This is a genomic window from Asaia lannensis NBRC 102526 (assembly GCF_024054035.1).
Classification (GTDB): domain Bacteria; phylum Pseudomonadota; class Alphaproteobacteria; order Acetobacterales; family Acetobacteraceae; genus Asaia; species Asaia lannensis.
Genome location: NZ_JAMXQU010000005.1, coordinates 1 through 115,343, shown reverse-complemented (window position 1 = coordinate 115,343; position 115,343 = coordinate 1). Strand labels below are relative to the sequence as shown.

The 115,343-nt window shown below is 55.9% G+C and carries 102 protein-coding genes, 1 tRNA gene and 1 pseudogene (1 of these 104 running past the window's edge); 69 read left to right on the top strand and 35 right to left on the bottom strand.

All coding sequences use genetic code 11. From position 1 onward, the window contains the following. From mntR to NF685_RS08615, 6 genes are all read left to right on the top strand, one after another. A protein-coding gene (mntR, locus tag NF685_RS08640; protein WP_222548575.1) for a manganese-binding transcriptional regulator MntR crosses the window boundary here: on the top strand, positions 1–289 show its 3' portion. The gene continues 215 nt to the left of window position 1, outside the view; 289 of the gene's 504 nt are visible here — the last part of the coding sequence; its start codon lies off the left edge, out of view; the stop codon is at positions 287–289. A gap of 146 nt (positions 290–435) precedes the next feature. Beyond that, positions 436–1,857: an Nramp family divalent metal transporter gene (locus NF685_RS08635; protein WP_252849333.1), complete on the top strand. Its 1,422-nt coding sequence runs from the start codon at positions 436–438 to the stop codon at positions 1,855–1,857. Between the two features lie 64 nt (positions 1,858–1,921). Next, on the top strand, positions 1,922–4,309 hold the full coding sequence (locus NF685_RS08630) for a TonB-dependent receptor (RefSeq protein WP_252849332.1): 2,388 nt from the start codon (positions 1,922–1,924) through the stop codon (positions 4,307–4,309). A 117-nt stretch (positions 4,310–4,426) separates the two neighbouring features. Continuing rightward, positions 4,427–6,748: an FdhF/YdeP family oxidoreductase gene (locus tag NF685_RS08625; RefSeq protein WP_252849331.1), complete on the top strand. Its 2,322-nt coding sequence runs from the start codon at positions 4,427–4,429 to the stop codon at positions 6,746–6,748. Beyond that, entirely contained in the window at positions 6,745–7,596 is an 852-nt protein-coding gene (fdhD, locus tag NF685_RS08620) for a formate dehydrogenase accessory sulfurtransferase FdhD (protein ID WP_252849330.1), read from the top strand. Before NF685_RS08625 ends, fdhD begins: the two co-directional genes overlap by 4 nt. Next, the gene (locus tag NF685_RS08615; protein ID WP_252849329.1) at positions 7,593–8,075 is read left to right on the top strand and encodes a nitrate reductase associated protein; all 483 of its coding nucleotides are present in this window, start codon (positions 7,593–7,595) and stop codon (positions 8,073–8,075) included. Before fdhD ends, NF685_RS08615 begins: the two co-directional genes overlap by 4 nt. Positions 8,076–8,103: 28 nt before the next feature. Here NF685_RS08615 and mobA read toward each other — a convergent pair whose 3' ends face one another. The 3 genes from mobA to NF685_RS08600 are packed head-to-tail and all read right to left on the bottom strand — an operon-like array spanning position 8,104 to position 10,474. Continuing rightward, a complete protein-coding gene (gene mobA, locus NF685_RS08610; RefSeq protein WP_252849328.1) occupies positions 8,104–8,709 on the bottom strand; it encodes a molybdenum cofactor guanylyltransferase in 606 nt (201 codons plus the stop codon). A gap of 11 nt (positions 8,710–8,720) precedes the next feature. After that, complete coding sequence (locus NF685_RS08605; protein WP_252849327.1) at positions 8,721–9,050, bottom strand: hypothetical protein; 330 nt, start codon at positions 9,048–9,050, stop codon at positions 8,721–8,723. Beyond that, complete coding sequence (locus NF685_RS08600) at positions 9,047–10,474, bottom strand: amidohydrolase family protein (RefSeq protein ID WP_252849326.1); 1,428 nt, start codon at positions 10,472–10,474, stop codon at positions 9,047–9,049. Before NF685_RS08600 ends, NF685_RS08605 begins: the two co-directional genes overlap by 4 nt. A 292-nt stretch (positions 10,475–10,766) precedes the next feature. On the opposite strand from NF685_RS08600, the gene NF685_RS08595 reads away from it, so the two are divergent. Then, positions 10,767–11,681: a class I fructose-bisphosphate aldolase gene (locus tag NF685_RS08595; RefSeq protein WP_252849325.1), complete on the top strand. Its 915-nt coding sequence runs from the start codon at positions 10,767–10,769 to the stop codon at positions 11,679–11,681. Between the two features lie 3 nt (positions 11,682–11,684). On the opposite strand, the gene NF685_RS08590 is transcribed toward NF685_RS08595, so the two are convergent. Further along, positions 11,685–12,461, bottom strand: a complete 777-nt coding sequence (locus NF685_RS08590) for an ABC transporter ATP-binding protein (protein WP_252849324.1) — start codon at positions 12,459–12,461, stop codon at positions 11,685–11,687. 5 nt (positions 12,462–12,466) lie between these two features. Continuing rightward, a complete protein-coding gene (locus NF685_RS08585) occupies positions 12,467–13,264 on the bottom strand; it encodes an ABC transporter permease (protein WP_252849323.1) in 798 nt (265 codons plus the stop codon). Between the two features lie 396 nt (positions 13,265–13,660). Between NF685_RS08585 and NF685_RS08580 the strand changes: the two genes are divergently transcribed. The 3 genes from NF685_RS08580 to NF685_RS08570 are packed head-to-tail and all read left to right on the top strand — an operon-like array spanning position 13,661 to position 16,089. Continuing rightward, positions 13,661–14,884 (top strand): transglycosylase SLT domain-containing protein, encoded by a 1,224-nt coding sequence (locus tag NF685_RS08580; RefSeq protein WP_252849322.1) that lies wholly within the window; start codon positions 13,661–13,663, stop codon positions 14,882–14,884. Positions 14,885–14,907: 23 nt separating this feature from the next. Further along, on the top strand, positions 14,908–15,477 hold the full coding sequence (locus NF685_RS08575; RefSeq protein ID WP_252849321.1) for a peroxiredoxin: 570 nt from the start codon (positions 14,908–14,910) through the stop codon (positions 15,475–15,477). 36 nt (positions 15,478–15,513) lie between these two features. Continuing rightward, the gene (locus NF685_RS08570) at positions 15,514–16,089 is read left to right on the top strand and encodes a DUF1643 domain-containing protein (protein ID WP_252849320.1); all 576 of its coding nucleotides are present in this window, start codon (positions 15,514–15,516) and stop codon (positions 16,087–16,089) included. A 71-nt stretch (positions 16,090–16,160) separates the two neighbouring features. Here the strand turns inward: NF685_RS08570 and NF685_RS08565 are convergent, their stop codons facing one another. The 9 genes from NF685_RS08565 to NF685_RS08525 form a co-directional block, all read right to left on the bottom strand. Beyond that, positions 16,161–16,802 carry a POTRA domain-containing protein gene (locus NF685_RS08565; RefSeq protein WP_252849319.1) on the bottom strand — a complete coding sequence of 214 codons (642 nt, stop codon included), beginning with the start codon at positions 16,800–16,802 and terminating at the stop codon, positions 16,161–16,163. Positions 16,803–17,030: 228 nt separating this feature from the next. Further along, positions 17,031–18,563 (bottom strand): peptide MFS transporter, encoded by a 1,533-nt coding sequence (locus NF685_RS08560; RefSeq protein WP_252849318.1) that lies wholly within the window; start codon positions 18,561–18,563, stop codon positions 17,031–17,033. 68 nt (positions 18,564–18,631) lie between these two features. Continuing rightward, a complete protein-coding gene (locus NF685_RS08555; protein WP_222548189.1) occupies positions 18,632–18,781 on the bottom strand; it encodes a hypothetical protein in 150 nt (49 codons plus the stop codon). Further along, on the bottom strand, positions 18,781–19,725 hold the full coding sequence (locus tag NF685_RS08550) for a DnaJ C-terminal domain-containing protein (RefSeq protein WP_252849317.1): 945 nt from the start codon (positions 19,723–19,725) through the stop codon (positions 18,781–18,783). Before NF685_RS08550 ends, NF685_RS08555 begins: the two co-directional genes overlap by 1 nt. Positions 19,726–19,846: 121 nt before the next feature. Beyond that, positions 19,847–21,370, bottom strand: coding sequence for an efflux transporter outer membrane subunit (locus NF685_RS08545; protein WP_252849316.1), 1,524 nt, complete (start codon positions 21,368–21,370; stop codon positions 19,847–19,849). A gap of 2 nt (positions 21,371–21,372) precedes the next feature. After that, positions 21,373–22,284, bottom strand: coding sequence for an efflux RND transporter periplasmic adaptor subunit (locus tag NF685_RS08540; protein WP_222548192.1), 912 nt, complete (start codon positions 22,282–22,284; stop codon positions 21,373–21,375). A 150-nt stretch (positions 22,285–22,434) separates the two neighbouring features. Then, positions 22,435–22,629, bottom strand: coding sequence for a DUF1656 domain-containing protein (locus NF685_RS08535; RefSeq protein WP_222548193.1), 195 nt, complete (start codon positions 22,627–22,629; stop codon positions 22,435–22,437). 267 nt (positions 22,630–22,896) lie between these two features. After that, entirely contained in the window at positions 22,897–23,328 is a 432-nt protein-coding gene (locus NF685_RS08530; RefSeq protein WP_252849315.1) for a hypothetical protein, read from the bottom strand. A gap of 134 nt (positions 23,329–23,462) precedes the next feature. Then, on the bottom strand, positions 23,463–23,741 hold the full coding sequence (locus tag NF685_RS08525; RefSeq protein WP_222548195.1) for a hypothetical protein: 279 nt from the start codon (positions 23,739–23,741) through the stop codon (positions 23,463–23,465). 73 nt (positions 23,742–23,814) lie between these two features. Between NF685_RS08525 and NF685_RS08520 the strand changes: the two genes are divergently transcribed. From NF685_RS08520 to NF685_RS08475, 10 genes are all read left to right on the top strand, one after another. After that, positions 23,815–24,924, top strand: coding sequence for an ABC transporter ATP-binding protein (locus NF685_RS08520; protein WP_252849314.1), 1,110 nt, complete (start codon positions 23,815–23,817; stop codon positions 24,922–24,924). Positions 24,925–25,026: 102 nt separating this feature from the next. Further along, positions 25,027–26,025 carry an extracellular solute-binding protein gene (locus tag NF685_RS08515; protein ID WP_252849313.1) on the top strand — a complete coding sequence of 333 codons (999 nt, stop codon included), beginning with the start codon at positions 25,027–25,029 and terminating at the stop codon, positions 26,023–26,025. Continuing rightward, complete coding sequence (locus tag NF685_RS08510) at positions 26,004–26,459, top strand: hypothetical protein (RefSeq protein ID WP_252849312.1); 456 nt, start codon at positions 26,004–26,006, stop codon at positions 26,457–26,459. Before NF685_RS08515 ends, NF685_RS08510 begins: the two co-directional genes overlap by 22 nt. Continuing rightward, positions 26,452–26,955, top strand: coding sequence for a YcgN family cysteine cluster protein (locus NF685_RS08505; protein WP_252849311.1), 504 nt, complete (start codon positions 26,452–26,454; stop codon positions 26,953–26,955). The genes NF685_RS08510 and NF685_RS08505 overlap by 8 nt, the downstream gene beginning before the upstream one ends. A gap of 56 nt (positions 26,956–27,011) precedes the next feature. Further along, complete coding sequence (locus NF685_RS08500; protein ID WP_252849310.1) at positions 27,012–27,623, top strand: M48 family metallopeptidase; 612 nt, start codon at positions 27,012–27,014, stop codon at positions 27,621–27,623. 59 nt (positions 27,624–27,682) lie between these two features. Continuing rightward, a tRNA-Leu gene (locus NF685_RS08495) sits at positions 27,683–27,768 on the top strand. Positions 27,769–27,858: 90 nt separating this feature from the next. Then, entirely contained in the window at positions 27,859–29,448 is a 1,590-nt protein-coding gene (locus tag NF685_RS08490) for a DUF6538 domain-containing protein (protein ID WP_252849309.1), read from the top strand. A 197-nt stretch (positions 29,449–29,645) separates the two neighbouring features. Continuing rightward, entirely contained in the window at positions 29,646–31,592 is a 1,947-nt protein-coding gene (locus tag NF685_RS08485; RefSeq protein ID WP_252849308.1) for a replication endonuclease, read from the top strand. A gap of 99 nt (positions 31,593–31,691) precedes the next feature. Beyond that, on the top strand, positions 31,692–31,994 hold the full coding sequence (locus tag NF685_RS08480) for a plasmid mobilization protein (protein ID WP_252849307.1): 303 nt from the start codon (positions 31,692–31,694) through the stop codon (positions 31,992–31,994). Then, a complete protein-coding gene (locus tag NF685_RS08475; protein ID WP_252849306.1) occupies positions 31,991–33,883 on the top strand; it encodes a relaxase/mobilization nuclease domain-containing protein in 1,893 nt (630 codons plus the stop codon). The genes NF685_RS08480 and NF685_RS08475 overlap by 4 nt, the downstream gene beginning before the upstream one ends. A 43-nt stretch (positions 33,884–33,926) precedes the next feature. On the opposite strand, the gene NF685_RS08470 is transcribed toward NF685_RS08475, so the two are convergent. The 3 genes from NF685_RS08470 to NF685_RS08460 all read right to left on the bottom strand — a co-directional run bounded on the left by NF685_RS08470 (position 33,927) and on the right by NF685_RS08460 (position 35,878). Continuing rightward, on the bottom strand, positions 33,927–34,787 hold the full coding sequence (locus NF685_RS08470) for a hypothetical protein (protein WP_252849305.1): 861 nt from the start codon (positions 34,785–34,787) through the stop codon (positions 33,927–33,929). After that, a complete protein-coding gene (locus tag NF685_RS08465; RefSeq protein WP_252849304.1) occupies positions 34,784–35,176 on the bottom strand; it encodes a hypothetical protein in 393 nt (130 codons plus the stop codon). Before NF685_RS08465 ends, NF685_RS08470 begins: the two co-directional genes overlap by 4 nt. A gap of 69 nt (positions 35,177–35,245) precedes the next feature. Continuing rightward, positions 35,246–35,878, bottom strand: a complete 633-nt coding sequence (locus NF685_RS08460) for a hypothetical protein (RefSeq protein WP_252849303.1) — start codon at positions 35,876–35,878, stop codon at positions 35,246–35,248. Between the two features lie 199 nt (positions 35,879–36,077). On the opposite strand from NF685_RS08460, the gene NF685_RS08455 reads away from it, so the two are divergent. After that, a complete protein-coding gene (locus NF685_RS08455) occupies positions 36,078–36,638 on the top strand; it encodes a recombinase family protein (RefSeq protein ID WP_264813716.1) in 561 nt (186 codons plus the stop codon). A 106-nt stretch (positions 36,639–36,744) separates the two neighbouring features. Here NF685_RS08455 and NF685_RS08450 read toward each other — a convergent pair whose 3' ends face one another. After that, positions 36,745–37,728, bottom strand: coding sequence for a hypothetical protein (locus NF685_RS08450; RefSeq protein WP_252849301.1), 984 nt, complete (start codon positions 37,726–37,728; stop codon positions 36,745–36,747). 218 nt (positions 37,729–37,946) lie between these two features. Between NF685_RS08450 and NF685_RS08445 the strand changes: the two genes are divergently transcribed. From NF685_RS08445 to NF685_RS08400, 10 genes are all read left to right on the top strand, one after another. Then, positions 37,947–38,522, top strand: a complete 576-nt coding sequence (locus NF685_RS08445) for a recombinase family protein (RefSeq protein ID WP_252849300.1) — start codon at positions 37,947–37,949, stop codon at positions 38,520–38,522. Between the two features lie 873 nt (positions 38,523–39,395). After that, positions 39,396–41,039: a tyrosine-type recombinase/integrase gene (locus tag NF685_RS08440; RefSeq protein WP_252849299.1), complete on the top strand. Its 1,644-nt coding sequence runs from the start codon at positions 39,396–39,398 to the stop codon at positions 41,037–41,039. A 346-nt stretch (positions 41,040–41,385) separates the two neighbouring features. Further along, on the top strand, positions 41,386–41,655 hold the full coding sequence (locus NF685_RS08435) for an addiction module antidote protein, HigA family (RefSeq protein ID WP_252849298.1): 270 nt from the start codon (positions 41,386–41,388) through the stop codon (positions 41,653–41,655). Beyond that, positions 41,652–44,396, top strand: coding sequence for a class I SAM-dependent DNA methyltransferase (locus NF685_RS08430; RefSeq protein ID WP_252849297.1), 2,745 nt, complete (start codon positions 41,652–41,654; stop codon positions 44,394–44,396). The genes NF685_RS08435 and NF685_RS08430 overlap by 4 nt, the downstream gene beginning before the upstream one ends. Next, a complete protein-coding gene (locus tag NF685_RS08425; RefSeq protein WP_252849296.1) occupies positions 44,393–45,361 on the top strand; it encodes a hypothetical protein in 969 nt (322 codons plus the stop codon). Before NF685_RS08430 ends, NF685_RS08425 begins: the two co-directional genes overlap by 4 nt. Beyond that, on the top strand, positions 45,358–47,406 hold the full coding sequence (locus NF685_RS08420) for a DEAD/DEAH box helicase (protein WP_252849295.1): 2,049 nt from the start codon (positions 45,358–45,360) through the stop codon (positions 47,404–47,406). The genes NF685_RS08425 and NF685_RS08420 overlap by 4 nt, the downstream gene beginning before the upstream one ends. Beyond that, positions 47,399–48,589: a GIY-YIG nuclease family protein gene (locus NF685_RS08415; RefSeq protein ID WP_252849294.1), complete on the top strand. Its 1,191-nt coding sequence runs from the start codon at positions 47,399–47,401 to the stop codon at positions 48,587–48,589. Before NF685_RS08420 ends, NF685_RS08415 begins: the two co-directional genes overlap by 8 nt. A gap of 367 nt (positions 48,590–48,956) precedes the next feature. Continuing rightward, positions 48,957–49,343 carry a hypothetical protein gene (locus NF685_RS08410; protein ID WP_252849293.1) on the top strand — a complete coding sequence of 129 codons (387 nt, stop codon included), beginning with the start codon at positions 48,957–48,959 and terminating at the stop codon, positions 49,341–49,343. Between the two features lie 140 nt (positions 49,344–49,483). Beyond that, on the top strand, positions 49,484–50,650 hold the full coding sequence (locus NF685_RS08405; protein WP_252849292.1) for a hypothetical protein: 1,167 nt from the start codon (positions 49,484–49,486) through the stop codon (positions 50,648–50,650). Positions 50,651–50,764: 114 nt separating this feature from the next. Continuing rightward, positions 50,765–51,442 (top strand): hypothetical protein, encoded by a 678-nt coding sequence (locus NF685_RS08400; RefSeq protein WP_252849291.1) that lies wholly within the window; start codon positions 50,765–50,767, stop codon positions 51,440–51,442. 107 nt (positions 51,443–51,549) lie between these two features. On the opposite strand, the pseudogene NF685_RS08395 reads toward NF685_RS08400, so the two are convergent. The 10 genes and pseudogenes from NF685_RS08395 to NF685_RS08350 form a co-directional block, all read right to left on the bottom strand. Continuing rightward, positions 51,550–52,367, bottom strand: a pseudogene (locus tag NF685_RS08395) (IS5 family transposase). 63 nt (positions 52,368–52,430) lie between these two features. After that, the gene (locus NF685_RS08390; protein WP_252849290.1) at positions 52,431–53,699 is read right to left on the bottom strand and encodes a methyl-accepting chemotaxis protein; all 1,269 of its coding nucleotides are present in this window, start codon (positions 53,697–53,699) and stop codon (positions 52,431–52,433) included. A 220-nt stretch (positions 53,700–53,919) separates the two neighbouring features. Beyond that, entirely contained in the window at positions 53,920–55,701 is a 1,782-nt protein-coding gene (locus tag NF685_RS08385; RefSeq protein WP_252849289.1) for a methyl-accepting chemotaxis protein, read from the bottom strand. Positions 55,702–56,584: 883 nt separating this feature from the next. Next, positions 56,585–57,307 (bottom strand): flagellar basal body L-ring protein FlgH, encoded by a 723-nt coding sequence (gene flgH, locus NF685_RS08380; protein ID WP_062165206.1) that lies wholly within the window; start codon positions 57,305–57,307, stop codon positions 56,585–56,587. A 31-nt stretch (positions 57,308–57,338) separates the two neighbouring features. Beyond that, positions 57,339–58,232 (bottom strand): flagellar basal body P-ring formation chaperone FlgA, encoded by an 894-nt coding sequence (flgA, locus tag NF685_RS08375; protein WP_252849288.1) that lies wholly within the window; start codon positions 58,230–58,232, stop codon positions 57,339–57,341. Between the two features lie 109 nt (positions 58,233–58,341). Further along, positions 58,342–59,127: a flagellar basal-body rod protein FlgG gene (gene flgG / locus NF685_RS08370; RefSeq protein WP_023980023.1), complete on the bottom strand. Its 786-nt coding sequence runs from the start codon at positions 59,125–59,127 to the stop codon at positions 58,342–58,344. Between the two features lie 281 nt (positions 59,128–59,408). Next, positions 59,409–60,827 carry a tetratricopeptide repeat protein gene (locus NF685_RS08365; RefSeq protein WP_252849287.1) on the bottom strand — a complete coding sequence of 473 codons (1,419 nt, stop codon included), beginning with the start codon at positions 60,825–60,827 and terminating at the stop codon, positions 59,409–59,411. Beyond that, entirely contained in the window at positions 60,827–61,912 is a 1,086-nt protein-coding gene (locus NF685_RS08360) for a flagellin (RefSeq protein WP_252849286.1), read from the bottom strand. The genes NF685_RS08365 and NF685_RS08360 overlap by 1 nt, the downstream gene beginning before the upstream one ends. Before the next feature lie 18 nt (positions 61,913–61,930). Further along, a complete protein-coding gene (locus tag NF685_RS08355; protein WP_252849285.1) occupies positions 61,931–63,499 on the bottom strand; it encodes a flagellar hook-associated protein FlgK in 1,569 nt (522 codons plus the stop codon). 413 nt (positions 63,500–63,912) lie between these two features. Next, positions 63,913–65,571, bottom strand: a complete 1,659-nt coding sequence (locus NF685_RS08350; protein WP_252849284.1) for a methyl-accepting chemotaxis protein — start codon at positions 65,569–65,571, stop codon at positions 63,913–63,915. 528 nt (positions 65,572–66,099) lie between these two features. On the opposite strand from NF685_RS08350, the gene NF685_RS08345 reads away from it, so the two are divergent. From NF685_RS08345 to NF685_RS08330, 4 genes are all read left to right on the top strand, one after another. Continuing rightward, positions 66,100–67,818 carry a flagellar hook-basal body complex protein gene (locus NF685_RS08345; protein WP_252849283.1) on the top strand — a complete coding sequence of 573 codons (1,719 nt, stop codon included), beginning with the start codon at positions 66,100–66,102 and terminating at the stop codon, positions 67,816–67,818. Positions 67,819–67,984: 166 nt separating this feature from the next. Next, positions 67,985–68,503 (top strand): flagellar basal body-associated FliL family protein, encoded by a 519-nt coding sequence (locus tag NF685_RS08340; RefSeq protein WP_062165211.1) that lies wholly within the window; start codon positions 67,985–67,987, stop codon positions 68,501–68,503. Positions 68,504–68,549: 46 nt separating this feature from the next. Continuing rightward, positions 68,550–69,692 carry a flagellar motor switch protein FliM gene (gene fliM / locus NF685_RS08335; RefSeq protein ID WP_252849282.1) on the top strand — a complete coding sequence of 381 codons (1,143 nt, stop codon included), beginning with the start codon at positions 68,550–68,552 and terminating at the stop codon, positions 69,690–69,692. A gap of 48 nt (positions 69,693–69,740) precedes the next feature. Then, a complete protein-coding gene (locus NF685_RS08330) occupies positions 69,741–70,343 on the top strand; it encodes a DUF6468 domain-containing protein (RefSeq protein ID WP_252849281.1) in 603 nt (200 codons plus the stop codon). Between the two features lie 489 nt (positions 70,344–70,832). On the opposite strand, the gene NF685_RS08325 is transcribed toward NF685_RS08330, so the two are convergent. The 3 genes from NF685_RS08325 to NF685_RS08315 are packed head-to-tail and all read right to left on the bottom strand — an operon-like array spanning position 70,833 to position 72,656. Further along, on the bottom strand, positions 70,833–71,240 hold the full coding sequence (locus NF685_RS08325; protein WP_252849280.1) for a hypothetical protein: 408 nt from the start codon (positions 71,238–71,240) through the stop codon (positions 70,833–70,835). Continuing rightward, on the bottom strand, positions 71,237–71,572 hold the full coding sequence (locus NF685_RS08320) for a rod-binding protein (RefSeq protein WP_252849279.1): 336 nt from the start codon (positions 71,570–71,572) through the stop codon (positions 71,237–71,239). The genes NF685_RS08325 and NF685_RS08320 overlap by 4 nt, the downstream gene beginning before the upstream one ends. Before the next feature lies 1 nt (position 71,573). Then, positions 71,574–72,656: a flagellar basal body P-ring protein FlgI gene (locus NF685_RS08315; RefSeq protein ID WP_051395980.1), complete on the bottom strand. Its 1,083-nt coding sequence runs from the start codon at positions 72,654–72,656 to the stop codon at positions 71,574–71,576. A 519-nt stretch (positions 72,657–73,175) separates the two neighbouring features. Between NF685_RS08315 and NF685_RS08310 the strand changes: the two genes are divergently transcribed. Next, positions 73,176–73,916 carry a transglycosylase SLT domain-containing protein gene (locus tag NF685_RS08310; protein ID WP_252849278.1) on the top strand — a complete coding sequence of 247 codons (741 nt, stop codon included), beginning with the start codon at positions 73,176–73,178 and terminating at the stop codon, positions 73,914–73,916. 5 nt (positions 73,917–73,921) lie between these two features. On the opposite strand, the gene NF685_RS08305 is transcribed toward NF685_RS08310, so the two are convergent. Further along, a complete protein-coding gene (locus NF685_RS08305; RefSeq protein WP_252849277.1) occupies positions 73,922–75,496 on the bottom strand; it encodes a tetratricopeptide repeat-containing glycosyltransferase family protein in 1,575 nt (524 codons plus the stop codon). Between the two features lie 314 nt (positions 75,497–75,810). Here NF685_RS08305 and flhA point away from each other — a divergent pair, with 314 nt between their 5' ends. The 10 genes from flhA to NF685_RS08255 all read left to right on the top strand — a co-directional run bounded on the left by flhA (position 75,811) and on the right by NF685_RS08255 (position 89,483). Continuing rightward, positions 75,811–77,916 carry a flagellar biosynthesis protein FlhA gene (gene flhA / locus NF685_RS08300; RefSeq protein ID WP_289847422.1) on the top strand — a complete coding sequence of 702 codons (2,106 nt, stop codon included), beginning with the start codon at positions 75,811–75,813 and terminating at the stop codon, positions 77,914–77,916. A gap of 158 nt (positions 77,917–78,074) precedes the next feature. Continuing rightward, positions 78,075–79,652, top strand: a complete 1,578-nt coding sequence (locus tag NF685_RS08295) for a globin-coupled sensor protein (protein ID WP_252849276.1) — start codon at positions 78,075–78,077, stop codon at positions 79,650–79,652. Positions 79,653–79,702: 50 nt separating this feature from the next. Further along, the gene (locus NF685_RS08290; protein WP_252849275.1) at positions 79,703–81,454 is read left to right on the top strand and encodes a DUF1217 domain-containing protein; all 1,752 of its coding nucleotides are present in this window, start codon (positions 79,703–79,705) and stop codon (positions 81,452–81,454) included. A 26-nt stretch (positions 81,455–81,480) separates the two neighbouring features. After that, positions 81,481–82,887 (top strand): flagellar protein export ATPase FliI, encoded by a 1,407-nt coding sequence (gene fliI, locus NF685_RS08285; protein WP_373317821.1) that lies wholly within the window; start codon positions 81,481–81,483, stop codon positions 82,885–82,887. After that, complete coding sequence (locus tag NF685_RS08280; RefSeq protein WP_252849274.1) at positions 82,884–83,297, top strand: flagellar FliJ family protein; 414 nt, start codon at positions 82,884–82,886, stop codon at positions 83,295–83,297. Before fliI ends, NF685_RS08280 begins: the two co-directional genes overlap by 4 nt. Positions 83,298–83,429: 132 nt before the next feature. After that, on the top strand, positions 83,430–84,188 hold the full coding sequence (locus tag NF685_RS08275) for a hypothetical protein (RefSeq protein ID WP_252849273.1): 759 nt from the start codon (positions 83,430–83,432) through the stop codon (positions 84,186–84,188). Between the two features lie 18 nt (positions 84,189–84,206). After that, complete coding sequence (locus tag NF685_RS08270; protein ID WP_252849272.1) at positions 84,207–85,313, top strand: flagellar motor protein MotB; 1,107 nt, start codon at positions 84,207–84,209, stop codon at positions 85,311–85,313. Positions 85,314–85,378: 65 nt separating this feature from the next. Next, positions 85,379–86,251, top strand: a complete 873-nt coding sequence (gene motA / locus NF685_RS08265) for a flagellar motor stator protein MotA (protein ID WP_252849271.1) — start codon at positions 85,379–85,381, stop codon at positions 86,249–86,251. A gap of 757 nt (positions 86,252–87,008) precedes the next feature. Beyond that, on the top strand, positions 87,009–88,667 hold the full coding sequence (locus NF685_RS08260) for a hypothetical protein (RefSeq protein ID WP_252849270.1): 1,659 nt from the start codon (positions 87,009–87,011) through the stop codon (positions 88,665–88,667). A gap of 45 nt (positions 88,668–88,712) precedes the next feature. Next, positions 88,713–89,483, top strand: a complete 771-nt coding sequence (locus NF685_RS08255; RefSeq protein WP_306414244.1) for a flagellar hook assembly protein FlgD — start codon at positions 88,713–88,715, stop codon at positions 89,481–89,483. Positions 89,484–89,577: 94 nt separating this feature from the next. Here the strand turns inward: NF685_RS08255 and NF685_RS08250 are convergent, their stop codons facing one another. After that, the gene (locus tag NF685_RS08250; protein WP_252849269.1) at positions 89,578–90,381 is read right to left on the bottom strand and encodes a winged helix-turn-helix transcriptional regulator; all 804 of its coding nucleotides are present in this window, start codon (positions 90,379–90,381) and stop codon (positions 89,578–89,580) included. A gap of 508 nt (positions 90,382–90,889) precedes the next feature. Between NF685_RS08250 and NF685_RS08245 the strand changes: the two genes are divergently transcribed. The 22 genes from NF685_RS08245 to NF685_RS08140 all read left to right on the top strand — a co-directional run bounded on the left by NF685_RS08245 (position 90,890) and on the right by NF685_RS08140 (position 112,989). After that, a complete protein-coding gene (locus tag NF685_RS08245; protein WP_122040239.1) occupies positions 90,890–91,117 on the top strand; it encodes a hypothetical protein in 228 nt (75 codons plus the stop codon). Positions 91,118–91,289: 172 nt separating this feature from the next. Next, positions 91,290–91,469: a hypothetical protein gene (locus tag NF685_RS08240; RefSeq protein WP_252849268.1), complete on the top strand. Its 180-nt coding sequence runs from the start codon at positions 91,290–91,292 to the stop codon at positions 91,467–91,469. Positions 91,470–91,579: 110 nt separating this feature from the next. Beyond that, on the top strand, positions 91,580–93,787 hold the full coding sequence (locus NF685_RS08235) for a tetratricopeptide repeat protein (protein ID WP_252849267.1): 2,208 nt from the start codon (positions 91,580–91,582) through the stop codon (positions 93,785–93,787). Between the two features lie 143 nt (positions 93,788–93,930). Then, positions 93,931–94,341, top strand: a complete 411-nt coding sequence (gene flgB, locus NF685_RS08230; RefSeq protein WP_122040242.1) for a flagellar basal body rod protein FlgB — start codon at positions 93,931–93,933, stop codon at positions 94,339–94,341. A gap of 21 nt (positions 94,342–94,362) precedes the next feature. Continuing rightward, a complete protein-coding gene (flgC, locus tag NF685_RS08225) occupies positions 94,363–94,770 on the top strand; it encodes a flagellar basal body rod protein FlgC (protein ID WP_252849266.1) in 408 nt (135 codons plus the stop codon). 81 nt (positions 94,771–94,851) lie between these two features. Next, positions 94,852–95,595: a flagellar basal-body rod protein FlgF gene (gene flgF / locus NF685_RS08220; protein WP_062165228.1), complete on the top strand. Its 744-nt coding sequence runs from the start codon at positions 94,852–94,854 to the stop codon at positions 95,593–95,595. A 618-nt stretch (positions 95,596–96,213) separates the two neighbouring features. After that, complete coding sequence (gene fliF, locus NF685_RS08215; RefSeq protein WP_252849265.1) at positions 96,214–97,878, top strand: flagellar basal-body MS-ring/collar protein FliF; 1,665 nt, start codon at positions 96,214–96,216, stop codon at positions 97,876–97,878. Beyond that, positions 97,875–98,924, top strand: coding sequence for a flagellar motor switch protein FliG (locus NF685_RS08210; RefSeq protein ID WP_235075555.1), 1,050 nt, complete (start codon positions 97,875–97,877; stop codon positions 98,922–98,924). The genes fliF and NF685_RS08210 overlap by 4 nt, the downstream gene beginning before the upstream one ends. Next, positions 98,924–99,667, top strand: coding sequence for a FliH/SctL family protein (locus NF685_RS08205; RefSeq protein ID WP_252849264.1), 744 nt, complete (start codon positions 98,924–98,926; stop codon positions 99,665–99,667). Before NF685_RS08210 ends, NF685_RS08205 begins: the two co-directional genes overlap by 1 nt. Then, positions 99,668–100,021, top strand: coding sequence for a flagellar motor switch protein FliN (gene fliN, locus NF685_RS08200; RefSeq protein WP_373317820.1), 354 nt, complete (start codon positions 99,668–99,670; stop codon positions 100,019–100,021). Positions 100,022–100,414: 393 nt separating this feature from the next. Beyond that, positions 100,415–101,254 carry a flagellar type III secretion system pore protein FliP gene (fliP, locus tag NF685_RS08195; protein WP_252849263.1) on the top strand — a complete coding sequence of 280 codons (840 nt, stop codon included), beginning with the start codon at positions 100,415–100,417 and terminating at the stop codon, positions 101,252–101,254. Positions 101,255–101,756: 502 nt separating this feature from the next. Continuing rightward, positions 101,757–103,940 (top strand): methyl-accepting chemotaxis protein, encoded by a 2,184-nt coding sequence (locus NF685_RS14345; RefSeq protein WP_252849262.1) that lies wholly within the window; start codon positions 101,757–101,759, stop codon positions 103,938–103,940. 587 nt (positions 103,941–104,527) lie between these two features. Next, positions 104,528–106,087, top strand: coding sequence for a methyl-accepting chemotaxis protein (locus NF685_RS08185; protein WP_252849261.1), 1,560 nt, complete (start codon positions 104,528–104,530; stop codon positions 106,085–106,087). Beyond that, on the top strand, positions 106,087–106,371 hold the full coding sequence (locus NF685_RS08180; RefSeq protein WP_252849260.1) for a hypothetical protein: 285 nt from the start codon (positions 106,087–106,089) through the stop codon (positions 106,369–106,371). Before NF685_RS08185 ends, NF685_RS08180 begins: the two co-directional genes overlap by 1 nt. 2 nt (positions 106,372–106,373) lie before the next feature. After that, a complete protein-coding gene (locus NF685_RS08175; RefSeq protein ID WP_035444293.1) occupies positions 106,374–106,757 on the top strand; it encodes a response regulator in 384 nt (127 codons plus the stop codon). A 27-nt stretch (positions 106,758–106,784) separates the two neighbouring features. Beyond that, positions 106,785–109,094, top strand: coding sequence for a chemotaxis protein CheA (locus NF685_RS08170; RefSeq protein ID WP_252849259.1), 2,310 nt, complete (start codon positions 106,785–106,787; stop codon positions 109,092–109,094). Between the two features lie 39 nt (positions 109,095–109,133). Then, positions 109,134–109,604 (top strand): chemotaxis protein CheW, encoded by a 471-nt coding sequence (locus NF685_RS08165; protein ID WP_023980062.1) that lies wholly within the window; start codon positions 109,134–109,136, stop codon positions 109,602–109,604. Beyond that, complete coding sequence (locus tag NF685_RS08160) at positions 109,601–110,440, top strand: CheR family methyltransferase (RefSeq protein WP_252849258.1); 840 nt, start codon at positions 109,601–109,603, stop codon at positions 110,438–110,440. Before NF685_RS08165 ends, NF685_RS08160 begins: the two co-directional genes overlap by 4 nt. Next, positions 110,392–111,483, top strand: a complete 1,092-nt coding sequence (locus NF685_RS08155) for a protein-glutamate methylesterase/protein-glutamine glutaminase (RefSeq protein WP_275451259.1) — start codon at positions 110,392–110,394, stop codon at positions 111,481–111,483. The genes NF685_RS08160 and NF685_RS08155 overlap by 49 nt, the downstream gene beginning before the upstream one ends. A gap of 79 nt (positions 111,484–111,562) precedes the next feature. Beyond that, the gene (locus tag NF685_RS08150) at positions 111,563–111,952 is read left to right on the top strand and encodes a response regulator (protein ID WP_023980065.1); all 390 of its coding nucleotides are present in this window, start codon (positions 111,563–111,565) and stop codon (positions 111,950–111,952) included. Between the two features lie 137 nt (positions 111,953–112,089). Further along, on the top strand, positions 112,090–112,512 hold the full coding sequence (locus tag NF685_RS08145; protein ID WP_252849257.1) for a chemotaxis protein CheD: 423 nt from the start codon (positions 112,090–112,092) through the stop codon (positions 112,510–112,512). A 132-nt stretch (positions 112,513–112,644) separates the two neighbouring features. Beyond that, the gene (locus NF685_RS08140; protein ID WP_146926321.1) at positions 112,645–112,989 is read left to right on the top strand and encodes a hypothetical protein; all 345 of its coding nucleotides are present in this window, start codon (positions 112,645–112,647) and stop codon (positions 112,987–112,989) included. Positions 112,990–113,028: 39 nt separating this feature from the next. On the opposite strand, the gene NF685_RS08135 is transcribed toward NF685_RS08140, so the two are convergent. Next, the gene (locus tag NF685_RS08135) at positions 113,029–113,391 is read right to left on the bottom strand and encodes a flagellar biosynthesis regulator FlaF (protein WP_244442075.1); all 363 of its coding nucleotides are present in this window, start codon (positions 113,389–113,391) and stop codon (positions 113,029–113,031) included. An 81-nt stretch (positions 113,392–113,472) separates the two neighbouring features. Further along, entirely contained in the window at positions 113,473–114,318 is an 846-nt protein-coding gene (locus NF685_RS08130) for a MotE family protein (protein ID WP_252849256.1), read from the bottom strand. 841 nt (positions 114,319–115,159) lie between these two features. Here NF685_RS08130 and NF685_RS08125 point away from each other — a divergent pair. Beyond that, the coding region (locus NF685_RS08125) for a flagellin N-terminal helical domain-containing protein (RefSeq protein ID WP_456304478.1) at positions 115,160–115,343 on the top strand (184 nt) is incomplete at its 3' end.

The window sequence follows — 115,343 nt, the reverse complement described above, 5'->3', positions numbered from 1 at the left end:
CGTCTCACAACCCACGGTTGCGAAAATGCTAACGAGACTGGCCAATGAAGGCTATGTGCATCGACGGCCTTATCGTGGCGTCTTTCTGACCGAGCGCGGTCAGGAGATTGCAAACCAGACCAAGAAACGTCACCAGATTGTCGAGAGCTTTCTGCGCGCTCTGGGGATCAGCGAAGACACCGTGCGCGTCGATGCCGAGGGCATAGAGCATTACGTGAGCGACGAAACGCTCGAAGCCTTTGATCGCGCACTACGGCAAGGACTCGCAGACCTGGTGGCGCGCGCCTGAAACGTGCCCGGAACTTCCTTCCGATCTATCGCGCCCCGGCTTTCCAGACGAACCCGGTCTTCAATTACGTGTTATCTGCAGGAACTCGTGTGAGTTGATAAATATAGCATATTGCATATTTATGAGCCTTAGGTTTCAGTGCCCTCATGTCTCTCTCCGATGCTACCCGCCCACTGAACGGCCCTGACGACACGACGCACAACGACCCATCCCAGGACACCCCCCATTCAGGGAAGTCAGCAGGATGGAAGCTGGTGCGCGCGGTAGGACCGGAGGGCAACAGCCTGCCCGAGGTCTTCGCCTCGGTACGGGTCGGCACGCAGGACATGAGCTGGTTCAAACGTTTCATGGCCTTTGTCGGCCCCGGCTATATGGTGGCCGTCGGATATATGGATCCCGGCAACTGGGCCACCGATCTTCAGGGCGGAGCGCAGTTCGGCTATACGCTTCTCTCCGTCATCATGATCTCCAATCTGATGGCGATCCTGCTACAGGCTCTGGCAGCCCGTCTGGGCATCGTGACAGGGCGCGATCTGGCGCAGGCCTGCAGGGACCATTTTCCGCCTGCGGTCACGATGGTGCTCTGGCTGACATGCGAGCTTGCGATCATCGCCTGCGATCTGGCCGAAGTTATCGGCACGGCGGTTGCGCTTCAGCTGCTGTTTCATATTCCACTGCTAGTCGGTGCGCTTATATCCGCGTTCGATGCCTTGATCGTGCTGTTTCTAATGAACAGGGGCTTTCGCTATCTCGAAGCCTTCATCATTGCCCTGCTCACCATTATCGCCCTGTGTTTCGGTGCGCAGCTGATCGCTGCCTCGCCCCCCATAGGGGCCATGCTCGAAGGCTTCGTGCCGCGCATGGAAATCGTCACCAATCCTGCCATGCTCTATATCGCAATCGGTATTATCGGCGCGACGGTCATGCCGCATAACCTCTACCTGCATTCCTCCATCGTGCAGACCCGCGCCTATCCGCGGACAGAGCCGGGCCGGCGCGAGGCCCTGCGCTGGGCCACGCTGGACAGCACGATCGCTCTCATGCTGGCCCTCTTCATCAATGCCGCCATTCTGATCGTCGCTGCGGCTGCCTTTCATATGACCGGCCATCGGGATGTTGCCGAAATCGAAGATGCCTATCGCCTTCTCTCGCCCATTCTCGGGATGGGCCTTGCCTCGACCCTGTTTGCCATCGCGCTGCTCGCAGCGGGAACGAATTCGACCGTGACCGGCACGCTCGCAGGGCAGATCGTCATGGAAGGGTTTTTGCATCTCACCCTGCCCCACTGGGCGCGCAGGCTCATCACGCGTGGCATTGCCATTATTCCCGTCGTGATTGTGACGGCGCTCTATGGCGATCATGGCGTCGGCACATTGCTGATCTTCAGCCAGGTCGTGCTGTCGCTGCAATTGCCCTTCGCCGTCATTCCCCTGGTGATGTTCGTCTCGGACCGTCGCAAGATGGGTGCCTTTACAATCGGCCCTGCCATGCAATGCCTCTCATGGGGCGTGGCAGGTCTGATCCTCATTCTCAATTTCAAACTGCTTTACGACACGCTCGCCAGCTGAGCACACGCGACACCGCCTTTTCACTCGACAGATCTCTCAACGTCATAAAGGTACCGCCAGAACCATGTCTTCTTCGCAGCATTTATATAGCATTTGCTATGATAGAGAGCATTCAGGTTTTAATGAAGCAATTCCCTATAAAACTGCAGCCCGAAGCCTCTGCTCGGCGTTTTTCGCTCCGGGTCTGTTTTTCGCACCTGGTCTGATCGTCCTCCTTTCCGGCACTGCCCAGGCCAGCGAAGCGAAAGACCGTAATGACAGTCGATCCACGCAGGAAACAGCCCGGCCAAAAGCCCATGCGAAAGCGGGACAATCCAGCCCTCATGCGCAACAAGCCGGGTGGACCGAAACGAAAGTCCCGGCGCAGCCCGCCAAGAGCACTTCTACCGAAGCTGCGTCGGACAGCATTGTCAGGCAGCCGAAACCGGAACGCGAAGAAATTACCGTTACTGCCCATATGGATCAGATACGCGGGCGTATCGCACCGGGGCTCGGGGCCGTGTCCTATGGCATCGATCAGCGCCAGATACAGGTGACACCGGGTGGTGAGAATGCTGCATTCAGCCAGATCCTGCTGCGTCTGCCGGGCGTGGTCATGGACTCTTATGGCGAGGTGCATGTGCGCGGCGAGCATGGCGGGCTCACCTATCGCGTCAATGGTGTATTGCTGCCTGAAGGTCTCAACGGGTTTGGTCAGGAGCTGGACAGCCGTATCATCCAGTCTGTCGACCTGCTGACCGGCACGCTGCCCGCACAGTTCGGCTTTCGCACGTCGGGGGTGATCGACGTGAAAACCAAAACGGGCGATACGCTCAGGAACAATCAGTTTTCGCTCTATGGCGGGAGCTACAACACGTTTATCCCTTCCCTGCAGCTCGGAGGATCGAAAGGGAAATGGGATTACTTCCTCACCGCCTCCTACAACCGCAACGATCTGGGGATAGAAAACCCCACCAACTCCTTTCGTGCGACGCATGACTTCACGCAGCAGGAGAAGGCGTTCGGTTATCTGGCCTATCAGATCGACGATGAAAGCCGTGTGAGCTTTCTGACCAGCGCATCCTATGCGGATTTTCAGCTGCCCAACACCACAGCCCTGCCGATCCTCTATCAGTCCTCCACCATCGCGCCCGACGATCCGGACATACAGTCACGCCTTTTACGCGACGGTCAGACCGAGCAGAATTACTACGCCGTTCTTTCCTATCAACGCAGCACCGAAAAACTGAATCTGCAGGTCTCACCCTATTTCCGTTACGGCCGCATAGGCTATCGCAACGATCCGGATCGCGATCTCGCCTTTTCGGGTATTTCACAGCATGAGGTGAACGATTTCACGACGGGAGGCCTGCAGATCGATAATTCCTATGACATCGCCCCCCATCATGTCCTGCGTTTCGGCCTGCTCGGACAATATACATCCGAAAGACTGGACACGAATACGCTGGCCTTTCCGGTCGATGAGGATGGGGCACAAGCCACGACCGATCCGAAACGGATCATCGATCATGGCGGCAACTGGGCTGTGGAGGCCGGAGCCTATATCCAGGACGAGTTCCATATCACGCCGAAGCTGACCTTCAATTACGGCCTGCGCTACGACCGATTTGCATCGTCGTTTCATAATGAAGGCCAGTTGAGCCCAAGAGCGAACATGGTCTGGAAGGCCTCGCCTAGCACGACGGTCCATTTCGGCTATTCGCGTTACTTTGCGCCTCCCTCGCCTCAGTACATAACCGACGCGACCCTGCGAAAATTTGCCGGCACGACCAATGCACCCGAGACGATGCTCAACACACCGACGCGTGTTGAAAAATCGCATTATGTCGATGTCGGTATCCTGCAGCATGTCACGCATGACTATCAGATCACCCTCGATGCTTTCGGCAAGTGGGCGCGGGACCAGGGCGATCTCGGGCAGTTCGGCCGCGCCGTGATCCTGGCACCGTTCAGCTACAGGAAAGGACGTGTCTACGGCGCGGAAATCGGCAATTCATGGCGGCATGGCGGCTGGTCGATCTACGGGAACTTCTCGTTCGTGAAAACCTGGGCCAAGGATATCAATTCGGCGCAGTACCAGTTCGAGGTGGCCGAGCTGGATTATATCAGACGTCACGGGATCCAGCTCGATCACCAGGGCGAGTTCACCTCATCGGCTGGCGTTTCCTATAGCAACACCCATGATATGGCCTATCTGGATTTTCTGTATGGCTATGGCCTGCGCAGCGGCTTTGCCAATCTGGACAAACAGCCCTCCTACGCGATTTTCAATATCGGTTATGCGCATACATTCACCCATGTTCCGGTCGGTCACGCACTCAAACTACGCCTCGATGTGGTCAATCTGTTCGATCACCGCTACCAGATCCGGGATGGCAGCGGCGTGGGTGTGACACAGGCGCAGTACGGCCAGCGACGCGGGACCTTCTTCTCGATGGTCAGCAGTTTCTGAACGCCAGCGGCACACAGGCAAGACAGAGGCATCCTCACGCAGAAATGAGATGAGGATTCCGACGTTGGCAAGAATCCTGCGTTTATGCTGGGCGCCCCTTCCACCGGAGACCTGCCGATGTCCGAACGCAAGACCGTCTATCGCCCCTATCATCACCCTGCGGGGGGATGGGGTGCGCTGAAAGCGACGGCCAAGGCGCTGCTCGAACAGAGTGTGGTCACCAAGGGATCGCGTGCCCTGCTTTCCATGAACCAGCCGGGCGGGTTCAAATGTCCAAGCTGCGCCTTTCCCGATCCGACCCATCACAAGAAGATCGAATTCTGCGAGAATGGCGTGAAAGGGCTTGCGGTCGAAGCCACAAAAAAGCGCGTGACACGGGCATTCTTCGCAGAGCACAGCGTAAGCGCCCTGGCGCAGCAGAGCGATTACTGGCTTGAGGACCAGGGGCGCCTGACCGAGCCCATGCGATACGATGCACAGACGGATCATTACGTTCCGTGCAGCTGGGAGGATGCCTTCACCCTGATCGGAACGCATCTGCGCGGTCTGGAGTCACCCGATCAGGCCGAGTTCTACACTTCGGGCAGAACCTCGAACGAGGCCGCTTTCCTCTATTCGGTGTTCGTGCGCGCGTATGGCACCAATAATTTTCCCGATTGCTCGAACATGTGTCACGAGCCCACAAGTCGCGGGCTGCCCGGTGCCATAGGGATCGGCAAGGGCACAGTCGTGATGAACGACTTCGATCATGCCGAGGCCATTTTCATCGTGGGGCAGAATACCGGCACCAATTCGCCCCGCATGATGGGATTGCTGGCTCATGCGCGCAAACGCAACGTGCCGATCGTGGTGGTCAATCCCATGCCGGAACGCGCCCTCATCCGCTTTACCGAACCGCAGGATCCCGTGCAGATGGCAACCGGCGGCTCGACCGCCATCGCCACCGAATTCGTTCATATCCGGATCGGGGGCGATCTCGCCTTTTTCAAGGGCATGATGAAAGCCCTTTTTGCGCGCGACGCAGCAGGCGAGTCCGTGCTCGACCACGATTTCATTGCCACACACACAGAGGGCTTCGTCGCCCTGCGTGATGAAGTCATGCAGCATGACTGGGCCGAGATCGAACGACTGTCCGGCATAGGGCGAGAACAGATTGAGCGTGCCGCTTCGATCTACGCGCGATCCAACGCCACGATCGTCTGCTTCGGCATGGGCATTACCCAGCATCAGCAGGGCGCCAGAATGATCCAGCAGATCGCGGCCTTTCTGATGCTACGTGGCAATTTCGGCAAGAAGGGCGCTGGTATTGCACCGATACGCGGGCATTCGAACGTGCAGGGCGACCGCACGGTCGGGATCGATGAAAAGCCGACACAGGCCTATCTCGACCGTCTGCGTGATGTCTTCGGCTTTGAGCCGCCGCGCGCCCACGGCCATCATGCTGTTGATTCTGTCGAAGCGATGCTTGCAGGAACAGCGCGTGTGTTCATCGGCATGGGTGGCAATTTCGTCCATGCCATTCCCGACACCCCACGCGCCTATGAGGCCATGCGTCGGCTCGACCTGACGGTCGGTATCGCGACCAAGCTGAATCGAGGCCATATCGTGCATGGGCGCGATGCGCTGATCCTGCCTGTCGTTGCCCGCTCCGAGATCGACCGTCAGGCCACGGGCGAGCAGTTCGTGACCATCGAGGATGCCATGTCGACGGTGACGGCTTCGCGCGGCGTGCTGGAGCCGGCAAGTCCCCACCTGCTTTCCGAAGTGGCGATCGTCTGCGGCATGGCGCAGGCCACGCTGCCTGAAAGCACGATCCCATGGGCCCTCTACCCTACGGATTACGGCCTGATCCGCGACAGGATCGCAGCCGTTTATCCAGAAATCTATGCCGATTTCAACGCGAGGATACGTAACCCCCAGGGCTTTCACCTCGATATTCCACCCCGTAGACGCGTGTGGAAAACGCCTAGCGGCAAGGCCCAGTTTCTTCTCTTCCCCGGGCTCGCGGTCGATGACCGGGTGGACGATCCTGACATGCTGCGTCTGTCGACCATACGCTCGCACGACCAGTTCAACACCACGATCTACAGCATGAACGACCGCTATCGCGGGATTTTCAATACACGCATGGTCGTGTTCATGAATGACGAGGATATGGAAGCACGCGGAATCGTACAGGAGATGGTCGTCAGTCTCGAAACGATATCGACAGACGGTCATAAAAGGCGCGTGGATGATCTGGTTGCGGTCGCCTACCCCATGCCCAGAGGCGCGATTGCCGGATATTATCCCGAGCTGAACCCGCTTCTGCCACTCAATCATTTTGACGAGATCAGCGGGACACCGGCAGCCAAATCGATCCCCGTGCGCGTTATCTGCCCTGCACAACCACCCGTTCTTGCAAAGTCACCCGTTCTGTCGCCGGAGGGAGCGTCATGACGACAAGACCAGACAGTCTCGTTACCGCCCATGTTCTGCGTCATGCCATCGAGATCGGAACCGAAGGCATGCAGGAGCGGATCGAACTCGGCATTGCCGAGGAAATTCCTCTGAAGCTGATTTTCAACGAATTCCATATTCATGCCGTCATGATGGTCACGCCGCTCGACCTGCATGATTTCGTGCTGGGCTTCGTGCTCACCGAAAAGATCATAGCCAGTCCGGCCGATCTGATTTCCTGTCATATCGAACGCCAGCATGACGAGTTATGCGCGCATATTCGTATTTCAGGGGCTGATTTCAGCCGTCTGATCCGTCGCGGTCAGCGTCTTCTGACTGGCGGAAGCTCCTGTGGCCTTTGTGGTGTGACCTCACTTGAGGATATTGCCAGCGCCACGCCGATCCTGCCTGCCCATTCCATTCCGGTCGCGGCCATACGCAAGGCCCTCAGGGCTCTCCCCGAACATCAGGTCCTCAACCGTCAGGTTCATATGGTGCATGCCGCGGCATGGGCGGCGCCGGATGGAGAAATCCACTATGTGCGCGAGGATGTGGGACGCCATAATGCGCTCGACAAACTGATCGGCGTACTGAGCCAGTCGCCCCGCGACCCGGGACGCGGATTTTGCCTGCTGACGAGCCGCTGCTCATATGAGATGGTCGAGAAGGCTCTTACCATCGGGATATCGACCCTCGTGGCCATCTCGTCACCGACAGATCGCGCCATACAGATTGCCCGTCGGGCAGATATGACCCTGATCGGCAATGCCCGACCGGACCGCCTCGCCGTATTCTGCGGTGGACACCGCCTGATAAGACCGGAGACCGTCGAGATGCTGTCGACATGAATGTGCCTGCCCATAACGTTCTTTTTGCTTTCGAACAGGATTTCGCAGGGACGCTACGCTGCATTCCCATGTGTGTCCGGCTCAAGCTGGATCTGGTCAGAATAAAAATGAGCCTGCGGCAATGGAGCCAGATCGGCGCCGATCAGCGTCGTGTTCTGCTCGATCTGCCCTGTACGACGCCCGAACAGCAGCACGTTTATCGCGATACGCTTGTTGCTCTGATCGAACGTCACTGCGACGAGCCGGTAAAGGAACTGGTGAAGCACGACGATGCGCTGTGGCAGGACGCGGGCGCGGTGCCAGAATGCGTCATAGCCCAGGCCACCAGCGATCATGTCGATCCGCCGTCATGCGATTCATGGCAGGCCCTGAACCCGCTACGCCGTTTCGCTCTCGTCAAACTCGCCCGCTCGAAGCATGAAAACGAGAATTTCGTTCCCGCCATGCGTGAATTCGGTCTGCTATCAACTGAAATGTGACCGCGGTGAACTGTGACCAGAGGCAGGCTCAGGAAACAGTCATCGCTGCGCGAGGATCCTCGGCCAGCCTCGACAGATCCTCGCGCGTATTGACGTTGAAGAAAGGGTCATGAGACGTTGCGTCAAAAATGACGGTTCTCATACCGAGGGCCGATGCAAAGGGACGCACGGCCAAACCATGGCGATCCCCGGATAGCGCTGCTTTTTCGAGTATCTCTCGTAGTAGAGTCAGGCCTGAAACAGGCCACAACGCGATCAGAGGATGGATACGCTCATTGCTTTGTGCACAGGCGGGCACCCGACCAAGACGCGTCACGAGATCACAGGGAAGAAACGGAGTGTCGCCCGCTACGGTAAGGACTTTCTGCCTGCCACGCCCTGCTGCCCATTCGAGCGCTGAGAGAATACCTGAAAGGGGGCCACGGTCAGTCTGACGATCCAGCAGGACAGGCAGACCGAAGGCTGAGAGTTCCACCTGCTCTTTGCGTGCCGCAATGGCGAGAGCATCGGTTTGCCGGGCCAGCCGCCTGATGATCTCCGCAAGAAGCGTACCATCTCCCAACGGAAGCAGGGACTTGGTGCATCCGCCAAGCCTGCTCCCTCGACCACCCGCAAGGATGACGGCATCGACCAAGGTAATCTGCCTTAATGCGGCCCGCCCGGCTGCATGACCGGTTGGGGCACACCCGGTGGGACAGGATGCGGGCGATGCCTATGATGACGCACCAGTGGCGGAGGCGGAGGCGGTGGCGGAGGAGCGACCTGAACAGGTCGGAAGGGCGGCGGTGCCTCGCCCCTGTGATAATATGGGCCCTTGTAATTATTGTTGAGCTGCGAGGAGTTCAGCTGATCGATCATGCTGTTCCCGGTTCCGTCAGCATAGCGGGGTGAGGCAACCGGCCCCTGCCGTGCCATGGCAACCGATGGAGAAGCGAGCAGCAATACTGCAACGAGCGACTTGAAATGACGGTTCATAATGTCGGCCCTTTGGTGACGGATCCGTCCGAGACAGGCTTGCCGCGCTGCCAGACCTGAGAAATCAGATCGACATCTGATATGGTGCGATCCGGCGCACCGTCAATGACGAGAAAATCCGCACGCTTACCTGGCGCAATGACCCCACGATCCTGCAAGCCAAGCAGGAGCGCTGCCTTCTGGGTAGCGAGATTGATGGCCTGCAAAGGGGTGAGACCGGATGCGACCAGAAGCACAAGTTCGCGATGTTCGGCAAAGCCGGGCAGACGCAGCGGCGTGGCACCGGAATCCGTACCGAAACCGATATTCACACCGGCCTTGTAGAGCGCCAGAACGTTATGCTCATTCATCAGCAGCGCCCTGTGTGCCGCCTCTGTCGCGGGTTTTGCGCGTGTCTCCCTGCGCCAGTCCTCGCGGGCAACCGTCTCGCGCAGAGCGGGTGACATGGCATTGCGGGCGACGGGCTGCGTGAGCGTTTCAGGATGCTCAGCGAAATAATAGGTCGATTCATCGAGCGCGAGCGTCGGGATATACCAGGCTCCTGTCGTTCTGAGCTGGGTGATCAGGGTCTGGTCCACCGGCTTGTCCCGAACACCATGCGCCAGAATATCTGCGCCATGCTGAAGCGCCATATGCGCCAGATCGAGATCGTGGATATGCACGGCAACACGCAGATGACGCCTGTGCGCCTCCATGATCGCAGCCTGCCAGACGGGCGCCCCCAAAAGCGGTAGAGGGGGCTTTCCAGGGTTTGTCAGACGCAGGTCGTCGAGCCAGATTTTAACGAAATCGGTCCCTTCATCGGCCATGCGATCGACTGCCTGCCTTGCCTCCTGAGGCGTCGAGGGGCGAAAAATCTGGTCCCGGCCCATATGATCGATCATTGCTTCAGGCGGCATACCGCCGGGCGCGCCGATGCCCTGATCCACGCCGAACAGGTCAGCGCCGGAATTGGTTCCCTGATGCTGCTCGCGCCTGAGCTGATCGAATAGCGGCGATTTGTTCAGGCCGAGCGAGGTAACAGTGAGCACACCGTAGCGTGCATACTGGTCCAGAGCAGCCAGAATATTTGCGCGTGTATAATTGGCCGATGCGGCCTTCATCCCATTTACGAGACCGACGTGACTATGATCGCTCACAAGGGCCGGCATGATCGTCTTGCCGGCAAGATCGATCGTTTTCATGGTCTCGGGAATTCCTGCCCCCCTGGGCGTATCGGGACCCAGAGACACGATCTGGCCGTGGTCGACAACCATCGTCATACCGGTGCGGGCTTTTGCTCCCGTTCCGTCGATGACACGCATATGGGTGAATGCAACTGGCTCCGCATAAGCGGCAACAGTGAAAACAGATGCCCCAAGCAAAGGGAGCAACGCCAGGCCACGCCTCGTCCGAGTGCCGGCAATCCGGCCTGAATACTGCATGACGGCTCCTCCTGCCCTTTTCCACGCTTATGCCCGGACGCTTGCCCGGATTGCGCCCGCCACTTCTGTGATGGCGGACACCGATCCCGATCCTCTCGGACAATCTGTGGATCATCCGCAAAGGAACGCTGCAGCGGAAAGAGGGATCCCACTCACGAACCACCTATCCTATCTGTGAAGGATAGTTCCCAGTTCGAAAGAAACGGACACGCTGTGCAACAGTTAAGGAACGGTGTGATCGAAGCCCTTTGGCGAGAAACCGGAGGGACGACCGTAAAACAAGGAGCGTTTCATGTCGCTTACCCCTCAGGTCAAAGCCATTCTCGACAACTACGAGTCCGACAACCCCGGCACCAAAGCCAATCTGGTGCGCCTGATGAACACAGGTGTTCTGGCCGGTACGGGCAAGCTCGTCATTCTGCCAGTCGATCAGGGTTTCGAACATGGACCGGCGCGTTCCTTTGCTGCCAATCCTCCGGCTTATGACCCGCATTACCATTTCTCGCTTGCAATTGAGGCGGGTCTGAACGCTTTTGCAGCCCCTATTGGCATGCTCGAAGCTGGCGCCTCGACCTTTGCCGGTCAGCTTCCTCTTATCCTGAAATGCAACAGTTCGAACTCCCTCGCGACCGAAAAGAACCAGGCTGTGACAGGCACGGTTGCAGATGCGTTGCGACTGGGGTGTTCGGCCATCGGGTTCACGATCTATCCGGGTAGCGAATACTGCTTCGACCAGATGAACGAACTGCGCGAACTCGCTCAGGAGGCCAAGGCGGCCGGGCTGGTGGTGATCGTCTGGAGTTATCCGCGCGGTCCGATGCTGGACAAGGCCGGTGAAACCGCCATCGATATCTGCGCCTATGCCGCCCATATGGCGGCGGAGTGCGGTGCCCATATCATCAAGGTCAAGCCACCCACCGATGTTCTGTCCCTTCCGGCAGCGAAAAAAGTCTATCTGGACGAGAAGATCGATATATCCACCATGGAGGCGCGTGTGCGCCATGTGGTGCAGTCGACCTTTGCAGGGCGTCGTATCGTCATCTTCTCTGGCGGAGAGCATGAAAGCACCGACGCGCTGCTCGATACCATCCGCGGTATCAAGGCAGGTGGCGGTTTCGGATCGATCATCGGACGCAACACGTTCCAGCGCCCGCGGGCGGAGGCGCTTGCCCTGCTCTCATCGATAACCGGTATTTTCAAGGGCTGAGGGTCAGCCCTGTCCGGCGGCCTCATAGGCGTCGATAATCTGGTCGGTGGGGCCGTCCATACGGATGCGTCCCCCTTCCATCCAGATGATACGTGTGCACCACTGGCGTAATATGGGCATGGAATGCGACGTGACGACCAGAATACGCACGCATTCGATCAGCCGCGTCAAACGTTCGCGTGCCTTCTCCTGAAAATGACTGTCTCCCGCCATGAACCATTCATCCATGAGCAGGACCTCCGGGCGTGGTGCCGTGGCAAGACCGAAGCCAAGGCGTATCGCCATACCCGATGAATAGTGACGCACTGGCAGGTCCAGAAATGCGCCGAGCTCGGCGAACTGCTCCACGTCGCTCTCAAGGATCTTTGTCTGTTTGTCGGACAGGCCAAGAATACGGCCATATAGCGTGATATTCTCGCGCCCTGTGAGATCGGTATTCATACCGGCCTGAGGGCTGAGCAGGGCGTGGACCTGCCCCTCGACCTGCATTGTCCCCAGCGGTGATTCGTAGATACCGGCGAGCGCACGCAGCAGTGTCGATTTGCCGGCACCATTATGACCGATCAGTCCGACACGTTCACCCGACGCAATCGAGAGGCTCACATGATCGAGCGCCACGACCACAGTCGTATCTGCCTGGCTCACAATACTTCCGCCCACGGCCTGACGGTTCGTCAGTTTCTCACGCACGCCCTTGAACAGGCTCTTTTTGAACGACCGCGCACTCCCATGAAACATGGGGTAAACCAGAGAGTAATCCTCAAGGGTGATGGAAGACATCGCACTCAGACCCAGAAAGCCAGACGCGCGCGCGTTCTGGCAAATGTCATGAAGCCAAGTCCACACCAGACCGCACTGACCGCGCAGGCAATGGCGATCATCAGCGGGCTGGGCAGATGCCCCAGGATCGGGCCGCGCACGAGCTCCATCATGTCATAAAACGGGTTGAGCAGCAGATAGCGCGCACGCGGCCCGAGCTGGCCGGGCTGCCAGATGATGGGCGTAACGTAAAAGGCAATCTGCATGAAGGCCGCCACAACAGGAGTAATGTCGCGGAATCTGGCACAGAACGGTCCAAGCAGCAGACAGGCCGCATAACCGTTGAGGACCCACAGCAGAAGACCGGGAAGCGCGGCCAGACTGATGAGCCCAGGCCAGACGCCATAAAGCACGAAAACACCGATTGGCACGATAATGCTATGCGCAAAGACAATCATGTTGCGCACAAGCAGCCTGATTGCCTGCACGGTATAGGGAAGCTTCATCGCATGGATGGTCGCTTCTGCATCGACGAAACAGGTGCAGGATTCCTGTAAAAGGCTTGCCAGCCCGACCTGCCACAAGGCCATGGAAAGCGAGAGAAAGGGCAGATAATCGCGCAGAACCATATGGAACAGACGGGCATAGATCACGCCCATTGAAGCCACCATGATCAGAGCCGACAGCGTGAGCCAGAACGGCCCCAGCACCGAGCCGCGATAACGCAAACGGATATCCGTCCATCCAAGCGTTGCGGCAAGACGCCATGAGCGCAATCCCAGAACAATATCCTGCCACGCAAGGGCATATCGACTCTGACTCATGTCCCTCCGGGGCTTTCCAGGTTGTCTGTCATCGGGCAGGCGCCGCAAACCGGAACGCTCAGGTCAATTCGCCTAGCGGATAAGCCCTTTTTTCGCAACTGCGCCAGTGCAACTGCACCAGTATTGCCCTCGTCCGATGCAGGTCAGCCGTGACTCCCGCGCAGCAGAGCAAACCGGCAGAGGCCGCCATCGTCTACGGAAGATCGGAAGACTGCAATTTTTGGCTATCTTTCCGGCGCCACGCTCCGTAGTTTTGCCTTATTCCTGCCCCAGATTACGGATCACGCTCGGTTGCATCAGGTGAAACCCATCATGGCTCCTTCCCGTCATTCGACCATCCAATCCGGACAACAAGAATCCGGCCGGTCTCGTTCTGCGGGAATACCCCCCACGAGAATGCTCCTGATCACGGGAGCAACGGCGCTCCTGGCAGCCTGCGCCACCACGCCGCAGCGTCCGCAAATGCCCGTCGCGCAGGAAGCTGCCGATTATCGCCAGCATGCGAAATCCTATTACGCTCCGCCCGGTCCGCCGGAAGACCCCTGGGGACCTTATATCGAGGAGGCCTCGCAGCGTTTCGATGTGCCGAGCGTCTGGATCCGCTCGGTCATCATGCAGGAATCGGGTGGCCGTCTTTATGACCGAAACGGTCAGTTCACCACATCCGCCCCGGGCGCGATGGGACTGATGCAGCTCATGCCGCCCACCTATGACGACATGCGCACGCAGTACAGTCTGGGCGACGACGCCTACGACCCGCATGACAATATCATGGCGGGGACGGCCTATATCCGGCAGATGTACGATATCTACGGCTCGCCCGGCTTCCTTGCGGCCTATAATGACGGTCCGGGCAGCCTCGATTCCTATCTGCGTCGCGGGCGTGCGCTGCCACGCGAAACGCGGCGTTATGTAGCCCATGTCGGCCCACAGATCGCAGGCGTATGGCCGCGCAATCGCTCCGCCGCCGACCTTCTTGTCTCGCAGCACGATCCTTCGGCTGCAACCATGGTTGCCCAGAACGATAGCGAGACGGCTTCTGTGCGTGCCGCCTGGCGCAAACAGGCCCAGAGCGCGACCTATACTGCAGACCAGCAGGATATGCAGGTGGCCGAAGCCCCGGCTTCGAGCCGCGCCTCGGTCAGCTCCGCATGGGCTGCGCGCGGGATTGCCCCGACGCCGGCACCCGTCCAGATGGCAAGCGTGAGCACACCGGCCTCACCCGATAATGTGGCGCAGGCCTGGGCAGGGCGTGCCCCCGTTCAGCCGATCCCGGTGGGGCGAAGCCTTTCGGCAGAACCCGTTCTTGCCGTCATGACGCCACGTCCTGCGCGTCAGATCGCCCGCTCTGCGCCGGCGATCACACCGGGCAACTGGGCAATCCAGGTCGGAGCCTACAACTCCGCCGTGCAGGCCACACGCGCAGTGGCGCAGGCCCAGAATCATGCCGGAACTTCGCTGACGGGCGCGCGTAGTCAGGTGTCTACGGTGCAATCAGGACGGGCCCATCTTTACAGGGCTCGTCTCGTCAATCTTTCACATGACAATGCCGTGGCTGCCTGCCGGAAGATGGGCCGCGACACGCCCTGCGTGGTCGTCTCTCCGGGATCATCGTTCTGACCCTGATCTCTGCGGAGTCTTCCATGCCCCGTCGTCTTTCCTTCGCTCCTGTGGCCGGTTTTCTGGCCGCCTTCCTGCTTGCCTCTGCACCCGCAGCCCATGCTGCGCTGAAACAGGGGAGCGAAGCCCCCGATTTCACGCTTCCTGCCACGCAAGATGGGCATGAAATGAGCTACACCCTGCGTGATGCTCTCAAAAAGGGGCCGGTGGTGCTGTATTTCTACCCGGCAGCCTTCACCAAGGGCTGCACTGCCGAGGCTCATGGCTTTGCCGATGCCATACCCCGTTTCACAGCACTTGGTGCGACCGTCATCGGCGTGTCCATGGACAACATCCACAAGCTCGACGATTTCTCGGTCAGTCAGATCAAGGGTCAGTTTCCGGTCGCTTCCGATACCGACGGCAAGGTCACGCGGCTTTACGACGCAAAAATGCCCATGCTCGATATCGCCCAGCGCGTGACCTATGTCATCGCCCCTGAGGGACAGATCATTGCGACGATCAGTTCCGAATCACCGGGTAATCATGTCGAGAAATCTCTGGCAGCGCTCCAGACATTCAAGACAGACACTATGAAAAACCGGAAGAAATGAGGTTTCCCGGCCCATTGACGGGCCGGACAGTCTGACATGACCGAACGCTCGACACGCCATCATGTTGGCGCATCCCGCCCTCTTCGCCTGCAAGACGACGTCAAAAGCACAGCCATCTATGACGGACCGGGCGAATGTTACCGCTATCGTCTGCACCGTGTGTGGGACCCTGCCCTCCCCTGCGTCATGTGGCTGATGATGAACCCGTCTGTCGCGACCGAATATGGCGACGACCGCACAGTCGCCAAATGCCACCGCTATGCACGCGCGTGGGGCTACGGGTCGATGTTCGTTGGTAACAGCTTCGGGTATCGCTGCACCGATCAGCGACGCCTGCTTGAGGTGGAAGACCCGTCAGGTCCGGGCAACGATGCAGCCCTGCTCGACATGGCCAAGGCAGCAGATAAGGTCGTTCTGGCTTATGGTTCGCCCACGCACCCTTCCTTGCGACAGCGCGGCAATCAGGTTGCCCTGCTTCTGCACCGTGCAGGAATAGAATTATCAGTGCTGAGACTGAGCAAGGGCGGACGACCTGAACACCCGCTCTATCTACCTTCAACGCTAGAACCGGTTCGTCTCGACGATGCGTTTTTTCGCGCACTCGAAGGATAGCTTGAGGCGTGTAACTCTGTCAGAACAGGGGTCAGAACGGAGACCAGCTCTCCGTTCTGACGGGATCTCTCTTATTTCTCGGTGATCTGGTACGTCAGAACCACATGATTGTCGTGGTTGGGCTGTGTGGCCACTGGCTGGATCTGCACACCCAGATCGTGCTTCTGATAGACTTTCTGGATTGCCACGGTGTCTGCACTGGCCGCCTCGGCTGTGACCGTCGCACCCGGGCGCAGTTTCGTTGCTGCTTCGAGTTCGGCGGTTGGCACTTTCTTGTTGCCCGTGAATTCCACCTTGTCGAGCACGAATGGCGCAGGTGCTGCAGCCTGTTCCGGTGCCTGCTCCTCGATCACGAGATAGAACTGCACCGTGTTCTTGACGAAGCGTTCCTTCTCGCTGAATTTGGCGCCCATATTCTTGGCTTTGTAGAGATCTGCCACTTTCTGCACACCGGCATCGAGCTGATCGCGCGTGACCGTATCGCCAACATGATAGGGCAGTGCAGCCATGATCTCATCGGTCGGGATTGCCTTGTTTCCCTCGACTTTCAGAACCTTGAGCGTCAAAGGCGCATCGGCAGCGGGCGCGCTGGCCGCATTGGCTGAGGCAATAAGCGCCGGGGGGGCCGGCCCGAGTGCGGGCAGGCAGGGAAGCACTGCGGTACCGGCCATAAGAGCAAGACCGGCAAAAGCTAGGCGGGAATTCGGCTTCATGATGTCGTCCTTCTGAACAGGCTCATTCTGAACAGAAGGATCATAGGCATCTTACGGGGGAGTTGGCAAAACACGTGAGGACAGAAGCACTGTCTTGGGGTTTCTGCTTATCACAGGCCGTCACAGGCTCAGCACGCGCCTCGGTTAACCCGCTTTGGGACGAACCTGTCCGTCTTTCGCGGTATATGCGTCCAGGCAGACTGCGTTATCGGACTGCCCGGATGAAAATCAGCCTTCCATTTCGGCTGGCATGGCCGGACGGACGTCGGGGCCGATCTGCGCCCCGGTGGCGCGCACATGCTCACGATCCCAGCGCTTCGCCAGCGGCAGCAGGCAGACAAGAAGGCCAGTGAGGACAAGTCCGGCCAGAAACAGATCGCGGAACAACGGAACATAGAGCGCAGCCGCTGCAGCCCCTGTGGCCGGCGTGCCGGTCGCCGCAGCGAAATTCGCAACCAGACTACCCGCATACATCGCGATACCCCAGAGCAGGTAAAGCGAGCCCATCATGAAACCACTGCTCTCTGCCGCCGTGTAACGCGCGATAATGGCCAGACCGAGCGCCATGGTAAGCAGTTCGGCCACAGAGATAAGACCGTAACCGAGCACCATGACCCAGGCAGAGACGAGGGGTTGTGCATGGGCTGCTGCGATCCACCAGATCAGAAAGCCGATCGTGACAAGACCGAAGCCCAGAACCATCTTGTGTGCCAGAGACAGATCGCGCCCCTGCGCCGCGAGACGGTTGTACAGAGCGGCAAGGAACGGGCTCGCCAGCATGATCCAGATCGGGTTAAGCGCCTGGAACTGGCCGGCGCTCAGATGCACCAGTGTCACGCCGCCGATACGCAGATCCCCATCGACAGCACGCAGCGCAAACAGGGTCAGCGAAGTCATCATCTGCTGATAGAAAATCAGATAGGCCATGCTTTCGAGGCAAAGCAGAAAGGTCAGACGCAGCCCGGGACGTGCCGCAGCGCCCGAGCGCAGGTAGAGCCGCCCCCACAGGAATGCAATGGCAAGGCTTGCAGCCCAGACGCAAAGCCTTGCAATGCCCGGGCTGGCGATAATACCGGTGAGGATGAGGACGGTCAGGAAAAAACCGCCCAGAACGATCAGGAACGGCTTGAGCTGAAACGGACCCTGATCGAGTGCCGATCCGGCATGGTGGATCCAGCGGCGACGCCAGAAATAATAGAAAAGCCCCACAACGAGACCGCCCGAACAGGTCAGGAAGGCACTGGCCGGGCCGTATTTGTCCTGAAGCAGAGGGGTGATGAGCATCGAGACGGTCGAGCCGACATTCACCGACATGTAGTAGATGGTGAACGCAGCATCCAGCGCGGCATCGTCCCCTTCATAGATGCGTCGTACCAGATTGGCGGCGTTGGGTTTGAACAGGCCGTTACCTGCCGAAATCAGCGCCATGGCCAGAAAAAGCAGGGAGCGGTGCTGGTCTGCCAGCGCCAGAGCCGCATAGCCGAAAACGAGAGCGAACGCGCCCATCAGCATGGTACGGCGTGGCCCCAATATGCGGTCACCCGCAAAGCCGCCAAGAACCGGGGTAATATAGGTCAGACCGACGAAAGCCGCGATCATGACATTGGCAGCCACATCGCTCAGCCCCAGACGCTGGACCAGATAGAGGGTGAGAACGGCCTGCATGCCGTAATAGCCGAAGCGTTCCCACAGCTCGATCGCGAACACGACCGAGAAGGCCTGTCGTCGCGTCGGAAGCTCCGGGAGAGAAGATGCGCTCATGAAGGGGTTCCGGGGTCAGGAGTCAGTTCGATCGCCCGGAGATATCACACTCCCCCGTGATGGAAAGCCTAAAGTCCTGACCAGATCCCCGAGATTCTCATTCCGCCATAGCAAAGAGCTACGAGGAGGGCGGTGGAGAGCATGGCCACCATTGCCCCGAGCACCTCACGCGTGAAGATCATCTTCCAGTCGAAGAAGCCCGCGCGACGCACCATCATCACGCGTCCTGTGCTTCTTTGGCTGTCTCTGCCTCACGCTTTTCGGCAAAAAACGCTTCAAGCTTGGGATCGACCTTGCCGATCTTGACCTGGAGGGTGACGTAAAGATTACCGGCCTTGTGTTTGCCATGCTCGGCAACACCGCGCCCACCAAGACGCAATACGGTACCCGTATCTGAATGGGGAGGCACCTTCATGGTCACCTGCCCTTTGGGAGTCGGGACGACGATCTTTCCACCCAGAATGGCCGTTTCCAGATCGACCGGCACGCTCGCCCTGAGATCGCGCCCGTCCCGGGTATAGACCGAGCTTGGCGTAACCGAGATGGTGATCAGCGCATCGCCTGCAGGTGCGTTTTCACCCACACCCGGTGCACCCTTGCCAGCAAGGCGCAGCGTCTGCCCGTCTTCGATCCCCGCCGGGATCTTGACCTCGACCGTGCCCGCTTCCGGCAACGTCACGCGACTGGTCGTTCCCAGAACCGAGTCCTCGAACGAAACAGTCAGCGTGTAGGAACGATCGGCGCCGCGACGCGAGCGTCGACGCCCGTTGAAAGGCCCATTGCCGAAATCGGCACCGGTCCCACCGCCGCTGAACATATCCGAGAAAAAGGCCCCGAGATCTTCCTGACTGAACTGGGCTCCACCCGGTCCACCACCGGGGCCCTGACCATGGAAACCCTGGCCGCCACCGAACCCACCACCGCCGAAGGGGCCGCGTTCATTGCCCTCCGCGTCGATCTCGCCCCGGTCGAAGCGGGCGCGCTTTTCCTTGTCGCCCAGAATGGCGTAGGCCGCACCGACGGCCTTGAAGGCCTCTTCGGCTTTTTTATTGTTCGGATTGTGGTCGGGATGGTGCTCTTTGGCGAGCTTGCGATAGGCACTTCGGATTTCCTTATCCGTCGCGCCACGCGTCAGGCCAAGCGCTGCATAAGGATCTTTCACGCCGGTTTCCCCTTGTTTATCGTGAATACTACAGAAATCATGAGTTTTATGTTGTGACAGATCTGCGTAAATCAAGAGACCATAAGCAGGCTTCGCCACATAAACGGATCGGCTATGCGCCCTAGCGCGAAAATGCCTTGGCCAGAATGCTCTGCTTGGCAGCCTCGATCGGCAAGGACGTATCGCGCAGGGCCATGCCCTGCCAGCCAGCGCCCATGGCCGTATAAAGCGCTACGGTATCGTGCAGGCGGGCCGTGCGGGCCACGGCTTCGCGATCCTGCGCACCAAGAAGCGTGCGCTGCGTGGTCAGAACATTCAGATAATCGGTCAGACCTGCTGCATACAGGCGTCTGGCACGATCCGCCGCAAGGCCACTATCGATCGAGGCCTGATGAAGCTGGGCCACATAGTGATCGTTGTGGAGCCAGGACGTCATGGCATCTTCCACCTCGCGGAACGCATTGAGAACCGTCTTGCGATAGGTCAGCCGGCTTGCCTCGGCACGTGCGCGCGCCTCGACCACCTGTGAGGTAAAGCGCCCACCATGCATGATGGGCAGTGTCGCCAGCATCATGAAAGACCAGCTCATCGCGTTCACCTGAAACGCCTGGTACATGGCCGAGGCATTTGGATTGAAGTTCAGAGGTATGGAAAATTTGGGATAGAGCTGCGCGACAGCCACACCGATACGGGCCGTTGCTTCGGCATAGCTGCGCTCTGCAGCACGTATGTCGGGCCGGTTTGCCACAACGATCGAGGGAAGCGTTGCAGGAAAACGTGGCATGACAGGCAAAGAAGCCGTCCCGTTGGGCAAGGCTTCCAGCTCGGCCTTGAGATCGCCGGGCATGTCGCCAAGAAGAACGCTGACCCCGTGGCTCAGCGTATCGACCTGTGCCTGGAGCGGTTCGAGCGATGCCGTTTCACTATCGAGTTCGCTCTGCGCCTGCGCGATCTGAAGCGTATTGCCGATCCCCTCCAGATAGAGGCGCTTGGTCAAATCGACTTCGTTCTGGGCGTTCTTCACATTGGCCTGCGCAATTGACAGACGCAGCTGCGCACCGCGCAGCGAGATATAGGCCCGAACCAGATCTGAAAGCAGTGTCATCAGGGTCGTGCGGCGGTCTTCGATACTGACATCGATCGCGCGTTCGCTCGCCTCGACTTCACGCCGGATACGACCGAAAGCATCAATCTCCCAGCTGGCCTGCGCCCCATAGGTCAGCACCGAGGCCTGAGGCCTGTTCTGAGGATTGCCGGGGCGTATCGGCCAGTTATCGATATTGAGCGAATAGCGGTTCGTTCCACCGCCAGCATTGGCATCGAGCTGCGGATACCAGGCGGAGGCCGCCTCTTCACGCATGGCCCGTCCGGCAATGATCCGCTGATCGGCAATCAGAAGATCGTAATTGCCCTTGATGGCCTGAGCGACAAGCTTGTTCAGCAGCGGATCGTTATACTGCCCCCACCACTCTTTCATCTCGGACTCGGTCTGCGCAATCTCGTCCGCCGTGGCGGCATGATCGGTCTCGACAAAGCCATCGGGCAGCTTCATGCGGTCGGGTTTGTACGACGGCCCGACCGTGCATCCGGCGAGCAGCGTCGTGGCGAGTGAAAAGGCAGCCAGCCTGCGCGAGAACGACACCATGATCAGAGATGATTCTGGAGCCAGGTGGTCAGACGTCCACGCTGACCCTGTGGAGGCGTTCCCACTGTAACCGTGCAGGTCATGCCCGCCGCCAGAATGACTTCGGGAGGCAGACGATCGAGATGGATACGAACGGGAATACGCTGTGCAAGACGGACCCATGTGAAGATGGGGTTCACATCCTGCAGCCCAAGCTTGTCGGGTGAGCCATTCTGGTCGTTGATACCGCGCGCAATGGAGACGACATGGGCAGGGATGATCTCGCGATATCCCATCAGTTTGACACGTGCGACATCGCCCACATGCACGCCCCACATCTTCGTTTCCTCGAAATAGGCGTTGATCCAGAAACTGTCTGCGTCGATCACGGCCATACGTGACTGTCCCTCATGCGCATAATCGCCAACGCGCAGATTGAGGTTCGTGACATACCCCTCGACCGGCGAATAAACGATGGAGCGCTGCAGGTTCAGGCGGGCCACGTCGAGTGCCGCGCGTGCCGCGTTGACGGCATCCTCCTGCGTCTCGACATTCGAGTTGTAGATTTCCTGCTCTTCGGCAGACACAATACCATTCAGCCCCATACGGCGCTTGGCATCGTTGCGACGCAGCTTGAGATCTTCCTCGGCGCTGGCCAGATGCGCTTCCGCTTCCTTGATGGCCAACCTGAATCGCACCGGATCGATCACGAAAAGCGGGTCGCCACGGTGGACGAAATCGTTATCGTGAACGGGCACACTGACGACAGTGCCCGAAACTTCGGGCGCTGCATCGACCACATAGACGCGCACGCGGCCATCGCGCGTCCAAGGAGCGATCATATAGGTCTCCCAGAGCGTATAGCCGAGCAGGAGCGTCACCCCGAGCACTGCAAATGTCAGGAAGACTCGGATCAGCGTACGGGCGAGCAGCACGGAAAACATTCCTCGTGAGGGACAGGGATGACGTCTGAAGCAAGGTCGAGCACGGCACTGCCAGAGAGAGCGGTCGTGCTGCAGGCAGCGCGCTCCTGGCGTTTTCTCTCATTGCGCGATCGGGTGCATCGGCGTGTTCTGTAAAGGCACTCAGACATAAAGCACCAGCAGGCACAGAACGCAGACGTAGAGCGCCACTTCGAACAGGGCGACATGCCAGAACCATTCTATGGCACCTGTGCGCCAAAGAACGAGCCGGATCAGAAGTGTGACGGGAAGGGCGGCAACCGAATATACGGCGATCGGAGAAATCAATACGCCGAAAAGATCGAATTCCGCGAGCATCTGCCTCCCTCTTCCTTCCAGATTCTACCTTGCGGGATCAGAAGGAGAGAAGCACAGGGACCGGCAGCACCGACAGTCTTTTCTGGGACCGTCAGACCGCCGGAGCACAGACATCAAAATACCTGACCCAACCCGATCGGCCTCCGGAGTCTTCGTCCGGGGGCAACTGAAGCAAGGTCATAGGGGAAACAGGTTGCCACCGCCATAACCGAAACCTGAAATTTGCATAAGATTTCTTGTGATGACGGGCAGCAAGGGCAGACCGGGTTAGCGTCGCGCGAAAATGTTCCGCAGGACGTCGATCAGCTGCCTGCCGGTAAAACGACCGATCGGCCCGACCAGCAGACCCATCAGCGTGGACAGGGCCAGCGTCTGTTTGAACTCGATGAACTTGCGATCACGGCGCAGACGCGCCTCGAATTCAACAGGGTCGGCGACGTTGCGTGTGCCAAGCAGACCGAAGATGATCACGAAGAGCAGATCGAGACCGAGTACGGAGCAGGCTGCGGCAAATGCCGAGAAATGCAGAACGCTGTAGGCGAACGCCCATAACACGGCATGAAAGGAAACCAGCGCGAACAGGCCAAAGATGGCGGCAATAACGAAATAGGCCACACGACGACCGATCCGCATCGCTACGCGCTGCAGAACCTCGCCTTGAGCCTGAAGGGCTTCTTGCCCGACATCAATGACCTTCATGAAGAGTCGCTAGCCTTTATCGTGAAACGCCCCGGAGCAGGGCCCGTATGAACGGACCCATGGCAGACCGTTCTGGCCTGCCTGCCCCGGAACGGGTTGAGACGAGCGGCCGCCTTGCTTCATAAGGCAGCAGCTTACTTGGAGACACGTCCTGCAATAAAGCCAATGACGGCAGAAATCAAAACTGCTGCAATCGGGCGGGCACGAACACGGGCTTCAGCGTTCTGAAGCTGCACATCGGTGATCCCACGCGCATTGGCAACGGCCTGATCGGCCTTGTCCGCCACATCAAGGAGCGCAGGATTGATGCGATCCTTGAGCAGCTGCTCCAGCTGGGTCTTGAGTGTATCGATCTGTTCCTGTGCCGACTGGCTGGCGGTATCGACAGATTTCTTGACGTCAGATTTGCTCATGTCACAACTCCTAAACGGCTGGAACCGTATCTTATGGTTTCGTTGATAACGCATTGAGTTCAGGCGAGGTTTCATGTCCGTTTCACCGCAGGGCCATAAGTTCCCACTTTCGGTTCAGGATCTGAGCCTTTCGCTCCGGACCCTGCCCTTCTCCCTGACCCTCGCAAGGGGTGAGGCGCTCAGCCTCCTGGCAGAGGATGGCACGACGCTGCGACGTTTCTGCGACATACTGGCCGGGTATGTCGCCCCGGCATGCGGAGAAATCCTGATCGACGGTCTCGATGTGACCTCCACAAACGCCTCGCGCCGTGCGGTCAGCCTCATCTCTCCACGCGATCCTGCATTCGGCCACCTGACGGTCAGGGAAAATATCGCTTTTCCCCTGCGCGTGCGCGGGCTGACACAAGGAGAGCGCGAGGCTGGCGTCGCCCGGTTCCTGGCCCTTCTAGGTCTGGATGGACTGGCCTCGGTCAGAGCGGACAGGCTCACAGCAGAGCATAATCTGCGACTCAGGCTGGCCCGCAGCCTTGCCTATGCACCTTCCGTGCTCGTGCTAGACGACATCATGGCCGGTCTCGACCTGCGTGAGGAAAGCCGCATCAGACAGGTTCTTTCCAGGCTTCATCGCGCTCTGGGCCTTTCTCTGATCTACGCAGCACGAAGCCGCGAGGATTCGGTCTGGCTGGGAGGACGCATCGCGCTATTCGACAATCATACGCTCGTCCAATGCGCTGAAGCGAGTACGCTTCTGGAACGCCCGACTGCACCCGAAAGCGCGCGGCTTTTTGGAGAAGCCAATCTCCTGTCCGGGCGCGTGCTTGAAATCGAGGACGATGTTGCGCGGATCCATCTCGCCTGCGGCGGCGTGGTCGAAGCCATGGCAGAGCCCGACCTGGCGGAGGATACGCTGTGCACCCTCTGCATTCGTCCCGATCGCATGACCCCCCTGTTCAGCACGCCGATTGCCGGAGAGGACGATATGCCTCCCCTCATGGCAACCATCCAGTCCGTGCTCCATACAGGCGACCAGATGCGGCTCAAACTCAGATTATCCGATGGGGGCGAGATCGAAATGAGGCGCCCGCTTTTGCAGTCGATGCGCATGATGACGCCCGGAACAGCACTGCAACTTGCCTGGCAGGCCAGTCAGGCTGTGGCGTTTCCTATGAAAGACGCTCTATAAGGAGCGCTCCGGTCATCATTATCTGTCCTGGAAGGTCATTTCCTGCGCGCGTCCCCTCCCCTCCCCAGACATAGCTGCCCAAAGCTTGCCGCACGAAAGCACGTGGCATGGACGCTGCTGGTGACGCTTTGCTTCCTGCCCGGCACACATGACGCCAGCGCTGCAGGTCATCACCCCCGTCATGCGACCCATCACGCCAGCACGAAAAAGAAAGCGCATGCAGCTGCCCCTGCGCTGGGTCTGGCTGTGCTCTCCGGCAGCATAGACGCCCATTCGCTTCTGATGCCTGACCAGCCTTACCCCCTGAAAGAATGGGATGGCAGTCTTGCAACGCTGAGAGAGGCGGCTCTGTCACGCACACCTCTCTGGCTGGCGGCCATGGTCGATAACACCACGCTTTATGCCGCATGTCGCGATGGGCTGGTCCAGACACTCCCGGCTGCAACGACAGTGGACAAGACCCATCCCCCTGCCGCCTCCCCCTGCGGCATACAGGCCGGTGAAGAGAGCATTGTGCTGGCCTGGGACCGTAACCGCCTTGGCGATACGGCGCCGAGCTGGGGGGATTTCTGGGATATTGCACGCCATCCGGGAAAACGCGCCCTGAGGCTCGACCCACGCGGTACGCTCGAAATCGCCCTGATGGCCGATGGCGTGGCGCCCGGCGATATCTATGCCGTACTCGCCTCCCCTGCCGGGGTGGATCGTGCCTTTCGCAAACTCGATCAGTTACGCCCGTATCTTGTCTGGTGGCGCACCCCGCTGGAAGCGACACGCATCATGAGCAGCGGCGCGGCCCTGATGCTTTCAACGCCGCATGACCGCCTGCTTGCGACGGACAAACAGGCATCCTTTGCCGTGCAGTGGCGTCAATCGCTACGCCAGAAAATTTCCTGGGCCATTCCACGCAATGTCCCTGCCGAGCAGACGGACGCCGTTCTGAAAATGCTGCGCGACCAGACGCCGCTGCATGACGACACACAGGATGCGCCACAGGACGGTCAGGACCTTCGTTCACTTGCGATCAGCGACGGTTTCTGGGCCATCAATTATTATGCGCTGCAAAAGCGCTTTCAGACGTGGCTGACCTCGGCTCCATGATTATGGCAATCGTTTCTGTCTGTGCCGGCTGGCTGTTGGGCCTCATTCTTGTGGCGCTTGCAGCGGCAACGCGTCCTGCATCCGTCACCCGCCGACTTGCTGCCATGATTGCCTATACGGCCTCAGGCGCCCTCATGGGTGGGTTATGGCTAAGCTATGCCTCCGGTCTCGCGCAACACCAAGAGGCGGGACTGGGCAGTCTCTTTCTGTGCGGTATTCTTTTAGCCCCTGTCTGCGCCCTACCGGTTATGCGCAGGATTGCAGGGAGTATTGAGGGGCTCGTACGCGCGGCTTCCGGTCTCGGCGCCAGCCCCTATCAGCGCATGGTACTCCTGTGGTTGCCGCTCCTGCGTGTTCCCCTGCTACTGAGCACCGGCATTTCCATTGCGGTCGTTCTTCTTTGCGTGTGCCTGTCAGGATACGGTCATGGCTGACGAAACCCCGCCCTTCTGGCAAACCGTCCCCTTGTCGGAAATGAGCACGGAGCAGTGGGAATCGCTGTGCGACGGATGCGGCAAATGCTGCCTGCACAAGCTGCGTGACGAGGAAACCGACGCAATCCATTACACCAATGTGGCATGCCGTCTGCTCGATCTGGGAACGTGTCAGTGCTCGGATTACGCGAAGCGGTTTCGCAAGGTGCCGGATTGCGTGTCGCTAACACCGGAAATTCTTGCCGATATCGACTGGCTCCCTCCCAGCTGCGCCTACATCCTGATCCGCGACGGTCAGGACCTTCCTGCATGGCACAAACTGCGCTCGGGCTCGGATGAGTCCGTTCATGAGGCCCATATTTCTGGCAAGGGCCGCATGATCAGTGAGCGCGAAGCAGGTATGCTTGAAGATCATATTGTGGACTGGCCCGCCGAAATCCCTGCCGGGATTGCGCGCAAGAAGCGCAAATCCCCCCCACGTCGACGCCGTTGGTAACACAGAGATCCTACCCTGTTCTCTGGCGTCGTTCCACGCGTGCCCGACGCCTGGCGTTGCGTATAGACCCTGTCGCCAGACAGGTTATCGTAACGATACCCCCCTCCGTATCGCTACGCCGTGCAGAAGCCTTTCTCGATGCCCATGACGACTGGGCACGCACGCATCTTGCGGCCCTGCCCAGCCCGCCTTCCCTGATGCCTGGCAGCAGGATCTGGTTCGACAACCGGTTTGTGACGCTGGCCCACACACCCGAGCATGCACAGACGGCGCGCCTGAATGAGACGCACCTGTCGCTAAACGGCCCTCTGCCGCGTTTCGGTAATAGAGCGGTTCTGTTTCTGAAACATCAGGCAGGCCTGATCCTGCCGGCCGAGCTCGCCCATGAAGCAACACGCATGGCATGCACCGTCACGCGCTTTGCCTGTAGCGCGGCAAGAACACGATGGGGCAGTTGTACGAAACAGGGAAGGATCATGCTCAACTGGCGCCTGATCATGATGCCAGAGGCCGTCCGACGCTATGTGATGGTACACGAACTGGCCCATCTGACCCATTTCGATCACAGCCGCGCATTCTGGGCCATGGTCGACCGCCATCACCCGGCTCGCAAGCAGGCCCAAAGCTGGCTCAAGGAGCATGGCACGACACTCCTCACCCTTGGATGATGCCACAAGGCAGGGATTTGCACGTCAGGCCCTGCGTGCTAGAGCGTGCACTGTGTTGTGCGAACTTGGCGGAATGGTAGACGCACGAGACTTAAAATCTCGAGTCCGTAAGGGCGTATGGGTTCGAGTCCCATAGTTCGCACCACATAAAGCATTGAAATGATTGCGTTTTTCAGGTTCCCGCAACCTGAACCCGGTGTTTTGCTACATCCGGGTGCCCCATCATGGCCTTCCAATGCTGGTTCGACGCCCTGCCGGATATGCTTTCAGACGTGTCATTCCGACACATCTGCGTGAGCTGATGAGACGACGCGAGCTCTGGGTCACGCTCGACACGAACGACAAATCGCTTGCAAAAAGCCGGGCCTGTGCAATCTCTCTGGCCACGGACAGGCTGTTTTCAGGAGTGCATCGCGTGACGCAGGAGCTCTTTCAGGACATCAATGATTCACTGAGAGAGAGCGTCGATGACCAGCTCCGGCCTCTGCTCGACAGTCTCATCTCTGCCTATGAGAGCGAGTTGTCAGCGCTACGGTCCCAGTATCGCGTCATGAATGCAGAACACCTGCTCCATCGTATGCGGGACCACAAGCAGTTCATGACCTTCGTCGATACAGCGAAAGAGTCCGTGGAAGAGCTTCAGACCGTCGTGAAAAACTCTCCCGCATTCGACGTGCAGGAGAAGATGTCTGCCATCCTCGGCCACTTCAGCAATATCGAAACCTGGACCAAGCCGAAGGAGCCGGACAAAAGCCCTCTGTTCTCCGAAGCCAGCGAAGCCTTCATCCTCGCCTCTTCGCAAAAGTGGAAGGACGCCGACTTCAGAGGTTATCGCAATGTCATCAGGCGCTTTCTCGAAGTATGCGGAGACAAGGAGATACGCCTCTACACCGGCGCCGATGCCGGACGGTTCAAGGAGGTGATGGAGAAGCTTCCGGAATACCACGGCAGAAAAAAGAACGACAAAAGGACCGCACTCGAACTTGCGGAAGAGTCGACCCGGCTCAAACTCAGGACAGTCTCGGGCAAGGCCGTCAAAAACAACTTTTCCCGTCTGTCTGCCATCTGGCGCTATTATCTCCTGCGTGACCTCGTGGACAGAAACCTGTTCACAGGCTGGTCATTCGACACAAAGAAAAAACTCCGGCGCATCCGCTGGAGCGACGAGCATCTTGCCCGACTGGCAGAAGCCCCTTTCGAGATTGCCACGTCCATTTCAAAGGAAACGTTCGGCTTCATCGTCGGTGTCGGCGCCTATACGGGTATGCGGGTGGAGGAAATCTGTCGCCTACGCAATCAGGACATCATGACCCTCAGGGGTATCCCCTGCATCGTCATTCAGGAGCATGAGGCCACCGAGGGAGAACCCTGGACCGAATGGAACCCCAAGACCGAAGCAGGCACACGCGTTGTTCCTGTCTGCCAACGCCTGATTGATGAGGGCTTTCTCGATTTCGCCATGCGTTCGAAACAGGCGGGTCATGCCTATCTGTTCCACGAGCTGAGTTTTTCAGGGAAAGACAAGAGACGGTCGGGGCTTTTTGGCAGAAACTTCTCGACCCACAAAAAGAGGCTGGGAATCCCTGCCACGATGGTTTTCCACTCCTTTCGTCACTACGTCTCCACCAAGCTCCGCAATATCCATGAACATGGCGAGGGTGGTCTGCGTGACGTCTGGATTGACAAGTTTCTTGGACATGAAGGGCAAAGCCGTTCGGTAGGCATCAAGGAATATCTCGATGAAATCGAGGTCGAGAACCTGAAAAAGGTCGCCGATGCTGTCGTCTATCCCGAGTTCTGGCGCATCAAGGCCCTACAACAATAGACAGACAGGTTGTTCGTATCCCTGACGAAATATACCGCACCCAAACAAATACGCCCATTCGGGTGCTATACTCCCACCTACAGCCAGAATTAACCCAGACCGGCTGTAAGAAGGAGTATCAGGATGATTTGCACCGCTGACAGACAGTATACATCATTTATCGCATCTCCGTTTGTATGGGGAATGCGTAGGATGATGTGCAATATGAAGAGATAGAGAGTTATATCAGAGCTGACAGGCCAGATATCTGGCGCAGGCTTTACCCCCTGCATGGGTTCTACAAAGACCAAATCACACGAATAACCGCAGAAAACTGCGTCTTTCTTGCCTGCTATGGAGAGGCTGAACAGGTCGCCCGTGAGGTCATCGCATGGGTTGAAACACAGCCAGATGAACTGGTTTCAGGGTTCGACCTTCTCTCCCAATCACACGCCGAGCTGAAGGAACTCAGACGAATCACCGGGCGTGTCTTCACACGCAAGGTCAACAGGTTACGGCGCAATCTCCGCAGGGTCATTGGCCTGCGTCCGGAACACGACGAGGTTCAGCAGGACTTCGATAACGCCAGAACCGCAAGCGCCAAAAGCTTCATCATCATCCCTGATGCAGAACACCCCGAACGAAGCCTGTCAGCTCATGATTTGCGCCAGTTCCATCTCCGTAGGAGCTATGCGGTAAATCTTGCCATTGCAGATGGCATCCACGACCTTGCCGTGAACTTCCTCAACTACGTTGGATTGTTCCTGACCCTCACCCTGCCAGGGGAATACCGCAACTGCTCCTATGAACAGGCCAAGGCTGAAATCAGCAGACGCTGGAAGCGCGTCAGACGCAAAGCCCGAGAGAGGGATATTCTCCTGCTGGGTATGACAGCGCTGGAACTGCATGAGGATGAAACTCCGCATTATCACATTCAGCTCTATGTCTCACCTGAACACAGGGCATGGGTCGAGGAACAGATACTCAGCGCCTTCCCCAATGAACTCGACAGACGGGATGACGCCATCAAGGATATCCGTGATGTCGCCAGAGCGTCACGTTATACGACCAAGGACCATGGCAAGCCTGAAACCAGCCTGAACTTCATCGGGCTGAGGAAGGACATCAAACGCCGCTACCAGGGTGTATACGAGGGCAAGGACACCAGCGCTCTCTCTGAATGGCGTGTGAGCAGAGCCAGACAACTGATGAAACAGAAGACACTCGGAGGGGCTGTCCTCCTGCTTCTGCGTGGGTTTGCTGATGAGAGACTGAACAAACTGTCAGCTCGCCATCCTGATTTCCATTATGCCGGAACCGATACCCAGAGACTGCAAACCATGTTCCTGCATACCCTGCATCTCAGGGTAGTGAAGGATTTCAGGGAGACAGACACACCCAGGGTTTCCATGATTTCAAAAGCGCCGAAGCAGGAGAACACAGCTTCTCACTTTGGTCCTGTTCCAACTTGTTTATATAAGAACCAAGAAGGTGTTCGAGCTTGCGGTCTACCTTGCGAGTGTATGGGCTCTCTTGGACAGCCCCCTCCTGGAAGAGATACGCTTATGGCCCACTGCACCCGTTATTTTACCAATGATGATATGAGACTCATTTATTCCCTTGAGGAACAGCAGGTTATCCAGACAAAAACCGATAGGGTCTTTGAAGTCGAAATCCGTCTGGAAACAGGCGCAATCATTACGGCATCCCCTGACGAGGAAATAGCACCTTTTATCGATGACACAGATGGGTTGTTCGTGAAGTTTGTTGACTTTCGCGAGACGTCGAAACGTATCCAACAGACGAAGGACGACGATTTACTCGACCTCTCTATTGTAGGGCCTATCCGCAACGTCTGGGCCTTACGAACAGCGTTCGCTGTTTACGATATCTATACGTCCCCCGATAATGAGTATCTCCGCATCGATACCGAGCAACTTCCTCTCTACACACAGACGTGGGTATCAAACTTTCACCCCGACCTTGTTCCTGATTATGCTGATTATGCCATCATCGATAATGGTATCGTTCTGGATGTGGCGGGAAAGGCTGTATGTCTGGCAATCTTCGATAATGGCTTTCGCATAGAACAGACCTTGAATAACGTCTCCGATATGTTTGAAGAACCATTCAGGTCTCAATACGCCGTACGCAAACTGTTTTAATGGGTCCGCCAAGGCGTAGCGTTGATTGAACGGGTATCGTTGGACGCTCTCCTTTGCATAACCCGGTGTCACAATAGTCCTCAGAAATGAGGACAACTTATGAAAACGGAGACATTACACATCCGGGTCAGACCCGGTGAACAGGCAAGGATAAAACGCAAGGCAGGCACACGCAGGGTTTCAGACTGGTGTCGCCGGGTTCTGCTCAATGAGATGGCAGGCGGGAGCCTTATTGCTGAAGAGCTTCTGGCTCTGCGTCAGGAGCTGTCTGCCATCGGCAACAATTTAAACCAGATTGCCCGCAGGCTGAACACGGAAGACCACGTTTCTGCCTCCTCCCTGCCCCAGGACATCGATGACCTCAAAGCCCGCATCAATCGCGCGTTGGGAAGGGTCAGATGATACTCAAGAGCAACCCCATCAAGACCGCATCCGGTTCCGGCGCCAGCTATCATCATCTTGTCGAGAAGACCGGCGACAATGAGCGCATTCACGTATGGAAAGGCAGACGCCAGGATATCGAGGATTGCATCGCGGATGCCACGGCTTTCAGTCGCGTCAATGCTGTTCAGCACTTTCAGATATCATCACGGGAGAAACTGACGACCGAACAGTTCGCAGACTGCATCACCATGCTGGCGCAGGAGTTTGGGTTCACCGCGTCAGATGTTGCCCTCGCGGTCATTCACACCAAGCCACGCCATGATGGCGAGGCCGATAACCGCCATTGCCATATTCTCGTTCGCACCACGAACCCGGAGACAGGCAAGGTTCTGGACGTGTCACACCGCTACGAACGTCAGGAGAAGGTCGCCCGTCTGTTCGAGCTGAAGCACGGGCTGGAGCTGACCAAGGGACGCCACAACCTGGCCGTGTATCACGCAGTCCCTGAAGAATACCGCGAGAGATTACAGGTGCTGTGTGAAGGGGCCTTGCCCAACTCCGTCCTGTCGGACCCGCAATCCAGACGCAGTCAGAGACAGGGAGGGAAGCCGTTCGATATCAAGTATCAAGTCCGAAACCTCTATGCCGGGAGCTCTGACTGGCAGGCCTTCCAGAGTGCGATTTCCTCACAAGGCTGGTACCTGATGTCAGGAGACAAAAAGCCGAATGTGGTGCTTCTCAAAGACGAGCAGGGCGTCATCGTGGGCTCACTGTCCCGCCTGCTTGGTGTTCGCAAGGCAGAGTTCAGCGCCTTCATTCTCGGTCACGAAACACCAGAACAGAGCGTGATACGTCAGAGCAATAAGGAAGACATAGCCAGCCCTGGCCCTCGTGACACATCACGAAACCCAACTGGCAAGGGGGAAACCCCCGTTGACCCCGTAGCCTCAGAGCAGAAATCCCTTCCGCCAGACCCACGCAAACCTTCCGGGGATTCCGTCAGCACAGCACCTGAACCAGCAAGCGGAAGAAACATATTAAGGCCCGTCCTGAGAACCGGCGCCATCACTAGGAGTGTCGCTGGGACTGGAACCATACCTGGGTCATCCCCCAAGACACGCGCCAGTATCACCAGGGGCATGACACAATCAGAAGCTCAGGCCGTCATCGACTTCAACGAAGCTCAGGCAGAGAAGGAACAGCAACTCCGCGACCATCTCCATGGCCAGAAGCGTTTCGCTGACCTGCTGGCTGAGCTGACAGAGAGCTTCCAGTCCCGCTGGTCCCATCTCCCTGCTGAGCCTCACCCCGACCCAAAATCGCGCGATACAGCGTATATCAGGGCTGGTCACGAAAGGCGTCTGACTGGATTGAGACAGGACTGGCTGGATGCAGAGGCCCGTGTGACGCTCTGGACGCCATGGCACAAAGCAGAGGCCCGCAAGGCCAGAGCTGTCTTTGACGAGGCATTGGACGCTCTCGGCTATCACAGGCACGATATCGGCAAGCTGAATATGAGCGACGACAGCAACTTCGCCTATGCCATGAAATGGATGGCGGACTGGATTGTACGAGGTCGCGAACACAGACACCGTGACTGGATGAATCTGCCTGAGGTGAAAGACTATCTGAGAGAGAAACAGGCCCTGAAAGAGGTTCTGGCCTATCTCGAAGAGACGCAGGATGACGAGGTCATGCAGATGGCCCGCATCGACCTTCTCTCTGCCAAGGCTCGTGTCACCACATTGCGCCAGAGAGCGGGGAAGCAGACGGTGGAAGCACATCATATGCAATCAGGCACAGGCGGAGGCGACAGACCACGCAACGCCTCCCATACGCCTTCTCCAACCCGTCCCACATCAGCCAGTCCCCGCCTTTCCGTGTCTGGCATCATGGGCATTGTATGAGGGGCAAGTCAGCCGAGGGGATGACTCCCCCCGGATGAGAGCGTCAAAGCTCAGGCTTCAGCGATGACGCCTTGCCGAGTTTCGAATCGACGGATGCATTGAGTTGCTTGAGCAATTCGCTCGCCACCATGCGTTCCGCCCGCATGTCGTGCAGGTCGAAGCTGATATGGCCGATATTGGCCGGATTGCCTGACACGCTTTGGAGACGCACCTGCAACAGCCCTGTCTCTCCCGGCACGTCATAGGTCGAGACATCCTCGCTTCGGGGCGAGACCGCGTGGATTACCCCCTCAATCTCCTGACCTGCCATATTGGCATAAAGCTGGCGACTAGCTTCCCCATAGGGTCCGGGAGCAGGCAGGTGCAGACCATATTTCCCGGCGACTTCCTCCTGAAGCGTTGCAAAGGTCGGAGCACTGTCGGGAGCAAAGGAGACATTCCGCTCTATCTGCGTGACCACCGACCCCATCACAGGCGCAGAGAGCGTTATCTCGATGGTGTCATCGCCTTTGGAGCATTGCATCTGCCTCGGGAAGAACTGTGTCTCGACATGCACGCCCTTGTAGGTGGTGGAGATGGCCGTGTTCACGATGTTCGGGTCACGCAGGCACCAGTTCCTGAGACTCTGCGTGGCCTTCTCCTGCGTCATGCCCAGAGACAGACCAAGGATGCTGGCATTCCCCAGACGATTACCCAGAGGCATGTAGGAGAGCGTCTGTTTGAGATGCACCCCGCCATTATCCTCGGGAGGCTGGGCTGACCTGTCTGACAGCCCGAGCAGTTTGCCACAGGCAGGGCTTATCATGCCCTGATTACGCGCCAGCATACATTCGGTCATGGTCTGGGCCTGAGCCGTGACAGGCATCGTCAGGGCGAGGAGAACGAGTGCGTGTTTCATGGTCATTGTCTCACCCCGCTACCACCGCTGATATGCTTGACGGCAAAACGATGGGACTGAACGATATTGTTCTTCAGCGTCACATCGAGGGATTTGCTCTCGTTATTGGTCCGTGTGCCGATGAAGCTGAGACCCACAGCCTCCTGAGCCATGGAAAGACCATCCTCCCGGCCAGACGTGTAGGCGTAGCTCCAGATGGTAGCCCCGTTCTCCTGAGAGATTTCCGAGGGCGCACCGAAGCGACGCTGGACCTCATCACCAGTCGTGACACCATCATGGATGGCGCTATCGACCTCGGAGGCAGTGAGGTTTTTCATGGAAGCATCACCAGCCGAGGCACAGGCGGTGAGACCCGCAAGCACGAGTAAAGAGAGCAGAGAACCGAAGGGTCTCATGGAAGCCATTCCTTATGATGTGGAGGAGCAAAAGACGAAGCGCCGGTTCTCAAAACAGGCCCCGGTGCGTCAGGCCGAAAGCGACCGCTGAAGCTCGGGGTCATTCGCGACGGCTTTCTGAATGACGGAGAGAGCTTCGCTCTGGTTGTCCCGTATCATCCGCGCGCGATGCATGGCGCCGATAGCGACCAGAACCAGACACGCGAACAGACCTTTGAAAAAGGCGCCAGTACCAGCGTCGCTGTATGTGAGGGGGAAGTACAAAGAGACGCCGAACACCACAGCCAGCACGGCAAGATATTTCAGGGTCAGGCGCTTAGTCCCATGAACGGTCAGCGCACGGGGCAAGTCCACTGGATTGGTCCAGAACTTCTGGAGCGTTCGGTTATGCATCACGACGTGACCCGTTGTGGTTTGACCACCGAGCCCCGCCCAGAGAACACGCACCTCCTGTCCCTCTCGCAGGGGATAGTTACCCCTGCCCTGCCACTCACGCCCAGAAGGCGCGATGACCCAGAAGCTCTGGTGATGGGTGGTGTGGACATCGACCCGTGGTGCATCCACCTGAAGACCGCCAGGTCCGCAATCCCTGACCTGCCCTCCCGAGGTTGTGGTGTGGGTCTCGGTCCATGACCGCAAACCGCTGACTCGTCCCTGGATTCCGTGAATCCAGACCTTGCGACCGAAAATCTCGACATCCATGCCGGGTGCATCTCCTCCGATAAACAGGGGAAAAACAGACGCTCATTCCGAACAGAACGAGGCCGTCACACACCCTGCACAGTGCTGAACCTGCCCCCAGGATATCCCGTAAACACCTGATTCTGTTACGATAATGGGAGGATGGCGAAACCGGGTGCAGACGTACCGAAAAGCTGTCCCGCAATGACAGGACGGGAATATGGAAAAATATGGCTATGCGAGGGTAAGCACATCGCGACAACAGACAGACAATCAGGTGACAGACCTGCTCCGTGAAGGCGTGAGCGAGGACAGCATCGTGACGGAGACCATCTCGGGGGCGACCTCATGGAAGACGCGACCGGCGCTCAGGAAACTGGTGCGAAAGCTCCATGCGGGAGACACGCTGATTGTCGCCAAGCTCGACAGGCTGGGACGTAACGCACTGGACGTGCTGACTCTCATCGATGTGCTGAAAAAACGAGGCGTGGCGGTGCGTATCCTCAATCTCGGCATCGACACATCAGGCGCCGGAGGCAAGCTGTTTCTGTTGCTTCTCGCAGGCTTTGCGGAGTTCGAGCGTAACATCATCCGTGAGCGTGTGCTGTCTGGGCTGGAGACGGCAAAGGCCAGAGGAACACGTCTGGGAAGGCGCCCCTCCCTGCCCGAGGAAGACCTCGCTCAGGCCAGACGTCTCAAGGCACAGGGGCTGTCCGCACGCGAGGTGGCGAAGCTCCTGCATGTCTCCAAGATGACGGCATGGCGCGCCATGAACTCCTGAAAACCGTATCACAAACCCCGTCCCATAATTGCATGACCAGACTCACAGCCATGCAAAATTGGACTATTCCCAAAACAGGTGTTTTTGGGACGAAAAAATGTACCTCCTAGAATATCTTGGTGTATAACCATGAAGAAAACAAACTTATTATGGTGCCGAAAATAATAGTTCCAATTATGAATGATAATATATTATGGAGTTTTTTCTTCTTGTTTTTTACATTATTTATATGATCAGCATCTCCTAGAGTAAAGTTGATGAACATTCTCGGACCCAAGAATGCCACCCGTTTGTAGATAGAATCCGTCAATATGTCAGCAGATGCTCTAAATAAAATAGATACACAAATACAAAACATAACCAGAGATATAGAATAATTTACCGTATAATTATGCCTGTATATGTTTATTGCACCACCAAGTAGTGGCATAGAGCACATTAGCGATGGGAAGATAGCCCTAAACTTATGCTCTATTTTATTTGCGTGCTTTATGTATTTACTTTCTAATTGCTTAGGCAGCCCCCCAACCCATCTCTCCACGACAGTCTGCAACGCCTGAGCTACTATGTAATCGGAATACTCTAACGAAAAACGGATCTCGGGTGCACCAATGAAACCACGGAAAAAATATGGAACATTTTCTTCCTGATCATCTATCTCATCCCTATTGATGACAATGGTAATTTTATACCGCTGTGCGATATCCTTTGCTTCTTCAATCTCTCCAGGCAAAACAACAACAAACTCAATCTCGTACGCAACCGTTCCGGACATATCTCGCGAGTTCATATCAGCTATTCGAAATAACTGCATTGTATTGTATGTGTTTGATCCGCCATTCTTGAGCGAATGAACTACAGAACGATGAACACCTGCGACTTTGTATTGTACAATCGCTTGCGCCATCATTGTGTCAAGATTTACTATGTCAGTCGTGTTCAAGGTATACCCTCCCTTGAACGATCTAAAGATCCTGTCAGTTTTTTTTGTGAGTTTGTAGAATATTGCCTGATATGCTGAGTAAGGTATTACATCATCCTGAATAAAAACAGGCCGACTTGAGAGCTCTTTCGAAGATTCAGATTTCATTGCGATTCCACTACAATCCTTGGCATAAGCCCGTAGCATAGCTCACTAACAACCAATTAACACGATGTTTCACATCTCATGTTCTCGATAAAACCATAAGAACCGGAAAAGTGTATAATAGCGTCAAAGATTGGGAAATATGGCGGCATTATGAAACCGCAGAAAACAGCCGAAAATGAACCGCCATAAATCCCCGCCAAAACTATAAGGGGAATTGTATGAAATATGGCTATTGCAGAGTATCGACTTTAGGACAGGATTTACAGGAACAGGAAGACGCTTTGATGGCCTTGGGTGTCCCAAGGACCAATATCTTCAAGGAGAAGATTTCCGGCGCCGTGAAATCTGATGACAGACCACAATTCGCGAAAATGCTGAAGAAGCTTCAGACAGGTGACGAGCTGGTCGTCATGAAGCTCGACAGGCTCGGAAGGTCCACCCTCGACATCCTGATGGTCCTCCAGAATATCAGACAGCAGGGCATCGCCATAACCATCCAAGGGGTTGGCACCATCAGGGATGACATGATGGGAAGCCTGACGATGAACCTCCTCGCCTCCTTTGCCGAGTTCGAACGCGCTCTCATCATCGACCGTACCCAATCTGGCAGGAAGAGAGCCATGGAGAGTGGCGTGAAAATGGGCAGGAAACCCAAGCTCAGCAGACAAGCCCAAAAAGCTATCCGCAGGCGCTATGGAGAAGAGACCGGGACTGCTCTGGCCAAGGAGTATGGGGTCGGATTGCGAACCATCCAGAGAATAATGCACGAAGCCAAAACGTTAGAAGAAGTTTAGTCTTGCCTATCGTAACATCAAGCTGTTTAGCCCGGCGACGCAGATACGCTCACTCCAAATCGTTAGACCTGATGTAGCGGTCTATTCTATCCATCGTCTCCTCGAACACACAGGACTTATAATCTATGAATCTCTTGTAGGGCTTGTATAAGCCCAAGCCCATATTCCCATGGAGTATACAATTTCCGATTATATCCAACTCTTCCCGACTGAATGGGTCGACATACTCTTTCTTACCGAACTCGATGCGAGAATATACTTTCTTTGCCATTTCTAATATATCGTTAGCTTCGTAATTCCCAATGGTTTCCATTTCTATAGCGTCAAAAAACTCAAAGACAGTCGCTATCAGAAAGCTTCGCAACGAAGCCATCTCATCATACGAAAGTATCAAAGTCTCCATTGCGTATGTCCTTGTCCTCACGGCTCCAACCGGAGACTCCCCGGTTTATCGCACCATAGAAGGCTTTGGGGGCCCGCTTCGCCTATAAGGGTCTATCATAGTGCGAATGCTCACAGACTTTGAGTAGCCAATTATCGCCTCCGAAGTTTTGAGGAGGTGTTTAGGCAAATCACACAAAACCTATCTGACACGACAGTTCTCGGACCCTGCCTTCGCACTTTTCGCATTCAGAGACGTGACCACACTTCGCATTCTGAGCTTGAGGATGTAGCAAACTCTGCTACACTCTCGTGCAACATTATCTGAGAAACATGGTTGTTTTTCAGTGCCTTATCAGGGTGCGTTTCGAACCTGTATGGTTTCGAGTCCCATAGTTCGCACCACTATCTCATTGAGATTGACAGGTTTTTTGGCTCTCAACGCGTCAAACCGGGGTTTTCCCGGTATTCTTCCCAGAATGGGAATTTTTGATGCTGCGTCTGATCGGGTCCCGCTACCATTTTCGCAGGGCCGTGCCGAAGGATATCCAGCCTCTCATGGGGCGGTCCGAGATCTCCCTTTCGCTCGATACTTCGGCTAAACTCGAGGCTCGCAGACGGGCGGCACAGCTATATGACCGGACCGGACAGTTCTTCGACAAGGGGCGCGCCATGAGTGACTCGAAAGCCCGACCGCCCACACCAGACGAGATCATCACTTTTTATGAGAGCTTCGTTCGCGATACCGAGTCTGCCCATGCCATCGAAATGCGCCTGCTCGAACTCAAGCATGAGAGGGAAATGACAGAGGTTCAGGTACGCTTCCTCGAGTTCAACAACCTCGTGACGCGTTTTCTCTCCATCATCGGCCCCTATCTTGCCAAGGATACCGAGCGGCTCGAAACGATGCGGAAAATCGTGAAGAAGGATCTGCCTGAAGTGCGTGCGGAGGCCGCTAATCTGGCCGCTCAGGTCGATCTCCTGAAAAGCATCGTCGTCGACATTGGAACCGCCACGAAGAGCGAACCTATCGCCCCAGTGCCGCTGACTGCTGAACCAGACCCACGCAAACCATCCACGCCAAGGAAAAAGCTTGCAAGCTCAGGTTCCCGCTCAAAGCTTCTGACGGTCAGCATGGCGGCGGAGCGTTTTATTTACCCGGATACCAATCGCTCAGAGGATACGAAACGCGGCACGCGCAAAGCGCTTAACCTGTTCGTCGATGCCTTCGGCGACATGGAGGTCGAACGGATTACCGGCGAGACCACAGGCGAATTCCGTGATCTCCTCTTCCGTCTTCCCTCCACCCACGGCAAGGAGCGCAACGGTCGTTCGATCCGTGACGAGGTCGCGCGCGCTGAAACCGAGAAGCTCGAGACCATCAGCGCCAAGACGGTCAAGAACCACTTCTCGCGTCTCTCCGCTCTTTGGGCGCTCCTGCTGCAACGTGATCTGGTGTCACGCAATGTCTGGGCGGGCTGGGACTACCATGTCACGAAGAAGGTCGAACGACGCTGCTTCAGCGATGCTGAGCTGGCGCAGCTCAGTGCGACACCATGGTCAAGCCGCATGCCCTCTGCACGCACGGCAGCCGCAATCATCAATATTGCTGCCTACACAGGTATGAGGCTGGGTGAGATCTGCAACCTGCGATGCGCCGACATCGAGATGATCGAGGGTGTCGCCTGTTTCCAGGTCCGCCCGCACAGCGAGACTGGATGGTCCCCAAAGACACAGGCTGGCACACGCATCGTACCAATCCACCCTGAGCTGATTGCAAAGGGTATTCTGTCTTTCATGAAGCCCGATCAGGTCTGGCTGTTCCCGGATCTGGTCGTCACTAAGACGGGCGACCGCTCGGCGAGCTTCTCTCAGGCCTTTGCGCGCCTGCGAAGCAGAGCAGGCCTCCCCAGGGAGGTCTGTTTCCACAGCTTCCGGCACACAGTCTCGACCAAGCTGCGCAATACCGGGCATGAACTACGGGAGATCTGGATTGACCGCCTCCTAGGGCATGAAGCGACGCATCGCAGCCAGGGGACCATGAACTATACCTCCGCGATTGACGTCCCCAACCTTAAGCGTGTTGTCGAAGCGATCAGTTACGAGACACTTGATCTAGCAATTCCCGAAAGATGAGCAGAGATCCTTCTCAATTTCTCAGATCGTCCGCTTTCGTCAACATACCGGACGTGCGACATCGCAGTTTGCCTCCCAAACATCTGGGAGTAAAAATACATTATATGCATCATATTTTATTTGGCATTTTAGGTAAGATTTATACAATATAGTTTAATGCCTCTTATAGGTCATATACTTGCATACATTTTTAAATATCTCGCTCGGGCCACAGATTTTTACTTTATAGATATGCCTGCTTATCGAATGGTTATCATCTGCGTTGGCGTCTGCTGAGACCGCTTGCTATGCCCGATTGATAATGAACAATTGGAACCATACAGTTCCTCAAAAGAGAGGAATACAGATGCCCCACCTCGGCCTCGTCGTTTGCGATAAATGCCTAACTCCTTACGCCCTTTTGGTGACGAATGCCGCAAAGGCTTCAACTGTCGATCACCAGACTTTGAGCAACCAGATTGATGGCTACTACGGCATATCACCGGAGACGGTCTTGCAGCTTGAGAAGACATTCGATGTGCGCACGCAGACTCGGATGAAAGACGAGTTGGCGGGCGATATAACGCGAGCCCATGAGATCGCGATAACGCCCTTCGGCGAGGCAGTGCGTCAATGAATCCGGTCGAGATCGAACAGGCCATTTCTGATCTGGCCGAATCCCCATACGATGCGCAGGAGTTCCCTTACGCCTTCCTCGAAGCCTTTGGACGCAAGGCGACGGAGATCAAGCGCCTGCGCACGGGCGATGCCAACAAGTCCGATCTGGGCGGCGTGCTTCAACGCAACAACATCCACATCGTGGTCTGCCCGCAAGGCACGGTTTCGGCAACCTATGCCGCGCTAAAGGACAGTCCTGCCACTACCAAATTCAAGGCTAAGTTCATCCTCGCGACCGACGGCGAGGAATTTCAGGCCGAGGACCTGACCAGCGGCGAGACCGTTGCCTGCGCCTATACCGATTTTCCGAATTTCTTCGGCACCTTCCTGCCGCTCGCGGGCATCTCGACCGTCAAGCAAATCCGCGAAAGCGCCTTCGATATCAAGGCCACGGGCCGCCTCAACCGGCTCTATGTGGAACTGCTAAAGGATAACCCAGATTGGGGGACATCTGAGCGCCGCCACGATCTGAATCACTTCATGGCGCGGCTGATCTTCTGCTTCTTTGCCGAGGATACCGACATCTTCAACGGCGCGGGCCTGTTTACCGCCACCGTTGACCAGATGTCGAACCGCGATGGCACCAACGTGAATGAGGTGATCAGCGAAATCTTCCGCGCGATGAATGTGAAGAGCGCCGATCGAGCAAGTGCCGACCTGCCCCGCTGGGCCGATGTCTTCCCCTATGTAAACGGCAACATGTTCTCTGGCTCGACCGAGGTGCCGCGCTTTTCCAAGATCGCGCAGCGCTATCTCAGCCATATCGGCGGACTGGACTGGACCAAGATTAACCCCGACATCTTCGGGTCGATGATTCAGGCCGTTGCGGACGAGGATGAGCGTTCGGTTCTGGGCATGCACTACACGTCAGTGCCCAATATCCTGAAAGTACTGAACCCGCTTTTCCTTGATAATCTGAACGCGGCACTGGAAGAGGCCGGCGACAATGGCCGCAAGCTGCTGAACCTGCGCACCCGTATATCCAAAATCCGCGTGTTCGACCCGGCCTGTGGCTCGGGCAATTTCCTTGTCATTTCTTACAAGTACTTGCGCGCGATCGAGGCCGAGATCAACCGCCGCCGGGGCGAGAGCGAACGCAAGACCGACATTCCGCTGACCAACTTCCGCGGGATCGAAATCCGGGATTTTTCGGCCGAAATCGCCCGTCTGGCGCTGATCATTGCGGAATATCAATGCGATGTGACCTATCGCGGCCAGAAAGAGGCGCTGGCCGAGTTCCTGCCGCTCGACAGCCAGAACTGGATTACGTGCGGCAATGCCTTGCGGCTAGACTGGCTGTCGATCTGCCCACCCACAGGGATAGGAGTGAAATTCCAATCTGAAGACTTGTTTCGAGCACCATTGGACCAGGCGCAGATCGACTTTGAGAATGAAGGAGGAGAGACCTATATTTGTGGGAATCCCCCATACAAGGGCAGCCAACAACAAAGCCGAGAGCAAAAAGAAGATTTGGAAGCAGCGTTCTCTAATTTGCCAACCAGCACAAAGATACTCGACTACGTGAGCGGTTGGTTTTCAAAGGCGGCTGATTTTCTTCGCTACACGTCGGGGTGCGCGGCTTTTGTGACGACGAATTCTGTTAATCAAGGGCGACAAGTTGAGGCGCTATGGGGACCGTTGTTCGCGAACGGATTTGTAATTCCATTTGCTCATACCTCTTTCACTTGGGCCAATCTTGCATCGCATAACGCTGGTGTCACTGTTTCAATAGTCGCGATATCAATGAAGCATTCTGGGAAGTCTGCTCTTTTCTCGGAAGGCATCGATGACTTTGAACTAAGAATGGTGGATAACATCAATGGTTATTTAGTAGCTGCGCCAAATGTTGAAATTGCACCGTCCAGATCCGCATTTTTTTCCATGCCAGAGATGGTTTTTGGGAACATGCCAAACGATGGTGGTGCGCTTTTGCTTGATGCGGACGCTGCGAGACAGGCGCGAATGGACGTTGCAGCCAGTGACTTCATTCGACCTTTCATCGGCTCCCAAGAATTCATAAATGGAGTTGAGAAGTTCTGTATCTGGGTGCGGCCTGAAGAGTACGAAGTTTCAAAGGCCTCTCCGCTCCTTGCGAAGCGGTTTGCGATGGTAGAAGAACATCGTCGTCAGTCGAACCGCAGCGCCACCAACAAGCTGGCGAATGTACCTTTTGCATTCGGCGAAGTACGTCAGAAAGGTGATGAGGACGTTCTTGTTGTTCCGAGGATTACCTCTGAGCGACGGGAATACCTACCTGTAGGGCTTGTCAGATCAGGCTCGATTATTAGTAGCCAGAATTTTGCGATTTACTCGCCTCCGTCGTTCGCATTATCCCTTCTAGCATCAAGACTGCATCGGACGTGGATTGCCATTGTTTGTGGGCGCACACGGACTGATTTTGCATACTCAAACACCCTTGGTTGGAACACCTTCCCGGTCCCGAAGCTGACCGAGAAAAATCGCGAAGATCTAACCCGTTGCGCCGAAGACATCCTTCTGGCGCGCGAGGCGCATTTCCCGGCGACCATTGCGGACCTCTACGACCCCGAGAAGATGCCCGCTGACCTGCGCGCGGCGCATGACCGTAACGATGAAACCTTGGAGCGCATTTACATCGGTCGCCGCTTTAAAAACGACACCGAGCGTCTCGAAAAGCTGTTCGACATGTACACCAAGATGACGACCAAGGTGTGCGTATGAGCTATGCGGTTTTAAATGGTCCCGAGCTAATGAGGCAGTTAAAGCAGCAAATCGAAGGCTCGGACCGCATTGATCTTGCGGTAGCATTTTGGGGCAGGGGGGCCGGTGAGCAACTGGGGCTTCGTGCGGGGTTAAGCTCTCGCCTTATATGTAATCTGGATATGGGTGGCACCAACCCCGATGAAATACGCACTCTTCTGGCGCTTGGCTATGAAGTCAAATGCCATAGAAATCTTCACGCAAAGATTGGCGTAATCGGAACATCGTTCTCGTTTCTGGGCTCATCCAACATGTCAGCAAACGGACTTGGCTTTGAAGGCTCTGATGCGGCGGGCTGGGAAGAATCTAATATTGCATTTCCTGTTGTAGAGGCCGCCATAGCGGATCGCTTCTCTGAACTTTGGCTGACGGCGGAACCAATCACTGGCGAGAGGCTCTCAGAAGCTGAAGTGGCTTGGCGTTTACGCCAACGTATCAAACGTGCAGCACTGGATCGCAATCAGTCTGAAAGATCTTTCCTGACTGTCCTGAGAAAGGACCCTCAGTTCTTCGACGACAATAGCTGGTATGTGGTGGTTACATACACGCTAGCTCCGGAAGATAAACTGATTGTCGATCACGGCAACGATACTGTCCGCAGACTATATGGGGATGAGTTCGAGATATACTGGGATTGGAATGAGCTTCCGAAAGAGGCTATCATAATAGACTTTCGCAAACCAGCTCGGGGAAGTCTTGTATTTGGAGGAATGTATCGCAGAAATCCAGAATTCCCGGACTTCGTGAAGGAGGAGCAGAGTTTCCATCCCGCATATAAATTGAAGGAATGCGTTCAGGGGATAAAAATTAGTAGTGACTTAAAAGATATAAAATCTGCGGTTGGAAATTATCTAAAGTACAATCCCAATCCTGATAAGAACGGAGTTTTTATCAGGATTACAGAATTGGTAGATTATTTCGCATGAACACTTCGAACATCGTTCCGTCTATCTCTGTTTCCTATCCAGCCAATGGCAACTCCACCAAGTCCAACGAACTTGGGATGCGCACCATGCAGGAGCGCGCCTATGAGAAACGGGGCGAGCAATATCTGCTGATCAAGTCGCCTCCCGCTTCGGGCAAGAGCCGGGCTCTTATGTTCATCGCGCTCGACAAACTTCACAACCAGGGCATCCAGCAGGCGATCATTGTTGTGCCGGAAAAGTCGATCGGATCTAGCTTTGCAAATGAGCCTCTCTCCCAATTCGGCTTTTATTGGGATTGGGCCGTCGCACCCCGCTGGAACCTCTGCAACGCGCCGGGCGGCGACAGCGGCAAGATAGGCGCGGTCGGCAAGTTTCTAGAGGGTGAGGATCAGATCCTCGTCTGCACCCATGCGACCTTCCGCTTTGCGGTGGACAAATTCGGGATCGAGGCGTTCGACAACCGGCTGATCGCCGTGGATGAGTTTCACCATGTCTCGGCCAATCCCGACAATAAGCTTGGCGCGCATTTGGGAGCGCTGATTGCGCGCGACAAGGTGCATGTCGTCGCCATGACCGGCTCGTATTTTCGGGGTGACACAGAGGCCGTCCTGTCGCCCGAGGACGAGGGCCGGTTCCAGACCGTTACCTACACCTATTACGAACAGCTCAGCGGTTACAGCTACCTCAAGACGCTCGACATCGGGTACTATTTCTATAGCGGCCCCTATGCGGATGAGCTGCTGAAGGTGCTGAACCCGATCGAAAAGACGATTCTTCACATTCCTAATGTCAACTCGCGCGAAAGCACCAAGGACAAGCATAGGGAAGTCGAACACATCATCGACGCCTTGGGCGACTGGCAAGGCACCGATCCGATAACCGGCTTCCAGCTTGTGAAGCGCCCCGACGGCATGGTGTTGCGTATCGCCGATCTGGTGGATGATGATCCTGCCAAGCGAGATAAGGTGGCCGCTTCTCTGAAAGATCCGAGCCAAAAGAACAACCGTGACCATGTGGACATCATCATCGCGCTCGGCATGGCGAAAGAGGGGTTTGACTGGATTTGGTGCGAACACGCTTTGACCGTAGGCTACCGTTCGAGTCTTACCGAAATCGTGCAGATCATCGGGCGGGCCACGCGCGATGCCAAAGGTAAGACCCATGCTCGGTTCACCAACCTTATCGCCGAGCCGGACGCATCTGAGGAAGCCGTTCGGGAAGCGGTGAATGATACACTCAAGGCCATCGCTGCCAGCCTTCTGATGGAACAGGTTTTGACACCGAAGTTCGAATTCAAGCCCAAGACATCAGCTAGCACCGCGCAGGATGGCTTCGATTACGGACAAGGCGGCTATGACGAGAATAAATGTAATGTCGGGTTCAATGAGGAGCGCGGGACGTTCCAGATCGAAATTAAGGGACTAACCGCTCCCAAGAGCCCCGAAGCCAATCGTATATGCCAGAACGACCTGAATGAGGTGATTACAGCCTTTGTTCAGGACAAGACTGCAATCGAGCGCGGCCTGTTCGACGAGGAGATGGTACCCGAAGAGCTGACGCAAGTACGCATGGGCAAGATCGTCCGCGACAAGTATCCCGAGCTGGACGAAAATGATCAGGATGCTGTGCGCCAGCACACCATCGCGGCCATGAACTTCACTCAGCAGGCGAAGAAAACGCTAGTAGGCGATGGATCAGAGCCTGCGTCCAACACCGCATTCGTCGATGGTGTTCGCCAGTTCGCTCTCAGCGTTCGTGATCTCGACATCGACCTCATCGACCGCATCAATCCCTTCAGCGAAGCTTACGCGATCCTCGCCAAAACGATGAGCGAGCAGAGCTTGAAGGAAGTCTCCGCCGTGATCGAGGCCAAGAAAATCAAGCTTACACCCGAAGAAGCGCGTGATCTGGCAAAACGCGCTGTGCGGTTCAGGCAGGAGCGCGGTCGCCTTCCGTCTCTCACCTCCACGGATGCTTGGGAAAAGAAAATGGCCGAAGGTGTGGCATTCCTCGCCCGCATGAAACAGGAGGCCATGAATGGCTAACGACTTCACCGACGAAGACGATGCCCTGCTGGCCGAACTCGGCATTGAGGTCGAGCAGAAAAAGCACGCCAGCAGAACACCTCGCGAACAACGTATCATCGCAGGTTTCGAGGACATCCAGAGATTCGTCTCAGAGCACGATCGTTTGCCTTCGCACGCCGAGAACGGCGACATTTTTGAACGCCTGTATGCCGTGCGCCTTGAACGACTGCGGAGCCTTCCAGAGGCGATCGAGCTACTGGCCGATCTGGATCATAACCACCTCCTGACCAGGGCTGCATCTGCACAAGAAGCCGACGCGATGGATGATGATGAGATCTTGGCGGCGCTTGGTATCGAGGTAACGGCAAATCCGCTCACCGACCTTCAGCACGTCAGGTCCAGCTCGACGCGCAAGGCCGCAGATGAGGTCGCCAATCGCCAGCGTTGCGATAATTTTGAGGCATTCAAGCCTTTGTTCGAAAAGGTACAACGCGAGTTGGAGAATGGGCAGCGGGAAACGCGTCCCTTCGAGCTTAAGGCGGAGATCCAGAAAGGTCGCTTCTTTATCGTCGAGGGCCAGAAAGCCTATGTCGCCGAGATGGGAGAACCCACACTGACCGATCAGGGGCGAACAGACGCTAGGCTTCGTGTAATCTTTGACAATGGCACAGAGAGCAACATGCTGATGCGCTCACTTCAGAGGGCCTTGAACAAGGATGATACTGGCCGCCGCATCACCGAGTCCATTGCTGGCCCCTTATTCGCGGATGCTCCTGAGGAAGGTGATAGCACAACCGGGACAATCTATGTCCTGCGAAGCAAGTCCGATCACCCACTGGTGGCCGCCAATCGTGAGTTGGTCCACAAGATCGGCGTGACAACGCTCGACGTGGAAAAGCGCATCGCGGGTGCGCAGTTGCAGCCGACGTTCCTTATGGCCCCAGTCGAGATTGTGGCGACCTACAACCTGTATAACATCAGCCAGACGCGGCTTGAAAACCTGATTCATCGCGTCTTCGGGCCCGCGCAGTTAAACATCCAGGTCCCCGATCGCTTTGGACGTCCGGTGACTCCACGAGAATGGTTCTTGGTCCCGCTGTTCGTCATAGACGCTGCGGTCAAGCGAATCCGCGATGGCTCCATTACCTGCTACCGATATGATCCTATGCGTGCGGAGCTGGTTCTCGATAGGATAGAATGAGCAGGCTTTGTGCTAATTGGCGTTCTCATGGAATTCATAACGTTGGCGACAATCAATACCGACGCCGCTGAGACTGCGTCACAGGAGAGCGAAGCAAGCTGAGGGAAAGCCTTCCGGCGACCGGACGCGACAGATAGCAAAGGCGCAGATTTTCCGAGGCCGGAAGGTAGAAATTTCCCCTCATTCTGCACGGTGTTTGTCAGAAGCCACCTGTTCTGTCCGGCATCCGTTCCCGTCCTGTTCTATCATGAGGTCATGGGTTGGCTCCCCTGAGCCAGCAGTGCTTCGTGGCTACCCGTTGGGTGCACGAAGCAGCTGGCAAGGGGGCTGTCGCCCCCGTTGACCCCCTTGATGGAAAGCGCATCCCATGTCTGCTTCGCCGCATGTTCCTGTGCCCGTGACGCCTCCCGTCTCCGGCCACTCCCGCCCTGCCCGCTCGTCCCGCCTGTCGGTTCGTGCCTCGCCTGACGAGCTCGCTGCGTGGGCCGATACAGCGCGTCTTCTAGGCCATGAGACCACCGCTCATTGGGTACGATCCTTGCTGAAGGAAGCCGCCCTGACCGGTCATGACGGGCGGGCTGTGGGCGTCTCGTTACGTAAGCTGCGGGGCGAGCTCGGGCACATTGGTAACAACCTCAACCAGTTTTGGCTCATTCTGCCCATTGTGGGGACGCTGTCCGGGCGGGGGACGTTCTGGATGCGCTGGAAAAGACAAAGGACCGCGTCGATGTCCTGCTCAAATCCATGCGTGTGACGAGGACAAGAAGGACGTCCCGACAGCGGAAGATGATCGAACCGGAGGCAGGGATAAAGGCCAGAGCAGGAGTATCCCAGCCGATAGCGACCTTGCCCACAACGCTGCACTAAGCCTCCTCATAATCCGGAGGGGAACGCATGATTGTGCAGGAAACCCGTATCCGGACAAGCAGCGGCCATCAGGCCGTTTCCCACCACGTGCTTCGGGGTGCGAGGAATGAGGCGATACGCATTCTCTATGGCAGTGACTGGTGTCTGGCCGACTGGATGAAGGAAGCAAGGCGTGAGGGCATACGCTGTGGCCTACGTCATATCGCCTTCAACCCTGCCGAGGCCATGAGTGACGCGGCTTTCGCCTCTTTTGCAGCCAGGCTGTGCGATGAGTTACAGGCGGACAGGGAGCGTATGACGCTCGTCGTGCATCAGAAGGATGGCAGCACCCATGGTCACCTGCTCCTACCCGAATGGCAGGACGACCATGTGCTCAGCTCGCGCTTCTCCTGGCAGCGTTTGGAAAAATGCGCCCGTCTCGAGGAAATCCGATTGGGGCATCAGCTGGTGCCGGGTCGGCATGACCGGGCCATTGTCAAAGCCCTGCGTCATGAAGGAAAGACGGCAGAAGCGGAGCGCATTGAGGTGGTCCTGCAGGAGCCCGCAGCCGATACTGCAAACCTCCCCGCCCCTACCCCAGCATCTCCTGACACACCGTCCTCTCTGACCAAAGGACATCCCGCGTCACGGCCCCCTCCACGTGCAGCCTACACCTCGCAATCACGTCGTATGGCCGAGCGGCAGGGGCTGGATCTTGCCGAAGCGAAGAAGACTATCGCCTCCCTCTGGGCGCAGTCAGGCAATCAACTGCATCGTTTTCGCGCCCTGCTGAAAACAAGAGGCTGGGTTATGCGTGCCGGAGACCGGCAGGATACCCGTAAGGACGCGCATATCATTGAGACGTCAGACGGCGTTCTTATGGGGTCTTTCGCGCGCCTGACGAAAACACGCATGAAGGATTTCCGCCAACTCCTCGTAGAGGAAGCCGCCCGGCCAAAGCGCGGCGATATCCGGGCAGCAGTCAAACCGCTCCTGGAGCGTGCAGCTCTGGCGACGGCTGCGATGGAAAGTCACGCAGAGCAGCGTGGTCTGCTCCTGCCACCATGCGAGCAACTCAGGCGTGACCCCGAAGCGCTTGCCAAAGCGGCTGCGAGAGTAAGGCCGTCACCGCCCTCGCCCAAACAGCCGAAAGTCGTTTCGCTGGATCGTATCGATGAGCTGCCACCGAACTTTGCTCACTACATCCGGCAGTAGAAGCACGAAGCTCGAGCGTGCCGCACGGTACTGAATGCAAGACCGCCTATGGAGTATGGCCCACGGCGCTCTGTCGATGAACAAGGCGCAGCTTTGTTTGCGCAGATAGAAGACGTGCGCAGACAGCTCTGGCAGACCAGAAAACGGTTGCAGGAAACACGGCGGGAGCGTGATGCCTTGCGTGAGAAGGTGTTTGTCCTCTCGAAGAAGAAACGCCTCTCTCATCTCGACGAAGAAATCGAGCGGCTTTCGAAAATGCTGGCCGAGATCCTGCGCTATCTTCTGGAGATTGTGTTCTGGCATCTGGGCCTGCGTACCACGCCGCCCGCGCCGCTTTGCCTGCCTGTTCCGACGGAACGCGAGGAGGCCAATGCGCAGCTGCGGAGAGAGAACCGTGAGCTGCTTCAGAAGATCGTCAGACGGGACACATGCAGGGAATGGCTTGTCACGCTCTGCCGCGAGGCCGATAGGCGCAGGCAAGAGGAGATCGCCGCATGGAAAGCACGCCATGTCGCCCAGTGCGATAGGGCCAGACAAAATCTGGACCTGCTGAAGGCCATCTGGATGCCGCCAGCAAAACTGCCTCCAGAGACACAGGCAGAGATCATGAAATGCAAGCTGACCGGCAATCTTGAAAAAGCCAGATATGTGACGCGGGTAGCTTTGAGGAAGTTGGACCAGGCAGAGGCGGGGCGACTGGCAAATGAGATCGAGAGCGAAAAAGCTGCGCCAAACATCGAGGCTTTAGCTCCCTCTCTGGCGAAGGTATCTGCTGCACTCGAACTTGGGTGACCTGGCCGCTCTCAAACCCCTTTAGTAGATAAGCTTATTGAGACTGTTACATGCGTTAGGTGAAAGTTGGGTGAACCTCCACCAAGTCTTAGAGCCTGTTTGGAAAGTCACGGGTGAGCGTTTCGACGGGTGAGATTGGTGCCCATGGCGACGAGGATCATGGTCTGTGAGACGTTGATGCGGCGCTCGCAGTTGCGCACGAGGCGTCGCCAGTGGGTTATCCAGCCAAATGTCCATTCAACGACCTAACGGCGCGGCTGGATTTCAAACCCTTTTGCGATGTCTTAGCGCCGAATAACTTCGACCGTAAAATCTAGAAAAGCGGCTTTATGCATTAAATGGAGGCGATCATAAGCTCCGTATGCGACAAGATGTTTCACATACGGCCATCGTTTGCGGATGGCATCAAGGATCATCTGCCCTCCCGCGCTATCTGGAATATCAGCTGGCATCAGCCTGACCGAAAGCAGTCGGCCATCTGTGTCAACCGCGATATGGCGCTTACGACCGGCGATCTTCTTGCCTGCGTCATAACTACGGACGCTGGCATGAGGAGCCTCGACACTCTGGCTGTCGATGACACCAACGGATGGGTAAGCTTTGCGTCCTGCTACTTTACGGTCCAGCATTAGGCAAATATCATGGATCGCAGGAAACGACGCATCAGCCTGTGGAACCAGCAGGAGATAGTCCGCCACCGGCCAAAATGAGCTGGCAGCATCTCCCATCCGCAGCCCTAGCGGGCAAGATAGCGCAGTGCATTGATGGTCTCACGTAAATCAGACACTCGTTTCCGGCCGCGCCGGCTCGCAAGCAGCATCAGGGGCGCTATGCGTTCCCATTCTTCATCTGTCAGATCAGACGGATAGCATTTCGTCCTGCGAGTGATATCGGCCACGCGGCCTCTCTGCTCTGGCGTCCATATTCAGAGCTTGAATCGTGTACCAGACTCGCTGAAAACCCTTCACGTTCAATTTCCAAAATAGCTTCAAAGAGCATACCGTTTGAGGAATTCGTTCAATGAGGCGACTTGCTGGTCAAGGTCGAGGCAATTTCTATTAACATCATCGGTCATACACATATTATTGCCAGCAACGTCCTCAATAGATTTTATGTTTTTGTTGATTTCGCCAATACTACTGGCTTGGTTTTTGGTTGTATCTTCAATACTACGAATGAAATTGTTCACGCTCGCAACCTGACATGTTATGCTTTCCATGCCACTTGCAACTTTCTCAGTAAGTGCGACGCCTGTCTTCATGGTCTCCTGGGACTGGGTCACGAGCTCAGCGATAACCTGTGCGGCTTCCGCCGAGCGATGCGCGAGTGATCGGATTTCATCCGCAACAACGCCGAAACCCTTCCCTTCCTCTCCAGCATGGGCGGCTTCCACCGCAGCGTTGAACGAGAGTAATCGCGTTTGCAGGCTGATATCTTCTATCAGTCGGAGGCTCTCGACCATATTGAAGTAGCGTTGGGCAATACCGGATATGGCCGAAACTGTCTCACCAACAATATCCTTGAACGAGCCCGCTTGTTCATTGATATCTGAAACGAGCCGCCTGGCTGAAGCAACGTCTTCTGCATTTACCTGCACTGCATCATTCATCTCTCTCACACTTGCGGCTGCAATCGTGAGATCCTGGGTTTGTCTCTGGGTATGCCCAGATAATGTGAGGCTTCCCTCCCGAATAGACGACGATGCCCTGCAGACCGCTTCAACACTTGTGGAGATAGCCGCGATGACCTGACGAAGGTCTTCAGCCGTTTCTGCTGAACGTATGGCAGACGCTTCATTCTGCAGATTCGCAGCTCGAACCAAAGAAAGGGTCGAACCAACTCCAAGGTACCGCCCTTCTCGCACTATGAGGAAACCGCGATAGAGATCGTGTGCGTCGGCACCAAGGAGTGAACGAGTGAAATCTGCTATGGCCACATCGTATTCGACAACTTTGGTTGGCCCTCTGAGGAGTAAGCCCACCTTCCGTCGGGTGTAGAGTGAACGTCCGAAACGTCCTGACATAACCGCGAAGAAAAACTGTCTATCGATAATCCCGACCGGTCGCCCGTCTTCATGTAAAACAGCGATCATTGAAAGATTGTCGTCATCTGTGAAAAGCTGGTTTACCGTAGCTCCGATATCATCACCCCCCAATACCGGAACAGTTTCCACAATATCTGCCATGATACGCGGCGGAGTACTGGTTATCTCGGTAAATTCCGAGGATATCAATGAACCGGAAAACATATCCGACATGAATACAGACCGTTTATATGACAAATATATGACGTTATATCATGGCACCAGCATTGACTCTCAAAACTTTGCCATGCGAACATATTACACAATATACTCGCCTCGCGAAGCAGTACTCGTAAATTTCTTCATTTTTTCATATTTGAGAGAGTCGGTAGCCACGATGGAAATGGCTACCGTGCGGTCGGTTCGTTCTAGCTCATGCTCTTCAGAACGTACCTCATGGTTCCAACCGGAAGAATGCGACCCGATCACGAAGTACGCTCGCGGCTTTGTCCAAGGACGAAATAGCTGCAGTATTTTCTTCTACCATGGCTGCGTTTTGCTGAGTAGATTTTGTCATCTCTCCAACCGCCAGGTTGATCTCCTGTATCGCCGAGAATTGACCAGTCGAGGAATGAGCGATTTCCGCGACGAGCTTGTCGATCTCCCCAACCTGACTCAGGATAATACCTAGAGCGCCACCGGCTTCGCGCACCAGCCTTACGCCATCGGAAACAAAATCGCTCGAACTTGAGACCATCTCCTTCACGCGACGAGCGCCTTCAGTCGACCGCTGAGCCAGAGTGCGCACTTCTGTCGCGACGACAGCAAAACCACGTCCTGCATCCCCGGCTCGGGCGGCCTCTATCCCTGCATTCAGTGCAAGGAGATTTGTCTGGAAAGCAATTTCGTCGATAAGTCCGATCACCTGACTGATCTGGGCGAAGCTACTCTCGATCTGGCTCATCGCGTTCACGGCGTTATGAACCATCGCGCCAGACTTTTCAGCACCCAGTCGCGTATCATCAGTCACTGAAGCGGCCTTCTTCGCACTGTCTGCGGAGTCACGCAGCATGCTCACAACACGCTCGATCGCGGCGGAGGACTGCTCTATACTTGCCGCCTGCTGCTCGGTGCGCCGTGACATGTCATTCGAAGCGACAGAGATTTCGCCTGTACCAGAGCCAATGGCCATAACGCTTTGCTGGATCACCGAGAATGTCTGATTCAAACGCTCAAACGCGTCATTGAAATCCGTTTTCATGACCTGAAGGCGCTGCGGTAGCGCAACATCAATACGATAAACGAGATCACCCTCGGCAGCCGCCGATAGCCCTTTGCGAATAGCCTCGACTGCGCGGGATTCCTCTTCAAGCTCTCTCGCAACACGCTCCGCGTTTTCGGCCCTCTCCTTGGCAACAGCTTCCCGCTCGACAGCCTGCTCGGCAGCCAGAACCTTTGCTCGTTGCAAACCACCCTGGATCGTGCTGAGCGCCTTGGCCATATCTCCAACTTCATCTCCCCGCTCAAGACAGGGGATGCTCTCGTCCAGCCGTCCTTCAGCAATACCGAGCATACGATCCCTCACCATCAGAAGCGGTGATACGATAGTTTTCTGGCTCATAAGCAGGGTCGCGAAAAGAATAAGAATCTGAATGAGCACCAGGCCAATGACGCAATTACGGACAGAAACATTCACATCATGAGCGAGCTGGTTTGATGCACTCTCAACATGCGTAATACGACGGCCTGTGATCGCCCCGATATCGATCGCCAGGTGAACCCCATCCTGATCAGATGCCTGGGCGATCTGGCGCATTTTGGCAATGTCGCCTTTATCAAGCGCAACCAGCAGACTGTTTAACTGCTGCTCGAAAGTGCCATAACGTCCCAATAGCGGATCCAGCGTGGAGACGAGACGCGGATCCACCCTCGCGGCCTCAGCAAAGATATCACGGGTTCCTCGCATATCTTTCTGGAACCGCGTTACAACCTCACCGACGAATGGGCTGCTCGCCTGATCGATCAGGAGATGAGAGGCGTAAAGGAGTGCATTGAGCTTGTCGCTGATGCGCGCAAGCATGATTGTGCCCCGGTCATCTGAATTGATGAATGAGCGATAGCGCTCGCCGGATTTTAACTGGTTATTGACTAAAAAACCTGAACCGATAAATGTAACTAACGTCAATGTTATTGCAACAAGTGCAATCTTGGCCTTGAACCGAAAGACACTGAACATGAGAGGGACGAGCCTTTTTTCCGCGTACCCTTTCATTGGTCCATCGGAATTATTAATAAATCCTCTCGTTGCCCCTTCATATAACCTGTGGGCGGCTTCGTTTCAGATTTTGCCTTGCAGATAGGGACTGACAAGAATCCTGGCTGACCAGACCTGATGCAAGTAGGTCGCTGTAATCACCAGCCAGGCCCCGTGTCACGCCCCTCCCGAGTGTCCGTGGCGCGGAGGCGGCTTATCAAGCGGAGGAAAAAGAAGCCGGCGGCACACGAAAAACATATCAGGGCTGCCGTCTCGCAGATCGATGCGAGTCGTTCCAAGGAGCCATCGAACAGCCCCAGATACACCAGACGATCGCCGATGAAGGAGAAAACCTTCACCAATATGGTTTCTACAACGCCTAAACCTATGAGAAGTATGATCAGCTTTAGAATCATGTAACGGCCCCTGTCCTCGATTTTTGACGAGAACGTCGAGTTCTAGGAGCCAATCGTTAATAGAAGATAGGATTTAATACGCTCAATCCGCCTTGACGGCGCTCGCCTTGCATTCTCGATCACGAGAATTTTTGGGGTCTATGGAGGGCTTTCATCAATGCGTTCACCCATGGTGCGGCCATGTATTTCCCGCCTCTATGCAGAGGGCTGGAAAAACTCCAACACGAGAATATCGACCGTGATGAGTGAGGGGGTAAGCATATAAATAATGGCCCCTCTCTTACCCGTTCCTTCCGGTCATCGTTACTTTTTTTGACGCAGTTCCCATGAGCGCTATGGCGAAAAGCCGGAGGAAACGTGGGCGGGGCGCTGCGCTACGCGAAAGACACCACATTTCCCAAGATTAAGGAGCTGATAAACCAAGGCCTGCCAACAAGCATGTTGCCTGGTCAGAATGGCAGGACACCATTCATAATCTGCTGTCCCCAGCGCGCATTCTGGACAGTGGTCAGCTGTCCACGACCTCCATACGAAATCCGTGCCTCTGCAATACGGTCATGTGTTACGATGTTGTCTTCCGTTATATCCTGGGGTCGAACAACGCCGCTAACCATGAGTTGACGCAGTTCACCATTGATGCGGACTTCCTGCCGGGCAACGACAACGAAGTTACCATTGGGCAGTACCTGAGTCACCGTCCCCGCCAAGGCAAGGGTGACAGTCTCATTACGGCGAATGACACCTGCGCCCGTATTTGCAGTCGCACTACTTGTGTCCAGCGCACTGCTACTTGATAGCACCTTACCCTGGGCTCCGAAGAAACTCGGGATCCCGAATGTCTGCGAGCCGCTTCCTGCGACGGTGGTATTGTCGTTGAGTGCCGCATTGTCCGAGATGTTGACGTTGATCGTTATCAGATCGCCAACCTGAGAGGCACGCTGGTCTTTGAAAAAAGCCCGGCTTCCTGAGCGCCACAGGCTCCCGACCTCCGTTGGCGGAGGTTGGAGAGGTGGCATCGGCATTGTCACCGGACGATAGTCCGGCGACTGTGTCGGATCAGAAGTGTGGGTCATTCTCGGTGGGTGACCGAGTTCCGTCAGATCAGAAAGAGACGTGCAGCCGCCCAGTAGCAGCAGCACGGTCAATGAGCCACGGGAGAAAAAACGCGTCATCGTTTTCAGAGCCACCTATCGCCAGGAAACGTCAAGGCGCAGGATTGCGCATAGACGCCGAAAGCCGGCGCATTGTGATCGGATCGGACGGGACTGGATGACTCGTCAACGCCACTTCCACATTTGACCCATCAGTGACTTTCCCGCTGACAATCATCCCGCTCGACTCATTCAATGCGCGGACCTGCTGTTTGGCACCGGCATCCTCAAGAACCCTTCCAGCAATCGACAATCTGAGCCCTGGAGCTACGTAGGTGATCATGACGGGATCTCCCTTATGCATGATCACAGTGCGCTGCAGGTCCTGCGCAATGACCGCGGAGCCCGCCACGACACCACGGCTGATGGTCTGCCCCTCTACCTCAGCCGGATCGGTGACAGCACGCGACGGCAGATGACCGGAATATGCCTCGTCCACCCTAACATCTGCGGCACTGACAACGCTTCCTGCCCCCATCGAGTGGGTGTACACAATCACGCGCTGGGTGGCATGGACAACACCCGTCAGCATGAACGAGTCGGTTGCCAGATCTCCTGTAGGGTGGGCACGATAAACAGTGGATGAAAACCACCCGCTCCGCTGATCCCATTTCACATCAGACAGAACAACCGGCTCGGCCTCATCCGCAGAGACTGTCACAGGATGAAAGTCGTGAAACGTTATTGAAACGGGGCCTTCGCCCAGGTCGGGCAGGTTTTTCCTGACGAGGGAAACGAAATAATTCTCGTCAAGAATTCTTCCCGCTCTGGTAATCGTCATGAACGAAGAGGAGGACTGGTCTTCCCACTCGACACCGTATTGATCGGCGATCGCAATAAGTTGTTGCCCGCTTACATGAATACTCGATCCAGGTGCCGGCCCAGGACCCAGAACCCGATCCTGCCCGGGCTCAAGACCAGAAAAAATGTCAGAAAGACGAACCATCCCGGACGAAACGATGGACGTATTGCGCAGGGTCGCTGCATATCCCGGTACGGAATGGCCTATCAAAGATAGCCCTATGAGAGCGATCGTGAGCCCGCGCATATTGGTATCACCGCAGATTTGTCAGGGTTTGCAGCATTTCATTCGAGGCAGTGATAACTTTACTGTTCATCTCGTAGGCTCGCTGCGCCGTAATGAGCGCAGTGATTTCGGTCACGACATTAACTGATGATTCCTCGACAAAACCCTGGCGGACCGAACCATATCCCTCGCTCTGCGGTGTACTGAGGTTGGCTGTACCAGATGAGGTTGTTTCGGTGAACAGGTTCTGCCCCATCGCCGTAAGACCATTCTCATTCTGGAATGTCGCGAGCTGCAACTGACCAGCCACCTGAGCTGTAGTCTGACCAGACAGCGTGTACTGTACCTGTCCAGACTGATCGATCGTAATATTCTCCGCATTGTTGGGAACGGAAATATTGGGAGACAGGGGATAGCCGTCTGCAGTGACAATCGTACCGTCTTCCGAGAGCGAGAATGTTCCGTCACGAGTATAGGCATATTCTCCCGACGGAAGGGTTACACGGAAATATCCACGCCCCTCAATGGCAAGATCCAGCGAATTTCCGGTCTGTTCCAGCGTACCTTGCTCGTTGATGCGGTATATGCCGGCCGTGCGAACACCAAGACCAACCTGCGCACCCGCGGGAACAAGGTCCCCGGTATCAGAACTCATCGTCCCGGCACGACGCAGATCCTGATAGATCAGGTCCTGAAACTCAGCACGACGACGCTTGTATCCGGTGGTTGTCATGTTGGCGATATTATTGGAAATCGTCTCGACATTTGTGGTCTGGGCCTGCATGCCCGTATTCGCAATATCAAGCGATCTCATCATTTCAGGACACCCCTATCAAGAGCACTTCGGAGAGCCTCTTGCATCGACATTATATTTTCTTATCGCAACGAAATATCATTTTAGTTGCGCACAGGACTTCAATATCAGGCAATCTTCGAATTATCTGGCATGTAACATAGAGGCAGCTCGATGCCCCCATGCCGATATATGATGGTTACAGCCTACAATGCTTTGTTGCACAATACGAGACCGGGAATATGAAACTTTTCAAAATTTTCGAATGCATGCGTCAGCGCGTCTTTTGGGACACGCCTATCTCATCGGGCTGAGACAGGCGTATGAGCATACCTCGTCTCAAGAAGAGCCGTGAGATCGTTCGTGAGCATGGCAACAGGCCCTTCCCAGTTGAGGGGCTGCTTTTGCTGATAAAGGCGTATCGACTCATACCACGGTGAATCACGTCGCCCCGAGAGCCAACGCCAGCATTGATCATAGCGTGAAAGAAGCCATGTGGGCTTCCCCAGCCCAGCCGATACATGCGCAGTCGATGTGTCGACGGCGATAACGAGATCCAGCGTGTCAATCAGCGCAGCCGTATCATCAAAACTGGCGATGTGCCTCGTGTGATCTGAAAGACGCATCCCTTCAGGCGGATTTGCCGCCTGCGCTGCGCGTTCTCCTATCTGCAGGCTATAGAACCTAAGCGCTCTAAAGCGTCTGGCGACCTGCCCTAGCGGTGCCAGATCCTGCAGATTCATGGAGCGGCGATGGTCAGCAAGAAATGCTGCCTGAACTTCGGGATGCGGTGCGCCCGCCCATACAAGCCCCACACGAAAGGTATCGTGCCAGTCATCAGCGTCCCCAGCCCGAAGCCGTTCGCGCCACAGGGTAGTCTTTATCGGGTCAGGCCGCAGATATCTGCCAGTAACAGGGATCGTCTCTAGCGTTATCCCGAGTACGTGAGGCAAGCTGAGAACCGGACATTCGAGATCGTGCTCGGGAAGGATATCGTCTTCCGACAGGACTGTGATCTCAGGGAAACTACGCTCCAGAAGCGAGACGAGCTCCGGCCTCACACGCAGAATGACCTGTCCGACCTCTTGCGCCGCAAGCGGAGCCAATCGGGAAAACTGCAAGACGTCTCCAAATCCGCCTTCGGTGAAAACCATCAGAGTTTTGTCAGGCGCCAGCTCACCACTCCAGCGAGGCACACTACTTTGCCCGCCAGAAGCACGCAGCGCTGTCCAGCGATGCTCATACTCACGAAAGCCTTCAGCATAATCGCCACTTTGAAGCAGCGAAACTGCGCGGTTGGTCCGGCTGTATACGTTCTCCTGGTTCATCTGGACAGCGGCATCATGAAAACCGCGCGCCAGTGCATGATCTCCGCGATGATCAAGAGCTACGCCCATGTTACTGAGCGCCAGAGCATGCGAAGGCTCGAGGCGCAGACTGTTGCGATAGCAGGCGATCGCATTTTCGTACTGGCTCAGATGTAAAAAACTGTTCCCTATATTGGACCACGCGTCGGGAAGACCAGGATCAAGCGCAACGGAACGGCCCAATAATGCAAGGGCATCCGAAAACCGGTTTTGCAAGTTGAGCAGGCCACCGTAATTACTCAGGGTGCGCGCGTTATCGGGAGAGGCCTGAAGGCGGATTTCATATGCTTTCGCCGCTGACGCATAATCACCAGCCAACTGAAGCGCTTCTGCGCTGCCTTCCGGATGGGTCATCAGAGATAATCCGCCAGTGTCATGCCCTTCATGTTTGAAATAAGGATATACGAGGCACTCAGGCTAGTTTTGATATTCGCTGCATTGGTTGCGACTGTCGCCATATCAGCATTTCGCGAATCGCCCAGCTGGGTTTCGAGCATTGTGGAAAGTCCAGTCAGCATTGTCGATTGCGAAGTCAGGCTGTTTTGCGTTGCGCCCACAGCGCCTTCCTCTTCGGTCAGCTGGCTAATTGTCGTGCCGAGCGACGTATAGATCTGCTTTGCGAGATCGGAAAATCCTGGTGTGTTGGACGACATCCCGTTCATTGCCGATACTGCCATAAGGTCTCGCATCAGATCCCTGATCGGCGATCCGGTGGACGTATTGCTCGATGAGGAGGTCATGGATGACTGAGTCGCAACGATACCGAAACTCGTCGTGGTGTTGGTCCCACTCATCACGCTGCGTTGATTATCGGCAGCCTGAGCCGGAGATACGGAAAGTGTCGCCGAAAATACGGATACCGCCTGATCGGTTGACCCCGCCAGAGAGGTCGCACTGGCAAGAACGGACCCCGCATTGGATGCGTTGAGAGACTGAAGGCTCGCCGCAATCTGCTGAGCAAGGCTGCTTGATGACAGGGAAGCACTCCCTTTTATGGGTGCTGTGTTGCTGTCAGTGCCTGCAAATACGTAATTTGCACCATCGCTCGTATTGAGCACTGTCTTGAGATCACCAAGGGCACTCATTGCCGATGAAGCGGCGGCAGCAACCTGACTGGATGTTGCCGTGCCTGAAATACCAAGCAGATTAGTGGAAAGCGTCTGCGCCATTGAAACAAGTTGATTGAGACCGGTGGCCGTGACGGACAACGTGTTCTGAGCGTTGGTGATATTGGATTGCCACGCCTGCACTTGAGTGATTTTGGGAGTGAGGCTGAGCGCCGCAGAACGGGATGTCCCTAGATCAGCGTAAGTCGACCCGATGATACCGGTGCTGCTCTGCCACGTTGCGGTCTCCTGCTGCGCAGTCAGGGTCTTTACACTCGCCTCAAGAATGAGCGAGAGAGCCGATCCGCCGTACTGACCTACCGCATTGCTCATGACCAATCTCCGGACCGCTTACTGGATTGCCGATAACAGCGCATTGAACATGGTCTGCACCGTGGAAATGATCTTCGCGTTCGCCGTGTAAGCATTTTGCAGCGCAACGGTCTTGGCCATTTCGTCATTGACGTTGACGCCCGAAACGTCTGCTACTTTGGTCTGCAGGAGCGTGAGAACGGCGCTGCTAGACGTGACACCCGCGCTCATGGAAGCGATGGTAGCGCCCTGATTGGAGGTAAGGGCAGTTGATAACGCGAGTAGTCCCTGATTACCGGCATATCCCGTCGAGATTGACCCACCTGGACCTAGATTGCTGGATGGCGCAGATAGACCCCCGCTTACGTCTTCGGCATCCGAGCCAAAGGTGGTGGAAAGAACATTGCTGATGGTGGTTGTGACACCTGTGTTGGTGCTCCCATCACTATTCGTGGTGGTGGTGAGCGCCGACGGCGTCTTGGTATAGATACTGTTGACACTCAGGCTGGCAGATAGCCCAACAATTCCCTGAGGCACCGGCTTACTGAGGTCACTGGCCTGAATCGAACTCGTCGCGTTGGCGTCAGAGCCGGTAACGAACAGAGGCAATCCTGCGCTGCTAAAACGATTCATTACCGTGTAGGAGAATGAATCGAGCTGCGCCTGCATCTGAGGGTAAGTGCTATCGCGCAGGGTCAGGTTGCCGCCAAGGCTCCCCCCTGTCAGACTCGTTGTAATATCCTGGCCAGCAAGGGTAATTGCCGGGATGGAAGAGTTCGTGTTCTGCGCACTGTAGTATGAACTGCTCGACAGTGTAACACTCGAAGTCGAGAGAGGCCACGTGCTGCTGGGTAGTGTCTGGGTGCTATCGTCCAGACCCATCTGATCGGGTCTGGTTGGCAACTGCGTTCCGTCTGCGGTACGCACCGTCATATCGCCGTTTGCACTGGTGGTAAAAGACACGCTCAGATTGGAAGACAGGTCCGACATCACGCCCAAACGCTGATTTTCCAGATCAGCGGTACCCTGCCCAAGACTTTTGAATTTCATGATTTGCTTAGACAGAGCACCAATCTGTGTCAGGTCGGAGTTGATCGAGGACACATCGGACACCGCACCATCAGCCGCCGCCTGTCGCTGCGAGGCATAGGTCGAGGCAAGAGTCTGCACGGTTGTCACCAAGGCAGAGGCCTTGCTGACGACTGCACTTTGGGAGACGCTCTGGGTAGGAGTGGACGTCAGGGAAATCAGGGCACTTTGCAAATTGCCGAGCTGGTCTGAAAGGCTAGAAGTACTCCCGGAATCCTGAGAGGTAGATCCTTGCACGGAGGAGACGGCAGCCAGCGAATTACTCATCACTGTATAGGACGAAGCCTGGGCATTTTGCTGATAAAGCGATGATTGAAGCGCTTGATTGATCGCAAGCTGGGTATTGCCAAGCCTGACCCCTGTACCATACCCCGCAGCCACTGAAGACAACGTCGCAGCCGTCTCTTTCACGTAGCCAGTGGTATTTGCGTTCGCGACATTGTTTGCCGTCACAGCATACTGGGCCTCGATAACACTGAGGCTACCCGTGGCGATAGAAAGGGAGGCCAGGAGGTTCATGCAGTTCCGTTCAGCAAGAGAATGCCGCAGTCACCCACGACGGGCTTCAACACGCCACCCCGATGAAAAAGGGGTAACCAGCACGGACAGACCTAGAGACAAATAGTTTCGCAAAAGTTTCCAACCATCTCTGACGGCACGTGGGAAATAGCGCGAGAGGATACATACTTTCCGCCGATACGGCGGCTCTGGCTCTGGAAATTTGGCGCCACGGGAAGCTGCTACATCCGGGATAAAAAAGGCTCTAGCCAGGCAAGAGCTCGGCCTCGGGGAACCGCACCCGCCCCCTGCATCAGGTAAGCCGATGCAGGGTGGTGCACTCAATCCAGGTCTACTGCGCAGACCGGGCCACGCATCGTGGAAAATGGCACGGACTGAATACCTAGCCAAATGGCTGTAACTGGCCCGACACCCTAGACAACCTCGCTCAACGTGAACTCATCAACAAGCCCCTTGAGACGCCCCGCCTCGACACCGAGACTATTGGCCGCCGCAGTTGCCTCTTCGACCATTGCGGCATTCTGCTGGGTTACACGATCCAGTTGACCCACAGCCTGGTTGACCTGCCCCAGCCCCTCCGCCTGGTCTTCGGATCCCAAGGCGATTTCCGACAGAAGGCCGTCAATTCCGGATATACGTTCGACAATCCCACCCAGCGCAGATCCGGCATCCGTGATCAGCTTTGCGCCACGGTCAACGTGCGTCGTACTCTCTGAAATGAGGAGACGTATCTCCTGAGATGCCTTCGCAGAACGTTCCGCCAACGCGCGCACTTCTGAAGCCACCACGGAGAACCCACGACCCGCCTCACCCGCGCGGGCGGCCTCGACGGCAGCGTTCAAGGCAAGCAAATTGGTCTGGAAGGCAATCTGTTCGATCATCCCGGTGATCTGCGAGATTGCCTTCGACGCCTCACGCATACGCTCCATGGCATCGATCGCTCCATCCACGATTTGGGTCGCCGCCAGTGCATCGACTCTCATTGATGAAGCTGAACAGGCCGCTGCCTTGGCGCTTTCCGCCCCTTTTGATACGCGCGCAGTAATCTGATTGAGCGTAACGGCGGTGCGCTCGAGATTACCCGCCTGCATCTCTGTCCTGCGGGCGAGATCATTGGAGGCAACGACGATCTCATTGGCTCCGTTCGCGACCGTGCCGACCGAGGCCGCAACACCGCCGAGCGTCATGTCCAGCTTCGAGATTGCCCTGTTGAAATCTTCGCGGAGCTTCTCGTATGTGGGATCGATCTCGCCATTGAGGCGAAAACCGAGGATGTTATCGGCCAGTCGCGCCAGGCCCTTACCAACGTCATCAATGGCCTTTACCCGCCCCGTGATGACCGTCGCGAATTTGACGACCTTGACCACCTCGCCTTTGATATCAAAAATCGGGTTATAGGAAGCCTGCAGCCACACCGGCTCCCCACGGCTATCGAGACGCTTGCATTCGAGCGGTACATATTCCCCTTTTCGCAGCTTGTTCCAGAACGCCTTGTATTCCGGGGTGGCAGCCATATCCGCCCCGACGAAGATCGAATGGTTACGCCCGACAAGATCTGGCAGTGAATAGCCCATAGCTGCGAGAAAATTGGGATTTGCATGCAAGATGGTGCCGTCGGGCGCAAATTCGATAACAGCCTGAGCACGAGAGATCGCGTCGAGCTTGCCCGCTGTATCAGCCCTGAGGGCCGCAGCCTCTGTCACTACAGCTGCAACCTTGACGATTTTATAGACCCGACCTGTAACGTCCCTGACCGGATTATAGCTCGCCTGCAGCAAAACCTCGGAACCGCTCTTTGCCAGCCTTATGCATTCCTGCGTACAGGATTTTCCCTCAGATAACCCGCGCCAAAATCCTGCATATTCCGCACTTGCGGCATAGGTATCGTCAATGAACAGGCGATGATGACGCCCTACGATCTCATCAAGCCGATAACCCATTGCATCGCAGAAATTCTGATTGGCCTCGAGGATCATGCCGCTCACATCGAACTCGATGAACGCCAGCGCACGATCAAGCGCATTCATCTTGGCTTTGGCATCTGCCCAGCCACCAGGCCACGACTTAAACATCGATTTTTTACTCCGGAGATTGCCTGAAGAGTACTGGAGACGAGGGCAGATAGACACTCACAAAGCCGGACTATACCGAAGCCGCGCCACGGGCGCTGATTGTCAGAACCACCCCTATCTTGTGCCGGATCAATGCCGGCCATTCATCTAATCGTGAAAATAGTTAACGAAACGTTTTTATCCGACGCCTGCGGCTTTTGTCTCAATTTTGTCATCCGGCATTCAGTTTGCCATCATCGCACCGCGGAAAACGTCTTACCGCGTTTCGGTATCGTGGGCTAGCATCCGGATAAACATCGTAACAAAGCTTGCGTTTCCACCAACACATGCTACCCATAGCCAAGCTGGGATTCACCTCGTTTCGGGATACTCTTGATTGCCGCAGGCGCGGTGAGAGACAAATTTCGATCCGGTCAAGGCATCGCGCAATTTTATGTCGTCTCGTTCATTCAACATTCGGACTCTTCGTATACCATGCCCATGCGGCAAGCGAAGCAGCTCGTGGCATATAAGGTCGGGGACACTCTGATGTCAGTATTTAACGCGCTCACGACGGCCGTCAGCGGAATAAACGCGCAGTCAACGGCATTTACAAATCTCAGTAATAATATCGCAAACAGTCAGACCGTAGGTTACAAAGCCGATACGACTTCGTTCCAGAACTTCGTTGCTGGCTCGATGATTGGCAGCACGGCCTCGGCCGATGTCTCGGATTCCGTATCCGCTATCACGGTGCAGCATGTCGATAATCAGGGTGCACCGACCAGCAGCAGTAACAGTCTTGCCTCGGCCATTTCTGGGAATGGGTTATTCGTTGTCTCCAAGGCGAACGGCGCTGGCAATGCGAGCACAACACAGTTTTCAGATCAGAGCTATTATACGCGCAACGGTGAGTTCTCGCAAAACAACCAAGGTTATCTTGTCAATACCAGCGGTTATTACCTCGACGGATATCTGGTCGATCCGTCGTCCGGACAGCTTGGCACAAGTGTGACGCAGATCAATGTTGGCAATATCACTTATCGTCAGCCACAGACGAGCAAGCTCACGCTGACAGCTACTGTGGGCACAATGCCTGCAAATTCGGCGAATTATACCGCCAGTGATGCCCAGACATACACGACTGCACCCGTGACAGTGTATGACGCGAACGCAACACAGCATCATGTGGCGCTCAACTGGTCTCAAAGCACCACAAATCCTCTCGTCTGGACTGCCAGCGCTTATGACGCAGATGGAACGGGCGCCATCAATCAGGCGGATAACACCTATAACGTCACCTTCAACAGTAACGGCACTCTGGCCAGCGTGACGGATTCGACGGGAGCTACAGTTGGCTCGACCACCACTGGCGCGGCTGTAACGCTCCCCATCACAGCGTCCTATGGAACGAATACCTCTCAGTCGATTAGCCTGTCACTGGGCACCATTGGTGGCACCAGCGGAACGATCATGGCACAATCGACGGGCACTGCGAGCAAAAGCGCAGTCTCGAGCCTGACGCTTGATCAGAATACTTCGACACTCACTGAGGACAGCTCTCAAATCGGTACGGCCACCGGCTCGAACCAGAGCTATATGACGTCGCCTGTTGATGTCGGGGGTACGCCCGTATCGCTTCGGTGGGCTCAGACATCTGCCTCGCCGCCAACCTGGAACGTGTCGGCCATCAACTCCTCTACCGGCGCTGCGCTGAGCTCGACGAGTTCGATCACCTTCAATGCGAACGGCACGGCAAACTCACCCCCGACGACTCTTGCCGCCACGATCAACGGGCAGGCCTATACGGTGAAGCTGCCAGACATGACCAGCACAACGAGCCCCCTGCTCTCGACTTCGAGCTCGCTTGGACAGGACACGACAGCTCTCACATCCGACGCTGTAGCCGCTGGCACATATCAGGGCGTTCAGATACAGAGCGACGGATCGGTCATGGCGCAGTTCAGCAACGGGGCATCCCAACTTGCAGGCAAGATTGCGCTTGCCAATTTCGCCAATGTCAACGGATTGAACGCGGTAGACGGGCAAGCGTACACCGCTACCGCAGCGTCTGGTAACCCCGCTGTCGGCACTGTTGGCGCCAACGGGACCGGAACACTCTCCGTAGGTTACACAGAGTCTTCAACCACAAATCTCACAAGCGACCTTTCTGCCCTGATCGTTGCTCAGGAAGCGTATTCAGCCAATACCAAGGTCATCACCACTGCGGACACTCTGCTGCAGGCTACCATTGCCATGAAGCAATAATATAAAAGGACGATTTTCCCGGGCAGCAGTCTGATGCTGCCCGTCGAAACAAGGCGGCCTCGCAGGAGGATGCTCCTCCTATGGCGCCCCGGAAACTTCCGTCCGCGCATGAATGGCGCATTAATCAAACTAAAATCACTGCCAGAAGAACGTGAGCGAAAGATAAATGAGTGAATCCCGCCTGAACGACGATCTCGACATCAACGTTGTCGATGACGATCGGCTTGGGATGAAGGCTCAACCCAGAAAGAAACGCCTCATTCTCGTGGCAGCATCACTGATCCTGCTCACTTTAATCGCCGGCACAGGATATCTTGCAGTCCATAAGGGGTGGTTTTCGTCAACGAAGCAGACAGCAGAGGCTGCTGACCCGTCCACTGCCCAAAGCACCATTCTGGCGGTACCATCCATCATCTCGAGCCTCGATAATGGTGAAAATCGACCCGTCTATGTGAAGATGACAACGCGTGTGGAGATTGCAGGAACTCAGAATGAGGCCTCGCTGAGGCGGTATATTCCCCAGATCCAGGATATATTTCAGACCTATCTACACGAGACGCGCCCTCAGGAGATAAGGGGAAACGGGGTGTACAGGTTGCGTGAAACTCTTCTGAGGCGGCTTAGAATTGAGATAGCGCCCCTCAAGATCACCAATTTTTATATTACCGAATTCCTCATACAGTGAGACCGGTTGAGATAAACATCGGTCCTTTCGATGCAGGCAGAGTTTCATGATGTCGCCTAGTGAACACCATATCCCGCCCATACCTGATGCCTGGGCCGCCCCCGCGGTCGAGACCGAGAATGACCCCTTTTCGGGCAGCGCCTCCGGGGCTTTTCAGCAAGAAGAAACGCTAAACCAGATGCTCGACCAGTCGGAGATTGACAATCTCCTTGGCGGCGCATTCAGCGATCTGCCTGAACGGCACGAGACGGGAATGGAGCGTGTGATCAGGGCCGGCTTTGTCGCTTACGAGCGCATGCCGATGCTCGAGATCGTGCTTGACCGTCTGGTCCGCCTCCTCACAACGGGCCTTCGGAATTTCACGAATGACAATGTCGAAATTACCACAGAATACACGCGCTCCATGTGTTTCGGCGACTACGTCAACAGCGTGCCGTCATCCTCGCTGTTTTGCGTTTTCAAGGCTGTCCAATGGGAGAATTACGGTCTTCTCGTAATCGATTCCGCGCTGGCCTACTCCATGATCGATATCCTCATGGGTGGTCCGCGTGGGAAGGGTCATTCAGGCACTGAAGGGCGGCCTCACACCGCTATAGAGCGCACTCTGATCGAAAAGCTCATGAACCTTACCCTGCGGGAACTGTCGGTCGCGTTCAGCCCAGTATGCGAGATCGACCTTATCTTTGAACGGCTCGAAGTAAGCTCACGCTTTGCGGCGATCGCTCGTGCTTCAAATGCTGTCGTGACATCGAAGATGCATATCGATATGGAGGACCGGACCGGCAATATGGATCTTGTCATCCCTTATGCAACCCTCGAACCTGTGCGAGATCTGCTCTCCCAGCAGTTCATGGGGGAGCGATTTGGCCGTGATTCGGTTTGGGAAAACCACCTTATTTCCGAAATTATGGAAACCAATGCCGAAATCCTGGCTGTGCTTGAGGAGCAGACCGTCAGCCTTTCGACATTGCTCACCATGAAGCCAGGTATGCAGCTCGTATTTCCCCACAAGGTGAAAAACACCCTCCCTGTGACGCTGCAGTGTAATCAGACGACACTCTTCGAGGGGCATCTGGGGCAATCAGGGGGGAAAGCAGCGGTGAAGATCGATCATCGGCTTGTGCCCGAGGATAGCCCGCATATACACAACCCGAGTGAGGCCAGCACTGACTTCGAGACTATGGACTGACATCCCGCAAAACGAGGCTGACGATAAATAACGGAGGATCGAGAGAGAATGCTCGCCCAAATTCAGGTATTCATAGAAGCGGCACTCTCGGTTCTGCTGCTGTTAGGCATCGCCTATAACTTTCACATCAGCAAGACCCTGTCGGCTTTGAAGAGCGACAGAGCAAGTCTCGTCAAACTTATCGAAAAGCTCGAGAGCAGTATCAAAAACGCGCATGATGGTGTTGAAAAGCTGCGTGTTGCGGGTCAAGTCAGCGGACGACCGCTGAGCCGCACGATCGAGCAAGCCAAGATCGTCGGGGGTGAACTGGATACGCTTGTGGACAAGGCAGATTCGAAGGCTGAGCAGCTCAGCGTTCTGACACGAAAAGCGGAATCCAGTGAGCAATCCCTGGGAAAGCTTCTGGATGATGTGTCAGACGTAAAACTGGATATGCTTCGACAGTCAGAGTCGCCTATCCTGCGAGACGACCCGGAAAATACCGAAGCTCCCCTTGAGGATAACATTACCCCAACGAAGGCTCCCATTCTTGAACCAGAGCGACACGAGCAACGCCCGGCCGTCACGCCCGTGGTTGCCGAGGCCCGCAAGCCGGTGCCAGAAGGTCATCATGCTCGCCAACGTATGGGCAGCAAGTTTCTCGGCGAGTAGAGAACCGAGCCGTTTCTACCACGCAGCCCCGGCTACATATCGGGGCTGCGTAGCACCGGGGTCTGCAAGACTGGACCAGGCGCTCCAGTCCCAGACGCTGGTATTACGTCGATTCTCAGCGGCCATCGCTGCAATCGAAGGGACATTCTTGATGGGCAAGTGCTGATTTCGAACGACAGGGGTCGAATTCAGAAGATAAACGAACGCCACTTCTGATCCCATGTAAACACAGCCGCATCCGATCGGGTCTGCGTAGAGATAGATGGGACCGCTAGGAGCAGGCCGATAGGTCATCACACCAGGCGGGAGCGAATTCATCATTGCGTATCGTGCGGTTGTATCTGCGGGATGGGCTATAAACCCCGCATCCGCTATCCGTTTACCCATGGTGAGATACGGCTTTGCTGGAGACTGACAGGCAGTCAACGCCAAGCTCACAAACAGACCTGTCGACCTCATCAGTCTAACGCGCATACGGTCTTTCAACTCTCAGATTTCACTGTGAAGGGTCAAGGCAGCGCTCTCTGTCGTCGGCGTGACGTAGTGACCTGACGGACTGTATGCCTGCGTAATTTCTTCAACGGGCGCGGCACATATCAATTTCAGGAATTCGGTTTGCACCACTGACATATGTTCGAGCAAAACCTGGTTCTCCGCAACAAGCGCGATCAGGTCCCCCATGGTCGGCATCAGCGCTGTTTTATCGCCCCCCCGGTCCTCAAATTGAGTCAGTGCCTGCGCCATTTTTGACAGTAATTCTGTTTTATCCGCGAGCAGCAACTCAATCTGTGCAGGCTTCCCCTGACGGAGCTGTTCATTTTCCACTTTCAGCAGGGCCATAAGCCGCGATGCCGCTTTTATGACGGGTGATGTCTGGTCTGAGCGCATACCGATCATGTCTCTTCGTGTTCCTGCATCGCGAGTATTTGTCGATACACACTGTCGGCAATACCGATCCCGCCATTATTGGCTATCTGCTTTCCCATCTCCAGCACTTGCAGGGAACGGAACTGCTTTTCGGCTGCCCCTCCACCAAATTCGTTGTCTGAGATGTCAGCAGTGTCAAACATGGGCTGAAGTAACTCACCCAGCGTAAGGCCCTCAAAAGATCTCGCTGTTTCGCGTGCCTTGTCAGCTTTCGCGGTTCGGGTAGCCTCCTGTGCTCTAGCCAGTGTCTCGCTCTGCGCAGCAGAGAGAGAAGAGAGTGTTACAGGCGTCAAAGCCGTCATGTCATCGAACCTCCAGATCCGCTTGGAGAGCGCCATCAGCCTTGATAGCCTGCAAGATACTGATCATATCGCGCGGCCCCATTCCCAAGGCGTTCAGCCCGGCAACAAGGCTCGCGAGCGTGGGACCTTCACGAAGAATACCCAATCGGTGAGAACTGTCTGTACTGGCATCGATCTGCGTTCGAGGCACGATCGCCGTCGTCCCATTGGAAAAAGGGGCAGGCTGGGCGATCAACGGAGTTTCCGTCACCTGGATCGTAAGGTTGCCTTGCGCAATGGCAACCGTGCTGATGCGCACATTATCGCCCATCACGATGGTCCCACTTGCCTCATCCACAATGACTTTGGCCATCGTATCCGGTTCGATCATAAGATCGCCGATCCGATAGAGAAGCGAGGGCGCGTCTCGCCCGGCCATATTAACTGAAACCGTGCGCGGATCATCCATTTTGGCCGTGCCATATCCGAGAGAACGGTTGATGGCATTGACGATTCTGTTTGCCGTCGTGAAATTCGGGTTTCGCAAGGAGAGATGGATCAGCCCGCTTCTACCCAGAGAGACCGGCACCTCGCGCTCGACAACTGCGCCATTGGCGATATGCCCTGTCGTTGGAATATTCCGGGTAGCCGAGGCCGCCGTCCCTCCGACTGAGAAAGCATTCGTGACGAGGGAGCCCTGCGCCACAGCGTAGACCTCACCGTCTGCTGCTTGGAGCGGCGTTACCAGCAACGTGCCTCCTGCAAGGTCACGAGCGTCGCCCACTGCCGATACCGTAACATCGATATGCCCACCTCCGTGAGAGAAAGGAGGCAAAGTCGCGGTTACCATGACTGCGGCTACATCATGAGTCTGTAACTGGACTTCTCGATCACGGATATTCACTCCAAGACGATTGAGCATGCTGATGAGGGTCTCGCGAGTGAAGATCGTGTTTGTCAGCCGGTCGCCCGTTCCTCGCAGACCGACAACCAATCCGTACCCGACCAACTGGTTGTCACGCACACCCTCATAATCGACAATATCTTTGACGCGTACTGCGGTAGCGTTTGACGCCGGCGCATAACCCACGATTCCCAGGCTCATACAAAAAAGGAGCGTCTTTATCAGGCAGCCAAACGTCTTTTTCCCGTTACGACAATGCATCGTATGATCGTCCAGCCCAGTTCCCGGTGTGACGCGGAGTGCGTATCAAAATGTCTTTGTCAAATGGATAAGCCTGCACCATCGATAGTGATCTTGTACGACAGGCGCCAGCAATGACACCCTACGACACAGGCCCGTCACTTACAACCACAACAAGGTTAACGCTCTCCAACAGAGAGACAGTTTCACACCGGCATTGTTGCAAAAGCGATAATGATTGTCATAACGCCTGCTTATCCTGTAACGGGAAGACCTTTGATATTGATCTATGCCGCACCACGGCGAACCGTAATCCCGCTGTCACATAGACGCCAATGAAAGACTGCCATGGATTTCGCTGAGAGGCGCAACGGACTCATGATTTTCATGAAATCACGCCTATCGAAATCAGCCAGCGCGTCTCTCGCAATGTTGGGTTTCAGCGTTGCACTCGCTCCCGTGCCGGCCCTGTCTCAGACGATGGAAGCTGAGCGCTGCCGTATAGCCTCCAGCCAGGCCGAAAAAGTCCTCCGCATTCCCGAAGGTTTCTTATATGCCATCAGTCGGGTCGAAAGCGGCAAGACCGACGCGCAGGGGCGACTGTCGTCCTGGCCGTGGACAATAATGGCCAATGGCGTTGGCCATTATTACGATTCCAAACAGGACGCCGTCGCGGCGGCAACCGAATTTCGCAATGCGGGTATTATGTCGATCGACGTCGGGTGCTTGCAGGTCAACCTGCAACAGCATCCGGATGCTTTCCATTCACTTGATGAGGCGTTCGATCCAACCTCGAATGCTCTCTATGCCGGGCGTTTTCTTAACCAGATGCACGACAAGATGGGAAGTTGGCCGCGTGCGGCGGCGGCCTATCATTCCCAAACCCCGGGGCTCGGAGCCCCGTATCAATGGAAGGTGCTCGAAACCTGGGCCATACCTGATGACGAACGGATAGGCCCGTCAGGGGACGTCAAACACCCGCCTCAGCGTAAGGGCGCGATTGATTTGGCGGCGCCACGAAGCCAGTCTCCCTACGGCGATACAATCGTTGCTGATGCGCGTGAGGGAACACAGCCTGCTGTGAGGGCATTTCATCCTTTCCAGGGTTTCAGCCATTTCACCCAGCCTGCCCCTCATCATTCAGGCATGAGCGGCATGAGAGGACGCAGCCTCGCATCATACCGAAGCAGCCCTACGCAATTGGCGCGCCCAACAGGCTGAAAGCATCAGACGCCTCGCATATCGATCCAGAGTCGCAGCGCTTTTCCGACTTCTTGAAGGACAGGAAGGAAAGAGCGCTCATTCGAACGGAAAATTCTCATTGTAGGGTACCATGGGCTCCCTGTTCCGGAATCCCCCCAGCGCCAGCACGCATCCCAACGGCTTATCAACCATACGGGACAACCAAGCGCTCCGGCGAGATGCGCGGGTGACGTATCGACCGAGATGATCAGATCAAGATTACGCATGATGGCCGCCGTATCCGCCATGTCTCGTACCTCGCTCATGGGATTATGAATTGTCTGACCGCCCCAGTTCTTCAGCTCTTCCCTTGGTGTCCCGAATTGCAGATTGACGAAGGTCGCCTCAGCCGGGAGGAGCGCCTCGGCGAGATCGCTGAAGGAAATCGAGCGCCGCATATCAGCCAATGCGTATTCTGAGCGAAGACGCCGCTCGCCAGCCCATACAAGACCGATCCGCGGTCTACCCGCTGGCAGCAGGGCCGCCATTTTTTCTCGGTCAGCGGGGATATCGGTAATGTATGGAATGCAGGTTGGAATATCGTGCACCGTCCGCACCCCGCTGATAAAGGGTAGATCCGGCACGGGGCACGCGTAATCATATGCGTGGTTCGTAACAGCACTCACAGGGTCCAGCACCGTCAAAGCCGGGTAGGACTGACGCACAAGGCGCACCAGAGAGGCGGGCACACAGACGTGGATTTCGGCACCACGCGCTGCAAGGGCGGATAGGTGACGTATAAACTGGATCGTATCCCCCAACCCCTGCTCCTGAAAGACAAGGATACGCTTCCCTGAGAGGCCAATATCAGGACGGAGCCGGGGAATGCTGCGTACCCAGCCCTGCTGTGGGGTTATCTGCAATTCGCGCTCGAAATAGAGTGGCCAGCCTCTCTCAAAAAGACCCGCCTTGATCAGGGTGCAGGCATAACCGAACGCGATAGCTTTGCGTTCAGGGCTGATTCTGAGGGCTTTTTCATACCACGGCAGGGCTTCAACGGAGCGATTGAGCCGCTCGAGCGCACAACCGGCATTATTGAGCAGTGACGCTGTTTCATCTCCGTCGTTGAACAGAGATTTCAGCACCGCAAGCGCCTCAGCAGGATACCCGACTTCAAGCAGGGACATGCTGATGAATTCCCCGATCTCCGCTTTCTGCCCGGGATATGTTGCCATCATCTGTGCAAAGCTTGCGCAGCCGCCGCTTACGTCCCCGCGCACGATCTGCAAATGGGCGGAGAAAGCCTGGGCGGGCACATTGTCAGGTTGCAGGCGTATGACATTGCGCAGCAGGACCCCAACGATGTCATAACGCGTTGTGAAACGCAGGATGAGCGACGCTCCCGCCATAGAGAGCTTCCACTCGTCCTGATGGACTGCCATCGTTTCGAGTACAAGTTTTAATCCGCTGATCCCGTCACCTGAGCCCAGCAGGGCCTCGCATGCCTCAACAAACTTCCCGACATCCGGCGGTGCACCCGGGATTTTCCACCACTGCTCAGCAGGCGATGAAGCATGTGTCAGATTTCGCGGTTCCGGACTAGCCGTGTCTTGTGTCATGCCATCACCGATCATGTTCAGGTCATTTCGAAAGCAGGTTAGCGATCCATGAACGCGTAACGCTTAATATCTTGCCTCATCTACGCGAGACGGGATACCTCTTGGCGCGAGATTCAAGCGCCTGCCGCAACGATTGGCGTATCATTCATTTCAGGACGACAGGTCGGGGCCCGTTGCGCAGCAATGCCGTCGGCATCATGACTTAGGCTAGGAAAGCTGACATTTTGGAAAGCGCAAACGTCTCTCCGGTCCGTGCCCCTTCCTCCAGCAAATCGCGCACGGGTGGCAACGCTGCCTCAAAACTTTTTTCTTCCTTGACCGGGCAAATAACGAAGGCATCTCAATCCGTCAGAGATGGCAGTTACAAGACCTCCTGGCGACGGGCGATCCCCGGCACCGATGTCGGCCTTGCGCTCGGCGTGTTGCTGCTGCTGTCGATTCTGATCATCCCTCTGCCGACTTTCATTCTCGATCTCGGTCTCTCATTGTCAATCACATCGAGCGTGCTTGTTCTGATGGTTTCCCTGTTTTTGGAGAGACCCATTGAATTCACCTCATTCCCTACCCTGCTTCTCCTCACGACACTGCTCCGCCTCTCGCTCGAAATCGCGACAACACGCCTTATCCTGAGCCACGGCAACGAAGGCACCTTTGCTGCAGGGCATGTTGTCGCCGCATTCGGAGGGTTCCTGATGGGCGGTGATGTCGTGATCGGGGGAATCGTCTTCAGCATTCTTCTCGTCGTGAACTTCATGGTCATCACGAAGGGCTCGGGACGCATCGCAGAGGTTGCAGCACGCTTCTTTCTCGACTCCATGCCTGGCAAACAAATGGCCATCGATGCCGAGCTGTCGTCAGGAGCCATCAACGACAGGGTAGCACGCCTCAAGCGCAGGGAGCTCGAAGACGAAAGCTCGTTTTACGGCGCCATGGACGGTGCTGCAAAATTTGTCCGCGGTGATGCCATCGCAGCGCTGATCATTACAGGAATCAACATTGTCGGGGGGTTGGCTATCGGTGTCCTCCGCTACGGCATGCCTATCGGCGATGCGGCAAGTACGTTCACAACACTGACTGTCGGTGACGGACTGGTTTCCCAGATTCCTGCCCTACTCGTTTCGACAGCCTCCGGTATCGTAGTTACCAAAGGGGGAACTGCGGGGTCGGCAGACGTCACGCTTGTCCGCCAGCTCGGCGGAAACCCGAAACCCATGGCGATGGCCGCGATTCTCTCTGGCTGCTTCGCATTGATGCCTGGGCTACCAGCGTTTCCGTTCCTCATCATTGGCGCCCTTGCCGGCACCGCTGCATGGTGGCGCTGGAAAGTTCCGACACCAGATGAAAATGACAGTGACGTCAGCGAAGCGCCCCCGGCCCCTTCTGCGTCACCTATTTCTGATGTGCTCAAACTGGATCTGCTTCGCCTTGAGCTCGGGTTCGGGCTTCTTCCAATGACCAATGGTGAGAACGCGCAACTCACCGAGCAGATCAAGGCGCTGAGGAGAACAATCGCATCCGAGATGGGCTTCATTACACCGCCCATTCGCATACAGGACAATATCGTCCTGCCGTCTGATCACTACGTTATCAAACTGAAGGAAATCACCATCGGTAGTGGTGAAGTCCGGCCTGGCCGCCTTATGGCCATGACGCCATCGGGGGGCGCTCCCGATCTTGAGGGTGAGAGGACATCAGAACCCGCTTTCGGTCTTCCCGCCGTGTGGATTGCACCGGCCCTCAAGCCGCGAGCCATGGCCCTCAAATGCACGGTCGTCGATCCTGCGAGTGTTCTGGTCACACATCTCAGCGAACTTGTGAGGCAAAATCTGCCAGATTTGCTGACTTACGTAGCGACCCAGAATCTGCTCGATGAACTGCCCCGGGATCAGCAGAAGCTGGTGGGAGACCTCATTCCATCACAGGTTACCCTGAGTACGGTGCAGCGTGTGTTGCAGTCGCTTCTCGCCGAACGGGTCTCCATACGCGACCTGCCCACAATTCTAGAGAGCATCCAGGAGGGTAATGGTCTGGGCTTGCGAGGCATCCAGGCCCTCACCGCTCATGTGCGCATCCGCCTCTCCCGACAAATCTGCAGCGGCCTGGAGGGGCCCGCAGGTTATATCCCGATGATTACCCTCTCTCCGGAATGGGAAAACGACTTCGCCGCTCATATAGCCGGACAAGGCGATGACCGGCGACTTGCCATGCCGCCATCCATGCTCAATCGCTTCGTGATCAAACTGCGCGACGCCTTCAACGCCGTTTCAGCAAGTGGCGAGGTGCCGGTCATCGTCGTCTCCTCGACTGTACGCGATTCAATGCGATCAATCGTTGAGCGCGTACGCCCCGCGGTCCCGGTGCTATCCCAGGCAGAAATCTATCCCCGGGCACGTATCAAAACCATCGAGACGATTACCTAGGCTTCACCTCGCCCCCAGAAACCAGCCCGAAAGGCTCCGCACGGCCAGATCATTGACAATGATTACAAACAATCCTCTCTTCACGCTCTCTTGAAGGTTTGCTCAATAGGGGGCGCACCGCACCATTGAGTACCAACGAACAAGCGAGAAGCTGCAACATGACTGAAACCCTACTCTCTGATCTGGCACGCAGGCAGGATTTCATTGGCATGGGACAGAGTGATCTCTCCTCGTTGCGCTCGATGGCCAGTCTCATAGAACGGGAACTCCCGGGAGTACTTGACGGCCTCTACCGGAAGATCCGTGAAACACCGCGCTCACGTGCATTCTTTACTGATAACGCCCATATGGAGCGTGCTAAAGAGGCGCAACTCGCCCACTGGCAACGTATAGCCAAGGCGCGGTTTGACGAGGATTACGTTGCACATGTCACAAAGATAGGGACAACTCATGCCCGTATCGGGCTGGAACCCAGCTTTTACATCGGTGCATATGGCCGGATTCTTGTTGCTCTGATGCATGAAATCATCCGCGATGATCAGCCCCGGGGCATTCTGAAAAAGCTGTCTTCACACAGTGTGGATGACATGGCTGGACGCATCGAAAGTCTGACCAAGGCTGTCCTCATTGAGATCGATCTTACAATATCGGCTTACCTCGATGGCATGGACCAGGCCCGTCTCCGTTTACAGGAGGAGCAGACGCAGCGTGCGCGAGAAGATCAGGCAACAGTTGAGACTCTCGGGCAGGCCCTGAGCGCCCTGGCGAATGGTGATCTGACCCTCAGGATTACAGATGGGGCAGTCCCGGAGCGGCTGGACGCTCTTCGTCTGCACTTCAATCAGGCTGCGGTCACGCTCCAGAAGACGATACACCATATCAGCAACGAGGCCGTGAATATTGGAACAAATGCCACCGATATCGGTCACGGCGCCGATCAGCTTTCCAGCCGTACCGAACAACAGGCGGCGGCTGGGGAGGAGATGTCAGCAGCGCTTGGCCAGATAGCCGGCAGTGTGAAGCAGACCGCTATCGAGACGCGCAAAACCGAAGAGATGGTTCTCGTGGCCCAGCGTGAGGCAGAACATGCAGACATCATCAGGACCGATACGATTGCCGCGATGACTGCCATTGAGTCTTCCTCACAGGAAATCGGTGGCATCATCACCATCATGAACGAGATTGCATTCCAGACCAACCTCCTTGCCTTGAATGCGAGCGTGGAAGCCGCGCGCGCCGGTGATGTCGGTCGCGGCTTTGCCGTGGTGGCCGAAGAGGTCCGGGCCCTCTCACAGCGCTCTCGGGAGGCAGCAGAGGCTATAGGACGGCTGATCGCTCAATCGGATGCCCATGTGCGTCTCGGCGTTACGAAAGTGCGAGAGGCCGGACTGGCGCTACAAAAGGTGATGGATCAGGTTCGGGAAATCAGCAGCGCCGTCACAGTCATCGCATCATCTGCGCAGAGACAGTCCCAAAGCATCGGCGAACTCAATGTGGCAATGAGCGACCTCGAGCAGACGACCATGCAGAATGCAGGCGCGGCCGAGGAAAGCGCAGAGGCAGTGAAGAGCCTCGTGTCAACAGCAGACTCTCTTGCAGAACTCGTATCACACTTTGCCTTCAGTGATATCGGGCATGATCCAGCGTCAGAAGGAACGTCCCCTCCCCCGGCGGAAGGAGGAGGGCGCCCGGGGAGAATGATCGCGGGAGAGCCTCATCTGGAAACCTCTTCGTAATTTTCTCTCGTTAGGATCGGGCAAGAGCGGAGGAACCCCGGGAGACGTGTATGGCCATAACAAACATATCACCGGTTGCCAGCTACCTTTCAGCCCTCAAGGACGAGGACCTGGCCGCATCGAATTACGCCAAGAGCGATATTGCAACGAAGCAAGCAGTTGCTGCCTTTGAGAAAAAAGCGCCTGCAATAACCTCTGCTGATGCCCTCCTGAAAGATTATTCTTCTCTTCAGGTTGTACTTGGAGCGTTTGGGATGGGGAGCTACGCCAATGCGACAGCGCTCATCAAGGACCTGTTAACGCAGGACCCCAGCTCCAGTACATCTCTCGCCAAGACGTCTCAAAACGCGACATGGCTTGCCTTCGCCGACGCGTTCAAGGTCTGGGGGCAGAACAAGGGTAGCTCTAGCGACACAGCGTTCATCGCTGGTAGCGGTTCAACGGCGCTCAGCACAACCTATACGCCGACCAGCTCTGTGACGATGAGCGCAACGCTCCCCTCTGCGGGGGCCTCTGGCCAGACATATGTTTCGCCCGCCGTCGATGCGTATGACGATGTTTCCGGGGCTCACAAGATCGCGCTTCAGTGGACACAAAGCCAGACGAACCCTTTGAGCTGGAGTGTCTCTGCCTTTGATGCCGAGGGCAACGCATCGGTCGCGAGCAATGCGTTCCAGGTGACATTTAACAGTGATGGTACGCTTGCTTCCGCCACCAATACGACAACCGGAGCAAATATTGCTTCAGGTGCAGCCGGACAGGCAGTCGAACTGCCCATCACGCTCAACGACGCGAATGAAAAGAGTCAGGCAATATCAATCTCGCTGGGCGCGCTCGGGGACAGTTCAGGCGTGATCATGGCTGGCAACAGCTACCAGGCTACCAGCCCAACCCAGTCGGTGCTGTTGCAGAACGTCGACTCTTCCAGTACCTCGCTCTCAATGCCCTCCGCGACAATCGGGGCGCTTTCCGGCACCGGACAGACCTATATCACGGCCCCTTTCAATCCGAACCAGGCGTCTGACGATACGAACAATGTTACGCTCGGTCGGACGTATCTGTCGGTCAAATGGGCGCAAAGCAGCAGCGATCCGAGCACCTGGAGTGCTTACGTCGTCGATCCTTATGGTTCTACCGTCAATAGCACCGTGGTGTCGGTGGGGTTCGATGGCTCCGGCAACGTGCTTCAGATCAACGGGCAGTACACCCATGACATCCCCTCGCTGCAGGCAACGGTCAACGGAGTGCAGTACAGCGTCGCTCTCCAACCACCCAATCTGTCACAGAGTTCCGAGGCCAGCCAATCGGTGCTCAAGAGCGACAGTAAGGTCTCCAGTACGGTTGACGGTGTGTCGATCGATCAGATCGTTTCGAACTATCAGAAACAGCAATATGAATCGAACGACGCCAACACGGATAACGGCGTAGGCAACGCTCTGTATTTTACGCGCAAGATGGCCAGCGTCACCTCGCTCAGCCAGATCATGTCCGATACCAAGTTGCTTCAGGTAGTTGAGACCGTATCAGGCTACGATCCCTCGACGTTTGGTGCGCTGAGCTACGATCAGCAAGTGCGCATGCTCACGAAAAAGGTAGACTTCTCGAAACTCAAGACCCCTGATCAGATCCAGAAATACGCTGAACAATATCTGACCCTTCTCCAGATCACTCCGCAGCCAGCGGACAAGCCTGCGGACATGCTCGATCTGTTTGGTGGTGACGACTCGAAATCAGGCATACTCGCCTTGTTCGGCGATGATGACAGTTCGTCTTCATCCAGCATTTATTCTGGTCTGTTTTGACCGATCAAATGCGCCTTGATGAAGACTTGACACTTTCCCGGCTCACACAAGAGCTTGGTGCCCTTGCACAGGCCGTCAGAACGCCTTTGCACGACCTTCCTGTTGCATGCCTGGAAGGAAAGGTCACTGCAGTTACGGGCCTTTCCGTCGCATTAACCGGTATGACGGGCTTTACTGGCGTAGGTGATCGGGTCACCCTCGCAGCCCTGGATGGACGTGAAATCGATGCCGAAATTGTCGGCTTTCGTGACGAGACGGCCATTGCGATGCCATTCGGTGCCCTTGATGGCATTGGGGCTGGCTGTCGCGCTCTTTTTCCGCTTTTGCCATCGGGTGAACGTCAGAAACGTTCCGGCGCAAATCTCGTGGTCAATGATCATTTTGTTGGTCGCGTGATCGACCCCATGGGCAAGCCCATCGATGGGAAAGCGCCCCTCTCCCCGAGTGGCCTATCGTGCAACCTGCGGGCGTCGCCGCCAGATGCAGCGTCTCGCGCTCGCCTCGGCCCCCGGATGAGCCTGGGTGTTTCCGCATTGGACCTGTTTGCTACATGTCGCCAGGGACAGCGGCTCGGACTTTTTGCGGGTTCCGGCGTAGGCAAGTCCACGCTTATGGGAATGCTTACGCGCAACAGCACTTGCGATATCGCCGTAATCGCTCTCGTTGGGGAGCGAGGGCGTGAGGTAAGGGAATTCCTTGAGGATGATCTGGGCGAAGAGGGGCTGTCGAAGGCCGTAGTCGTCGTTGCCACGTCCGATTCTCCCCCACTAATGAGGCGGGAAGCTGCTTATACCGCCACGACGATTGCCGAGTATTTCCGCGATCAGGGAAAATCAGTGCTGCTTCTGATGGACAGCGTCACACGTTTTTGCCACGCCTTGCGGGAAATTGGCCTCTCTGGCGGTGAGCCCCCCGCAACACGTGGCTATCCTCCAAGCGTTTTCGCCGAATTGCCCAGACTCCTCGAGCGAGCAGGTCCGGGGCTTTCAACGCCATACGGGCGTGCAGGACAAATAACCGCCATCTATTCGGTCCTTGTCGAAGGAGACGACCATAATGAGCCGGTTGCAGATGCGGTTCGCGGCATTCTGGACGGGCACGTGATAATGGATCGACGCATAGCGGAGGCTGGACGTTATCCGGCTATAAACGTGCTGCGCTCCCTTTCCCGCACGGCGTCAGGATGCAACACCCGTGAAGAGAATGCCCTGACGCGTGAGGCACGTGCGACCCTGGCAGTGTGGGAGGATATCAGGGATATCGTTCAGCTTGGTGCCTATCGTGAGGGCAGCGATGCCAAGTCGGACCGGGCCATCAGGCTCGCACCGGAGATCGATTCTCTACTCCAGCAGGAACGCATGGAAGTCAGAGCCCTGTCCGACAGTTTTCTTGCCCTCAGTAATCTGGTTGCTGCCTATGGCGGACCACAATGACCCATCGCCTGCGCTGCCTCGCTACTTTGGCCAAAATTCGGGAACGCGAAAGACTTGATGCGCAAACGCAACTGATTGCTGCGCAGCAGCTGCAGGATGGCAAATCCGCGAGCCTAACTTATGCGACAGACGTACTTGCCGAGGAACGTCGCATTGCAACGGCGGGAAACGTGACAATGGAGACGTTTCGCGTCTGGTTTCCGTCTGGCCTTGAAAAAATCGCATACGCCAGAGAAGAATATCACAACGCTTCTGCCGCGACAGAAACTGCGCGACTTTTCGCTCTGGAGACGGCAGTCAGACATAAGGCGACAGAAACGGTCTTTCGGCGTCTGGAAAAAGAGCGTAATGATTCTCACACGCGCCGTGAGCAAGCCGTACTCGACGAGTTATCGTTGCGTACGCGCTAATTCATAGGCGAATGTCTTTGATACGTCGCTTTGAACGCCCGGGAGTTTGCGTTTTTTAACATTCACAAACCTCGTCATTTCACTCCGCCAGTCAGGTGGAGACCTCATATTCCAATAGCGATCAGGAATGTTATGGAAGAGATACAGAACGCCAAGATATTCATTGCGACGCCCTGCTTCGGCGGGCTTGTAACGCAGGAATATATGGAATCGATTATCGCCTGCACAAGCATCATTCGTGTTCCCATGACCTTGTCCCTCCTGGGCGACGATGCCATGGTGAGCCGCGCGCGCAACACGCTCGTTCATCAGTTCTATACACGCTCGGACGCAACGCATCTTCTTTTTGTAGATGCTGATATCGGGTTTCCCGCAGAGGCGCCCGCCCGACTGCTTGCAGCCGACAAGGATATCGTTGCCGGGATGTACCCTATCAAGGAGCGCTTCTGGGACAAGGGAACCCAGGAAAATCTGAACCGCGGTGAAAAGCTTGAAACAGCCTCGCTACGCTACGTCGGTGAGACGGATGCGATGCATTCCTCGTGGGACAAGGGGCCGTTGTTCCGGACCCATTACGCAGGCACCGGATTCATGATGATTAGCCGCAAGGTGATTACAGCGATGATCAAACACTATCCGGAAACCGCCTACCGTCGCATAGATGCGGCGGGTTCAGGAGACGGAAGCATGTGTCACGCCCTGTTCGATGGCAGCATCGATCAGGAGACCGGCACCTATCTCAGCGAAGATTTCACATTCTGCAAGCGTTGGCGCGATCTGGGTGGCGAGGTCTGGCTGGATACATCGATCGCTCTCAACCATGCAGGACGCGCCTCGTTTGCAGGTACACCCGCGTCCCGCCTGGGCATGTTACATCTGAAAGGGCGATAACGGGACCCCTGAGCGCAGATGGCCAGAAAAAATCGCCCCTCCGTCATCATCCGTCGCCAAGATGAGGATGGACACGAGCCCCATCATGGTGGTGCATGGAAAATCGCCTACGCGGATTTCATGACGGCCATGATGGCGTTTTTTCTCGTCATGTGGCTCCTGAATGCAACGACTGACGAGCAGCGCCGGGGGATTGCCCAGTATTTCAACCCGCTGGCCGATGAAAAATCGGCAATTCCGCCGGAAAAAATCGTTGATACTCCCCCCGCTCCTATGATGGGCGGGAGCAGTTTTGATCGTCTCGAAGACAATGAGAATATGGATACGGCGGGGCCGGTGCCCGTTCGCTATGAAGGGCATGGCGCTTCGTCCCCTATCGAAGCAGTTCCGGCCTTCCATCATCAATCCGAGCGTGAATCGCTGCCGGCCCAGGCGGTAATCGTTCCCATAGGGGGCCCGGAAGCAGGCTCGCGTCATGATAAACCTGGCCCTGTCGGATCCGAGGCATCGAGAGCCGAGCAGGCCAACCTGCATGATATGACACGCAATCTGGAACAGGCACTCAAAGCAGGCAAAGATACCAGCGATCATCTCGACAATGTGGCGATCTCTTATGGTCGGGATGAAATCAGGATTGAGCTTCACGACACCGAAAATGTGCCAATGTTCGAGCTTGGAGCTTCTGCACCAAACAAAGCCGCACGCGCCATGCTGGGCGAGATAGCAAAATGGCTCGCGCCGATGCCGGAGCGTATCTCAATCGTCGGGTATACGGATGCAGCCCCTTTCAAGGGCAAGGATGCAGGAGGAATGTCCAACTGGACCTTGTCCGCCTTGAGAGCCGATCAGTCACGCGAAATTCTCGTCAAGTCGGGATATCCCGACCCCAAGATCCTGGACGTATCAGGTGGCGCAGATCGGGAACTTGCCGACCCGGCAGTACCGTCAGCCGCAGCGAACCGCCGGGTCGTTATCATCATGCATCGCTTGCATCCCAGTATGAAACAGGTGGAGGCCGGATCAGGCACTCTGACAGGCGAGCACGAAAAACCCGTGGATAATAGTCCCGGTTCGCCTAAGACCATGCCACAGGCTGGGCACAGTGCCTCTTCTCCAAACCCTTAGCATCCTCCGACATCACATCAGATACCTTTCAACGTTCAGCCTCGAATAAGAAACGGAATTCAAAAATGCTTTTTATCGGGGGGCTTGTCTTTTCCCTTCTGTGTGTTTTCGGCTCATTCGCTGCTTCAGGCGGTGTAATGGGGCCACTGCTCGCATCCATGCCCTTCGAACTGATTACAATTCTTGGTTCGGCGCTTGGCATTTTTGTCATGTCGAATTCCATAGGTGCCCTGAAAGAACTGCCGCACAACTTCAAGCTTGCGCTCAAAGGACCGCAATATGACAAGGCCGCCTATGTGGATCTTCTCGTGGTTCTCTTTCGCCTGACCCGTCTCGCTCAAGCCAAAGGGGCGATGGCGCTCGAGGAGCACGTAGAAAATCCGCAAGACAGTGGTATCTTCGCGCTCTCTCCAAAGGTCCGTGACGATACGGAAACCCGCGATCTTATTTGCGATTATCTGCGCCTGGTGAGTCTCAATCTCGAGGACGCCTACCAGCTTGATGACGTCATGGCCCGCGAGCTTCGCAAAAATCAGGCCGAGAAACTGCATATTTCAGAGTGTCTGATGAGTATTGCTGATGCCCTGCCTGCGCTGGGTATCGTCGCCGCTGTGCTTGGCGTGATTAAAACCATGGCCTCAATCAGCAAACCTCCTGCCATTCTAGGCGAGATGATTTCCGGGGCACTCGTCGGAACATTTCTGGGCGTTCTGCTGTCCTACGGGGTGGTGGCTCCTCTCGCCTCAAGAATCAAGGCGGTGATTGTGCAGGATGGCCGTTATCAAGGCATCATCAAGACGGTCCTGGTTGCCCATCTCCAGGGCAATCCCCCGCAGGTTAGCGCCGAAATCGGACGAAAAGAGATTCCACCAGCTGCCATGCCGAGCTTTTTCGAACTCGATGTCGCCCTGACAGAGTCTCAGGGAGTCGCTTCATGACACTCCTGACCTGCGAGATGACGGAGTGGTCAATATGAGAGTGAGAGAGAGACAGGGCCGATCTGTGGCGAGTGATAAGGCATCGCGGTCAAACCTGCCCGGCAATGCCCCACAACTCACTTCGGGCGCCGCAGTGTCGGGTGCCCCCCTGCCCTCCCCCCAGTCATTCCGCAGTCAACTTTCGTCGGCAACTCAACCACAGGAGGCTGTTTCGAGTGACCTGACGCCTCCAACTGACAAATGGTCAGATGTCGTCAGCGGTGCCTCACTGGCCGTGGAGGCAGGGTCGAGCGGTTCAACGTCTCTGGCCAATGCCCCACCCGACATACTCCCGACACTCTCGAGCAAAGGGCAACGCACCAGCTCTTGGAGAGAGGATGAAGGCTCGATTAGCAACGAAGCCGTGAGCAACCAATTATCGGTCGCAGTGATGCAAGGGGGCTATTTTTTAGCCTCAAGCCAGGTCCTCGCCCCCTCTGATATGGGCTCAACATCAACGTCCGGGCAGAGCGACATACGCACATTCGCCAACGGCTCGTCGTCGAATGGATTCGATATTCTCTCACACGCAGCGCCCTTCTCTTCGGTACAGGCACCAAGTGGGTCAGCAATCCTGCAAAATGCCGATATCTCCCTCCGGCGGCACAGCTCGGCGTTGTCGGGACAATCGGATACTGCCGCGCCCCTTGCTCAACCAGTCTCCGCCGGCGCCCCCCCGCTCCCAACTCCATTCGTTGGCGACGCTACGCAGCTGCCGATGACGCCTGACACAACATTTGACCGCAGCGCCCTGACTACCCTGCAAGGATTATCAACTCCAGCGATTGGGGCCTATGTCGCGCCTGCCTCCTCGTCAGGCGCTTCTGTCAGCACCGGGCGGGACGACGGGAGATTGTCATTACAGCCAACCATAAACACGTTCGCCGTATTCAATCCGGCAGCAGTAATGACCCAGACAGGAGGGATCACGTCGGCGGCGACCACACAGGGTTCAGCACCTCTCTCTGAGGCTGCCTTTGGCCTCGCTAGTCCAACCTCCATCACGAGCGATCAGACAACCCCGGGGCAGTTTCAGGCACCCGGATTCCTTTCTCGTGGCGTAAGAGCTGACGAGATCGTCTCCTTGCCCGGAACTAAAGCGAGCAGCCCGGTCAGGCGCGCCGAGACTCTGTCCTATAATGCCTCCGAAATGGCTCAGAGTGGCAAGCCAAGTCCAGGTAACCTGCCTGGACAAGCCAGTCTTGCGATCAGCAGTGTGATATCAGGTACCTCTATGGGGGGTATGCAAATAGAGCAGATCACGTCAGGCACAGAAATTGCCGCAGCTGAAGGCCACCTCGCAGAGGTGACCGTGACAACCTCGCCAGCGCGATCCGATACGCCCCTGTCATCCTCCATAAATATCCATACAGCGATACAGTCCGCTGCTGTTATCTCTGGTACTGGCGGAGGCTCGTCATATCTGACGGATGGTACCCTCGCTCAAGGCTGGGTAGTCACGACCTTGCCAGACAATAGCCAAAGCAACACGCCCACTTCTCCGATCATCAATCAAGCGACCGTACAGCAAAGCGACAGACAGGCGCATTTCGGATCTCTTTCCGACAGCGCAGGCAAACCTGCCGCAAGCGTCACGCCCCCGCAATCTGGCGCAACAGATGAACCGAACTATGAAAGTGACTGGTCCGGCGTCGTAGCGTTAGGCGGTGCGACAGGCAGAACAGAAGGCGAAGAAACATCGTCAAAAGGAGATAACCCGCCCGAGGATCACTCTGAGGCAAAGGCAGCGACGCCTTTGCTGGTCGCGCAACTTGCTGATGCCATCGGGGGCTTACACAACGATTTTGGATCGATGGTGCTCAACGGCCAAAGAGAGGACGGGCAGCAAAAAACCTCAAGTCCTGTGGAAAGAGCGACGTCGGACACCACGACGAATCAAGGTGGCCAGACACAGACTACGTCCAGCTCGACGACGACACTGACTATGACGTTGCAGACAACTGATACGAGTCCGATTCAACTAAGCCTTGAGGGGCAAAATGGGATAGCGACACGCATCATCCTTCAGAGCGATGATGATTCCACTGCGGAAAGCCTGAGCAAAACCAGACACGATCTTATCGCCTCCCTGCATTCAGCTGGAATTGATACGACTTCGATTAGAATCGACATCGTCTCATCCATGTCTGGCGGGTCCGGTGTGCAGACCCACGACCATCACGCCCAGAATGGCATGAACCCGTTGATGCAAGGGCAAAACTTTGCTGGCGGTGGTCAGAATTCCAACCCCGGATACAGACAGCAAGAGAGTAGACTCGGGACGTCCGAACCCGATAACATAAGCGATACCGGCGTTACACTGCGAGCTTCAGACTCCACCCTGGCAACCAATGGCCGCGTCAACATCACGGCTTGATGACAGACATTCAACGCTTCGACTTTTTTCACAAGGGCAACAACATTGGCAACCTCGTCGATCAGCAACGAAACTGCATTGCTTCAGGCCGCTGAGGCCACGGCAAAAGCTTCGGCCAACTCTTCGTCATCGAGCACCTCATCGAGTTCGAGTGCTGCCTTGGGTCTCTCGTCCCTTGCGAATAACTATACAACATTTCTGACGTTGCTAACGACCCAGTTACAGCATCAGGATCCCAGCAGTCCCATGAGTTCTGACTCGTTCACCTCTGAACTCGTCCAGTTCGCCGGTGTGGAGCAGCAGGTGCAAACCAACACCAATCTGTCATCCCTTATCTCGCTCAACGAGAGCAGCCAGCTCAGTTCGGGCAGCCAGTGGGTGGGACAGACAGCTACGGCGAAGTCGACCACTTTGCCCCTTCAGAGCGGCGCAGCCTCGCTCAGTTTCAGTGCAACTCAGGGCCAGAATGTGGCCATCGCCGTTAGCGACTCATCTGGAAAAATCGTCAAGACCGATACAGGGGCCGCAGTTTCGGGCACCAACAAATGGACATGGGATGGGACTGACAATTCGGGTAACAAACTGGCGGACGGCGCTTACAGTGTCGCGGTAAAAACGATCGACTCTACCGGCACCACATCCGACGTGCCCTTTACCGTAATGGGCATTGTGACAGGTGTGACGAAAGGAAGCTCCGATCTTGAGATTCAGATGGGAGGTGCCACGATCCCATTGTCGAACATCACCAACTTCAGTGGCAAGACAGCCTCGAGCACAATCCAAAGTTCTGACAGCTCAGATAACGTTGAGGCTTGAACAGGACCACGAGGAAGCGCGATACGCAATACCTCGCAGGCCACCTTCCCAAGGCATGACAAGTCAAACAATGCCTTGGATACCCTGATCTGGCTCAGCTCTGAGCCTGCCCAGGCGATGCCATGGAACCAAGCATATGAATACCCCCCGTCATGGGGAGGCAATTTTCTCTTGCCGGGGTACGAACGTGCAATTCTTCCTGAGGCAGAACAATTGTCATTGGTGAAAACGCGGGCTCATTCAGTCGATAACCTATTCCCCATTGGGTTGTGAATGGCTCGTTTATTCCGAAAGCCCTTATCTTCTTTCTGATCTTGCAAATCATTACGTCGATAACCTTGCCGAAGGGCTCGTCTTCACCACTATAAAGGCTATCCAGCAGCACTTCCTTACTCAGGACCTGGTTTTTGCGCATGACGAGAAGGACGAGAAGATCATATTCCTTTCGGGTCAAGGGAACCACGGCCCCGTCGATATGCACCTCGCGGCGGTCGATTCCGACCGACATTCTGCCAACTTGCAATGTTGGGCTGTCATGACCGCCCGCGCGCCTGGCCACCGCGCGCAAACGCGCGAGAAGAACCCTATGATCGGTCTCCTCGCCAACGCAGTCATCTGCGCCCGCGGAAAGCAGTTCGACCTCTCCTTCCGCCGAACCGATTTTACGAACAACGATGACAGGTACTGCAATCTTCCCTTTGCGTAATTGCCGGATGATGCGGGTATCCGAAGCGGCCTGCTGCAGAACCACGATATCATAATGCGTGCGCCGCAAGGTCTCCACAATCCCGGCAGGGCCGCTGGCCGTGATCGACAGGGAGCCTGCTATCGCCGCTTTCGCGAGTTCGTCGCTCGGCCTTCCTGCCCCGGAGCTTTCAGCAACACACAATACGCGCATTTATGATCCACCAATAGTTTTACTTATGATTATATAATTTTATCTGGTTATTTAGTTGGTCAATTATGGAAATCTACCTTGACTACCCTACCTGCGTTCACAGACCGACATTACTGGTCGAGCCCCCCTTGAAGGGCATAGGCTGACCATACAGGGCAGACATTAACGGGACCACCAGTGGGTGACGAAATATGGCTGAACCGCGACGATTTTTTTCCCCTGTTGCCCAAAGTCACCTCGACATCGTCAAATTCCATCAATACCCCCTCCGGTACGCAATTTCGTGATACCCGGAACGTTTCGACAAAAGCATGGCCCTGCTATCGGAATTCGTGCTAACACAGACTTATGGGGCCTGAAGCGTTCTCACATGTAACAAGCAAAAACCTTAACGTTATTGTAATAAAGAAGGCGCATAACTTGTGACAAAATGTTTGGCAGCATAAGCCACAAGCCATTTTCACAGGGTCTTTGTGCCCCGTTTGACGATTTATAACCGGAAACAACAATGTCAGATATTTCAGCTGCCTCCTCGCTCTCCGCCGCGCTGCGTCAGGCGACAAGCACGAGCGCGCACGCATCCTATGCTGCAAGCCGCCACGGTACCCTGTCATCTCAAGCTGTTGCCGAAACAGCCAAATCCGGGGCAGTACAATTTTCTGCTGACGGGGGCTTGTCCGCAACCTCTGCACGAAGCGGCTCGACCATCACCCAGATTCTCGATTTTCTGGCCTGACCTGATAGCGCCCATGTCCTGCCAGATAGAAAGAACGCCCGTTACCGCAGGCGTCTGCACTGGAGATATCGGCCACGCTCATTGGGCGGACCGGCTGTGTCGCATCTGAATTTCAAGGCAATCGGGAAAGCCCTGCGCCTCGCACCCGCCGCGTTGCTTCCAGGCCTTGTCTTTGTGGCGTCCGCAAGGGCCGATCATCGGCATACGCTTCCAGGACACAAAGAGCTGCACCCGCATACGCGGCCTGCCCAGCCGCGAGAAATACCAGACCAGAAAGAGCATCTGCCTGATCGGATTTCCGGGGGTGACCTTGTGCAAGGCCTCCCCCCTTCGTGGCGAGCAACGCTTCTGAATGCTCCTGCAGCCTCACCTACGGAAAAGACAGACAGCAGGCCCAAACCCGCCCCTGCACCCCTGCCCGCTGTCACAACGGCGACCGCGCCGTCAGGGGCCGATCTGCCCGTGGCAACGTCACAGGCATCCCAGGATCGGATCCTGCTACCTATCCCGCTCAAGGCTGGCATTGCGGCATTCGAGAGCGGGGATCGCTTTATCATCATCGTTGATAACGCCATTCCGATGGACACGTCCGCGATACATGGAGACGGTGTTTTTTCGTCCCTGAGCGTCGATGTATTGCCAGACGCCACCATCATCCAGCTGCGCAGATCAGACAGCCGACCGCTCTTTCTGTCACAACAGAGCGATGGTTGGGTGCTGGGGCTCAAACCGCCGCTCGATATTCCCCAACAGGATCGACGCACTATAAACCCTCACGTCGTCGCAACGGGTGTCCTGTATCCGATGCGCCGCAGCGGACGCGTTCTATCTGTATCTGACCCGGCCTCGGGCGCACGCCTTTTGATTGGCACCTCCCTTCTCGATGATGGGGGCGTTACATCCATGCGACGTACACCGGGATACGATGTGTGGCCGACCAATGAGGGCGTCGTCGTCTCTGCACGTGACGCCGAAATCACTCTATCCGCCGTCCCTTCTGGCCTTCTGCTCAATCGAGACGGACACAGCATGGTGGATGATGGACAGGCGGTCTATGCCAACGACATCGATCTCGAGTGGCTTGCCCTGAAAGATCTTGGCGATACCGCTCTGCGCCAGAGATTTCATGACGCTTTTCTCGCAGCAGCAGACTCGAGCCCGTCCAAACGCTTCGAGGCTCGCGTGAAAGAAGCGCAGGCAGCCTTCAGCATGGGAGCATTCACCGAGGCGAGAGGCATACTGGCCGTTGCGCTCAGAGACGATCCAGAGGAAATCGGCCGTCCGGAAATAAGGTTCCTGACTGAAGCAACAGCGCTGATGAGTGGCGATCTTGAGGACGCCTCGGGATTGGATGGCCCATGGCCCGAGAAACAGCAACGAGCGGCGCAGTTATGGCGGGCACTCTATCTTGCTCAGGCTGATCAGATCGATGCGCGCGGCACCCATCGCCTCGTGCTTGATCTCGATCGGATCAGGAGTTACCCCGCGAACGTGCGGGATATTTTGCTTCCCCTCGCTGCCGAAACGATTGCGCGCAACGCTACGCCCACTGATCTGCCCGCCTTGAACAAGCTGCCGCAGGCATCTGGCTTTCAGTTGAGTCGCGCGCTCGCCAATATGCGGCTCGGTCGGACCGAAGCAGCACGGAGAAGCCTTGAACACCTCACGACAGATCGCGATCCTGTCATCGCCGAAAAGGCGGCAGAAAGCGAGATCGTGCTTGACCATATGCAGGGCAAGTTATCTCCCCAGCAGATGATCCGTGCCCTTGATGCCATCATCCTCGATGCGCGACTGGCCGGGCGCGAGATGGCGATTCGTCTCACTCAGGCGGAGGCATTTCTGCAGCTGGGCGATTGGCAAAACGCTGCTCTGATGATCGATCAGGGCGTCCCCCCCGGGCGCCCCTCTGCCTTGATGAGCAAACGTAACACGATACTTCTGAGAGCCCTGAAGGGGCTGGCTGAAATTCCCGCCACCGATCTGGACAACCAACAGGCGCTACGCAATGCAGCGCTACTCAAGGCCCATATTGCAGGACTTTCGAACGGTCCCGAGCAGGCGAGCCTACAAGCTGCCTATGGCAAGCTTCTTCTTTCTATCGGTCTGATCGATGACGGGTCCAAAGCACTCGAAGCAGCCGTGCCGGCTCTGGAGAGTCCAGAAGACAAAGCCAGCGCGGGTCTTGCTCTCGCCAAACTCGCCATACAGCAACGAGACGCGGCACGCGCGCTTCAAACGCTCGACATGACCGAGTCTGAGACGGTATCCCCCGAACTTCGCGCGCAGCGCAATGTCGCAAGAGCCGAAATTGCCCTTCTGGACGGAAACACGGCAAAAGGTCTCAACATCCTTAAGGACGCACAGGGCCAGTCTGCCAGACTGGTATCAGCGGCTACCTTTGAAAATCAGGGGGACTGGGCCTCTGCGACCCATGAGCTCAAAATCGTCGCACAAGAAAATCTTCCCGCCAAAGGCACTCTCTCAGATGTGGCACAGGACCTTGCTCTCAGACTCGCATCCGACGCCGCGCGTGCCGGAGATGACACAACGCTCAAATGGCTCGCAGGGCGCATCGACGGAAGAGCGATGAGCCCTTCCAGGGCAAGCATATTTTCGCTTTTAACCCAGCACGCCCCGCCGCCCACCCTGTCGGCCGGCAGTCCATGACATACCAAGGAGAGGCGACGCAGAAATTTTTTGTTACGCATCGCGGTTCTGCTTCTCCGGGCCGCTTTTTCATACTAGAATGGGAACTATCCTGATAATGCTATTTATCGCTTCTGTTGGCGAAGAATGAAGGGAGAAATTTAATGCTCCAAGCAACGTCACCGCTTTCAGTCAGCGCTGATAAAGGGACAGATATTCTCGACCTCGCCAACCGCCGCATGCAGTGGTTGCAGTCGCGCGAGACGCTCATCGCAGGCAATATCGCCAATGCAAACACGCCTAATTATGTGGCCCGTGACCTTCCTGATTTCAAAGGCGCCCTACAGAACCAGATGTCTGTCCAGCTTGCCCAGACCGAGCCAGGGCATATTGCCAGCAACACGAGTCAGAAAGGTTCGGTCAAAGCCGATAGCAGCACGTCGATCGATGGCAACAAGGTCGACCTTGAAAGCGAACTCGTTAAGATTGCGCAGACCGACGACCAGCAGCGCATGGCCACGAGCGCTTACAGCACCTATATGTCCATGTTTTCTCTCGCTCTAGGTTCATCCTGAGCCTGGTCTTTCGAGGTCGAAATGAACTTCACAGATACTATCGGAATTTCCGCGTCCGGCATGCAGGCTCAGGCGAAGCGCCTGCAGGTCGCAGCCGAGAACTTGGCAAACTCTGAAACGACTGGCTCTACACCGGGTTCCGATCCCTACCGCCGAAAAACCATTACATTTAAGGAAATTCTTAACCGCGATACCGGCGTTTCATCTGTCTCAGTGAAGGAGATAGGTGAAGACCGGACGGCCTTCGAGACCCATTACGACCCATCCCAACCGGCCGCAGACAAAAATGGAATCGTCAAGCTTCCCAATGTCGATGCGATGACCGAAATTATGGATACCCACGAAGCACAACACTCCTATGAGGCCAATTTGAACGCCTTGCAGGTGACGCGTTCGATGCTCACGCGCACGATCAACCTGATGAAGTAATGGATTGCATTTTCATGGCCATGCGTAAGTGTATGCGCATAATTTCTTTGATATTTGAAACAAAAAGGTTCGTCGAGCGCCATGGATAGCACTGCTTATATTGCCTTGTCGCGCATCGACGTGCTCAAGCGTGAACTTGACGTTGCCGCCAATAATCTGGCGAACGAGAACACCGACGGCTTCAAGGGATCCCGGGAGCTCTTTTCGCAATATCTTGTCCATCAGAAAGGGTCCGGGGTGACTCCAGGGGATCGGGAGCAGGCGTATGCCCAGGATAAGGCGACGTTCAGGGATCTGGTCCAAGGCCCCTTGAGAAGCACGGGTAACGCGACCGACGTTGCGATCAATGGTGAAGGCTATTTCACCGTCCGTACAACACAAGGGGTACGACTGACCCGCAACGGACAATTTACACGCCGTCTCGATGGCACGATCATTGATAGCGCGGGCAATCCTGTGCTCGACAATAACGGTCGCAATCTTGTTCTGCGGCAAGAGAGCGGAGATTTCTCGATCGCCAAGGACGGAACCATATCGACTGAAGATGGTCCACTGGGAACGATAGGCGTTGTCACGGTCAATAACCCCCAGACACTGATGGCAGAGGGCAGCTTCCTCTTCAAGCCTACAACGCCAACGCGGCAGATGCCCACTCCCGAGTTGCATCAGGCAATGCTGGAGGGAAGCAATGTCAATGCGGTAGCCGAAACAACCCGTCTGGTGCAGATCCAGCGCGATTACGATCTCACTTTTCAGCTCATCCAGACGGAGACGACCCGAGGCATGAATGCTATCGACAAGATTGCAGCCGAGCCTAGCAGTTGACGCTGACAAAGCGATTCCGCATGCCGGCCTCTCCCCATCGGTGATTGAAATGCTCCCCTATCGATCAAGGATCGCAATGAGCTTCCGGTTCTGCGTTTTCTCTTACAGGCCTATGCTTCGTTGCTGCATACTCGGGATAACTGGTCTTCAGCTTTCGGCGTGCGCGGCTGATGACATCGCACGTCATCTTACCGGTCGTGAATGCAACGCCGGTTACATACAGCAGGGTGAAGACTGGTGCGCTCCAGCCGAGCGACCACCTGCGCCACAGCCATATTGCACCCAAAGCTGGAACGGCGTGGACTGCTGGAGCAGACCTGACCTCATGCCAAATGTCGCTCGTCAGGTGGCACAGGGCCCCACGGGCCTGACGCAGGATCAGAATGCGAACCGCCTCAATCTGCCGCTCAAGGAAACACCGCCAACGAATGCCTACATCCCATGATGAGTATGCTTCCACGCGGACGGGGAGCATTCGGGCTGGAAAAATTGACGCCTTACAATACGCTAAAATATTTGACGCATTATAAAAAAATACACCTCAGGAAACACACGGGAGATTGGAGGCCGACCATGAATAAAATAGCAAAAACCGATCGCGTCTGACGACAGTTATTCATGAAAAATTTCCTTACATCCATAAAGGGGCTGGGTCGTAACCAGCTGATTGCCTTGGGAGCCGCAGGGGCTCTGCTGCTCGGACTTCTGGGGTATCTCGCGCTTGGTGGCTCTGGGCAGCCCAACGCACTGGTGTACGGCAATCTGGACCTCAACGAGGCAGCCCGGATGGTCGAAGACCTGTCAAAGGCCCATATTCCGAGTTCGACCTCACCGGATGGAACGAGCCTTTACGTATCCAGCGACCAAGTTGCAAAAGCTCGCCTCCTTCTCGCCAAGGATGGCCTTCCCAATGGTGGAAGCGTTGGTTACGAGCTGTTCGACAAGAGCGCGACCCTGACGAGTACCCAATTTGAGCAAAACATCAACGAAACCCGCGCCCTAGAAGGCGAACTCGAGCGCTCGATCCGGCTCCTTCAGGGAATACGCAATGTGCGGGTGCATCTCGTATTGCCTCATCGTGACCTGTTTTCGGTGCAGACAAACCCGTCTCAAGCAAGCGTCGTTATCGATATCGGCCACGGAGGACGCATCGCACCTGATGGTATACAGGCGATTCAGAACCTTGTTGCCGCCGCAGTGCCGGGGTTGAGGCCGCAATCCATCTCGATTGTCGATACACGCGGCGATGTTCTGGCAAAACCGGGAGAGCCGAACAGCGAGGACGGTCAGGAGAGCGCATTCGAGAAGTTCCGTCATGCCGAGGAGACAAGGCTGTCTCAGTCTGTTGAGGAGATGCTCATCCCTACGCTGGGCACGGCGCATGTCAGGGCGCGGGCCGCAGTCGTCATCAACAATGACGAAGTGCACGAAACAGAAGAAAGCTTCGATCCGAACCAGCAGGTACTGCGGTCGCAACAAACCAGTACAGACAAAAGCGTCAACACTGAGTCGACCCCCAACACATCTGTCGCGAACAATCTGCCGAACGCAAATGCCGGGCAAACCGACAAAAACGGATCGAGTGATACGCGTGACGAAGAAACCAATAATTATGAAATTGGTAAGCGCGTCCGGGTCGTCAACCAAACTCACCCACGTGTGGCACGAATCAGCATAGCGGTCATGGTTGATGGTTCCTACACGAGGGATAAGAGCGGAACAGAAGTGTGGAAGCCTCTCGATGCAGCCGCAATCGACCGCATCACCACACTTGTGAAAACCTCAGTCGGTTATGACAAGGCCCGTGGAGATCAGGTCGAGGTCGTGTCAATGCGATTTATGCCGGATGGAGGTGTCGAACCCCTCCCGGCTGCGCCAGGCTTCTTCTCGCGCGCTAACCTGATATATCTGGCAGAATGGATCATACCGATCCTTCTTGCCCTGGGTGCAGGGTTCTTCGCGCTCAGGCCACTCCTCCGCCGCAAAACGACGACACACCCTGCCCTGCCGCGATCTGGCCCCACCCATCTGGAAGCGCTTGGTGGCTCCGGTTCCTATAGAGAGGGAGAGCCTGATCACGCGGCTCTCGGACAGGGTTCGTCTAACAGCCTGGCTCTTCGCACTGATACCGATACCGTGTCGATAGACGGAATTGAGGGGAGAGCGCGTGCAGGAACGATTTCAAAGGTCGCTGACCGTATCGATCAAAACCCTGAAAGCAGCCTGAGCATTATTCGAAACTGGCTCGAGGCACCCGAGCCACGTCCGGGAGCTTCATCATGAATAACGCCAGCCCCCCCGATATGCCTCCCGCAGCTCCCATAGCGCCGGAATTTTCCCTCTCCGGCAAACAGAAGGCAGCAATTCTTTTCATGGCAATCGGTCGTGACCGAAGCGCCGCACTCATGCAGTCCCTGCACGAGGATGAAATACGTGACATCTCGATCGCCATGGCGGGACTGGGCGTCGTCAAGGCCGCCATGGTCGAATCAGTGTGTCGGGAGTTCGTCGAGAATTTCGAATTGGCCGATGGTCTCGTCGGGACTTTTGAGACAACCGAAGCTTTCCTGCGCCGCTCACTCAGTGCCGAGCAGGTCGAAAAGATCATGGACGAGATCCGTGGTCCCGCCGGCCGCAATATGTGGGACAAACTGGCAAATGTGCAGGAGTCAATTCTCGCCAACTACCTGAAGAGCGAGTATCCGCAAACGGCTGCGGTTATCGTGAGTCGTTTGCAGCCCGCGCATGCAGCACGTGTCCTCGCCTTGCTGCCTGAGGATTATGCGACAGATGTGATGATGCGTATCCTGCATATGGAAACGGTGCAGCGCGAAGTGATTGAGAGTGTCGAGGCGACCCTGCGATCCGAATTCATCTCATCCCTCGGACGGTCATCCAAGCGGGACAGTTATGAACTCCTCGCCGAGGTATTCAATAATTTCGATCGCAAGACGGAGGGGCGCCTTACAGAGCTCATGGATCGTCAGAGCCATGAGGATATGGAGAAGGTCAAATCGTTGATGTTTACCTTTGAGGACATCGCGCGTCTCTCACAGGAATCCCTCATGCGAGTTGTGACCGAGGTGGATCGGGATCGCCTCCCGGTTGCCCTGAAGGGAGCGACGGACAGCGAACGCAAACTCTTCCTTCAGTGCATGTCAAAACGGGCAGGCAATATCCTCCTGGAAGAAATTGCATCGCTAGGCCCCGTACGTGTCAAGGACGTGGAAGCTGCACAGGCAGAAATCGTAACGACCATCAAGAATCTCATGAACGCAGGGGAAATCGATATAAGCGATAACTCCGCAAGCGACGAATTCATCTCCTGATGCGAGACTTCGTTCCTTTTTCGCTCAAGTCCAGACGAGAGGACCAAGCGAGTAACGCTGACACCGCCACCCTGCCGCTCGCCCGCCACCTCGTTGATTTTGATGCCAAGCCAATGCCCCCGGCACCGCCTCCCGCCACCGATCAATCAGATTCGGCTCCGGCAGACGGGCAAGCGAAGCCTTTGGTGTCCTTGGCTCAGGACGAGATTGATGCGCTGCAGCGTGCCGCTTACGACGCTGGTTTTGCAGCAGGCGCGGCTTCGGAGCAGGCCAGAGCCGAAGTCAACCTATCTTCTACACTGGCGGACATGATCCGTCAGAACGAAGATGTATGCGCCCGCCACTTCGGCCTGGCGCAAAAGGCGGGGGAAATTTTTGCCGAGGCGTTGGTCGACATCGTCAGCGCTCTGACCCGCCTCCCCCCGGAGCAATTAAATGGTATCCATCGCGATCTTTTGCAGGATGCAATCGATCTGATTTTGGGATCCGAGACAGTGGTTGAGGTGACTTGCACCGCAGATGACGAAGTCCGCCTCAGAAGTGCGATTAGCCAGCCTGACAAAATAAGGTTTGAGCCTTGTGCTGTTCCCGGGGATTCACGTATCAGAATCAGCACTGAGACCAACACGATCGTCCTCGACCCGGAAGAATGGCGCAGGAAGGCAATTGAGAAGGTGCTGACCTCACTCAACTCTTTGCAGCGTTCACCAACTGCCTCACCCAAGACGACAAACGGACCGTAAATGATGAATGCAGATAACGGAATGATGGGGCTCGAGGATTTTGCCTCAGAGCCTCTCGATTCTTCAGATTCCACAACCGAGACAGCAGCTGCCGGCAGCTCCACCGCGCCTCGAACCGAAGCCGTCTACGATATCCCGGTCAAGATTACCGCAGTGATCGGCACTGCCACCATGCCGGTCAGCCAGCTCCTTAGGTTGGGGCGTGGCGCTGTGGTCGAGTTGAACAAGAAACTGGGCGAAGCTGTCGATATCTATGCCAATAACCGTCTCATTGCGCGTGGCGAACTGGTTGTCGTCGATGACAACAACATAGGCGTGACGATGACTGAAATCCTGTCGTCTTCGTCCTCCTGAGTGTGAACACCATGCTTGCTCAGGGCCAATGTAACGCATGCAACGGGCAGCACGGATGAGCCTCCTGTCATGGGTGAGCTATAGTGCATCGTTTGCACTGGTAATATCGCTCATATTCTTTTTGCGATTTGTTGTGCGCTATCTCGAACCCCGCCTGGGCAGACGGAATACAACCAGAAGTTTACAGATTGTGGAAACACTGCCTCTTGATCCGAAAAGGCGACTGATCGTCTTTTCCTGTCGAGGGCGCGAAGGCCTTCTACTCACCGGGCTAAATGGAGATTCGTTCATCGGCTGGCTTGAGGGCGATTGCGGCCCGAACGACGGTCTCGTCCAGGCTAATCCTGAACCTGCCTCGGGTTTCAGCCAGTATCTCTCCGTCGAGCGTAGCTCATGAATAATTTTGTGATTCATTTAACCGGGGCGATAAGATCCCGCGTAGTACGCGCATGCAATACCAAAGCTACGACCTCTGGCAAGAGTCGAACCATCGGCCATTGTTTCACGCTTGTTGTCCTCACAGCCGTTCTGCTTTGTGCCCCTTGCATCGCGCACGCGCAGTCTCTCTCTATCGATCTTGGCGGTAGTGGCGGCAGCCCTGGAACAACGAGCCGCCTGATCCAGCTTACTGCCCTCATCACCCTGCTGTCTCTGGCACCGAGCCTTCTTGTAATGGTGACTGCTTTCACGCGTATCGTGATCGTCCTGTCGCTGCTTCGGGGTGCAATCGGCGCGCAAGGTACCCCACCGAACACGATCATCATCGGCCTCTCGCTATTTCTTACGTTTTTCGTGATGCAGCCTACTTTTGAACGATCCTGGTCACAGGGGATCGCACCGATGATCAGTGGGAGCATGTCGGAGATAGACGGCCTCAAGGCTGCAGCAGAGCCATTCCGCGGCTTCATGGTTGCGCATGCCCGGCCTGGCGATCTCGCAACTTTCTATCATCTGGCCAATCTCACACCTGCCAAAACCGCTGCGGAAACCCCATGGCGGGTCCTGATGCCTGCTTTCATGATTGGCGAGTTGAGCAGAGGCTTCGAAATGGGCTTCCTTCTCTATCTGCCTTTCCTGATCATCGATATCGTCACATCAAGCGTGCTGATGAGTCTCGGCATGATGATGCTGCCCCCTGCAACAATCTCGCTGCCATTCAAGCTCATCTTCTTTGTCATGATTGATGGGTGGCAGATGGTAGCAGGCGGCCTGGTACGCAGCTTTGGCTCCTGACAGGCGCGTTTCAGCAATGACGCCACCAGCCCGCTATTCCCGCTTTGAACCGAAGCTTAGTCCAACCATTCACGCCTTAAGGGTTGAGACGCAAATGCCGTCGCATGCCTCAACCATGGAAGCTTTGACCGCAACCCTGCGCGCACCCCGATAAAGCTTAAAGGTACGGATTCCATTCGTTACGATCTGTCGTCGGCCACGGCAATGAGTACAGAACGCTGCTGCGCGGAATTCTTCTCACGCTGTTACCTGCTTACCAATCTGAACAAAAATCTCGTCCAGAATGAAACATAACGGTGACGGAATATATTGACGTATAACATCCGGCGTGAATGATTAACCTGAATCTAACGTTGCGGGAGCGGGCTTGCCCGCAAACGCGCCTCATGCCCCAGCGCCCACCTTCACGCCCGTCGGGAGTCTCCGCTCTAGCAAATTGTATCGATGAGTCTTTTCACCCCTCCTTCCAGCCTCATGCCTCCAAAAACGGAAAGCAGTCCCCGTGCGCAGAAAATCTCTTCATCATCCTGCCTTCAATCTCGCCAGCAAAATCGTTCTGGCCTGCGGCATTTGCTTCATAGCAATCCAGATCGTCGCCGTATCCATATCCGGGTTCATGATGAAGAAAGAGGTAGAGAAAAAAATCTACTCGCAAGCAATCCAGAAAAGTCAGATATTGGGTCAGAAGATCGCCCGATCAATAGCCGAGCAGAGCCTGGTTGTACGAGGCATTCAAAGCGCCATCGAAAGCGGCCATCAGACGGGCGTCTTGAACAAGCAGTTCATTGTTGACCTTCTGGTTGAAGACATGCGGCGTTTTCCAGCGATTTTCGGCATGGATTTCAAGGAGATCCCGCATGGTTTCGATGGGACGCAGCTTCCGGGCGGTCCAGGAACAAACCCGGAGGGAATATTCTTCCCTTATGCCGTGCGTGACGATCATGGAAATATTGCCGTGCGGACCCCTTCCGCCCACTATAGCGATTTTTACAAGGCCATAATCAGAACAGGCAACCCGGACGGCCTTGAACCCTATATCGACCACGATTCCGGTGTTCCCATGGTCTCCCCGACCTTCCCTATCACGTTCAATGGCAAAAGAATCGCCGTCGTAGGGGCGGATATCCCCTTGGACTGGCTTGCCCCTATGCTCAAGGAAGTCCAGATCGCACCGGGCACCAAGATCTCGCTTCTGTCCAGCCAAGGCTTCTGGGTCGTAAGCCCTACACCTGCCCAGATCATGCAGCACTTCCATGATGACGCCTCCAGAGCTTTCAGCAAGGCCCTCTCTGCGCACGATGTCACCATCATCCCCGGGTTTGACGGTGGGAGTGCAGACCGTATCCTGGTTCCTATCACGGTGGATGGTTTCGGCACTTACTGGACCCTTGTGGTCGACCTCCCGGGTGAGGCCATCACGACACCGGTCTGGCATACAATTTTCACTCTCGTCATTCCGGGCATCGTGCTGATCGTCATTTCGCTCGTCCTGATGTGGCTCATCTTCCGCAAGCTTCTCAGCAACCCGCTAGGCAGCCTGATTCATGCTGTCTCTGAATTGGAAAACCGCCACTATCAGGCACGTGTCTTCGGAATAGAGCGCCAGGATGAACTCGGTGCAATCGCACGCGGGCTGGACGCATTCCGCTCATCATTGCTGAAGGCGCAGGAAGCCGACTTGCTTCTGGAAGGGGAGCGACGCCGTAACGAAGAAGCGCAGCGGGTGCGGCATGAGCAGGATGAACGCAGGCTGGATGACATAAGAAAGGTCGTTGCGCAGATTGGCGGGGCGCTTTCGGCTCTTTCGAACGGCGATCTCGCCTCAGAACTGGGTCAGCCTCTTCCCGATGAGTTCGAGATTTTACGAACGGATTTCAACAGGTCGATCAGGGAACTCGCAAATACCATCTCAGGTATCTCGACTGCTGCACAGACCATCCGGGATGGAAGCGAAACCGTCCATGGCGGTGCCGAGAATTTGGCACAACGGACCGAACAGCAGGCGGCAGCTTTGGAGCAGACAACGGCTGCGATCAGTCAGATCGCGCGCAGTGCCTCTCATTCGGAAGAGCTGATCACCAGCGCCCAGTCAATCGGCGAGGAAGCCTGCCATTCTGCCGCAGCTTCAGCCGATATCATGCGCCGCACACGTGACGCCATGTCGCGAATAGAGAACAGCTCGTCCCAGATTGTCGACATCGTCTCGATCATCGAGAACATTGCTTTTCAAACCAATGTCCTTGCTCTGAATGCCAGCATCGAAGCGGCGCGGGCTGGCGACGCCGGTCGCGGTTTTGCCGTCGTGGCTGACGAAGTGAGAACTCTGGCGCAGCGATGCACCGAAGCGGCCAAAAGTGTGAGTGCGCTCGTAGGGAAAACATCAGACGAGATACATATCGGCGCCGAATGTGTGCATGAAACAGAACACGCGCTTGCCACGATTTCCGGTCTTGTCACAACGATGGGTGAAAGACTGACCACCATCGTTCGAAATGCGCGCGAACAGGCGGTAAGCCTGAAGGAGGTCAATTCGGCCATCGGGGTCATGGATCGTACGACACAGCAGAACGCCGGTATCGCAGATGAGGCACGTTCTGCTTCCAGGAGCCTGTCGGATGAAACACACTCCATGCTTCACCTGATCCTGCGTTTTTCGCTCCCGGCAACGAGCGCGGCGACCTATTGAAGGTCACACCCTCCTGCCTTGAGCGTGTCATGTTGGATCGAGGCAGGTGACCTCCTTACATGGTCAAAATATCGTCAGGCGCTTACCGCTCACACCTGGAGTGGACGCCCACAATCAGGTCGTGCCGGGACTACAGGGGGACAAGCGACGACTCCCCATGGCGGCTGGCCTCTGACAGTCGCCCCCCTCAGCCACCGACGGGAGGTCGTCGATCCTCGATCAGGTTTCTTCAGTTCCTGCACTGCACCAGCAACGCTCATTCAGACGACAGCATGAGACATGGGCACTTTCTGATGATGCGGCAGGAGAACGCGAAAAGCGCGGAAAGCCTCTCTCCGGCAGATAGTGCCTGAGAGGTAATAACTCCCTGATATCATGACCCACTAGCCGACAATTTTCGGGATCTCATCATCGTACGCGATACGCTTAACTTGTTCTTAATGGCTTCGTGTGAGCGTAAAGTCTCTGATCTTTGCGGCCGAAGGATAAAGACGAGATCGAAAAGACACTTTGCCCGCTACTCATCATAAATGACTATCGAAACAATAATTTCATATAATTTACTTACGATCGCAGAGTAGGAAAAAATGAAAACCTGGCTGTATCGAGAAGCATCATTCCGGTCCAAAATTGGTACGGTCATGCTTTGCTCCGAAATCCTGCTCGCCGCGATCGTGCTCGGCGAAGTCGCTGCTTTTCTCGCCGGGGCCCTGACGTCAGTCGCCTTTTCTTTCCTGCTGCCACTCACACTGATCACAGCGGCAGCTGTTTTTGCAGGATGGCAGATACTCAACCAGACAATCTCGGTGCCGGTGGAGGCAATACTCAATATGGGGGAGGCCCTCCTCCGTGGAGATACACGTACGCGCACGCGTTACACTGGCTTCAGAGATGATAGCGGCTCCCTTGTGGCTCTACTGGAACGCCTTCACAACCAAACGCATGACGATGCTGACCGGGCGGCAGCCCACAAGCATATGAGCGAAGAGATTGAAGAGCTGAAGCGCACCACCGCCAACAGGCAGAAAAGCGTCGCGTCAGGGGCGGAGACCCTCGTATCTGCACTGAGAACCGTTGCGCAGGGCAATCTGGATTGCCGCATTCCGGCCGAGGCGGCTGAGGGGGAATTCGCGCCGATCCGCGAGGCTTTTAACGAAGCGTGCCAAAGCTGGAAACATATCCTGCAAACAATGGCAAAAAGCTCGGAATTCATTACGACCGGGGCTGCAGAGATTTCCACGGCCTCGGACGATCTCGCCAGAAGAACGGAGCGTCAGGCTGAGAATCTTGGCCAAGCGGCTGCCTCGGTACGTACGATCAGCAACGGCATTCAGACAACTGCCGATGTCTGTTCCGATTCCAGCCTCGAGACCAAGAAAACGCTCGACAAGGTCAAGCTCGCAACAGAAATCATGGCGGATGCCAATGCTGCAATGGTCGGCATTCAGAAATCCTCGACAGCAATAAGCGAGATCATTTCCGTCATCGACGGAATTACATTCCAGACCAATGTTCTCGCGCTGAACGCTGGTGTCGAGGCTGCGCGAGCGGGCGACGCAGGACGCGGCTTTGCCGTGGTGGCGCAGGAAGTACGGTCACTTGCAGAGAAATCGGCCAAGTCAGCGAATGAGATCAAACGTCTCATATCTGTTTCCGCAGAGCAGGTCGACAAGGGCGTAACTCTCGTTCAGCGCACGAGTGAATATCTCAGCGATTTCTCCGAAAGCGTTTCGAACATAGCCCAGCGTATTGATGGCCTTACGGTCACAACGCGAGAGCAGGCAGCGCGTCTCGTCGAGGTCACGACGTCGATCAACGAAATGGACCAGGTAACCCAGCAAAACGCAGCCATGGTGGAAGAGGCTACAGCCGCCAGCCATAACCTGAGCGCCGAGACCCGCACTCTTTCAGAAACGCTCGGACGCTTCCACGTGGATACAAACGCGAAGCCGAAAACATCTCCTCCCAAACCGCCAATGGCCAGGCCGCCGGTCGTCAAACCAGCCGTCACAACGAGGACTGCTGTCGTCCCTCCGGTTGTGAAAAGTCCGGCCCAGCCCCCTCCCCCCGCACCTGCCAAACAGGCGGCAGTTCCCAGGCCTGCTTTGCAAGTGACGTCTTCTGACCAGGGCTGGGAGGATTTCTGATGTCCGTCATACCTGTGCCCCCGGAGACGATGCCTCATCAGATCATGCTTCCTGCGCGCCTTGACACCAAGGCTGCCGCAGCGCTGCGCGAAGATCTCATTGTGGATGATGGCACTCCCCTGGATGGATCGGAAGTCACTTATCTCGGAGGTCTTTGCCTCCAGATTCTCCTTGCTGGCAAACGCGAGATCATCAACCCATCTGAAAAGATGGCTGAAGCTCTGGCACTCTTCGGTGTGCCTTTCCTCCTGCGGGAACCCCGCACAACATCCAGCGAGACCTAGACATGAGCGATTCAAAGACTGTGCGCGTTCTGACGATTGATGATTCCCGAACGATGCAGAGTATGCTCCGGACAGCCCTGGAAGGCGCTGGATACGACGTTATTCAGGGGAATGATGGTGTGGAGGGTATCAGCGTTCTCGAAGCAGCGACCCCCGCGCCGGATGTCATCATTACCGACATCAACATGCCCCGTATGGATGGTTTCGGCGTGATCGAGACGGTGCGCGGGCTTGAACCGTTCCGTCACCTGCCGGTTATCGTTCTCACAACTGAAAGCGACCAGGAAAAGAAGGCTCGTGCCCGAGCCGCCGGCGCAACCGGGTGGATCATAAAACCCTTCAACTCCGAAAGCCTTGTCTCCGCCATACGTCGCGTCACAGAGTAGAGAAGCAGGATCAGCATGAGCTCAGACATGGACGAAATCCTGGAGATTTTCTTTCAGGAATGCGAAGAGCAGCTGCAGGAGCTGGAAACAGGGTTGTCTGCGCTCGATGCAGATCGTGCGGAGGCGGATACAGTCAATGCGGTGTTCCGTGCCGTGCACTCCATCAAAGGCGGTGCCGCTTCGTTCGGCCTTCAGAATCTGGTCCGCTTCGCTCATGTGTATGAGAACTCGCTTGACGGTGTGAGGTCGGACCGGATCGCCCCCACACGCGACGTCATTGCCGTATTCCTCAAAAGCATGGATGTTCTGAGCGACCTCGTCGTCGAGGCCCGCGGAGGCGTGGCAGTCGATGCCGTTCGCATTGACGAGAACCTGGGCGAACTCCAGCGTGTCAATGCCTCCGGGGCCGGCCATACCGAGGCGAGTCAGGCCACAGATGCAGGGGCCGTCGAGGACAGCTTCTGCCCCGTCCCTATGGAATTCGAGCCTGTCGCCTTCAGCTTCGACGACGATTTCAGCGTTGAGGCTGTAGAAAGTGAAATACCGGCCAGATGGTGCGTTTCTTTCCGCCCCCATGATGAGATGTATCACTGCGGTGACGATGCGCGGAATATCCTGACCGCGCTATCGAATCTTGCGAAGAGCAAGAGCGAAACGGCATTGATCACTTGCAAGACAGACTCTTTACCTGATCTCGATGCGATAGATGCTGAAAAATCCTATCTCAGTTGGGAGATCCTGTTGCCTCTTACGGTCGAAGAGGCAGCAATACGCGACGTTTTCGATTGGATCGTTGACAGCTGCACATTTACGATCAGTCAGGACGACAAAAAGTCTATCCCGACGGAGGCGCCCAAGGCGTACCCGGAGGCTGATATAACTCCTGATTCGGATGAGGGTGCGATTGTCAGCGTTGAGGAGCAGCCCGCTCAGCCCTCAGGTGCCGATCTCGCAATCATCCCGCAAGTACATGCGGATGATGAGCAGGCACCCCAGTTACCGGCGGTCGACATCCGTCCTCCAGCAGAGAAAATTCTTGAAGCTCTTGCATCGACTGCGCAAACGCTGAGGGAAGAAGAGCCTTCCACCGCTGCGGTGAGTGGGACACGCAAGACCGAGACAGCATCCATCCGTGTCGATCTTTCGCGCGTGGACGATCTTATGGATCTCGTAGGTGAACTGGTCATCGCCCAAGCTGCGGTGCAATCACTTTGCCAGAAGAGCGCCGTATCCGGCCATCATGAGCTGATACAGAGCATTGAAGGCATGCAAACCCTTACCAGGGACATACAGGATGCCGTGATGTCTGTGCGCGCCCAGCCGGTGCGGAGCGTCTTCCAGCGGATGCAACGCGTCGTGCGCGAGGCTAGCGCCATGACGCGCAAGGCTGTCAATCTCGAGCTGGAGGGAGAGGACACCGAAGTTGATCGCACCCTGATCGAAAAGCTGGCGGCACCGCTCACGCATATGCTGCGAAACGCCGTCGATCACGGCATAGAGTCTATCGAAGATCGCTTGGCCGCGGGCAAACCATCCGAGGGAAATATCACACTCTCCGCCGAGCACCGCTCGGGACGCATTCTGATCACGATCAAGGATGACGGCGCGGGCGTCAATCGCCAGCGTGTATTCGAGACGGCGGTGAAGCGGGGGATCATCCCACACGACGCAACCCTGAGCGAAGACGAGATCAACAACCTTATCTTTACCCCAGGCTTCTCAACGGCCTCAGAAGTCTCGGATCTCTCGGGTCGAGGGGTTGGAATGGACGTGGTCAAGCAGGCTATCATGAGCCTTGGTGGCCGCGTAGTGATCAGCAGTGTGCCAGGCAAAGGGACAACCTTCAGTCTCAGCCTTCCCCTCACCCTTGCCATTCTCGACGGTATGCTTATCAACGCCGCCGAAACAACAATGGTCATCCCGATTTCAGCCGTCTCTGAAGCCATCATCGTTAGTGAAGGCGATGTTTACGCATTGCCAGATGGTACGAGTATCATCTCGAAGCGCGGTGAATGTATCCCGCTTTTGCCACTCGCAGCGACTCTCGGTCTTGCCGCGCCGAGCAAGCAGGAGACGCTCGAAGGCGCTGTCGTGCTTGTGGTCGAAAATGAGTCGGGCAGCCGCGCAGCACTCATTGTTGATGAAATCTGCGGTCAGACGCAGGTCGTCATCAAGAGCATGGAAAAGAACTATCGCCATATTTTCGGTGTGTCGGCCGCAACAATTCTCGGGGATGGAAGCGTTGCCCTCATTCTGGACGTTTCGGCCCTCATCGCAGCAGCACTCAGCCAGACAGACAACAAATCGATGCTCGGATTGTCCGAGCTGGTAGCCTAGATCTTCATGAACATGCTCAGTATCAATCAGGAACCTCCGATGACCGAACAACTGACAACCATTGAAGGGCCCGGTGTCTCGTCGATCAAGATGATCGTTTTTGCAGTCGGTGCACAGGAATACTGCATACCCATCCTTAGCGTACGCGAAATCAGAGGTTTCGAAAAAACCACAACCCTGCCCTTTGCCCCCGCTTACGTATGCGGTGCGATCAACTTGCGCGGCATTATCCTGACCGTTATCGATCTCGCAGCCTACCTGAACATTGCTCCGGAACTGGAGAATGCCCGGCGTGTCGTTGTCATCGTCGAATCAAGAGGCGGTGTGGTCTATGGCCTTCTGGTGGACCGGGTTATCGATCTCGCCGATATCAAATCGACTGATATCCAGCCGACCTCCGATGAGGGGGGATGCTTGCACGGTCTGGTGCTGGTCGATAACCGGATGATTGGAATTCTAAAACTTGATACGGTCGTCAAACAGCTTGTTGGCGAATCCCCCAAAGAATGACCGCCTCCATCACCCTTACTGCCCCTGAATATACAGACACCGATTTTCGACGTCTGCAGGGAATCGCACAAGAGCAAGCTGGCATCTGCCTGCCAGACACCAAGAAGGCGCTCGTCTATGCACGTGTGTCGCGACGCGTGCGCGAAATGCAGATGGGCAGCTTCGAGGCGTATCTGCAGTTTGCCACCAGCCCCGCTGGCACGGTCGAACTCGAAAAGCTGATCTGCGCCCTTACAACGAACGTAACGGGCTTCTTTCGTGAGCGGAATCACTTCGATCATTTGCGCACCGAAGTCATGCCCTCCCTGATTCCGTTGCTTCGTCAGGGAAAGAAGATACGTATGTGGTCAGCGGCCTGCTCGACAGGGCAGGAGCCGTGGAGCATCGCCATGACGACGCTCGGAAGCTTTCCGGAAATAGGGTCCTTTGATTTCCGCATTCTGGCGACAGACATCAATAGCGAAGTCGTGGCCCGTGCCGCCGAAGGCATTTACGCTCGCGACGAACTCGAGGGGATTCCGGAGCGGGAACGTTCTCTCTATCTTGAGGACCACGGCGGTTCAGCAAGCATGAGCGCCTCGTTGCGCGCCCTTCCAAGCTTCCGGGTCCTTAATCTGAATGCTGAATGGCCTTTCCGCGGCAGCTTTTCAGTCATCTTCTGCCGCAACGTTGTCATCTATTTCGATGATACGACGCGCGAAGCATTGTGGGCTCGTCTTGCCGAACGCCTCGAGCCGGGTGGCTTTCTTTATGTCGGTCATTCGGAACGCGTCGCCAATGCTGCGCAGTGCGGATTGATCAATATTGCACCGACCATATACAAAAAGGAGGGCTAGGTTTGTCCCCCCCGGTGAAAGTACTTGTAGTTGACGACTCCCGGACGGCGCGCGCGATGATACGCCATGCTTTTCAGGGGCATCCTGATCTGCTGATCACAGGCGAAGCCTCCAATCCCCTCGAAGCCAAGGATATGATTATTAAGGACCAGCCTGATGTCATCACGCTTGATATAGAAATGCCGAATATCAACGGACTACAGTTCCTGGACAAGATCATGCGGTTGCGACCGATCCCGGTCGTCATGGTCTCGAGCCTGACACAGAGGAATGCCGAACTGGCACTTACTGCCTTGCAGATGGGTGCCTTCGACTGTTTTCCCAAGGCAATGTCATCCGCACCCGGAGTCAACGCCTATGCCGGCCTGCCAGGGATCGTCCGCCAGGCGGCAAAGTCCAAGCCGGAAACACGCGCCAAAGAGACGAAGCTGCCAGCATCGACACCTGAGCGCCTTGTCTGGTCTCAGGATTTTGCCGTTGTCGCCATAGGCTCATCGACCGGAGGCGTCGAGGCGCTTGAGGAGGTCTTGAGCGGGTTCCCTCCTGACAGCCCACCCATTGTCATATGTCAGCATATGCCAGCATTTTTCACAGCAAGTTTCGCTGCCCGTCTCGATAAGAAAATAGAGGCGCTATCGATACGCGAAGCGCAGGATCGCGAAGTCCTGCGAAGGGGCGATGTCCGAATTGCGCCCGGTGGCTCTCATCATGTGACGGTTACCCTCAACGCTCAAACCGTCACAACACGACTGCATACGGGTCCCGCCGTCAACGGACATACTCCATCTGTCGACGTGCTGTTCGACTCGGTTACGGAACAGGTGGGCAAGGCGGCGCTCGGCATCATTCTGACAGGTATGGGGCAGGATGGTGCAGAAGGGTTGCTAGCGATGCGCCGTTCAGGGGCTTGGACAATTGCGCAGGACAAAGCGACCTCGGTGGTGTACGGAATGCCCCGCGTCGCTGCTGAAATCGGGGCAGCGGCGCAGATCGTGCCGCTCAATCAGATCAGCCACGCCGCGATGACCGCTCGGGTACGTTAACACCATGATCCGCTTTATTCGCCAATTATCAAAACCTGTCACATTACCTTCTCTCAGCGTGAAGCCCTAAGGACCCGATATGCCCGCAGCCTCTCAAATTCGAGCTCTGATTGTCGATGACCAGGCTTCTATCCGTCAGGTTCTAGCCAACAATCTTGCCCAGCTTGGTTTCACGCAAGTGGCCCAGCGCAAGGACGGCAAGGAGGCACTTGAGTATCTGGGGCAGAATCCCACCCACTTGGTGATCTCGGATTTCAACATGCCTGTCATGGACGGCCTCGCATTGCTTCGCGCAGTGCGAGAAAATCCCAAGACACAGAAAACAGCTTTTGTCATTCTCACGAGCGAAGCGAGTCGTGATCTCGTACAAGAGGCAATCAAAGCGGGCGTGAACAATTTCCTCGCAAAGCCATATACCGTCGCCAAGCTACGCGAAGTACTGGAGAAGGTCTTCGGACCTATCACCTGATGCAACAGCAAATGCTTACCCAAACCGTCATTCAGGGTGATGTCGTTGTTGCCGGGGGGGCTGACACTCTGCTTACCACCCTGCTGGGATCGTGCATCTCCGTATGCATGTACGATCCACTTGCCGGGATAGGTGGCATGAACCACTTTCTCCTTCCTACGGGAGAAGGATGCGACAATAGCACAGCCCTTCGTTTTGGGGTGAATGCTATGGAAAAGCTGATAAACGGCATCCTAACTTCTGGCGGCAAGAGAGACCGCCTTTTGTGCAAGGCATTTGGAGGCGCCGCGATCGTGCCTTCCTTAGGCAAGATCGGTCAGGAAAACAGCCTCTTTGTGGTGGGATACCTCGCAAACGAGAGAATATCCTGCGTCGCGCAAAGTCTGGGTGGCACACAGGCGAGACGCATACGCTTTTGGCCAGCCACCGGGCGCGCACAGCAAAATCTTGTCGAGGACGGCCGCGCAATCGGTGTTCAGGAGCAGGCCTATAACAAGAAAGAAGCCGCTTTCGAAAGAAAGTGGAAAACTGACGACAAGACCCATGTCGAGCTATTTTGAAAGATCGCCAATCGTCCAGGTGCTGACGCGCCCTCCCCTCCAGTCGCAGCAAATGAGGTTCAGAGTTTTTACGCGCCTGCCAATCTACGGGAAATACCTCCCAGCTTAAGCTATTTGGGATTCATGCAATCGATGAACACCGAGCCTCGCGAATTCATATCCAATATCGTTGCACAACTGGTTATCACACATGGCGATCTGCTGAGTGTGCAGGCAGCTATCGAGAGATCCGCGCTTAATATGAGTTTTCATGAAAGCGAGATCAGAAATTTGCAGAAGCTCGATCACGCGACACAGTTTGTCGACGCAATCACTATCATACTACGCAACTTCATGCACACTGCGTGCCGTGATGATGACACACAGCTGAATCTCGAAGATCTTCTCAAAGATGTCCAACTTGGAAGCGTGCAGGGTCTCTTTACAGGCAGGAATGCCCCTCCACCAGCCGCCGCCGGCGAAATAGATTTCTTCTGAGAGTTATCTCTGGTCTGATCAGTGTGCTCGGGCTGTTGATCAGCCCGTCACTCCTGTTAATCCGTCAAGCACATCCCGGGAAATATCAATAAGGGGAAATAGAGTGAGCTCCTCGTTCAGGATAGCCTGAATCCCGTATTTCTGAGCTTTGTCTGCAAGGTTTACAATCAACGCCCGTTCATCATCCGGCGTATGGCCACTGTCGATGATATTGGCCTTCATGATAAGCGACCATAATTTCTGGTGTCGATCGAGAGCTTTGGCGCGCAAGCTCGCGTCTGCCTCTGCATTTTGCAACTCTTCGAGCATCATCGTGAAAGCGACCACCTCCGCTTCTCTACCGGACAGGCTTGTCTCTGCGACTGCTTTATAGGCGCGTAATCCAGGGTGCATGGCGTTCATTTTTCAGCCCTTGCGGCAGGTCGGTGGTGATTAACTCTACTATCTCAGTCAGGCTGAACATCAAAATCCTATGCGTAGGATCTACTCTTTCGGAACAGGTGGATGATCTGAGCCTACACTTGGGAGCCATGAGAGCGTGCCCACACTACCCGCATGACCGGCCACGCTGTCAGGACCACTCCGGTTAAGGTGGAAATTACGTACGCCAGCCAGATACTGCGACACTGTGTTGACCCGCTCGGGAAACATGTATCCCATGATCGCTGATATCTTCCGCGGGTTCATGCTGTTTGCAATCGACACGAGCACGTGGATATCCATGATATTGAAAACCGCAGCGGCCTCTCTCGGCGGCATTTCCTCGTAGATCTTCACGAGACGCGAGGTCTCTGCGACCATCATCTCTTTATGCTGCGCCTGCTTTTCAGCAAGTTCGGCCATCGAATTATCAATGGCGCGCATCTTCTCCTCAAGAACGATACGTGCCGAGTCCAGAACGTGTTTCTGCTCCTCAAGCTTGCGACGTTCATCCTCTATGGATCCCTGGTGCGACAGCAAACGCTTTACCAGCTCAGCCTGGGCCTGATCTGTGGTCGGTGTATCTGTCACGTCCGTAGCACCACCCGGCACACAGGATATGCCGATACAGGATGCAGCAGGACCATCGTTCTTCAGGAACGCGGCGTCGACCGGAATTGCATCGTCGTCAGCTCGGATCCCTTCCGATGTCACAGGGATGGTCTTCCACCCTTCCGTATTCGCCGAAGCCGCAGATACCGAAGGCTGCTTATTATGAGGTTTGGGAAGTGGTGCCTGAAGCTTGGCAGTCGGATTTGCTGTATCGGCGTTTTCAGGCTGGGTGCTGCGGTCATCTTCACCCATACGACTGGCGAGCGCATGCACATTCATCGCAAGCGCTAGTGTCATAAAGATGGTCGACACATGGAGTAGACGCCCAAGTGGAATTCGCGGCATGACCAAGAAACCCAAAATTCAAATAGACAGATAAGAAAAAATAATCCTATATATACACTAACTATTTAGCTACATTAGTTTATATATTTAAATTCGTCCTGCAATGATGCTTTGCCCGTTAAAGGTCAAAATATCGATAACATTCGTATCACGTAATAGTTATGCCTGCCCGATTTGGCAAGCACTTTTATCACGAAGAGTTGCCACACTCATCTTGCCCGTCTCGCACCTGGCAAAGAGAGGGTTGAGACTGGGCACCCGCGAGGAGGCCGCACTCCAACAGGGATCGTGATACGAGACCTGCTGTCTCGGCGCCTCGTGGTGCACGGCGCTCCACGCAACGACGGGCTCAAGACAGCTAATCTCAGGTTAGAGCCTGCACCCTGAGCCAGCATTCTGACGAGAGCAGTCGAATCGCGCATCAATCTTAGCTTCAGACCATGCAGTGTAACCATGATGATGGCCTCGATAGCGCGCCGAACCAGGCCGTTCGCGATATGGTGTGTGGGCTGCCTATCGTAAGACATGCCAATCGGCAGGAAACCCTCTCGCCTCGATACCGGTGATCGAGGCACCTTGCTGCGCTCTATCGAAATTAACAACGCGCTTAATCAAAGCCCTTCCGGAAAACCATCGGTCATCTCTGTTTGCTGTATCGTCTGTGGTCTGATCAAGCTTGATGGCTGTACGGGTATCATCTGGGTTCTTCCATTCTGGTAATCTTCTCTTATCCATTTCGGGTTTTATGATGCTTGCGTGGCCCGATATCTGGGCGAGCACCAGGAGAAATTCGATGAGCCTTTCAATCAACACCAATGCCTCGGCGATGGTCGCCGTTCAGACCCTGAACGCCACCCAGACGGCCCTGAGCAACGCTGAAAACACCATCTCGACCGGCCGCAAGGTCTCGAGCGCTGCCGACAACGCCGCTGCCTACGGCATCGCGCAGCAGATGCAGGGCAACGTCTCTGGCCAGT

Coding starts and splice junctions, on each gene's coding strand:
- NF685_RS08635 (WP_252849333.1), top strand. CDS start 436: ATGTCTCTCTCCGATGCTACCCGCCCACTGAACGGCCCTGACGACACG.
- NF685_RS08630 (WP_252849332.1), top strand. CDS start 1,922: ATGTCTTCTTCGCAGCATTTATATAGCATTTGCTATGATAGAGAGCAT.
- NF685_RS08625 (WP_252849331.1), top strand. CDS start 4,427: ATGTCCGAACGCAAGACCGTCTATCGCCCCTATCATCACCCTGCGGGG.
- fdhD (WP_252849330.1), top strand. CDS start 6,745: ATGACGACAAGACCAGACAGTCTCGTTACCGCCCATGTTCTGCGTCAT.
- NF685_RS08615 (WP_252849329.1), top strand. CDS start 7,593: ATGAATGTGCCTGCCCATAACGTTCTTTTTGCTTTCGAACAGGATTTC.
- NF685_RS08605 (WP_252849327.1), bottom strand. CDS start 9,050: ATGAACCGTCATTTCAAGTCGCTCGTTGCAGTATTGCTGCTCGCTTCT.
- NF685_RS08600 (WP_252849326.1), bottom strand. CDS start 10,474: ATGCAGTATTCAGGCCGGATTGCCGGCACTCGGACGAGGCGTGGCCTG.
- NF685_RS08595 (WP_252849325.1), top strand. CDS start 10,767: ATGTCGCTTACCCCTCAGGTCAAAGCCATTCTCGACAACTACGAGTCC.
- NF685_RS08590 (WP_252849324.1), bottom strand. CDS start 12,461: ATGTCTTCCATCACCCTTGAGGATTACTCTCTGGTTTACCCCATGTTT.
- NF685_RS08585 (WP_252849323.1), bottom strand. CDS start 13,264: ATGAGTCAGAGTCGATATGCCCTTGCGTGGCAGGATATTGTTCTGGGA.
- NF685_RS08580 (WP_252849322.1), top strand. CDS start 13,661: ATGCTCCTGATCACGGGAGCAACGGCGCTCCTGGCAGCCTGCGCCACC.
- NF685_RS08575 (WP_252849321.1), top strand. CDS start 14,908: ATGCCCCGTCGTCTTTCCTTCGCTCCTGTGGCCGGTTTTCTGGCCGCC.
- NF685_RS08570 (WP_252849320.1), top strand. CDS start 15,514: ATGACCGAACGCTCGACACGCCATCATGTTGGCGCATCCCGCCCTCTT.
- NF685_RS08565 (WP_252849319.1), bottom strand. CDS start 16,802: ATGAAGCCGAATTCCCGCCTAGCTTTTGCCGGTCTTGCTCTTATGGCC.
- NF685_RS08560 (WP_252849318.1), bottom strand. CDS start 18,563: ATGAGCGCATCTTCTCTCCCGGAGCTTCCGACGCGACGACAGGCCTTC.
- NF685_RS08555 (WP_222548189.1), bottom strand. CDS start 18,781: ATGATGGTGCGTCGCGCGGGCTTCTTCGACTGGAAGATGATCTTCACG.
- NF685_RS08545 (WP_252849316.1), bottom strand. CDS start 21,370: ATGGTGTCGTTCTCGCGCAGGCTGGCTGCCTTTTCACTCGCCACGACG.
- NF685_RS08535 (WP_222548193.1), bottom strand. CDS start 22,629: ATGCTCGCGGAATTCGATCTTTTCGGCGTATTGATTTCTCCGATCGCC.
- NF685_RS08530 (WP_252849315.1), bottom strand. CDS start 23,328: ATGAAGGTCATTGATGTCGGGCAAGAAGCCCTTCAGGCTCAAGGCGAG.
- NF685_RS08525 (WP_222548195.1), bottom strand. CDS start 23,741: ATGAGCAAATCTGACGTCAAGAAATCTGTCGATACCGCCAGCCAGTCG.
- NF685_RS08520 (WP_252849314.1), top strand. CDS start 23,815: ATGTCCGTTTCACCGCAGGGCCATAAGTTCCCACTTTCGGTTCAGGAT.
- NF685_RS08505 (WP_252849311.1), top strand. CDS start 26,452: ATGGCTGACGAAACCCCGCCCTTCTGGCAAACCGTCCCCTTGTCGGAA.
- NF685_RS08490 (WP_252849309.1), top strand. CDS start 27,859: ATGCTGGTTCGACGCCCTGCCGGATATGCTTTCAGACGTGTCATTCCG.
- NF685_RS08480 (WP_252849307.1), top strand. CDS start 31,692: ATGAAAACGGAGACATTACACATCCGGGTCAGACCCGGTGAACAGGCA.
- NF685_RS08475 (WP_252849306.1), top strand. CDS start 31,991: ATGATACTCAAGAGCAACCCCATCAAGACCGCATCCGGTTCCGGCGCC.
- NF685_RS08470 (WP_252849305.1), bottom strand. CDS start 34,787: ATGACCATGAAACACGCACTCGTTCTCCTCGCCCTGACGATGCCTGTC.
- NF685_RS08465 (WP_252849304.1), bottom strand. CDS start 35,176: ATGAGACCCTTCGGTTCTCTGCTCTCTTTACTCGTGCTTGCGGGTCTC.
- NF685_RS08460 (WP_252849303.1), bottom strand. CDS start 35,878: ATGGATGTCGAGATTTTCGGTCGCAAGGTCTGGATTCACGGAATCCAG.
- NF685_RS08455 (WP_264813716.1), top strand. CDS start 36,078: ATGGAAAAATATGGCTATGCGAGGGTAAGCACATCGCGACAACAGACA.
- NF685_RS08450 (WP_252849301.1), bottom strand. CDS start 37,728: ATGAAATCTGAATCTTCGAAAGAGCTCTCAAGTCGGCCTGTTTTTATT.
- NF685_RS08445 (WP_252849300.1), top strand. CDS start 37,947: ATGAAATATGGCTATTGCAGAGTATCGACTTTAGGACAGGATTTACAG.
- NF685_RS08440 (WP_252849299.1), top strand. CDS start 39,396: ATGCTGCGTCTGATCGGGTCCCGCTACCATTTTCGCAGGGCCGTGCCG.
- NF685_RS08435 (WP_252849298.1), top strand. CDS start 41,386: ATGCCCCACCTCGGCCTCGTCGTTTGCGATAAATGCCTAACTCCTTAC.
- NF685_RS08430 (WP_252849297.1), top strand. CDS start 41,652: ATGAATCCGGTCGAGATCGAACAGGCCATTTCTGATCTGGCCGAATCC.
- NF685_RS08425 (WP_252849296.1), top strand. CDS start 44,393: ATGAGCTATGCGGTTTTAAATGGTCCCGAGCTAATGAGGCAGTTAAAG.
- NF685_RS08420 (WP_252849295.1), top strand. CDS start 45,358: ATGAACACTTCGAACATCGTTCCGTCTATCTCTGTTTCCTATCCAGCC.
- NF685_RS08415 (WP_252849294.1), top strand. CDS start 47,399: ATGGCTAACGACTTCACCGACGAAGACGATGCCCTGCTGGCCGAACTC.
- NF685_RS08410 (WP_252849293.1), top strand. CDS start 48,957: ATGTCTGCTTCGCCGCATGTTCCTGTGCCCGTGACGCCTCCCGTCTCC.
- NF685_RS08405 (WP_252849292.1), top strand. CDS start 49,484: ATGATTGTGCAGGAAACCCGTATCCGGACAAGCAGCGGCCATCAGGCC.
- NF685_RS08390 (WP_252849290.1), bottom strand. CDS start 53,699: ATGTCGGATATGTTTTCCGGTTCATTGATATCCTCGGAATTTACCGAG.
- NF685_RS08385 (WP_252849289.1), bottom strand. CDS start 55,701: ATGTTCAGTGTCTTTCGGTTCAAGGCCAAGATTGCACTTGTTGCAATA.
- flgH (WP_062165206.1), bottom strand. CDS start 57,307: ATGACGCGTTTTTTCTCCCGTGGCTCATTGACCGTGCTGCTGCTACTG.
- flgA (WP_252849288.1), bottom strand. CDS start 58,232: ATGGTTCGTCTTTCTGACATTTTTTCTGGTCTTGAGCCCGGGCAGGAT.
- flgG (WP_023980023.1), bottom strand. CDS start 59,127: ATGAGATCGCTTGATATTGCGAATACGGGCATGCAGGCCCAGACCACA.
- NF685_RS08365 (WP_252849287.1), bottom strand. CDS start 60,827: ATGACCCATCCGGAAGGCAGCGCAGAAGCGCTTCAGTTGGCTGGTGAT.
- NF685_RS08360 (WP_252849286.1), bottom strand. CDS start 61,912: ATGAGCAATGCGGTAGGTCAGTACGGCGGATCGGCTCTCTCGCTCATT.
- NF685_RS08355 (WP_252849285.1), bottom strand. CDS start 63,499: ATGAACCTCCTGGCCTCCCTTTCTATCGCCACGGGTAGCCTCAGTGTT.
- NF685_RS08350 (WP_252849284.1), bottom strand. CDS start 65,571: ATGTTTAAGTCGTGGCCTGGTGGCTGGGCAGATGCCAAAGCCAAGATG.
- NF685_RS08345 (WP_252849283.1), top strand. CDS start 66,100: ATGTCAGTATTTAACGCGCTCACGACGGCCGTCAGCGGAATAAACGCG.
- NF685_RS08340 (WP_062165211.1), top strand. CDS start 67,985: ATGAGTGAATCCCGCCTGAACGACGATCTCGACATCAACGTTGTCGAT.
- fliM (WP_252849282.1), top strand. CDS start 68,550: ATGATGTCGCCTAGTGAACACCATATCCCGCCCATACCTGATGCCTGG.
- NF685_RS08330 (WP_252849281.1), top strand. CDS start 69,741: ATGCTCGCCCAAATTCAGGTATTCATAGAAGCGGCACTCTCGGTTCTG.
- NF685_RS08325 (WP_252849280.1), bottom strand. CDS start 71,240: ATGATCGGTATGCGCTCAGACCAGACATCACCCGTCATAAAAGCGGCA.
- NF685_RS08320 (WP_252849279.1), bottom strand. CDS start 71,572: ATGACGGCTTTGACGCCTGTAACACTCTCTTCTCTCTCTGCTGCGCAG.
- NF685_RS08315 (WP_051395980.1), bottom strand. CDS start 72,656: ATGAGCCTGGGAATCGTGGGTTATGCGCCGGCGTCAAACGCTACCGCA.
- NF685_RS08310 (WP_252849278.1), top strand. CDS start 73,176: ATGGAAGCTGAGCGCTGCCGTATAGCCTCCAGCCAGGCCGAAAAAGTC.
- NF685_RS08305 (WP_252849277.1), bottom strand. CDS start 75,496: ATGACACAAGACACGGCTAGTCCGGAACCGCGAAATCTGACACATGCT.
- NF685_RS08295 (WP_252849276.1), top strand. CDS start 78,075: ATGACTGAAACCCTACTCTCTGATCTGGCACGCAGGCAGGATTTCATT.
- NF685_RS08290 (WP_252849275.1), top strand. CDS start 79,703: ATGGCCATAACAAACATATCACCGGTTGCCAGCTACCTTTCAGCCCTC.
- NF685_RS08280 (WP_252849274.1), top strand. CDS start 82,884: ATGACCCATCGCCTGCGCTGCCTCGCTACTTTGGCCAAAATTCGGGAA.
- NF685_RS08275 (WP_252849273.1), top strand. CDS start 83,430: ATGGAAGAGATACAGAACGCCAAGATATTCATTGCGACGCCCTGCTTC.
- NF685_RS08270 (WP_252849272.1), top strand. CDS start 84,207: ATGGCCAGAAAAAATCGCCCCTCCGTCATCATCCGTCGCCAAGATGAG.
- motA (WP_252849271.1), top strand. CDS start 85,379: ATGCTTTTTATCGGGGGGCTTGTCTTTTCCCTTCTGTGTGTTTTCGGC.
- NF685_RS08260 (WP_252849270.1), top strand. CDS start 87,009: ATGACGCCTGACACAACATTTGACCGCAGCGCCCTGACTACCCTGCAA.
- NF685_RS08250 (WP_252849269.1), bottom strand. CDS start 90,381: ATGCGCGTATTGTGTGTTGCTGAAAGCTCCGGGGCAGGAAGGCCGAGC.
- NF685_RS08245 (WP_122040239.1), top strand. CDS start 90,890: ATGTCAGATATTTCAGCTGCCTCCTCGCTCTCCGCCGCGCTGCGTCAG.
- flgB (WP_122040242.1), top strand. CDS start 93,931: ATGCTCCAAGCAACGTCACCGCTTTCAGTCAGCGCTGATAAAGGGACA.
- flgC (WP_252849266.1), top strand. CDS start 94,363: ATGAACTTCACAGATACTATCGGAATTTCCGCGTCCGGCATGCAGGCT.
- flgF (WP_062165228.1), top strand. CDS start 94,852: ATGGATAGCACTGCTTATATTGCCTTGTCGCGCATCGACGTGCTCAAG.
- fliF (WP_252849265.1), top strand. CDS start 96,214: ATGAAAAATTTCCTTACATCCATAAAGGGGCTGGGTCGTAACCAGCTG.
- NF685_RS08210 (WP_235075555.1), top strand. CDS start 97,875: ATGAATAACGCCAGCCCCCCCGATATGCCTCCCGCAGCTCCCATAGCG.
- NF685_RS08205 (WP_252849264.1), top strand. CDS start 98,924: ATGCGAGACTTCGTTCCTTTTTCGCTCAAGTCCAGACGAGAGGACCAA.
- fliN (WP_373317820.1), top strand. CDS start 99,668: ATGATGAATGCAGATAACGGAATGATGGGGCTCGAGGATTTTGCCTCA.
- fliP (WP_252849263.1), top strand. CDS start 100,415: ATGAATAATTTTGTGATTCATTTAACCGGGGCGATAAGATCCCGCGTA.
- NF685_RS08185 (WP_252849261.1), top strand. CDS start 104,528: ATGAAAACCTGGCTGTATCGAGAAGCATCATTCCGGTCCAAAATTGGT.
- NF685_RS08180 (WP_252849260.1), top strand. CDS start 106,087: ATGTCCGTCATACCTGTGCCCCCGGAGACGATGCCTCATCAGATCATG.
- NF685_RS08175 (WP_035444293.1), top strand. CDS start 106,374: ATGAGCGATTCAAAGACTGTGCGCGTTCTGACGATTGATGATTCCCGA.
- NF685_RS08170 (WP_252849259.1), top strand. CDS start 106,785: ATGGACGAAATCCTGGAGATTTTCTTTCAGGAATGCGAAGAGCAGCTG.
- NF685_RS08165 (WP_023980062.1), top strand. CDS start 109,134: ATGACCGAACAACTGACAACCATTGAAGGGCCCGGTGTCTCGTCGATC.
- NF685_RS08160 (WP_252849258.1), top strand. CDS start 109,601: ATGACCGCCTCCATCACCCTTACTGCCCCTGAATATACAGACACCGAT.
- NF685_RS08150 (WP_023980065.1), top strand. CDS start 111,563: ATGCCCGCAGCCTCTCAAATTCGAGCTCTGATTGTCGATGACCAGGCT.
- NF685_RS08145 (WP_252849257.1), top strand. CDS start 112,090: ATGAACCACTTTCTCCTTCCTACGGGAGAAGGATGCGACAATAGCACA.
- NF685_RS08140 (WP_146926321.1), top strand. CDS start 112,645: ATGAACACCGAGCCTCGCGAATTCATATCCAATATCGTTGCACAACTG.
- NF685_RS08135 (WP_244442075.1), bottom strand. CDS start 113,391: ATGAACGCCATGCACCCTGGATTACGCGCCTATAAAGCAGTCGCAGAG.
- NF685_RS08130 (WP_252849256.1), bottom strand. CDS start 114,318: ATGACACTAGCGCTTGCGATGAATGTGCATGCGCTCGCCAGTCGTATG.